The organism is Streptomyces sp. NPDC002754, from assembly GCF_053592315.1.
On record NZ_JBSFVM010000003.1, the window covers coordinates 230,687 to 345,770 of the forward strand.

General features: G+C 70.5%; 102 protein-coding genes and 1 pseudogene (2 of these 103 cut by a window edge). 48 read left to right on the forward strand and 55 right to left on the reverse strand.

From position 1 onward, the window contains the following. From ACWD2L_RS10815 to ssuE, 8 genes are all read left to right on the forward strand, one after another. Positions 1–787, forward strand: partial view of an ABC transporter substrate-binding protein gene (locus tag ACWD2L_RS10815; RefSeq protein ID WP_451188725.1) — the 3' portion only. The gene continues 749 nt to the left of window position 1, outside the view; 787 of the gene's 1,536 nt are visible here — the last part of the coding sequence; its start codon lies off the left edge, out of view; the stop codon is at positions 785–787. Positions 788–792: 5 nt separating this feature from the next. Further along, positions 793–1,800: an ABC transporter permease gene (locus ACWD2L_RS10820; RefSeq protein WP_451188728.1), complete on the forward strand. Its 1,008-nt coding sequence runs from the start codon at positions 793–795 to the stop codon at positions 1,798–1,800. 6 nt (positions 1,801–1,806) lie between these two features. Then, positions 1,807–2,679 (forward strand): ABC transporter permease, encoded by an 873-nt coding sequence (locus ACWD2L_RS10825; protein WP_451188731.1) that lies wholly within the window; start codon positions 1,807–1,809, stop codon positions 2,677–2,679. Next, positions 2,676–3,560, forward strand: a complete 885-nt coding sequence (locus ACWD2L_RS10830; protein ID WP_451188734.1) for an ABC transporter ATP-binding protein — start codon at positions 2,676–2,678, stop codon at positions 3,558–3,560. Before ACWD2L_RS10825 ends, ACWD2L_RS10830 begins: the two co-directional genes overlap by 4 nt. Next, a complete protein-coding gene (locus ACWD2L_RS10835) occupies positions 3,557–4,393 on the forward strand; it encodes an ABC transporter ATP-binding protein (protein ID WP_451188737.1) in 837 nt (278 codons plus the stop codon). Before ACWD2L_RS10830 ends, ACWD2L_RS10835 begins: the two co-directional genes overlap by 4 nt. 44 nt (positions 4,394–4,437) lie before the next feature. After that, complete coding sequence (locus tag ACWD2L_RS10840; protein WP_451188740.1) at positions 4,438–5,787, forward strand: LLM class flavin-dependent oxidoreductase; 1,350 nt, start codon at positions 4,438–4,440, stop codon at positions 5,785–5,787. After that, a complete protein-coding gene (locus tag ACWD2L_RS10845) occupies positions 5,784–6,560 on the forward strand; it encodes an alpha/beta hydrolase (protein WP_451188743.1) in 777 nt (258 codons plus the stop codon). The genes ACWD2L_RS10840 and ACWD2L_RS10845 overlap by 4 nt, the downstream gene beginning before the upstream one ends. 69 nt (positions 6,561–6,629) lie before the next feature. Then, entirely contained in the window at positions 6,630–7,187 is a 558-nt protein-coding gene (gene ssuE / locus ACWD2L_RS10850) for an NADPH-dependent FMN reductase (protein WP_451188745.1), read from the forward strand. A gap of 56 nt (positions 7,188–7,243) precedes the next feature. Here ssuE and ACWD2L_RS10855 read toward each other — a convergent pair whose 3' ends face one another. From ACWD2L_RS10855 to ACWD2L_RS10920, 14 genes are all read right to left on the reverse strand, one after another. Continuing rightward, positions 7,244–8,083, reverse strand: coding sequence for an ABC transporter permease (locus ACWD2L_RS10855; RefSeq protein ID WP_451188747.1), 840 nt, complete (start codon positions 8,081–8,083; stop codon positions 7,244–7,246). Positions 8,084–8,094: 11 nt separating this feature from the next. Then, entirely contained in the window at positions 8,095–9,030 is a 936-nt protein-coding gene (locus tag ACWD2L_RS10860) for an ABC transporter ATP-binding protein (RefSeq protein ID WP_451188750.1), read from the reverse strand. Then, positions 9,027–9,356 (reverse strand): transcriptional regulator, encoded by a 330-nt coding sequence (locus ACWD2L_RS10865; protein WP_451188753.1) that lies wholly within the window; start codon positions 9,354–9,356, stop codon positions 9,027–9,029. The genes ACWD2L_RS10860 and ACWD2L_RS10865 overlap by 4 nt, the downstream gene beginning before the upstream one ends. Continuing rightward, entirely contained in the window at positions 9,353–9,865 is a 513-nt protein-coding gene (locus ACWD2L_RS10870) for a hypothetical protein (RefSeq protein ID WP_451188756.1), read from the reverse strand. Before ACWD2L_RS10870 ends, ACWD2L_RS10865 begins: the two co-directional genes overlap by 4 nt. Positions 9,866–9,953: 88 nt before the next feature. After that, complete coding sequence (locus ACWD2L_RS10875; protein WP_451188759.1) at positions 9,954–10,640, reverse strand: SRPBCC family protein; 687 nt, start codon at positions 10,638–10,640, stop codon at positions 9,954–9,956. Next, complete coding sequence (locus ACWD2L_RS10880) at positions 10,631–11,170, reverse strand: (2Fe-2S)-binding protein (protein WP_451188762.1); 540 nt, start codon at positions 11,168–11,170, stop codon at positions 10,631–10,633. The genes ACWD2L_RS10875 and ACWD2L_RS10880 overlap by 10 nt, the downstream gene beginning before the upstream one ends. Further along, positions 11,167–13,545 carry a xanthine dehydrogenase family protein molybdopterin-binding subunit gene (locus ACWD2L_RS10885; protein WP_451188765.1) on the reverse strand — a complete coding sequence of 793 codons (2,379 nt, stop codon included), beginning with the start codon at positions 13,543–13,545 and terminating at the stop codon, positions 11,167–11,169. The genes ACWD2L_RS10880 and ACWD2L_RS10885 overlap by 4 nt, the downstream gene beginning before the upstream one ends. A gap of 17 nt (positions 13,546–13,562) precedes the next feature. After that, positions 13,563–14,411: an FAD binding domain-containing protein gene (locus ACWD2L_RS10890; RefSeq protein ID WP_451188768.1), complete on the reverse strand. Its 849-nt coding sequence runs from the start codon at positions 14,409–14,411 to the stop codon at positions 13,563–13,565. Beyond that, complete coding sequence (locus ACWD2L_RS10895; RefSeq protein ID WP_451188771.1) at positions 14,374–15,813, reverse strand: MFS transporter; 1,440 nt, start codon at positions 15,811–15,813, stop codon at positions 14,374–14,376. Before ACWD2L_RS10895 ends, ACWD2L_RS10890 begins: the two co-directional genes overlap by 38 nt. 151 nt (positions 15,814–15,964) lie before the next feature. Continuing rightward, positions 15,965–16,723: a maleate cis-trans isomerase family protein gene (locus ACWD2L_RS10900; protein WP_451188774.1), complete on the reverse strand. Its 759-nt coding sequence runs from the start codon at positions 16,721–16,723 to the stop codon at positions 15,965–15,967. Positions 16,724–16,792: 69 nt separating this feature from the next. Beyond that, on the reverse strand, positions 16,793–18,169 hold the full coding sequence (locus ACWD2L_RS10905) for an alpha/beta fold hydrolase (protein ID WP_451188777.1): 1,377 nt from the start codon (positions 18,167–18,169) through the stop codon (positions 16,793–16,795). A 4-nt stretch (positions 18,170–18,173) separates the two neighbouring features. Continuing rightward, positions 18,174–18,824, reverse strand: coding sequence for an isochorismatase family protein (locus tag ACWD2L_RS10910; protein WP_451188780.1), 651 nt, complete (start codon positions 18,822–18,824; stop codon positions 18,174–18,176). A 22-nt stretch (positions 18,825–18,846) separates the two neighbouring features. Continuing rightward, entirely contained in the window at positions 18,847–20,118 is a 1,272-nt protein-coding gene (locus tag ACWD2L_RS10915; RefSeq protein WP_451188783.1) for an FAD-dependent monooxygenase, read from the reverse strand. A 45-nt stretch (positions 20,119–20,163) separates the two neighbouring features. Continuing rightward, on the reverse strand, positions 20,164–21,195 hold the full coding sequence (locus ACWD2L_RS10920) for a hypothetical protein (RefSeq protein WP_451188785.1): 1,032 nt from the start codon (positions 21,193–21,195) through the stop codon (positions 20,164–20,166). A 358-nt stretch (positions 21,196–21,553) separates the two neighbouring features. Between ACWD2L_RS10920 and ACWD2L_RS10925 the strand changes: the two genes are divergently transcribed. Further along, a complete protein-coding gene (locus tag ACWD2L_RS10925; protein ID WP_451188787.1) occupies positions 21,554–22,768 on the forward strand; it encodes a beta-ketoacyl-[acyl-carrier-protein] synthase family protein in 1,215 nt (404 codons plus the stop codon). Here ACWD2L_RS10925 and ACWD2L_RS10930 read toward each other — a convergent pair. The 4 genes from ACWD2L_RS10930 to ACWD2L_RS10945 all read right to left on the reverse strand — a co-directional run bounded on the left by ACWD2L_RS10930 (position 22,691) and on the right by ACWD2L_RS10945 (position 27,362). Next, positions 22,691–23,572, reverse strand: a complete 882-nt coding sequence (locus ACWD2L_RS10930) for a class I SAM-dependent methyltransferase (protein ID WP_451188790.1) — start codon at positions 23,570–23,572, stop codon at positions 22,691–22,693. The genes ACWD2L_RS10925 and ACWD2L_RS10930 overlap by 78 nt on opposite strands. 61 nt (positions 23,573–23,633) lie before the next feature. Further along, a complete protein-coding gene (locus tag ACWD2L_RS10935; RefSeq protein ID WP_451188792.1) occupies positions 23,634–25,010 on the reverse strand; it encodes a phosphatase PAP2 family protein in 1,377 nt (458 codons plus the stop codon). 115 nt (positions 25,011–25,125) lie between these two features. Continuing rightward, positions 25,126–25,764 carry a GntR family transcriptional regulator gene (locus ACWD2L_RS10940; protein WP_451189390.1) on the reverse strand — a complete coding sequence of 213 codons (639 nt, stop codon included), beginning with the start codon at positions 25,762–25,764 and terminating at the stop codon, positions 25,126–25,128. An 83-nt stretch (positions 25,765–25,847) separates the two neighbouring features. Then, positions 25,848–27,362 carry a chlorohydrolase family protein gene (locus tag ACWD2L_RS10945; protein WP_451188795.1) on the reverse strand — a complete coding sequence of 505 codons (1,515 nt, stop codon included), beginning with the start codon at positions 27,360–27,362 and terminating at the stop codon, positions 25,848–25,850. A 264-nt stretch (positions 27,363–27,626) separates the two neighbouring features. On the opposite strand from ACWD2L_RS10945, the gene ACWD2L_RS10950 reads away from it, so the two are divergent. The 6 genes from ACWD2L_RS10950 (at position 27,627) to ACWD2L_RS10975 (ending at position 34,840) form a co-directional block, all read left to right on the forward strand. Beyond that, complete coding sequence (locus tag ACWD2L_RS10950) at positions 27,627–28,664, forward strand: ABC transporter permease (RefSeq protein ID WP_451189393.1); 1,038 nt, start codon at positions 27,627–27,629, stop codon at positions 28,662–28,664. A gap of 46 nt (positions 28,665–28,710) precedes the next feature. Then, a complete protein-coding gene (locus ACWD2L_RS10955; protein ID WP_451188798.1) occupies positions 28,711–30,456 on the forward strand; it encodes an ABC transporter substrate-binding protein in 1,746 nt (581 codons plus the stop codon). A 6-nt stretch (positions 30,457–30,462) separates the two neighbouring features. Then, positions 30,463–31,464, forward strand: coding sequence for an ABC transporter permease (locus ACWD2L_RS10960; protein WP_451188801.1), 1,002 nt, complete (start codon positions 30,463–30,465; stop codon positions 31,462–31,464). Next, positions 31,464–32,510 (forward strand): ABC transporter ATP-binding protein, encoded by a 1,047-nt coding sequence (locus ACWD2L_RS10965; protein WP_451188804.1) that lies wholly within the window; start codon positions 31,464–31,466, stop codon positions 32,508–32,510. Before ACWD2L_RS10960 ends, ACWD2L_RS10965 begins: the two co-directional genes overlap by 1 nt. Further along, positions 32,507–33,553, forward strand: a complete 1,047-nt coding sequence (locus ACWD2L_RS10970) for an ABC transporter ATP-binding protein (RefSeq protein WP_451188806.1) — start codon at positions 32,507–32,509, stop codon at positions 33,551–33,553. The genes ACWD2L_RS10965 and ACWD2L_RS10970 overlap by 4 nt, the downstream gene beginning before the upstream one ends. A gap of 72 nt (positions 33,554–33,625) precedes the next feature. Continuing rightward, positions 33,626–34,840 (forward strand): amidohydrolase, encoded by a 1,215-nt coding sequence (locus ACWD2L_RS10975; protein WP_451188810.1) that lies wholly within the window; start codon positions 33,626–33,628, stop codon positions 34,838–34,840. A gap of 108 nt (positions 34,841–34,948) precedes the next feature. Here the strand turns inward: ACWD2L_RS10975 and ACWD2L_RS10980 are convergent, their stop codons facing one another. Next, positions 34,949–35,431, reverse strand: a complete 483-nt coding sequence (locus ACWD2L_RS10980) for a nuclear transport factor 2 family protein (RefSeq protein WP_451188813.1) — start codon at positions 35,429–35,431, stop codon at positions 34,949–34,951. A 275-nt stretch (positions 35,432–35,706) separates the two neighbouring features. Here ACWD2L_RS10980 and ACWD2L_RS10985 point away from each other — a divergent pair, with 275 nt between their 5' ends. Next, complete coding sequence (locus ACWD2L_RS10985; protein WP_451188815.1) at positions 35,707–35,883, forward strand: hypothetical protein; 177 nt, start codon at positions 35,707–35,709, stop codon at positions 35,881–35,883. Positions 35,884–35,899: 16 nt separating this feature from the next. On the opposite strand, the gene ACWD2L_RS10990 is transcribed toward ACWD2L_RS10985, so the two are convergent. Both ACWD2L_RS10990 and ACWD2L_RS10995 read right to left on the reverse strand, forming a co-directional pair. After that, positions 35,900–36,220 carry a DUF6191 domain-containing protein gene (locus ACWD2L_RS10990; RefSeq protein WP_451188818.1) on the reverse strand — a complete coding sequence of 107 codons (321 nt, stop codon included), beginning with the start codon at positions 36,218–36,220 and terminating at the stop codon, positions 35,900–35,902. Positions 36,221–36,244: 24 nt separating this feature from the next. After that, the gene (locus ACWD2L_RS10995) at positions 36,245–37,042 is read right to left on the reverse strand and encodes a thioesterase family protein (protein WP_451188821.1); all 798 of its coding nucleotides are present in this window, start codon (positions 37,040–37,042) and stop codon (positions 36,245–36,247) included. A gap of 219 nt (positions 37,043–37,261) precedes the next feature. Here ACWD2L_RS10995 and ACWD2L_RS11000 point away from each other — a divergent pair, with 219 nt between their 5' ends. The 4 genes from ACWD2L_RS11000 to ACWD2L_RS11015 all read left to right on the forward strand — a co-directional run bounded on the left by ACWD2L_RS11000 (position 37,262) and on the right by ACWD2L_RS11015 (position 40,401). Further along, a complete protein-coding gene (locus tag ACWD2L_RS11000; RefSeq protein WP_451188824.1) occupies positions 37,262–38,092 on the forward strand; it encodes an ArsR/SmtB family transcription factor in 831 nt (276 codons plus the stop codon). Between the two features lie 117 nt (positions 38,093–38,209). Then, positions 38,210–38,575: a hypothetical protein gene (locus tag ACWD2L_RS11005; protein WP_451188827.1), complete on the forward strand. Its 366-nt coding sequence runs from the start codon at positions 38,210–38,212 to the stop codon at positions 38,573–38,575. Between the two features lie 105 nt (positions 38,576–38,680). Further along, positions 38,681–39,988 (forward strand): MalY/PatB family protein, encoded by a 1,308-nt coding sequence (locus ACWD2L_RS11010; protein ID WP_451188830.1) that lies wholly within the window; start codon positions 38,681–38,683, stop codon positions 39,986–39,988. Positions 39,989–40,104: 116 nt separating this feature from the next. After that, positions 40,105–40,401, forward strand: coding sequence for a WhiB family transcriptional regulator (locus ACWD2L_RS11015; RefSeq protein WP_451189395.1), 297 nt, complete (start codon positions 40,105–40,107; stop codon positions 40,399–40,401). Between the two features lie 22 nt (positions 40,402–40,423). Here the strand turns inward: ACWD2L_RS11015 and ACWD2L_RS11020 are convergent, their stop codons facing one another. The 3 genes from ACWD2L_RS11020 to ACWD2L_RS11030 form a co-directional block, all read right to left on the reverse strand. Further along, positions 40,424–40,864 (reverse strand): VOC family protein, encoded by a 441-nt coding sequence (locus ACWD2L_RS11020; protein ID WP_451188833.1) that lies wholly within the window; start codon positions 40,862–40,864, stop codon positions 40,424–40,426. Between the two features lie 69 nt (positions 40,865–40,933). Then, positions 40,934–41,356: a helix-turn-helix domain-containing protein gene (locus ACWD2L_RS11025; protein WP_451188836.1), complete on the reverse strand. Its 423-nt coding sequence runs from the start codon at positions 41,354–41,356 to the stop codon at positions 40,934–40,936. 84 nt (positions 41,357–41,440) lie between these two features. Further along, positions 41,441–43,507, reverse strand: a complete 2,067-nt coding sequence (locus tag ACWD2L_RS11030) for a TerD family protein (protein ID WP_451188838.1) — start codon at positions 43,505–43,507, stop codon at positions 41,441–41,443. 329 nt (positions 43,508–43,836) lie between these two features. Between ACWD2L_RS11030 and ACWD2L_RS11035 the strand changes: the two genes are divergently transcribed. From ACWD2L_RS11035 to ACWD2L_RS11045, 3 genes are all read left to right on the forward strand, one after another. After that, positions 43,837–45,141: an MFS transporter gene (locus tag ACWD2L_RS11035; RefSeq protein WP_451188840.1), complete on the forward strand. Its 1,305-nt coding sequence runs from the start codon at positions 43,837–43,839 to the stop codon at positions 45,139–45,141. 230 nt (positions 45,142–45,371) lie between these two features. Continuing rightward, the gene (locus ACWD2L_RS11040) at positions 45,372–49,235 is read left to right on the forward strand and encodes a glycoside hydrolase family 2 TIM barrel-domain containing protein (protein ID WP_451188842.1); all 3,864 of its coding nucleotides are present in this window, start codon (positions 45,372–45,374) and stop codon (positions 49,233–49,235) included. A 114-nt stretch (positions 49,236–49,349) separates the two neighbouring features. Continuing rightward, complete coding sequence (locus ACWD2L_RS11045; protein WP_451188844.1) at positions 49,350–51,680, forward strand: FdhF/YdeP family oxidoreductase; 2,331 nt, start codon at positions 49,350–49,352, stop codon at positions 51,678–51,680. 46 nt (positions 51,681–51,726) lie between these two features. On the opposite strand, the gene ACWD2L_RS11050 is transcribed toward ACWD2L_RS11045, so the two are convergent. The 4 genes and pseudogenes from ACWD2L_RS11050 to ACWD2L_RS11065 form a co-directional block, all read right to left on the reverse strand. Next, complete coding sequence (locus ACWD2L_RS11050) at positions 51,727–52,350, reverse strand: sarcosine oxidase subunit gamma (protein ID WP_451188846.1); 624 nt, start codon at positions 52,348–52,350, stop codon at positions 51,727–51,729. Beyond that, positions 52,340–55,506: pseudogene (locus tag ACWD2L_RS11055) on the reverse strand (sarcosine oxidase subunit delta family protein). Before ACWD2L_RS11055 ends, ACWD2L_RS11050 begins: the two are co-directional and overlap by 11 nt. 21 nt (positions 55,507–55,527) lie before the next feature. After that, on the reverse strand, positions 55,528–56,754 hold the full coding sequence (locus tag ACWD2L_RS11060) for a sarcosine oxidase subunit beta family protein (protein ID WP_451188849.1): 1,227 nt from the start codon (positions 56,752–56,754) through the stop codon (positions 55,528–55,530). 154 nt (positions 56,755–56,908) lie between these two features. Then, a complete protein-coding gene (locus ACWD2L_RS11065) occupies positions 56,909–57,814 on the reverse strand; it encodes a LysR family transcriptional regulator (RefSeq protein ID WP_451188852.1) in 906 nt (301 codons plus the stop codon). A 167-nt stretch (positions 57,815–57,981) separates the two neighbouring features. Here ACWD2L_RS11065 and ACWD2L_RS11070 point away from each other — a divergent pair, with 167 nt between their 5' ends. Then, positions 57,982–60,288, forward strand: coding sequence for an FdhF/YdeP family oxidoreductase (locus ACWD2L_RS11070; protein ID WP_451188854.1), 2,307 nt, complete (start codon positions 57,982–57,984; stop codon positions 60,286–60,288). Here ACWD2L_RS11070 and ACWD2L_RS11075 read toward each other — a convergent pair. Continuing rightward, on the reverse strand, positions 60,276–61,073 hold the full coding sequence (locus ACWD2L_RS11075; protein WP_451188857.1) for an IclR family transcriptional regulator: 798 nt from the start codon (positions 61,071–61,073) through the stop codon (positions 60,276–60,278). The two genes, ACWD2L_RS11070 and ACWD2L_RS11075, sit on opposite strands and share 13 nt — an antisense overlap. A gap of 385 nt (positions 61,074–61,458) precedes the next feature. On the opposite strand from ACWD2L_RS11075, the gene ACWD2L_RS11080 reads away from it, so the two are divergent. The 8 genes from ACWD2L_RS11080 to ACWD2L_RS11115 all read left to right on the forward strand — a co-directional run bounded on the left by ACWD2L_RS11080 (position 61,459) and on the right by ACWD2L_RS11115 (position 70,274). Further along, the gene (locus ACWD2L_RS11080) at positions 61,459–62,544 is read left to right on the forward strand and encodes an S-(hydroxymethyl)mycothiol dehydrogenase (RefSeq protein WP_451188860.1); all 1,086 of its coding nucleotides are present in this window, start codon (positions 61,459–61,461) and stop codon (positions 62,542–62,544) included. A 107-nt stretch (positions 62,545–62,651) separates the two neighbouring features. Next, complete coding sequence (locus ACWD2L_RS11085; RefSeq protein ID WP_451188863.1) at positions 62,652–63,785, forward strand: aromatic ring-hydroxylating oxygenase subunit alpha; 1,134 nt, start codon at positions 62,652–62,654, stop codon at positions 63,783–63,785. 27 nt (positions 63,786–63,812) lie between these two features. Further along, positions 63,813–64,133 carry a bifunctional 3-phenylpropionate/cinnamic acid dioxygenase ferredoxin subunit gene (locus ACWD2L_RS11090; RefSeq protein ID WP_451188866.1) on the forward strand — a complete coding sequence of 107 codons (321 nt, stop codon included), beginning with the start codon at positions 63,813–63,815 and terminating at the stop codon, positions 64,131–64,133. Beyond that, positions 64,130–65,323, forward strand: a complete 1,194-nt coding sequence (locus ACWD2L_RS11095; RefSeq protein WP_451188869.1) for an NAD(P)/FAD-dependent oxidoreductase — start codon at positions 64,130–64,132, stop codon at positions 65,321–65,323. The genes ACWD2L_RS11090 and ACWD2L_RS11095 overlap by 4 nt, the downstream gene beginning before the upstream one ends. A gap of 111 nt (positions 65,324–65,434) precedes the next feature. Beyond that, a complete protein-coding gene (locus ACWD2L_RS11100; RefSeq protein WP_451188871.1) occupies positions 65,435–66,109 on the forward strand; it encodes a GntR family transcriptional regulator in 675 nt (224 codons plus the stop codon). A gap of 226 nt (positions 66,110–66,335) precedes the next feature. Further along, entirely contained in the window at positions 66,336–68,795 is a 2,460-nt protein-coding gene (locus ACWD2L_RS11105; RefSeq protein WP_451188874.1) for a GcvT family protein, read from the forward strand. Positions 68,796–68,937: 142 nt separating this feature from the next. Further along, positions 68,938–69,522, forward strand: coding sequence for a sigma-70 family RNA polymerase sigma factor (locus tag ACWD2L_RS11110; RefSeq protein ID WP_451188876.1), 585 nt, complete (start codon positions 68,938–68,940; stop codon positions 69,520–69,522). Next, the gene (locus ACWD2L_RS11115) at positions 69,519–70,274 is read left to right on the forward strand and encodes an anti-sigma factor (RefSeq protein ID WP_451188879.1); all 756 of its coding nucleotides are present in this window, start codon (positions 69,519–69,521) and stop codon (positions 70,272–70,274) included. Before ACWD2L_RS11110 ends, ACWD2L_RS11115 begins: the two co-directional genes overlap by 4 nt. A gap of 29 nt (positions 70,275–70,303) precedes the next feature. Here ACWD2L_RS11115 and ACWD2L_RS11120 read toward each other — a convergent pair whose 3' ends face one another. The 6 genes from ACWD2L_RS11120 to ACWD2L_RS11145 all read right to left on the reverse strand — a co-directional run bounded on the left by ACWD2L_RS11120 (position 70,304) and on the right by ACWD2L_RS11145 (position 76,457). Next, a complete protein-coding gene (locus ACWD2L_RS11120; protein ID WP_451188882.1) occupies positions 70,304–71,104 on the reverse strand; it encodes a DUF1295 domain-containing protein in 801 nt (266 codons plus the stop codon). Next, a complete protein-coding gene (locus tag ACWD2L_RS11125) occupies positions 71,101–72,390 on the reverse strand; it encodes a class I SAM-dependent methyltransferase (RefSeq protein ID WP_451188885.1) in 1,290 nt (429 codons plus the stop codon). Before ACWD2L_RS11125 ends, ACWD2L_RS11120 begins: the two co-directional genes overlap by 4 nt. After that, positions 72,387–73,670: a class I SAM-dependent methyltransferase gene (locus ACWD2L_RS11130; protein WP_451188887.1), complete on the reverse strand. Its 1,284-nt coding sequence runs from the start codon at positions 73,668–73,670 to the stop codon at positions 72,387–72,389. The genes ACWD2L_RS11125 and ACWD2L_RS11130 overlap by 4 nt, the downstream gene beginning before the upstream one ends. Further along, positions 73,667–74,413, reverse strand: coding sequence for a DUF1365 domain-containing protein (locus ACWD2L_RS11135; RefSeq protein ID WP_451188890.1), 747 nt, complete (start codon positions 74,411–74,413; stop codon positions 73,667–73,669). Before ACWD2L_RS11135 ends, ACWD2L_RS11130 begins: the two co-directional genes overlap by 4 nt. Beyond that, entirely contained in the window at positions 74,407–75,702 is a 1,296-nt protein-coding gene (locus ACWD2L_RS11140) for an NAD(P)/FAD-dependent oxidoreductase (RefSeq protein ID WP_451188892.1), read from the reverse strand. The genes ACWD2L_RS11135 and ACWD2L_RS11140 overlap by 7 nt, the downstream gene beginning before the upstream one ends. 104 nt (positions 75,703–75,806) lie before the next feature. After that, the gene (locus ACWD2L_RS11145; RefSeq protein ID WP_451188894.1) at positions 75,807–76,457 is read right to left on the reverse strand and encodes a fasciclin domain-containing protein; all 651 of its coding nucleotides are present in this window, start codon (positions 76,455–76,457) and stop codon (positions 75,807–75,809) included. 165 nt (positions 76,458–76,622) lie between these two features. On the opposite strand from ACWD2L_RS11145, the gene ACWD2L_RS11150 reads away from it, so the two are divergent. Beyond that, positions 76,623–78,221, forward strand: coding sequence for a sulfite oxidase (locus ACWD2L_RS11150; protein WP_451188896.1), 1,599 nt, complete (start codon positions 76,623–76,625; stop codon positions 78,219–78,221). 146 nt (positions 78,222–78,367) lie between these two features. Next, the gene (locus ACWD2L_RS11155) at positions 78,368–79,099 is read left to right on the forward strand and encodes a hypothetical protein (protein ID WP_451188899.1); all 732 of its coding nucleotides are present in this window, start codon (positions 78,368–78,370) and stop codon (positions 79,097–79,099) included. A 12-nt stretch (positions 79,100–79,111) separates the two neighbouring features. Here the strand turns inward: ACWD2L_RS11155 and ACWD2L_RS11160 are convergent, their stop codons facing one another. Further along, the gene (locus ACWD2L_RS11160; RefSeq protein ID WP_451188902.1) at positions 79,112–80,050 is read right to left on the reverse strand and encodes a hypothetical protein; all 939 of its coding nucleotides are present in this window, start codon (positions 80,048–80,050) and stop codon (positions 79,112–79,114) included. A 97-nt stretch (positions 80,051–80,147) separates the two neighbouring features. After that, positions 80,148–81,116, reverse strand: coding sequence for an ArsR/SmtB family transcription factor (locus ACWD2L_RS11165; protein ID WP_451189398.1), 969 nt, complete (start codon positions 81,114–81,116; stop codon positions 80,148–80,150). A 214-nt stretch (positions 81,117–81,330) separates the two neighbouring features. Between ACWD2L_RS11165 and ACWD2L_RS11170 the strand changes: the two genes are divergently transcribed. The 3 genes from ACWD2L_RS11170 (at position 81,331) to ACWD2L_RS11180 (ending at position 84,149) form a co-directional block, all read left to right on the forward strand. Further along, a complete protein-coding gene (locus tag ACWD2L_RS11170) occupies positions 81,331–81,891 on the forward strand; it encodes a TetR/AcrR family transcriptional regulator (protein WP_451188904.1) in 561 nt (186 codons plus the stop codon). 287 nt (positions 81,892–82,178) lie between these two features. Beyond that, complete coding sequence (locus tag ACWD2L_RS11175) at positions 82,179–83,435, forward strand: MFS transporter (RefSeq protein WP_451188907.1); 1,257 nt, start codon at positions 82,179–82,181, stop codon at positions 83,433–83,435. An 81-nt stretch (positions 83,436–83,516) separates the two neighbouring features. Then, positions 83,517–84,149 carry a class I SAM-dependent methyltransferase gene (locus ACWD2L_RS11180; RefSeq protein ID WP_451188910.1) on the forward strand — a complete coding sequence of 211 codons (633 nt, stop codon included), beginning with the start codon at positions 83,517–83,519 and terminating at the stop codon, positions 84,147–84,149. On the opposite strand, the gene ACWD2L_RS11185 is transcribed toward ACWD2L_RS11180, so the two are convergent. Next, complete coding sequence (locus tag ACWD2L_RS11185) at positions 84,130–84,867, reverse strand: MerR family transcriptional regulator (protein WP_451188912.1); 738 nt, start codon at positions 84,865–84,867, stop codon at positions 84,130–84,132. The two genes, ACWD2L_RS11180 and ACWD2L_RS11185, sit on opposite strands and share 20 nt — an antisense overlap. Before the next feature lie 86 nt (positions 84,868–84,953). Here ACWD2L_RS11185 and ACWD2L_RS11190 point away from each other — a divergent pair, with 86 nt between their 5' ends. Continuing rightward, entirely contained in the window at positions 84,954–85,394 is a 441-nt protein-coding gene (locus ACWD2L_RS11190) for a DUF6194 family protein (RefSeq protein WP_451189400.1), read from the forward strand. Positions 85,395–85,415: 21 nt separating this feature from the next. On the opposite strand, the gene ACWD2L_RS11195 is transcribed toward ACWD2L_RS11190, so the two are convergent. The 5 genes from ACWD2L_RS11195 to ACWD2L_RS11215 all read right to left on the reverse strand — a co-directional run bounded on the left by ACWD2L_RS11195 (position 85,416) and on the right by ACWD2L_RS11215 (position 90,578). Continuing rightward, positions 85,416–86,021 carry a dihydrofolate reductase family protein gene (locus ACWD2L_RS11195; RefSeq protein WP_451188915.1) on the reverse strand — a complete coding sequence of 202 codons (606 nt, stop codon included), beginning with the start codon at positions 86,019–86,021 and terminating at the stop codon, positions 85,416–85,418. Between the two features lie 95 nt (positions 86,022–86,116). Beyond that, a complete protein-coding gene (locus ACWD2L_RS11200) occupies positions 86,117–87,259 on the reverse strand; it encodes an acyl-CoA dehydrogenase family protein (RefSeq protein ID WP_451188918.1) in 1,143 nt (380 codons plus the stop codon). Between the two features lie 58 nt (positions 87,260–87,317). Further along, the gene (locus tag ACWD2L_RS11205) at positions 87,318–87,944 is read right to left on the reverse strand and encodes a TetR/AcrR family transcriptional regulator (RefSeq protein WP_451188921.1); all 627 of its coding nucleotides are present in this window, start codon (positions 87,942–87,944) and stop codon (positions 87,318–87,320) included. Positions 87,945–87,950: 6 nt separating this feature from the next. After that, positions 87,951–89,753, reverse strand: a complete 1,803-nt coding sequence (locus ACWD2L_RS11210) for an AMP-dependent synthetase/ligase (RefSeq protein WP_451188924.1) — start codon at positions 89,751–89,753, stop codon at positions 87,951–87,953. A 180-nt stretch (positions 89,754–89,933) separates the two neighbouring features. Beyond that, positions 89,934–90,578: a TetR/AcrR family transcriptional regulator gene (locus ACWD2L_RS11215; protein ID WP_451188926.1), complete on the reverse strand. Its 645-nt coding sequence runs from the start codon at positions 90,576–90,578 to the stop codon at positions 89,934–89,936. A gap of 174 nt (positions 90,579–90,752) precedes the next feature. Here ACWD2L_RS11215 and ACWD2L_RS11220 point away from each other — a divergent pair, with 174 nt between their 5' ends. From ACWD2L_RS11220 to ACWD2L_RS11235, 4 genes are read left to right on the forward strand one after another with little or no spacing between them, the layout of a single operon-like run. Then, positions 90,753–91,988 (forward strand): oxygenase MpaB family protein, encoded by a 1,236-nt coding sequence (locus ACWD2L_RS11220; RefSeq protein ID WP_451188928.1) that lies wholly within the window; start codon positions 90,753–90,755, stop codon positions 91,986–91,988. A gap of 13 nt (positions 91,989–92,001) precedes the next feature. Continuing rightward, on the forward strand, positions 92,002–93,246 hold the full coding sequence (locus tag ACWD2L_RS11225) for an oxygenase MpaB family protein (protein WP_451188931.1): 1,245 nt from the start codon (positions 92,002–92,004) through the stop codon (positions 93,244–93,246). A 22-nt stretch (positions 93,247–93,268) separates the two neighbouring features. Next, positions 93,269–95,542, forward strand: a complete 2,274-nt coding sequence (locus tag ACWD2L_RS11230) for a molybdopterin cofactor-binding domain-containing protein (protein ID WP_451188933.1) — start codon at positions 93,269–93,271, stop codon at positions 95,540–95,542. A 31-nt stretch (positions 95,543–95,573) separates the two neighbouring features. Continuing rightward, positions 95,574–96,050, forward strand: coding sequence for a (2Fe-2S)-binding protein (locus tag ACWD2L_RS11235; RefSeq protein ID WP_451188936.1), 477 nt, complete (start codon positions 95,574–95,576; stop codon positions 96,048–96,050). A 47-nt stretch (positions 96,051–96,097) separates the two neighbouring features. Here the strand turns inward: ACWD2L_RS11235 and ACWD2L_RS11240 are convergent, their stop codons facing one another. The 4 genes from ACWD2L_RS11240 to ACWD2L_RS11255 are packed head-to-tail and all read right to left on the reverse strand — an operon-like array spanning position 96,098 to position 101,025. Then, entirely contained in the window at positions 96,098–97,867 is a 1,770-nt protein-coding gene (locus ACWD2L_RS11240; protein ID WP_451188938.1) for a glycoside hydrolase family 13 protein, read from the reverse strand. Positions 97,868–97,907: 40 nt separating this feature from the next. Then, positions 97,908–98,759: a carbohydrate ABC transporter permease gene (locus ACWD2L_RS11245; RefSeq protein ID WP_451188939.1), complete on the reverse strand. Its 852-nt coding sequence runs from the start codon at positions 98,757–98,759 to the stop codon at positions 97,908–97,910. Further along, complete coding sequence (locus ACWD2L_RS11250) at positions 98,756–99,724, reverse strand: carbohydrate ABC transporter permease (RefSeq protein WP_451188941.1); 969 nt, start codon at positions 99,722–99,724, stop codon at positions 98,756–98,758. Before ACWD2L_RS11250 ends, ACWD2L_RS11245 begins: the two co-directional genes overlap by 4 nt. After that, a complete protein-coding gene (locus ACWD2L_RS11255) occupies positions 99,721–101,025 on the reverse strand; it encodes an extracellular solute-binding protein (RefSeq protein WP_451188944.1) in 1,305 nt (434 codons plus the stop codon). Before ACWD2L_RS11255 ends, ACWD2L_RS11250 begins: the two co-directional genes overlap by 4 nt. Positions 101,026–101,231: 206 nt before the next feature. On the opposite strand from ACWD2L_RS11255, the gene ACWD2L_RS11260 reads away from it, so the two are divergent. Continuing rightward, entirely contained in the window at positions 101,232–102,251 is a 1,020-nt protein-coding gene (locus tag ACWD2L_RS11260) for a LacI family DNA-binding transcriptional regulator (protein ID WP_451188946.1), read from the forward strand. 63 nt (positions 102,252–102,314) lie between these two features. Here the strand turns inward: ACWD2L_RS11260 and ACWD2L_RS11265 are convergent, their stop codons facing one another. Further along, a complete protein-coding gene (locus tag ACWD2L_RS11265; protein ID WP_451188949.1) occupies positions 102,315–103,775 on the reverse strand; it encodes an alpha/beta hydrolase in 1,461 nt (486 codons plus the stop codon). A 190-nt stretch (positions 103,776–103,965) separates the two neighbouring features. Here ACWD2L_RS11265 and ACWD2L_RS11270 point away from each other — a divergent pair, with 190 nt between their 5' ends. Further along, positions 103,966–105,156 (forward strand): sensor histidine kinase, encoded by a 1,191-nt coding sequence (locus ACWD2L_RS11270; protein ID WP_451188952.1) that lies wholly within the window; start codon positions 103,966–103,968, stop codon positions 105,154–105,156. Further along, positions 105,153–105,830, forward strand: a complete 678-nt coding sequence (locus tag ACWD2L_RS11275) for a response regulator (protein WP_451188954.1) — start codon at positions 105,153–105,155, stop codon at positions 105,828–105,830. The genes ACWD2L_RS11270 and ACWD2L_RS11275 overlap by 4 nt, the downstream gene beginning before the upstream one ends. A gap of 10 nt (positions 105,831–105,840) precedes the next feature. Here the strand turns inward: ACWD2L_RS11275 and ACWD2L_RS11280 are convergent, their stop codons facing one another. The 7 genes from ACWD2L_RS11280 to ACWD2L_RS11310 form a co-directional block, all read right to left on the reverse strand. Further along, positions 105,841–106,860, reverse strand: coding sequence for an ABC transporter substrate-binding protein (locus ACWD2L_RS11280; RefSeq protein ID WP_451188957.1), 1,020 nt, complete (start codon positions 106,858–106,860; stop codon positions 105,841–105,843). Positions 106,861–106,872: 12 nt separating this feature from the next. Further along, positions 106,873–107,658, reverse strand: coding sequence for an ABC transporter ATP-binding protein (locus tag ACWD2L_RS11285; protein WP_451188959.1), 786 nt, complete (start codon positions 107,656–107,658; stop codon positions 106,873–106,875). Position 107,659: 1 nt separating this feature from the next. Further along, positions 107,660–108,802: a FecCD family ABC transporter permease gene (locus ACWD2L_RS11290; protein ID WP_451188962.1), complete on the reverse strand. Its 1,143-nt coding sequence runs from the start codon at positions 108,800–108,802 to the stop codon at positions 107,660–107,662. 60 nt (positions 108,803–108,862) lie between these two features. Continuing rightward, positions 108,863–109,876, reverse strand: a complete 1,014-nt coding sequence (locus tag ACWD2L_RS11295; protein ID WP_451188965.1) for a pyridoxal-phosphate dependent enzyme — start codon at positions 109,874–109,876, stop codon at positions 108,863–108,865. Beyond that, positions 109,797–110,681, reverse strand: coding sequence for a GHMP family kinase ATP-binding protein (locus ACWD2L_RS11300; RefSeq protein WP_451188968.1), 885 nt, complete (start codon positions 110,679–110,681; stop codon positions 109,797–109,799). The genes ACWD2L_RS11295 and ACWD2L_RS11300 overlap by 80 nt, the downstream gene beginning before the upstream one ends. Positions 110,682–110,818: 137 nt before the next feature. Beyond that, positions 110,819–111,628, reverse strand: coding sequence for a Rossmann-like domain-containing protein (locus ACWD2L_RS11305; protein ID WP_451188970.1), 810 nt, complete (start codon positions 111,626–111,628; stop codon positions 110,819–110,821). Next, positions 111,625–112,401: a methyltransferase gene (locus tag ACWD2L_RS11310; RefSeq protein ID WP_451188973.1), complete on the reverse strand. Its 777-nt coding sequence runs from the start codon at positions 112,399–112,401 to the stop codon at positions 111,625–111,627. The genes ACWD2L_RS11305 and ACWD2L_RS11310 overlap by 4 nt, the downstream gene beginning before the upstream one ends. Before the next feature lie 252 nt (positions 112,402–112,653). Between ACWD2L_RS11310 and ACWD2L_RS11315 the strand changes: the two genes are divergently transcribed. The 3 genes from ACWD2L_RS11315 to ACWD2L_RS11325 all read left to right on the forward strand — a co-directional run. Next, a complete protein-coding gene (locus ACWD2L_RS11315) occupies positions 112,654–113,937 on the forward strand; it encodes an MFS transporter (protein WP_451188976.1) in 1,284 nt (427 codons plus the stop codon). Positions 113,938–114,050: 113 nt separating this feature from the next. Further along, positions 114,051–114,878, forward strand: a complete 828-nt coding sequence (locus tag ACWD2L_RS11320; RefSeq protein WP_451188980.1) for an ABC transporter ATP-binding protein — start codon at positions 114,051–114,053, stop codon at positions 114,876–114,878. Positions 114,879–114,882: 4 nt separating this feature from the next. Next, a protein-coding gene (locus ACWD2L_RS11325) for an FtsX-like permease family protein (protein WP_451188983.1) crosses the window boundary here: on the forward strand, positions 114,883–115,084 show its 5' end (the start). It continues 1,136 nt past the right edge of the window; 202 of the gene's 1,338 nt are visible here — the first part of the coding sequence; the start codon lies at positions 114,883–114,885; its stop codon lies off the right edge, out of view.

The window sequence follows — 115,084 nt, forward strand, 5'->3', positions numbered from 1 at the left end:
CGCCGACATCGCACCCAGCCAGGCCGACGCCGCCAAGAAGGCCGGACTCGACGTCTTCGTACAGCCCGGCTTCAACGCCTCCAACATCAGCCTGAACGTCAACAAGAAGCCGTTCGACAACGACAAGGTCGTCGACGCGGTCCGCCATGCGATCAACCGTCAAGAGTTCGTGGACAAGCTGACGTTCGGCTACGGGGAAGAGACCGACCAGCCGTTCCCCAAGGGATACACGGCCTACGATCCCAAGTCGGCGAACGCCTACCGGTACGACCCGGCGAAGTCGAAGAAGCTGCTCGCCCAGGCCGGACACAAGGCGGGTGACATCAAGCTCGACCTCGTCATCCCGGAGGAGCAGCCCGAGGCCGAGATCGTCCAGTCGCAGCTCGCCAAGGTCGGCATCAAGGTCAACATCAAGATCGACAAGAACTGGGCGACACCGTTCTTCGCCAAGGACCTGACGTTCTCCCTGTACTCGACGACCGGACGCGACTCCGCCGCGCAGACCCTCACCGCGCACTTCGGTCCCGACGGGCCGCTCAACCTCAGCACCCCGTACGAGCCGAAGGGCTTCGAGGACGCCATCGCGAAGGTCCGCGAGACCCGCATCGACGACCCCGACTACCCGAAGGTCCTCCAGGCCGCGACCCGGGCGGGACTGCACAGCAGGGCCCTGGTCTTCACGTACTCCCAGCCGAACCTCATCGCCAAGAGCAAGACGGTCTCCGGCCTCCCGAAGAACCCGGCCCACATCGACTGGACCGGCGTCACCATCAAGCCCGGGACGTGAGCGGCATGCCCGACACACGCAAACGAACCCACACGCGCAAGAGAGCCGCGCACATCCTGGGCCGCGTCCTGGCCACCGCCGGGCGCTCCGTGGGCATCTTCATCCCGGTCTTCGTGGTGGCGACGTTCGTGACGTTCGCGCTGCGATCGATGAGCGGACTCAGCCCGGCCCGCATGCAGTTGGGGGAGACGGCGACCCCGGAGGCCATCGCCCGCGTCGAGGCCCAGTGGGGACTCGACCGGCCCTTCCTCGCCCAGTACGGCGACTGGTTCAACGGCATCCTGCACGCCCGGCTGGGCACCAGTTGGAGCAACGGCTCCGACATCTCCACCCTCATCGGGACCGGCCTCGGCGTGAGTCTGTCCGTGGCGGGCGCCGCGCTCGTCATCGGCGTGGTCCTGGGCTTCGCCCTCGGCACCGTGGCCGCGCTGCGCCGGACCACCTGGATCGACCGGGCGGTCACCGGCTTCGTCACCGTGATCTCGGTGATGCCGGCGTTCGTCGTCGGCATCGTCCTGGTCACCGTGTTCGCCGTCGGACTCGACTGGTTCCCGTCCGCCGGATACGTGCCGCTCGCCCAGGGCTTCGGGCCGTGGTCGCTGCACATCCTGCTGCCCGCTCTCGCGCTCAGCTGCGACGTCGTCGCCGATGTCGCCCGCCAACTGCGTACGAGTCTCATCGCCGCCTCCACCGAGAACTACGTGACCGGGGCCGTGGTCCGCGGACTCAGCCCCCGGCGGATCTTCCTCGGACACGTCCTGCGCAACGCCCTCGGCCCGACGCTCGCCACCCTCGGCCTGAAGTTCCCGGCGCTCGTGGGCGCCTCCGTCGTCACCGAATGGATCTTCGGCCTGCAGGGCTTCGGCCGGTTCGCCAACGACGCCGCGCAGACCGGCGACGTACCCGCCGTCCAGGGAGTGCTCGTGGTGTCGATCGTCCTCGTCGTCGGCTTCAACCTGATCGTCAACCTGGTCCTGGCGCGCGTGACGCCGGCCGCTCAGCGGGGGGTGTGAGCCACGATGATTCGCCGCGTACTCGCCCTCACCACGGGCCGCATCGCCGTCGTCATCCTCACCGTCGTCGCCCTGCTCGCGCTCCTCGGCCCGCTGCTCGCCCCGCAGGGCCCCCTCGCGACGAGCGGAGACACCCTCGCCGCCGCCTCGTGGGAGCACTGGCTGGGCACCGACTACCTCGGCCGCGATGTGCTCAGCCGGCTCCTCGACGGATCCCGCGTCAGTGTCCTCGGCTCGCTCGAAGTCGCCCTGACCGCACTGGTCGTGGGGTCGATCCCGGGAATTCTGTCGGTGTACCTGGGCCGCGTCTTCGAGTGGCTGACACTGCGGCTCGCCGACACCCTCGTCGCGCTGCCGTTCCTGCTGTTCGCGGTCGCGGTGATCGCGCTCCTCGGCAACGGCATCACCCAGGCGATGCTCGTGACCGGCGCCCTGGTGTCCCCGCTGTTCTACCGGGTGTCCCGCGCCGCCACGCTGGCCGTGGCCCGATCTCCGTACGTGGAGGCCGCGTTGATATCCGGGGCCTCGATCGGCTGGATCGTCCGGCGCCATGTCTGGGCAAAGGTCCTGCCGCCGCTCGCGGTCGCCCTCGCGCAGACCATCGGCACCGGCTTCGTGATCGTGTCGAGCCTGACGTTCCTCGGCATCGGCGTCCAGCCGCCCGAACCCACCTGGGGCGGGCTGCTCGCCTCCGACCTCGGCTACCTCGGCCAACAGCCCTGGGCCCCGCTCCCGCCCGCCCTCCTGATCATGGCGACGGTGTGGGCCGCGAACCTGCTCGCCGACGCCATCCGCGACGTATCGGGCACGGCCACGAGCACCCGTACCGCCGCCGGCGCCGGCAGGAACCAGACCGCCACCGCCGGAGGTACGACATGACCACAGCGCCCACCGACCTCGCCCGCGAGCAGGACCACGAGGACGACACCCGGGCCGCCCCCGTGCTCTCCCTGCATGACGTACGCATCGCAGACACGGCCACCGACCGGGAGATCGTGCACGGCGTCCGCCTCGACCTCAGGCCCGGCACGACGATCGGCATCGTCGGCGAGTCCGGCAGCGGGAAGACCCTCACCTGCCGGGCGGCGCTCGGCATCCTGCCACCGCACTTCGAGATCACCGGCGGCCACGTCGAACTCGACGGCACCGACACCGCCACCCTGACCCCGAAGCAGTGGACCCGGCTGCGCGGCACCGCCATCGCCGCCGTCTTCCAGGACCCGGCCTCCTACCTCAACCCCTCGATCCGCGTCGGCGCACAGCTCGCCGAGGTGCTCCGCGTGAAGAAGGGCCTCAAAAGGCGCGAGGCGCGGGAACGGGCCATCGAACTGCTCCGCACCGTGCACCTGCACGACCCGGAACTCAGCTACGACCAGTACACCCACGAACTCTCCGGCGGCATGCTCCAACGCGTCCTGATCGCCACCGCGATCGCAGCCGAGCCCCGCATCCTCATCGCCGACGAGGCCACGACGGCACTCGACGTCACGGTCCAGGCCGAGATCCTCGACCTCCTGGCGGACCTGCGCGACCGCGCGGGGCTCGCCCTCGTAGTCGTCTCCCACGACCTCGCCGTGGTGGCCCAACTGTGCGACGAGGTGCTGGTCATGAAGGAGGGCACCGTCGTCGAACAGGGCCCCACGAGCGAGGTGCTGCACGCCCCGCGGCACGAGTACACCCGGCTGCTCATCGCCGAACACGAGCTGTACGGCCTCGAAAGGTTCCGCACGACGGCCGCTTCTTTGAAGGGGGACTCATGAGTGACACCACCCCGCGTTCCGTACTCGACATCACGTCGCTCGACGTCCACTACGGCCCCCGACGGCGCCGCCGCCAGGCCCTGCGCGAGGTCTCGCTCAGCGTCGCGCCAGGCGAGACGCTCGGGCTCATCGGCGAGACCGGATCCGGCAAGTCCACCCTTGCGCGCGCCGTCCTCGGCCTCGTCCCCGCCACATCCGGCACCATCACCGTCGGGGGAGTGGACGTGACCGCCCACAGCCGCCGCCAATGGCGCGGCCTGCGCCGCCGAGGCGTGATCCAGTACGTCTTCCAGGACCCGCTGCGCAGCCTCGACCCGGACCTGACCATCGAGGAGTCCCTGAGCGAGCCGCTGCGCGTCGGCGGCGTGCCGCGCGCCGAGACGGCAGAGCGGATCCGTGAGTACCTCGAACGGGTGCGCCTGAGCGTGGAGTTGCTGAGTCGCCTGCCCGGTGAACTCTCCGGTGGGCAGCGTCAACGCGTCGCCGTGGCACGGGCGTTGGTGACACGGCCCCGCCTCGTCATCCTCGACGAACCCGTCAGCGCCCTCGACTCCGCCAACCGCGTCCAGATCCTGGAGATCCTCAAGGAGCTGCGCGCGGACGGCACCGCGCTGGTGTTCATCTCCCACGACCTCGGCTCCGTCGCCGGAGTCGCCGACCGCGTAGCCGTCCTGTACCGCGGCGAACTCGTCGAGACAGGTGCGACGGACACCGTCGTCAACGAGCCGCGACACCCCTACACGCGCCTCCTGCTCGGCTCCGCACCCACCCTGCACGGCGCCCCGGCCGACCGGGCCGAACGCGCGGCGCTGCGCGCCCTGCTCCCCGCCTGAGCCACCAGCCGCCCGTCGCCCGCACCCATAGAGAGGCACACCCCATGCCCCGCAAGAAGATCCACCTCGCACTGCACCCCTACGGCGTCGGCGGCCCCGGCCAGCACGGCCTGTGGAAGGACCCGCGCGTCGCCAACGACGCCAGCATCGACATCAACTACTACATACGGCAGGCGCAGGCCGCCGAACACGCCCTGTTCGACGCCCTGTTCGTCGTCGACAGCCAGTTCATCAACGCCACCTACCCCTCCCACTACCTCAACCGGCTCGAACCCCTCACCCTGCTGTCCGCCGTGGCCACGCACACCCGGCACGTCGGCCTCGTCGGCACGGCCAGCTCGACGTACAACTCGCCGTTCAACCTGGCCCGCCGCTTCGCCTCCCTCGACCACATCAGCGGCGGCCGGGCCGGCTGGAACGTCGTCACCAGCTTCGACACCGGTACCTCGCGCAACTACGGCTTCGAGGAACACCTCGACTACGCCACCCGCTACGGCAGGGCCCTGGAGTTCGTCGAGGTCGCCCGCGGACTGTGGGACTCGTACGAGGACGACGCGTTCCCCGCCGACGTCGAACGCAACGTGTTCCTCGACCCGGCCAAGCTGCACGAACTCAACCACGTGGGCGAGCACTTCAGGGTCGCAGGCCCGCTCAACCTGTCGCGCTCTCCGCAGGGCCATCCGGTCATCTTCCAGGCCGGTGTCTCGGAGGAGGGTCGTGACCTCGCCGCCCGTGTCGCCGAAGGCATCTACGCGCCCGGCGGATCCCTCCAGCAGGCCCAGGAGTACTACACCGACATCAAGCGCCGCACCGCCGCCCACGGCCGCGACCCCGAACACATCAAGATCTTCATCCACGGCGGCCCGGTCGTCGCCGCCACCGACGAGGCCGCCCGCCGTCGCGAGCGCGAGATCTTCGAGGAGGACAACGACTTCGACCGCCATCTCGCCCTGCTCGGCCGCTCCTTCGGCGCGTACGACTTCAGCGTCCACGACCTCGACGCGCCGTTCCCCGACGTCGGGCATCTCGCCGAGAAGGGCGGCAGGACGGGTGCCACGAAGATCATCGAACGGGCGCGGACCGAGAACCTCACCCTGCGCCAAGTCGCCCAGTCCGTGGCCGAGTTCCGCCGTTCCCCGTTCGTCGGGGCGCCGGAGACGGTCGCCGACCGGATCGAGGAGTGGTTCGACGCCGGCGCCTTCGACGGCATCAACCTCGCCTTCCGTACCGAGGACGAACTCGACCTCTTCGTCGACGGCGTCGTACCGATCCTCCAGAAGCGTGACCTGTTCCGTACCGCGTACGAGGCCGACACCCTGCGCGGCCACCTCGGCCTGCCGATCCCGGCCAACCGCCACACCACCGAATCCGCGCCCCTGGGAGCCCTGCGATGACCCGCCAGTTCACCGACCACCTCGCCCCCGAGGGGCTGCTCACCCGCGGCACCGTACTCGTGGTGCCCGGACGCGGCGAGACACGCGCCGTGTACGAGCGGTTCGGCAAGCGGCTCGCCGCGGACGCTTACCGCGTACGGGTCGTGGACACCCCGGACCTGAGCGGTGACGACCTCGACGCCACCCTCGACACCCTCGTCGAGCAGCTCGCCGAGGCCGCCGACGGCACGGCGTCCGAAACCGGCGGAACCGCGGCCGCCCCGCTGGTCCTGGTGGGCTCCGACAGCGGCGCCGCGGCGGTCGCGGCGCTCGTCGCGGATCCGGGCCGTGCGCACCGGCTGCGGGCCGACGCCGTGGTCCTGGCGGGACTGCCCGGCAGGACGGCCGCCGGCGCCGAGGCGTGGGACGAGGAACTCGACGTCCGCACCTCCTGCCCCACACACCGTGGCGTGCTCACGGACGACACCTGCGTACGCCGCGGAGAGCTGAACACCCCTGTACAGGAACGGGTGTTGGAGCTGGCGAACGACAGTGCGGCCGACCTCCCGCACCTGCTCCTGGTCGGCGACGCCGACCCGCTGGCGGACCGCGACGCCCTCGCGCTCACGGCGCAGAAGCTGACCCGGGCCCGCTTGGCCGTCGTCCACGGCGCCCACCACGACGTGCTCAACGACAAGCAGCACCGCTCGGTGGCCGCGGAGGTCGTGACGTTCCTCGAAGCCCTGCGCGAGGACCTGAAACCCGTCGTGACGGTCGCGTCGAGCGCATGGTGAACGGCGCCACCCGGAGGTGGTGTCCACAGCCTCCCGCCCCCACCCTCACCTCTCACGAAAGGCCCCACCATGGCCACCATCCTTTCCGTGTCGGGCAGCCCCTCCGCGACGTCCCGCACCGCGCGACTCCTGGAACACCTCGACGAACGGCTGCGCGACCAAGGTCATGAGGTGACCTCCTTGCAGGTGCGCACCCTGCCGGCCGACGCGCTGCTGGGCGCGGAGTTCGGGCACCCGGCCATCGTCGAGGCCGTCGCCCGGTTCGAGCGCGCGGACGGCATCGTCATCGGCACACCCGTCTACAAGGCCGCCTACTCGGGCCTGTTGAAGTCGCTCCTCGACCTGCTCCCGCAGTACGCCCTGGCCGGAAAGACCGTACTGCCCCTCGCGACGGGCGGCACCACGGCCCACGTCCTGGCCCTCGACTACGCGCTGCGCCCGGTCCTGAACTCGATGGGCCCGCACCACATCCTCCCCGGCTGGTTCACCCTCGACCGTGACGTCACGGTCGGCGAAGACGGGGAACTGGTCGTCGCCAAGCCGTCCGCCGAGGCGCTCGCCGAGGTCACGGACCGGTTCTCCGCGGCGCTCGGCGGACGGGTGGTGGCACTGGCGAAGGCGGGGTGACCGCCAGCCCGCGGTGAGGGTGCTTCGCATCAAGTGGGCGGCGCGCGACCGCCGCTTCAGCTCTGGAGCGCCGCCTTACGGTGCCGCTCCGTCAGGCGCGAGCCGGATTCGCGGCGGGCGGCGCGGCGCAGCAGGGGGATCGCGAGCAGGAAGCCGAGGACGGACCAGACGGTCAACACCAGGGCCACCATGGGTAGTTCCCAGGAACCGACCGGCTCGGCAGCCCGTGCCGCATCCGGCAACGGCGCCGAACGCAGGCCCTGCGCCATCCACTTGAGCGGGAAGACCGATGCCACCTGCTGCAACGGAACGGGCAGCACGGTGAGCGGGAACACCGCCCCTGAGGTGACCAGCAGCCCCATCACCGGCAGCATGATCAGGGCCAATGCCTCACGGGGGTTGGGCAGCACCGCGCCGATGGCGGCGCCGAGCGGCACGACGGCCAGCAGCCCGAGCGTCGTGACCCACGCCAGCGTCAGCCAGCCGCCCGGCCCCTGCGGCACGGGACCGTCGGCCACCAGCGCCGCGGCCGCCAGGAGCAGAGCCAGGGTCGCGACCGAAACGACCACGATCAGCAGGCACTTGGCGACCAGGTACGCCGGAATCCCGCCGGGCGTGGCACGCAGCCGCAGCAGGGCGCCCTCCTCCCGCTCTGTCACAAGGATCTGCGGGAGCGTGACGAGTCCGATCTGGAAGAGGAGATACGCGGCGAAGCCCGCTACAACCAAGTGCGCCATCGGCGTTTGGGTGCCCGGCACGTCGCTGCTCATGTACGCGGCGATGACCAGCGCCACGACCACATTCGTCAAGTGGCCGGACATCTCCTTGCCGTTGCGCACGAGATGCCGCAGCTCGATGCCGCCGCGCTGGACCCCGGCGCGCCAACTGTTCGTCATGGACGGATTCCTCATGCGGCCCGCGACTCCTCGTCCTCGCTCTTGCCCTCGTCCGACTCCGGACCCATGTCCGTGCCGTCGGCCGCCAGGTTCACCATGTGCAGATACGTGTCCTCGAGCGTCGGCCGCCGGACCTCCAGGCCGGCGATCGGGCCGGACGCGTGCCGGTGCAGATCCCAGACGAGCTGCGAGGGGTCCACGGTGCGTTCGCGGCGAGGTGTGCCATCCTCGGCCGTCCAGCGGACCTCGGCCCGGGCGGCGGCCCGCCGGGCCAGCTCGGCGGGTGTGCCGCAGGCCCGGATCCGGCCGCCGACCAGCATGGCGATCCGGTCGGCGAGCCGCTCGGCCTCCACCAGGTCATGGGTCGTGAGCAGGATGGTGACACACTCGTCCCGGGCCAGACGCTCGACCAGGGCATGGAACTCGTACCGCGCCTCCGGGTCGAAACCGGTGGTCGGCTCGTCCAGGAAGAGGAGTTGGGGGCGGCCGACGATGCCGAGGGCCACGTCGAGGCGCCGACGCTGTCCGCCGGAGAGCCGGGCCACCTGCCGGTCGGCATGGTCGTTGAGACCGACGAGAGCGAGCAGTTCGGCCGGGTCGCGCGGCTCGGGGTAGTACGTGGCGAAGTGCCTCAGCAACTCGCCGACCCGCCAGCGGCCGTGATCGCGCCACGACTGGAGAACGAGCCCGATGCGCGCCCGCCACGCGTCGTCGCCCCGCTCCGGATCCGTACCGAGCACGCTCACTTCTCCCGCGGAACGGCGCCGGAAGCCCTCCAGGATCTCGACTGTGGTCGTCTTCCCCGCCCCATTGGGACCGAGCAGCGCGAAGACCTCGCCGCGGTGGATGTCCAGGTCCACGCCGTGCAGGACGTCGATGTCGCCGTACGTCATCGTGATGTCGCGGGCGTGCACGACGGGCCGTTCGGATGTGTGCTCCGCCGTCATCGTCCCGCCCACGAGGTGGTGGGGACCGCCGAGCCCGTGCCCTGGACGATCGCCCGGAGCGCCGCGATGTGGCCCTCGAAGGCGGTGCGCCCACGGTCCGTCAGCCGCACCCTGGTGCGCCGGTTACGACCACCGCCCTCTTTACGGAGCTCCAGATACTCCGCTTCCTCAAGGGTGTGCAGCTGCTTGGAGAGCGCGGAGTCGCTGAGTGAGAGGCTGTCACGGACGAAGGAGAACTCCGCCCACTCCGTGGCGGCGAGCAGCGAGACCACCGACAGCCGGGTGGCGGGGTGGATCAACTCGTCGAAGCCCGCGGGAACACTCATCGGCCTGCCTCCGCGGCAGTGACGGGCGTACGAACCTCGTGGCTCCGCGCCGACCTGGCCGCCCAGCGGCTCGTAGGCCCCACGAACAGTACGAACACCGCCGCCGAGACCGTGGCCTGGATCAGACTGCCGGTCATCGGCTCCAGCGAATCGACCAGGTGTCCGGAGAGCAGCACCGTCCCGCCGGTCACCACCGCTCCCGCCACGAAGGTGGCGAACATGCGGGGTGTGCACCGGGTGTGGTGCAGGAGCACCCGGCTGCGTCGCTGATGGCGCACGGCAAGGCCGCTCAGCAGCGCGACGTACGCGGCCATGACCAGGCCCACGCCCCACCCGGGCAGCTCCAGGCCCAGGCCTGCCAGGAACAGCCACATGATCGCGGCCGTGGCCCAGGGGCTGCCCGAGCCGGCCGCCGCCGACCGCTCCACCTCGTCGTACACCCGCTCCTGCGGCACACGAATGCGCTGCAGATCCCTCCATGCCTGCTCGGCATCGACCGGCGTGCTCACGCGTCTCGCCCTCCCGTGACCGCTCTACTTTCCCAGAAGGAAAGTTACGCTCGACTTTCCGTGCGGGCAAGTAGAAACGGTTGCCGAGTCACCTCTGCCGGCGCAGGTCCTTCAACTGGGCCGACTGGGCCCGCAGCTTGCCGAGCATCCAGCCCTGGAACAGCCCGACGGCGAGGCCCGCGGCGACCGGGCCGTACTTGGCGAGGAGAGGCCCCGCGACGAGCGAGAGACCGTCGAGTTCGGCGGGCGCGGGCGCGGGTGTGCGCGCGGTGGCGGGCGCGGGCGACGTGGCAGCCGTCGAGGCGTTGGGATGCGCCGCCGCGCCGGTCCCCTGATCGAGCAGCAGGTTCCCGAGGTTCTGCGCGAACTGTTGCAGGATCCGGTCCGAGACCGTCGCGATCGCGCCCTTCCCGAACTGGGCCAGCTTGCCGCGTATCAGCAGATCCGTGCTGAGTTCGAGGCGCGCGCCCTCGGGGGCCTCGCCGATGTCGAGGATCACCTCCGCCTCGGCGTCACCGTTGCCGTGCGTGTCTGCGCCGCTGGCGTGGACGCGCAGGCGGCGCTTCTCCGCGTCGACCTCGAGGAAGCGCACCGTCCCCGCGTACGCCGCGCTGATCGGGCCCACCTTGACCTTGACGGCGCCCCGCCAGGCATCACCGTCCCGGCCCTCGAGCGCCGCGCCCGGCATGCAGGACGCCACCTTTTCCACGTCGCTGACGAGCGCGAACACCGCGTCCGGGGCGGCGTTGACGACGACGGTGTTGGTCAGCTGCATGCTGTCTCCTCGATGGTGGTGCAGGTCCTGGCGCAGCCGGCGCGGCGGGCGCTGGCGCAGGAGTCGATCGCCTCGACGATGGTCTGGTAGCCGGTGCACCGGCACAGGTTGGCGGCCACGACCTCGCGGATCTCGTCCTTGGTCGCCTCCGGGCGCTCCGCGAGGAAGCCGTCCGCGAGCATCAGGAATCCGGGTGTGCAGAAGCCGCACTGCAGGCCGTGGTGCTCGGTGAACGACCGCTGCAGATCGCCGAGTTCACCGGTCGCCGGGTCCGCGAGGGATTCCACCGTACGGATCCGGGCGCCCTCCGCCTGCGCGGCGAACATCAGGCAGGCCCGCGCGGGCCGCTCGTCGACCAGGACCGTGCAGGCCCCGCAGATGCCGTGCTCGCAGCCGACATGTGTGCCGGTCAGGCGCAGGTCGTGGCGGAGCACGTCGACGAGGGTGCGGCGCGGCTCGGTGATCACCTCGTGCTCCTCGCCGTTGACGTTCAAGGTGAGCAGGAGCAGGTTGTCCGGGGTGGTGGTCATGAGGTGGGCTCCAGGCTTGAGGAATCCAGGTTCAGGGCGCGGTGCACCGTCTCCGGGGTGATCGGCGTGTGGTCGAGTTCCGTGCCGGTGGGGCGCAGCGCGTCGTTGACGGCGTTGAGGACCGCGGCGGGCGCGCCGATGGTGCCGCCCTCGCCGGTGCCCTTGGCGCCGGTCTCGTTGAACAGGCACGGTGTCTCGAGGTGGTGGATGAGCACGTCGGGTATCTCGTGGGCGGTCGGCACCTTGTAGTCCATGAAACTGGTCGCCGAGGGCTCGCCCTGCGCGTCGTACGTCACCTGCTCGAAGAGCGCGCCCGCGATGCCCTGGGCGATGCCACCACGGCACTGGCCCTCGACGACCTGCGGGTTGATGGCGACTCCGCAGTCCTCGACGCACACGTACCGCAGGATCTCCACCTGCCCGGTGCCCTGGTGGAGTTCGACGACGGTCGCGTGCGTGGCATTGGAGAAAGTGCCGTCGTTGAACACGTCGAAGGTGGCGGTGGCGCTCAGTCCCGGCTCGATGTCACGGGGCAGCAGATGGGCGCGCAGATACGCGACATCGGCCAGTTCCTCGTGCGTGAGGACACTGCCATCCGCGCGCCGCACACCGCCGTGCGTCAGCTCGACCTCGCTCGGGTCGCACTCCCAGAGCGCCGCCGCGATCCGGCACAGCTTCGCGCCGAGCTTGGCCGCGGCGAGCCGGACCGCGCTGCCGCCGATGGTGACGGAGCGGCTGGCGAAGGTGCCGTAGCCGTACGTGATCCGGTCGGTGTCGCCTTGATGCAGCTTCACCTTCCGCAGGTCCAGGCCGAGTTCGTCCGCCGCGATCTGCGCGAGCGTCGTCTCGTGGCTCTGTCCGTGGCTCATCGTGCCGCTGGTGACGGTGAGCGCTCCGCTGGTGTCCATCCGCACCTCGGAGACGTCGAAGCCGGGGACGACCTGCATCTTGCGCTGGGCGAAGGCCGTGGACCCGTACCCGGTGCGCTCGCTGAAGCAGGAGTAGCCGATGCCGAGGTATCGGCCCTCGGCCGCGGCGGCCGCCTGCTTCTCGTACCAGCCCTCGTCCTTGACGAGCCGCTCGCACAGGTCGAGCGACTCCAGGTAGGAGCCCGGGTCGTACGTGATGTTGTTGACGCCCGTGTAGGGGAACTCGGTGATGACGTTGCGGCGGCGGATCTCGACCGCGTCGAGGACCAACTCCCGAGCGGCGCGCTCGAAGAGACGCTCCATCACCATCACGTACTGCGGCCGGCTCACCCCGCGGTACGGGGCGGTGGGCGCCTTGTTGGTGGTGACCGCCCGGCCGCGCACCCGGTAGGCGGGCACCTTGTAGACGCCGGGCATCTCCGCCGAGGCCATCAGCGGCTCGATGCCGGCGGTGAACGGGTAGCAGGAGTACGCGCCCATGTCGCACACCACGTCCGCGTCGAGCCCCAGGATGTGTCCGTCCGCGTCGAAGGCGGCCCGGACGTCGTAGTGCTGCTCGCGGGCGAGGAACGAGGCGGACAGCGCGTCCTTGCGGTCCTCGATCCACTTCACGGGCCGGCGCAGGCGCAGCGCGGCGGCGGCCGCCGCGATCTCCTCGCGGCCCACGACGCACTTCTGGCCGAAGCCGCCGCCCATGTCGGGCACGACGACCCGCACTGCCCGCTCGTCGAGGTGCAGGCAGCGCGAGGCCACCGTCCTGACCTGGTGCGGGACTTGAGTGCAGGTGTTGAGGACGAGCTGTTCCTCGCGGTCGTCCCAGTGCGCGACGGCCCCGCGTGTCTCCAGCGGGAGGGCGTTCTGCCGGCCGGTCCGCGACTCGACGTGCACGACACACTCGGCCGAGGAGAAGACCTCGTCGATGCCTTCCGTGGCGAACAGGGAGACATCCACCAGGGTGTTGCGCGCGGCCTCCTCGTGCACGAGCGTGGCGCCGGGCGCGAGTGCCTCGGCCTCGCAGGTGACCGGGGGCAGCGTCGTGTAGCGGACCTTGGCGGCTTCCAGTCCGTCCTCGGCGGCGTACGGGTCCCGGGCGACCACGATCGCTACAGGCTCGCCGACGTAGCGCACCCGGTCACGGGCGAGCACCGGCATGGCTGTGGGCACGAACTCCGAGCGGGGGCGGCCGAGTTCGGCGGTGATGTCCGTCAGGTCCAGGTCCTCGGCGGTGAAGGCCGCGACCACGCCCGGCACCTCGCGTACCGCCGTCAGATCGACGGAGGCGAGCTCGCCGTGCGCGACCGTGCTGCGGACGAACTGGGCGTGCAGCATGCCGGGCAGCGCGATGTCGTCGACGAACCGGCCGCGCCCGGACAGCAGCCGCGGGTCCTCGCGGCGCGCCACCGACTGCCCGGTCAACCGCCCGTTGGTGTCTACCGAGTGTGTCATCGGCTGATCCGGGTGTGTCATCGGCTCATCGCCTCCTCACAGGCACGCAGGACCAGCGTGCGGACAAGCTGCTTGCGGTAGTGGGCGCTGCCAGAGCCGTCCGACGGGGGCTCGACGCCCTCGGCCGCCGCCTCCGCGCAGTCGACGAAGGTGCCGCCGTCCGCGAGCACCGCCTCCGCCTGCGGCACCCGGACCACCATGGCCGCGACCCCGCCGAGCGCCACCCGGCCGCCGCGTACGGAACCGTCCGTCACGTCGAGGTCAACGGCGGCGGACACCAGCGCGAAGTCGCCCTGGCGCTCGGCGAATTCGGTGAGCGCGGCATGCGGCGCCGGGTGCGGGAAGACGACCTCGACCAACAGCTCGTCGGGGTCGAGCACGCTGGAGTAGTAGCCGAGGAAGAAGTCCCCGGCCGCGATGTGGCGCTCACCGCGCGGCCCGCGGGCGACGAACTCCGCCCGGAGCGCGAGCGCGAGCAGACACCACTCGGCGGTGGCATCCGCGTGCGCGATGCTGCCGCCGATCGTGCCCCGCGTACGGATGGGCAGGTGCCCGATCCACCGCATGGCCTCGCGCAGTACCGCGAACTCACGGCCCAGCACACCTTCCGGGTCGCTCTCCACCGTGTGATGGGTGGTGAGCGCCCCGATGCGCAGGGCGCCCGCCGCGTCCCGGCGCATCCCGTCGAGTTCGCGCAGTCCCGCGATGTCGACCAGGTGACCGGGGCGTGCGAGCCGGAAGTTCATCATGGCGACCAGGCTCTGGCCGCCGGCGATGACCTTCGCGTCATCGCCGAGTTCGGCCAGCAGCCGGGTGGCGCCGTCGACGTCACGAGCCCTGTGGTAGCCGAAGGGGGCTGGTTTCATGGTTCTCCTGGCCTTCCTGGTTTTCCTGTCGCGGGGACGGCCGACCGTCGGCGTCGTGATCCGTGTCGTCCAGCTCCCGTCCCTTCGTCTCCGGCGCCGCAACGGCCATCCACACCACGGCGACGAGCACGGTCGCGCCGAGCACCGCGAATGTCAGTGGCAGGCCAAGCAGCGGCCACAGCACCGACCCGAAGAACAGCGGGGCGAAACCGGTGAGCGCCCGGCTGACCGAGGACGCCCAGCCGAAGCCGCTGGCCCGCAGTTCGGTCGGGTACAGCTCGGATACGTACGCGTACAGGGCGGGGATGGCGAGTTGGGCGAGGAAGCCGAACACGCCGATGGTGATGACCGAGCCCGTCGGCATGTCCCGCACGATCGCGAAGATCACGAGGGCGAGCGAGGCGACCGGGGCCGAGACACCGATCAGCCACTTGCGGCCGACCAGATCGACCAGGGCCGTCGAGACGAGCACACCGACGATGCCCACACCGCTCATCAGCGTCGTGCTCATGAACGCGGCCGTGTCACCCTGCCCCTCCTCCTTGAGGATGGAGGGCATCCAGCTCAGCGCCGCGTAGTACACGAGCATGATGGTGGCGAACAGCAGCCAGGCCACCGAGGTGATGCGCGGGCTGAACTTCCAGATGTTGCGCAGCTGTTGAGCGGCAGCCGCCACCCCGCGCGGGCCCTCGTCCGGCACCGGCTCGGGGATGACGTACGGCTCGACCGGCGCGCCCGTGCGGGCCACCAGGTCGTCGATGACGACACGTGCCTCGGCCTCGCGGCCCTTCTTCGTCAGATAGATGGGTGACTCGGGGATGCCGCGGCGCGCCCAGAAAAGCAGCAGCGCGGGCAGCACCATGGTCGCGAGCATCCAACGCCAGTTGCCGTCGAGGGACAGCATGCCCGTGGACACGAGCCCGCACAGGGTCACCCCTACCGGCCACCAGGCGTCGAGCGCGGTGAGCACCCGGCCCCGGTACTTGCGCGGCGAGAACTCGCCCACCAGCGCGTAGTCCACCGGAATGCAACCGCCGAGACCGACTCCCGCGAGGAAGCGCAGCAGCAGGAAAACCTCGTACGTGGGGGAGAGCGCGCCCAGGACCGAGAAGATGGCGAAGATCAGCAGGGTGACACTGAACGCCTTCTTGCGGCCGATCCGGTCGGCGACCGCGCCCCAGGCGATGGCACCGACGGCCATGCCCACCAGGTTGGCGGTGGCGACGAGCCCTCGTGCGCCGAGGGAGAGGTCGAAGTGCTGGCCCAGGAGCGGCATGAGGAAGCCGTTCAGGGCGATGTCGTATGCGTCGAAGAGGTAGCCGAGACCTCCGATGATGAAGATCTTTCCCTGGACGTTCCATCTCCAGGGGAGATCCTGAACGATCTGATCGCCTGTTCTCATGTGCGCTCCACAGGGTCGTGTCGGGGGACGAACTGCGACGGGAGGTGCCTGAGTTACTGATGAGGCGGGGGAGCAGTGGGGGAATGAAGGTAATCCGAGCACGTACGATTGCCTTTGGCAAGGGGTCGCGCGGGGAGTTAACCAGGTCGTTTCACGGTGCGGTCGGGCCGGCCAGCAGGCTGCCCGCGTTCGGCGCCAGCGGCGGCAGGCCCAGTTCGGAGAGGATCCGGAACGCCGTCGCGGTCGCCGCGGAGAGGACCGGCAGTCCCAGCTCGTCCTCGACCGGCTGGATCGCCGGAAGGGACGGCATCTGCACGCACGCGGACAGCACCAGCGCCTCCGCGTCGCCGAGCTTCAGGCGCTTGTAGTGCTCCCGCAGGTCCTGCGGGTCGAGCCGGGCGACGGCCAGGTTGTCCGGCACCTCCAGGCTCAGCGCGTCCACCACCTCGACGCCCGCGTCCTCGATGTAGTCGGCGACCTTCTGGGTCAGCGGCTTCATGTACGGCGTGACAATGGCGACCTTCTTCGCACCGAGCGCGGCGATCCCGTCGAGCAGCGCCCCGGCACTGGAGACCACGGGCACCAGCGCCTCCTGGGCACGCAGCACGTCCTTGATCTCGTCCTCTGCCGTGCAGTGGTGGCCGGGGCCCTGCGCCATGATGGCGACGAGGCAGGCCGTCGCCACGACGTCGGGCCGGGCGTCGGCCAGCTCCAGGACTGCGCGCTCCGTCTGCGCGTTCATCGCCCGCAGCTCCTCGGGCGTGACGTGCTTCATGCGCATCCGGCTGCTGTGGAAGACGAAGCGGTCCTCGGGGGAGACGGCCTCGCGCGCCCGCATCAGGCGGGGGAGTTCGGTCTCCATGGTGAGGTTCGAGCTGGGGACGATCATCCCTATGTGGTGGTCCGGCATGGTTCGCTCCAAGTTTTGAGGCATGCCTGATGAGGGCGAGTGCCCGGGTGTCATTTATGGAGGGGGCGGTCAGTGCTCCTGGCTGAGCCGCTCCCAGTGATCGGCGAGGACCGCCAGGCTCCGCAGGACGTCGGCGCGCTCCTCCGCCGGGATCGGCCGCAGCAGTTCCTCGTCCAGCTTGCGGGCCCGCAGGTTCGCGTCGTGCACGGTGGCGCGGCCCTCGTCGGTGAGGTTGAGGAGCTTGCGCCGCGCATCGGAGGGCGAGGGGGTGCGGGACAGCAGTCCCCGGTTCTCCAGGCGGCGGGCGACGTCGGCCATCGTCGAGGTGTCGAGCGCGACCAGGTCGGCGATCGAGCGCTGGTCGCAGCCCGGGTTCTCGCCGGTGATTTGCAGGACGGCGAACTGCGGTCCGGTCAGCGTCGCGTCGACGTCGTGCAGCCAGGCGGCCAGGTAGGCCTGGTACATCCGGCGGGCCAGGAAGCCCGGGGCATGGCTGAGTTCGTCGGGTGTGGCGACGTCGTCGGACCGGTCGGGGGTGTTGGGCGAGGTCATGGCACCGCTGTCGTGTGGAGGGCTCGTGGGGGCGTCCGGCTCCGGTGCGAGGGTCTGCCGCAGCGCGGTGCGCAGCAGGTCCAGGGCCGGTGCCGGGTTGTCCCAGAAGACCATATGTCCCGCGTCCGGGATGCGGACCATGCGCGCCGCGGTGTTCGCGGCGGCGGCCTCGGCCGCGCCCTCGGCGGTGACGACGGGGCTGTTCGCCCCGTAAAGCAGCGTCGTGGGGCCCGGCACCTTCGGCCACCAGGCGAAGAAGTCCTCGCTCTCGAAGCCCTGGTGGGCGCGCTCGATCGCCTCCAGGCCGCAGCTCGCGAGCCAGCGGGCCCGCAGCTCCAGCTCCCGGCGCGGCCAGGTCGGCCAGAAGCCGGCCACCTCGTCGGCGTCCGTGCCGCGCCGCGCCTGCGACAGCTGGCGCGTGAAGGCGGCGAGTGTGGTCGGGTACGGCCCCCGTCCCGGACCGCTCATCGGCGGGTCCACCAACAGCGTTCCGCCGAGCGGGACTTGGCACCGTACCGCCGCGGCGGCGGCGATCCGGGCACCCATGGAGTGGCCGAACAGCACGGGGTCCGCGAGGTTCAGCTGCTGGATGACGGCCTCGGCGTCGGCGGCGAGGGCGTCGAGCGAGTGGTCCTCGGCGTCGTCGCTGAGGCCGCGCCCGCGGATGTCGAGGACCAACGGGCGTACGAGGTCCCGCAGTTCACGGGCGACGAAGTCCATGGTGATCGCGGGGCTGGTGATGCCGGGCAGGATCAGCAGCGGGACGCCGTCGCCGCCGTAGTCCAGGACGTGCAGCCGCACGTCGCCGCTGCGGGCCCAGCGGCTGGTGGCCGGGATGTCGGCGAGATCCGCCAGGCCGGGCTGTGTCACGAAACGCCCAGGAGACGCGTCCATGATCTCAAGCTCCCTTCGTCGTCAGGTACTTCACCATGTCCTCGTGGCCCACGACATCCCCGTACTTGGCCTGGATGTCGAAGAGCGCCGCCTCGTGCGGCCCCGCGGCCCGGTCGCCGCAGGCCTCGGGGGGCACGAGCACCGGCCAGCCGTACTGCACCGCGTCCACCGCGGTGGCCCGCACACACCCGCTCGTCGTGGCGCCGCAGACGACCGCCGTGTCACGGCCGAGGCCGGTGAGCAGCGAGGCCAGCGCGGTGCCGAAGAACGCCGACGCGCCCTTCTTCACGATGAACTGGTCCCCCTCCTCGTACGGCAGCCGGGGGTCGAGGGCGACGGCGTCGCCGCCCTCGCGCAGGGCGCGCATGCCGGGCGCCTTGGCGAGCCAGGTGACCGAGTCGCCCTCGGCCTCCGCGGCCGTGTAGGCGATGACCGTCCACACCACGGGTACGCCGCCGGCGCGGGCCGCGCGGACCAGCTCCGCCGTGGCCTCGACGGGGGCGGTCAGATCGCTCCCGGTCGCGAAGCCCGGCTCGGTGAAGCCGCGCGTCAGGTCGACCACGATCAGCGCGGGACGGTTCCCGCGGGCGACGGCGGCGCCGAATCCGGCGCGCTCGTAGACGCGGTCGGTGGCGGGATCGTACGGGGTGGGCACGGGACCTCCGAAGGTGGTCGGCTCAGTGGTGGTGGCGGTAGGCGAAGGACTCGTCGTCGGCTGTGTCCAGCGGGGTGCCGCGCCACAGCCAGTCGTAGGAGACGTCGGACTCGCCGTCGTAGCGCTCGCCGAGCTGGGCGTCGCGGGCCTGTTGGTCGGGGCCGTCGGGGAAGCGGTAGAAGACCTGGTTGCGCAGCGAGGCCTGCTGCACCATCCCGGCGTGCCGGGCGCGGCGGTTGACGTAGCGCTGGAGCGCCCCGGCGATCCCCTCGCGGGTCACCGCGCCCAGCTCCTCGGCGAGTACGGCCCCGTCCTCCATGGCCTGCGAGGCGCCCTGCGCCTGGTAGGGCAGCATCGCGTGGCAGGCGTCGCCGAGGAGTGCCACCCGGCCGTCGATCCAGTTCGGGTCGCGGTGGCGGTGGTAGAGCGGGAAGCACGTGATGTCGCCCTTGGCCTTGGCGAGCATGGCCGGGGCGCGGTCGTCCCACTCGGCGTAGGCGTCGACGAGCATCTCGGTGGTGCCGGAGAAGGTCGTCTTCTCGCCGTACTCGTCCTTCCACGGGACGCAGCCGACGATGTTGAGCCACTCGCCGCCGCGGATCAGGTAGTGGACGAGGTGGCGCCCGGGGCCGTACCAGATGGTGCTCTGGTAGCGGTCGAAGAGGAAGCGGGTGGCCGGGTCGGCGTGCAGCAGCTCGCCGGGGATCAGGGTGCGGAAGGCCATGTCGCCGGAGAAGACCAGGGTGTCATCGGCGCCGATGAGGTCCCGGACGCGGGAGTGGATGCCGTCGGCGCCGACCAGGACGTCGGCCTCGTGCCGGGTCCCGTCGTCGGTGACCGCGACGGGACGGTCCGGGGACGTACGGTCGAGTTCCACGACGCGCGCCCCGGTGACGATCTCGACGGCGGGGCCCGGGCCCCGCGGGTCGGTGCAGGCGTCGAGGATGGTGCGGTGCAGATCGGCGCGGTGGTAGTGCCAGTAGGGGGCGTTGAACTCCTCCTGGACCCGGCGGCCCAGCGGGGTGAGCCCGATGATGCTGCCGTCCTGCCAGCGGCGGCGGACCTGGTCCTGCGGCTCGGTGCGGATGGCCTCCAGCTGCTTGCGCAGGCCGAGCCGCATCAGGACCCGGCTGGCGTTCGGCGCGGTCTGGATGCCGGCGCCCACCTCGCCGAGCTCGGCGGCCTGTTCGAGGACGGTGACGCGCAGTCCCTTGTGGCGCAGGGCCAGGGCGGCGGTGAGGCCGCCGAGACCGCCGCCGACGACGGTGACTTCGTAGGACTGGCTGAGAGGCAAGACTCCTCCAGGGGAACGGCGTTGGGGTGAAGGGGGACCGGAGGTTCAGCCTTCGACGAGGTGGCCGCCGGTGACGACGTCGGTGCCGTCCAGGCTGACCGTGCAGCCGCGCATCGCGATGTCGAGGTGGGCGTAGGAGTCGCGCTGGAGGTGCGGGTGCGGGCCCGTGGACCACAGGAAGTTGCCGGCGAAGGCGCGGGCGTCCATGCCCATCAACTCGTCCTTGCCGTACATCGCGGTGGCGAACCAGTCGGCGGACTTCATCAGGCCCCAGCCCATGTGGGAGAGGCTGCGGGCCCATTTGTCGTGCGAGTCGTCGAAGAAGGTGTTCAGCAGCTTCGCCTCGGCGCCGCCGGTGACCTCCTGGATGTGGCCGCCCGAGACATGGAGCGTGACGGGGCGCTGCACGTACTCCTTGAACGGCAGCAGGATGTCACCTTCGGCGAGCACGATCTGCCCGTCGGAGATCTCCGGCCAGCACAGCACCATCGTGCTCGGCCAGTGGTCCCAGCGGCCCGGGTCGTCGGCGAAACCGGTCTGGAACTCCGGGTGGCTGTTGGCCAGTTGGACGGTCAGATCCGTGCCGGCCTCGGAGGTCACGCGCATGACGGAGGAGGTGCGCACGCGGTCCACGCCCTCCTGGACGCGCACCTTGTCCTGCTCGGTCGGCAGGTTGCGGACGAGGACGTCTGGTGCGTCGCAGACGAAGATGATGCGGGTGCCGGTCTTGAGGATGTCCTGTTGCAGCGGGGCGTGGATGAAGCCCTCGCGGGTGAGGTCCACGACGAGGTCGGCCGCCTTCAACAGCTCTTGCGCGGCGGTGTCGTTGAGGACGGACACGAGGCCGGGGCCCGCCCCGGTGTGGGTGCTGGGCAGCGGGGCCGGGCTGCCGCCGGGCACCGTGGCGGACACGACGTGGGCGCCGAGGCTCTTGGCGGCGCCGAACGCGGCGGCGACGTAGTCACCACGGCTGCCGGGTTCGGAGAGCACGACGACGTGCTCTCCCTCGCGGACCTTGCACAGCTGCAGTTCACGGGTGAAGGCGTCGAGGACGTCGACGGACGAGAAGTCGAACATCGGGTGTTCCTCCGGGAGACGAGCGCGGACGTACTGGGCACGTGCGGGTGGTGCGGAGGGTGCGAAGGCATACGGGATCACTGCGGCGGACGCCGTACGAGGGCGCTGCCGGGGGTTCTCGTGAACCCGCCTGCCGAGATCATCCGAGCACGTACGATCTGGGAAATCAAGGGGTCGGGTGACAGGGGTGGGTGCGGGGGAGGGTGTGGGGGCGCATGGAGGTGCTTGTCAAAACCCGACAATGTCCCGCGGAGGAATCGGTCGACTCCTTGCCTGATAGCAGCCCTGATCATTGGCATCATCGGCGGAAGGCCAGGGCGACAGCTATGTAGTACCTGAACAATGCGAGGAGGCCAAGGTGACTGGGAACGGTCATGTGAAGGTGACGGGCGTCGGCGCGATGACGCCGCTGGGAGCCGATGCGCCGACGTCGTGGGCGGCGCTGCTGGACGGTACATCGGGGGTGCGGCGCCTTCATGAGGAGTGGGCCGCGGAGCTGCCCGTGCACGTCGCGGCCGGGCTCACGGTGGACCCGGCCTCGCTCTTGCCGCGCCCCGAGGCGAGGAAGCTGGACCGCGGTGAGCAGATGGCCCTACTCGGCGCGCGCGAGGCATGGCAGGACGCCGGCGCGCCGCAGGTCGAGCCGGAGCGGCTCGCCGTCGTCATCGGCACCGGGACCGGTGGTGTGCTCACCACGCTGGGGCAGGACGACGTCTTCGAGGCCTCCGGGGTCCGCCGACTGTCACCCTTCACCGTCCCCATGCTGATGCCGAACGGTCCCGCGGCCTGGGTGAGCATGGACCTGGGCGCGAAGGGCGGCGCGAGGACTCCGGTGAGCGCGTGCGCGTCGGGGGCGGAGGCCCTCGCCCTGGGGCAGGACCTGATCCGGGCCGGGCGGGCGGACGTGGTGGTCGCCGGTGGTGTGGAGGCCTGTCTGCACCCGTTCACGCTCGCGGCGTTCGCCCAGATGAAGGCGCTGTCCACGCGGTCCGAGGACCCGGAGGCGGTGTCCCGCCCCTTCGACGTCGAGCGGTCCGGGTTCGTCATGGGCGAGGGCGCGGGGATGATGGTGCTCGAACGCCCCGAGTTCGCGCGGGCCCGTGGCGCACGCGTCCACGGCACGCTGGCGGGCAGCGCCGTGAGTTCCAGCGCGGACCACATCACGGCGTCCGACGCGGACGGCCAGTCCTTCGCCATGGAACTGGCGCTGCGGGACGCCGAGTTGGCGCCGGCGGACATCGGGGTCGTGCACGCCCATGCCACCTCCACGGAGTCCGGCGACGTGGCGGAGGCCGAGGCGATCGGCCGCGTCATCGGCAGGCACGCCGCGGTCACGGCGACCAAGTCGATGACCGGTCACATGCTGGGCGCCTCCGGGACGGTGGGCGCCATGGCCGCGCTCTTCGCGCTCAGGGACGGCGCGTTGCCGCCCACACGCAACCTCGACACGCTCGACCCGCGCGTGGACCTGGACGTGGTCCGTGGCGAGCGGCGCTCAGGGCCGTGGTCGGCGGCGCTGGCCAACTCGTTCGGGTTCGGCGGGCACAACGTCAGCCTGGTCTTCACCGGCTGAGCGGCCCTGCGCGGCGCCTGCGCGGGCGACGAACAGCGGCTGGAAGAAGCCGGATTCCTGCGGATCCCGCCACGCGCCGTCGACGAACCCGGCTTCCGCCGCGAGAGTGGCCAGCCGCTCCTGACCGAGGGCCCAGTAGGTGGCCAGGCGCACCCGGACGCGCCAGCCGTCCCCTGCGTCCGGGAGTCCCGCGTCCGGGAGTCCCGCGTCCGGGAGCAGTTGGAAGTGTTCGAGGTCGTAGCGCTCGCCGTCGTCGTGCCAGTGCCAGAGCTGAAAGGTGACCGTCCGCCCCTCCTCGGACCAGTGGACCTGCGGAGGCATCGACGTGGGGTGCTCGCGCAGCAGATCCTCGTACGGGCGCGTACTGACCAGCAGCAGCCCGTCGGGGCGCAGCACGCGGCGCATCTCGGTCAGGGCGGTGCGTACGTCCTGGGCGGTGAGCAGGTGCGGCAGCGAATTGTCCGCGCACACGACCACGTCGAACCGGCTGTCGGCGAAGGGGAGTTGCCGCATGTCGGCGGCGGCCGTGGGCAGCGGCAGCCCCCGGCTCGCGGCCTCCCGGGCGGCGCGGGCCGCGGCGCGGGGGCTGAGGTCGGTCCCGGTGACGCGATGCCCGTGCAACGCCAGACCGATGGCCTGCGTGCCGATGCCGCACGAACAGTCGAGCACCTCGGCGCCGTCCCGGCCGATCACGGCGTCGAGGGCCGCGCCCTGCCGCCGGAGGCTCGCGTCCCAGTCCGGGTAGATCAGGTGGTAGTCGTCGGCCAGTTCGTCGTAGAAGCGTGCCACGGTGGTCTCGGACATGGCCCGAGACTACCGACGTGCCGCCCCCGCCCCCGCCCCCGCCCCCGCCGCCGAACAGCGGCTACGCCAGCTCCGGTTGCGGATCCGCCGAGCCCGCCTGCGACGGGCGCGGGGGCGGAGGCGTGGCCCGCGGGTCCCACTTCCTGACAGTCCGTACGTAGAGGAGAACCACGGAACCCGCCAGCAGCAGGAGCAGCGGGCCGAACGCCCAGGGGTGTGCGGCCATGTGCGTCGGAAGGTAGCGGTAGGACACCAGCAGCATGGTGAGAACGGCCGCACCACAGCTCACCATCAGCGTCGCGTGGCGGTCCCAGCCGCGGGCGAACGCGCGCATCGAGGCCTCGATGGACAGCGCGAAGACCGTGCCGGCGAGCAGGTCCACGCCGTAGTGGTAGCCGAAGCCAAGGGTCGCGGTGAGGGTGCCGATCAGCCAGAAGGTGCCCGCCCAGCGCATCGCGCGGGTGCCCTCGCGGGTGTGGATGAAGAGCGAGATGGCCCACGCGGTGTGCAGGCTCGGCATGCAGTTGCGCGGCGTGATCTCGTCGAAGGGGACGGGGTGCGGGACGCCGATCGCCGGGAAGGTGTCCGGCCAGATGTTCGCCACCGCCCAGTGACCGCCGTCGGCGCCGAAGGCGTAGAGCGGGCCGACGACCGGGAAGATCATGTAGATGGCCGGACCGAGGAGGCCGATGGCCAGGAAGGTGCGCACCAAGTGGTGGGCGGGGAAGCGGCGTTCCTTCGCCACGTGGCGCAGTTGGTACAGGCCGACGAGGGCGGCGGCCATGGGCAGTTGACCGTAGACGACGGTGAGGAGGCCGCTGCTGATCGGCGAGGTCATCTCGACGAGTTGGCCGACCAGCCACGACGGGTTGGCGAGGGCGTGATCGGCGGCCGCCACGTACTGGTCGAGGACCATCGGGCGGGTCTCGGAGGTGATGAGGAGCCAGGTGTCGCCCGTCTTGTGGCCGAAGACCAGAAGCAGGCCGAGCCCCGAGCCCTTGAGGAGGACCGATCTCTCCCGGCCCGTGTGGCGTACGAGGGCGAGGACCGCGACGCCCAGGATCACCCACAGCGCGCCGTTGCCGAAGTTCATGTCGGCGCCGACGATCAGCCGCACGAGCCAGAACACGATGTCGATGCCGACCGCCGCGCATGCCGCGATCGCCCGCTGCCGCCACGTCAGCACCACCATCGTGAGCGCCAGGCCGCCGTACAGCAGCGGGCCCGAGTGCGGCGCGAAGATCAGCTCTTGGGCCTCTACGGTGATCGGCCCCGGCTGCCCGTAGTGGCGCGCCACGAACTCCAGGACGATGTGGAAGCCGAGCGTCGCCAGGCCGGCCGCGATCCACAGGAGGGTGCGCGGCTGTCGCCAGGCGGGCGGCCGGGGCTCGGCGCCGCGCTGGCGCGGCAGGGGTACGGGAGGTGGTGTGGTCTTCAATTGTCCGACTTGGTGGCTTGGTTCCGGCAGCGGGCAACTGCGACGATCTGGATGATCGTCGCAGTTCGAACATGCTAACGGGGGGTGGGCCCGCTAGGTAGAGGCACGTCCGGGCCTACTCCGCGGGCAGCACCTTCGCCAACGCCCGGAGCACCGGGTCCCGTCGGATGTCGATGTGCGCGTACGTGAGCGCCTCGGCGAGACGGGGGCGGCCGTCGCCGATCGCCCGGCAGATCCGGTCGTGCTCGGTGCGGTGCCGATCGGCGCCGTGCTCGGTGGCCGTGAGCCGGAACAGCCAGTGCATCAGACCGAGCGAGCGCTGGAACGAGGACTGGAGCAGCCGGTTGCCCGTCATCGTGATCAGCTCGGCGTGGAAGGCCGTGTTCGCGGCGGCGATACCGGCCTGGTCCGCGCTCCGGGTCGCCGCGTCGGCCTCCGCCATCACGGTCCGCAGACCCTCGTGGCCGCCCCCGTCCGCGACGAGCTCCGCCGCCCGGCGCGCCGCGAACACCTCCAGGCTCAGGCGCAGGTCGAAGAGTTCCGCCACGTCCCGGAGAGTCAGCCGGCGCACGCGGGCGCCGCGGCGCGGTTCCAGTTCGACGAGGCCCTCGGCCGCGAGCCGCATCAGCGCCTCGCGGACCGGGACCCGCGAGACACCGAGCGCCTCCGCCAGTTCGCGCTCCCGCAGCCGCGAGTCGGGCGGGTGCGCGCCGGAGTGGATGCCGGCCCGGATCAGCTCCTCGGCGCGCTCCACCTGCGAGGCGGCGCCCGGTCCGACGCCCGGTCCGCTGCCGGTTGCGGCTGCTGCTCCGCCACCGGCGCGTTCTGCCGTGAGTGTCACGCGGGCGACCCGCTCTCGGGCGCGGCGGAGCCGGGCGCACGGAACGCGGGGAACGTCGGCGGGAAGAGCGTGCCGGTGGCACGGCGCTCGGTGTCGCGTTCGCTGTAGGCCGCGCGCATCTTCTCGAACAACGCCTGGGCGCTGCGCGCCAGTCGCGGGAGGTCCGTGCCGGGCAGCGCGCCGTCGACCAGGACCGGGTTGCCCGCGACGACCGAGTTCGTGGCCTGCCGCGCCGTGCCGTTGAGCAGGAACGTACGGACCGGGTCGTCCATGACCCCGTCGCGGATGTCGTCCAGGGAGAAGGCGACCAGGTCCGCCTGGGCGCCGACGGCGATCCGGCCCAGGTCCTCGCGGCCGAGGGCGCGGGCCCCGCCCAGCGTGGCCGCCTCCACGTAGTGCTCGGCGGGCGCCGCGTCCGAACGCCCCTCGGCGATCTTCGCGAGGTGGACACCGACGTCCATGCCGCGGATCAGGTCCGGTGGGAAGGAGTCGGTGCCCAGGCACAGGTTGACGCCGGCCTCGCGGTAGGCGCGGAACGAGTGCAGCATCTCGCTGTAGCGCAGGGACGTCTGCGGGCAGTGGATCACCGAGACGCCACTGGCGGCGAGCAGTGCCAGGTCGCCGCGGTCCTCGCCGTGGACGGCCGGATGCCGGTCGAGCAGCACCGTGTGCGGGATGAGCAGGTTCGGGGCCAACAGGCCGTGTTTGTCGAGCAGTTCGAGCGGCGTCAGGCCGTCGTGCCGACGCTGGATGATCTCGCGCTCGGCCAGTCCCTGGAGCGCATGCAGCCGGATCAGGGTTCCGCGTTCGCGCGCGATCCGGGCCGTCTCCCCGAGCAACTCCTCGGTGAGTGTCTCGATGCGGCAGGGGAGCAGGACACCGGTGAGCAGCGGGTCGTTCAGCTCGGCGAGGTGGTCCAGGAAGCGGACGGCGTCACGCAGTCCCGCGCGGCCCTCCTCCTCGTCGAAGGCGACGTCGCGGGTGCCGTCCGGCAGGACGACGTTGACCCCGGAGCGGTAGGCCGGGCCGAGGTAGCCGCGCAGGCCGATGCGGCGTGCGGTGCCCGCCATGTCGACCAGTTCCTCGAAGGGCTCCGCCCAGCGGCTGTGCACCTCGGAGGCGATCGGCATGAAGGTGGTGATGCCGTGCAGGGCGAGCTGGGCGAGCGCGTACTCGCGGATGGTGGCCCGCTCCTGCGGGGTGAACACGTCGTGGCGGCGGTGGGTGAAGTAGTCCAGGGACCACTGGAGTCCCTTGCCCCGCTCGGGCCCGGCCCAGGAGTCGAGGACGAGGTGGTCCACGTCGGTGAGCGCGTCGAGGTCGATGAGGCCCGGCATCACCAGGGACTCGCCCAGGTCGCGCTCCTCGTCGACCTCGCCGTCGAAGCCCCCGTCACGCGGTCCGACGTAGATCACGGTGTCGTCCTGCCACACCACCTCGCCGTCCCGCAGTAGCGCGTGGCCGCCGCCCTGGTGGGCGAGGACGTGGCGGGCGCGCCAACGGGTGCGCATAAGTGCCTCCTGGGGTGGGGGTGTTGCGGACGTGGCTGATCGTACGAGTTGGTATACCGATAGGGGAAGGTGGTGTCCACGGAGTGGCGGTCGGACATCGGAGAGGCGTGAGATCTCAGTGGAATGTCCGGTGGTGAGGCTTACCTCTGACAGCCGGTATACCAAATGGCGATTACCTCTATCGCTTCCCGGCGGAGTTGGTATACCGTCCCGCCAACCTTCCCCCTTGCGCCGAATGGATCACGCGACGTGACGGATTCCCCAGTGCTGCCCGCTCGGCCACCCTCCGACGCCGACGGCGATGCCGTGCCCAACTCGCCTTCGATGGCGCCGACTTCGGGCCCACCCGTGGTCGCAGCCCGCTCCCTCCTCGGCACCGCCTGGCTGCGCGTCCGCCGCAGCCGGGTCGCCCTCGCCGCGCTCGCCGTGGTGGTGCTCATGATCCTTTTCGCGGTGCTCGCCCCCGTACTCACCGCGATCGAGGGCCAGGACGCGTACACCACGAGCACCAGCCCCGACGTCCTGGACGACTACGGCACGCCGGGCCTGCCACTGCCCTACTACCGCTACCCCTCCGGCGACCACTGGCTCGGGCTCGAACCGGGCCTGGGCCGCGACATCTTCGCGCGCATGGCGCACGGCGCCCAGGTCTCGCTGGTCATCGCGCTGCTCGCGACCGTCGTCTCCGTCGTCCTCGGCACCGTGCTCGGCGCCGCCGCCGGATACTTCGGCGGCAAGGTCGACATGGTGATCAGCCGGGTCATGGACCTGTTCCTGGCCTTCCCGCACCTGCTGCTCGTGCTCTCACTGACGCCGATCCTGCAGTCCCGGCTCGGTGACACGGCGCTGGGGGACGGGAGCCTGCTGCCGATCGCCTCGCTCGTGATCATCCTCGGCTTCTTCGGCTGGGCCTATCTCGCCCGCGTCGTACGCGGACAGGTGCTGTCCATCAGGGAGCAGGAGTTCGTCGAGGCCGCCCGCGCCTACGGCGCCTCGCACCGCTCGATCATCCTCAAGCAGATCGTGCCCAACGTGATGGGTGTCGTACTCGTCTACGCCACGATGATGATCCCCACCAACATCACGGCCGAGGCCGCGCTGTCGTTCCTCGGCGTCGGCGTCAAGGACCCCACCCCGTCCTGGGGACAGATGCTCAACGCCGCCCAGCAGGGCAACTGGTATCTCACCGACCCCTGGTTCCTCGCCGTACCGGCCGGTGCCCTGGTCATCACGGTGCTCGCCTTCAACCTGCTCGGCGACGCCGTCCGCGACGCCCTCGACCCCAAGTCCTCCCGTGGCTGACCCCGTACGGACTCGTACCCGTCGGCCAGGAACAACAGGAGCAGCAGTGAATCGACGCACCGTGGCGGCGCTCGCCCTGACGGTGACCGCCGGGATGGCCCTCACCGCCTGCGGCGGAGCCAAACCCGCGCCGGGCTCGGGCTCCCGCGCCCCCGCCGACGCCTTCGACCCGGTCAAGGTCGGTGACGGAGACACCACCAAGGGCGGCAACGTCAACGTCCTGATGTCCACCGACTTCCAGACCCTCGACCCCGGCAACAGCAACTACGTCCAGACCGCCAACGTGGGCCAGCTCTACTACCGCACGCTCACCATGGCGAAGGAGGAGGCCGGCAAGCCGCCGAAGATCGTCCCCGATCTCGCCACCGACCTCGGAAAGGTCTCCAAGGACGGTCTCACCTGGACCTACACCCTCAAGAAGGGGCTGAAGTTCGAGGACGGAAACCCCGTCACGGCCAAGGACGTGAAGTACGGCGTCGAGCGCACCTACGCCCGCGACGTCTACACCCAGGCACCGCAGGAACTGAATGCCGCACTGTCCGACGACGACTACAAGGGCCCTTACTCGAATGGTGACTTCAAGGGCATCGAGACACCCGACGAGCGCACCATCGTCTTCAAACTGAAGCAGCCGTTCGCCGAGTTCCCCGCCCTGGTCTCCCGCTCCAACACCGCGCCCGTGCCGCGCGCCAAGGACACCAAGCTCGACTACACGAACCACCCGGTGTCCACGGGCCCGTACAAGATCGAGTCGTACCAGCGTGGGCGCGCCATGAAGCTCGTCCGCAACAAGCACTGGGAGCGGGCAACCGACCCGAACCGCAGCGCCCTTCCGGACACGTTCACCTTCAGCCTCTCCACCGCGCAGTCCACCATCAGCCAGCAGCTCCTCGCCGACTCCGACCCCACGGCCCTCACCCTCGACAGCGCGGGCGGGCTCCAGGCATCGGACGCGGCCGAGCTCGACGAGCCGAGCATCGCCCGGCGCACCGCCTCCGGGATCATCGGCTGCACCGACGTCCTCGACTTCAACACCGAGACCATCAAGGACCCGATCGTCCGCAAGGCGCTCGCGCTCGCCATCGACCGTAAGGCCATCCAACTCCAGTACGGTGGAGCCCGCTTCGGCAAGCTCACCCAGTCGTACATCAACCCCCAGCAACGCGGTTACGTGGAGCAGCACACCGACCTCGACCCGACGGGCCAGCCCAAGCTGGACGAGGCGAAGAAGCTGCTCAAGGGGCGTTCGTACCCGAAGAAGCTCGTCTACGGCTACGCGGACGCCACGCCCCGCTACAAGAACATGGGCACCTCGCTCCAGGAGAACCTCCGGCAGCTCGGCATCGACCTCGAACTGCGCCCCATCCCCGCGGCGAACTACTTCACCACTCTCGCGGGCAAGGCGATGCCGGACCTCGCCCGCAGCGGCTGGTGCGGCGGCGCCGACAGCGGCTCGGTACGCACCACCATCGACCCGAACCTGGGCCCGAGCGTCGACGGCAAGACCTTCGGCTTCTCCAACATCCCCCGCTACCACGACCCGGAGACCTCCAAGGCCATGTACGCGCTGCGCGGTGAGAACGGCACGAGTGAGGAGCTGGGCCGAAAGTGGTCGAAGCTCTTCGACCGCGCCATGCAGGACTACCCGCTCGTCCCGCTGATCAGGAACGTGACGCGCAGCGTCGTCGGCTCCGACATCAGGGGCGCGCAGGTCGGCTACTTCTTCGGAGGCATCGACCTGTCGACGGTCTCCGTCGCGGCCGGCTCCGGTTCAGCAGCAGGGAAGGGGTGACCTGACATGATCGCCTTTCTGGCGCGTCGTCTGGGCGCCACCGTCGCCCTGCTGATCGTCATCAGCTTCGTCACCTTCACCCTCTTCCAGTTCGGGCCCGCCGACCCGGCGGCCGCCGCTTGCGGCCAGGAGTGCACCCCCGAACGCGTCGCCGAGGCGCGGGTCGCCCTCGGCATGGACAAGCCGTTCCTCACTCAGTACGTGAACTACATGTCGGGCCTGTTCCACGGCCGGATGATCGGCGCGCCCGGCGCCGAGTCGCTGTGCCAGTGGCCATGCCTCGGCAAGTCCTTCCAGACGAACGAGGACGTCGCCGCCGTCCTGGAGCGCGCACTGCCGTACACGGTGTCGGTCGCCGTCGGTGCCATCGTGCTGTGGACCGTCGCCGGAGTCACCCTCGGCACGCTCGCCGCGCTGCGCAAGAACAAGCTGACCGACAAGCTGATCGTCGGCGCCGCGTCCATCGGTGTCTCGCTGCCGATCCCGGTCACGGGACTGCTCCTGCTGCTGGTCTTCGTCTCGACCTTCGACGTGCTGCCGTTCACGACGAACGCCATCACATCCCCGTTCGGGCCCGCCGGGTTCGACGGCTGGTTCCTCAACTACCTGCTGCCGTGGGTCGCGTTGGCGGTGCTGTTCAGCGCCCAGTACATCCGCGTCACCCGGAGCTCCATGCTGGAGACCTTCGGCGAGGACTTCATGCGCACCGCCCGCTCCAAGGGCCTGTCGAAGCCGGCCATGGTCGTCCGGCACGGCGCCCGCGCCGGACTCACCCCCGTCGTCACCATGCTGGGCCTCGACATCGGGCTGCTGCTCGGCGGCGCCGTGCTCACCGAGCAGATCTTCTCCGTGCCCGGCATCGGCTTCACCGCCGTCCGCGCCGCCCAGTCCGGCGATCTGCCCGTGACCATGGCGATTACGCTGCTCGCCGCCTTCTTCATCATCATCGCCAATGTCGTCGTCGACGCCGTCTACGCCGTCATCGACCCGCGAGTGAGGGCCGCCTGATGACCACCACTACCTCCGGCTCTTCCTCCACCTCTTCTTCCGGTGAGCCCCTGCTGCATATCAGGGATCTGCACGTCGCCTTCCCCACCGACGACGGCCTCGTGCACGCCGTCAACGGCATGGACCTCAGCCTCGCCAAGGGCGAGACCGTCGGCCTCGTCGGCGAGTCCGGATCCGGCAAGACGGTCACCAGCCAGGCCCTCATGGGTCTGCTCAAGGAGACCCGCGCCCAGGTCACCGGCGAGATCCTCCTCGACGGCACCGACCTCAACGCCCTCACCGAGGACCGGATGCGGGCCTGGCGCGGCAAGAAGATCGCCATGATCTTCCAGGACCCCCTCTCCGCGATGCACCCCTTCCACGCGGTCGGCGACCAGATCGCCGAGGCCTACCGGGTGCACAACAAGGTGTCAAAGCGGGCCGCACTGGCCGTCGCCGTCGACATGCTGGGCCGCGTCGGCATCCCCGATCCGAAGCGGCGGGCCCGCGCGTACCCGCACGAGTTCTCCGGCGGCATGCGCCAGCGCGCGATGATCGCCATGGCCCTCGTCTGCGAACCCGAACTCCTCATCGCCGACGAGCCGACCACCGCCCTCGACGTCACCGTCCAGGCGCAGATCCTCGACCTCCTCGGCGAACTCCAGCAGGAGACCGGCACCGCCATTGTCATGGTCACCCACGACCTCGGTGTCGTCGCCGAGGTCTGCCACCATGTCGCCGTGATGTACGGCGGGCAGTGCGTGGAACGGGGGAGCGTGCGCGAACTGTTCCACGACCCGCGCCACCCGTACACGCAAGGCCTGCTCGCCTCCATGCCGACACTCGGCGACGACGACGGCGGGCGGCTGCGCCCCATCCCCGGGTTCCCGCCCTCGCTCACCGCGCTGCCCGCCGGATGCCTGTTCGCGGACCGCTGCCCGCAGACCCACCTCGTACCGGACGGCCTGTGCCACGCCGAGCGTCCCCTCTTTGTGACGAACGAGGCCGGTCACCCCTCCCGGTGCCACCAGGAGAACCTCGCCACCGCCGAGGAGGCCGCGCGATGACATCGACCACCCCGCTACTTGAAGCACAAGGGCTGACCAAGCACTTCCCGGGACGCGGCGGACTGCTCGGCCGGGGCGGCGCTCCGGTCAAGGCCGTCGACGGCGTGAGCTTTTCCGTCGGAGCCGGGCAGACGCTCGGCCTGGTCGGCGAGTCGGGCTGCGGAAAGTCCACCACCGGGCGGCTGTTGATGCGCCTGATCGACCCCACGGCCGGGACCGTCCGCCTGGACGGCCAGGACCTCGGCTCCATGAACCGGGCAGAGGCGCAGGAGTACCGGCGGCAGGTCCAGATGGTGTTCCAGAACCCGTCCTCCTCCCTGAACCCCCGCCAGTCCGTCGGCAGCGCCATCGCCGCTCCGCTGCACGCCCAGGGCATCAACCCGCCCGGCGGCGTCAAAGCACGGGTACGCGAGCTGATGGACCGCGTAGGCCTACGGCCCGACCACTACAACCGGTTCCCGCACGAGTTCTCCGGAGGCCAGAAGCAGCGCGTGGGCATCGCCCGGGCCCTCGCCCTCGAACCCCGCCTCATCATCTGCGACGAACCGGTCTCCGCCCTCGACGTGTCGGTACAGGCGCAGGTGGTGAACCTCCTCCAGGACATCCAGGCCGACACCGGTGTGTCGTACGTCTTCATCGCCCACGACCTGTCCGTCGTACGGCACTTCGCGGAGCGGGTCGCCGTGATGTACTTGGGCCGGATCATGGAGAGCGGGCCGACGCGGGAGGTCTTCGACGACCCGCGCCACCCCTACACCCGTGCCCTGCTCTCCGCCGTCCCGCAACCGGACCCGGACGCCGACCGGAGCCGCAGAATCCGGCTCAGCGGCGACCTGTTCACGCCCGCGAACCCTTCCCCACGCTCTCGGCTGCGCTCGAGCGGGGGAGACCCCGTTCCGGGGTGCGTGTTCCGCACGCGGTGCCCGCTGCGGCCGACCCTCGACGAGGCCGAACAGGCGCGTTGCGCAGGCGAGTTGCCACCGTTGGCGGGCGGGGGTCCCGCATGTCACTTCCCTGACAGATCCCTCGTCGCGACCCGCTGACCGAGCCACCGCACACCAACCACCTCGTTGCACCACCTCGTTGCATCACCGAACAGAAGGAAGTCGCACCACATGCTCATCCGTGACGTACGCCCCTGGGGCGGCGAGCGCAGTGACGTACAGCTCGACGGCGCCCGCATCGCCGCGATCCGCCCGCACGACCCGCAGGCCGACCACATCGGGGACGTCGTCGAGGGGCGCGGCCGGCTCCTGTTCCCCTCCTTCAGCGATGTGCACGTCCACCTGGACTCCACGCGCATCGGCCTGCCGTTCCGCCCGCACACCGGAGGACCCGGCGTGTGGACGATGACGATGAACGACCGCGAGAACTGGCGCGACGCCGAGGTCCCGCTGAACGAGCGGGTGGCCGGCACCCTGGAGCGCATGATCGCGCGCGGTACGACCCGCGTACGTACGTACGCGCAGGTCGACGTGGACTGCAAGCTGGAGAAGTTCGAGGCCGTGGTCGCGGCCAAGGAGAAGCACGGGCACCTCGCCGACGTGCAGATCATGACGTTCCCGCAGGCCGGGATCCTGCGCGAGCCGGGGACCGAGCAGTACCTGGAGGCGTCGCTCAAGGCGGGCGCGGACGTCATGGGCGGCATCGACCCGTGCACCCTGGACCGCGACCCCAAGGGCCACCTCGACGTCGTCTTCGGACTCGCCGAGAAGTACCAGGTCGAGGTGGACATCCACCTGCACGAGCCGGGCGAGCTCGGCGTCTTCTCCACGGACCTGATCCTGGAGCGGGTCCGCGCCCTCGGCATGCAGGGCAAGGTGACGATGTCGCACGCCTACGAGCTCGGCTCCGTGAACGAGTCCACCAGCCGGCGCCTCATCGAGGAGTTCGCGGAACTGGACATCGCCATGGCGACGGTCGCCCCCGCCGCGCGCAACCAGCTCTCGCTCGTCGAACTCACCGAGGCGGGCGTCCGCGTCGGCCTCGGTGAGGACGGCCAGCGCGACTACTGGAGCCCGTACGGCAACTGCGATCTCCTGGACCGCACCTGGCAGTTGGCCTTCACCAACAACTTCCGCCGCGACGACCACATCGAGATGTCCCTGGCCGTGGCGACCATGGGCGGCGCCTCCATCATGAGCCACGACGTGCCGCGCCTCACCGGCGTCACCGACCGCCCGGGCCTCGCGGTGGGCGACCGCGCGGACCTCGTACTCGTCGACGGCGAGACCCCGTCCAGCGCGGTCATGGACCGCGGCACGGACCGCACGGTGCTGCACGACGGCCGGGTCGTGGCGGAGGCGCTCGAGCTGGTCACCGGGGTGTGACGGGGCGCGCGGGGGCCGGTTGGTGTGTGCGGCCGGCCTCCGCGGCTCTCGTGGGTCGTACGTGCCCGAACTACCACCGCGGCGGCGTCGAGTGTGGCCCGGGCAGGATCAGGGCCGCGACGTCTCCGTCCGACCGGCTTCCAGGCCGGCGACCAGGGCCGGCAGCCGGCCCAAGGTGTGGGCGATGCGGAGGCCGTCCATGTAGTCCCGGACATGCACGATCAGGCCGCTCCGGACCCGGAGCACCAGGAGTCCGGGGAAGCTGAACGTCCGGCCGGTCGTGCTCGCTGTGCCGACGACCACATGCTCGACAGTGATCAATTCCGGGTCGGCGCTCTCGTGGACCCGGACGTCGTCGATCCTCTGCGGCTGCGCCGGGCTCGCGCCCCAAGCAGCTCGATAGCCCGCACGGACCTCTTCCCGTCCCTGGTAGCGCTCGGGCATGCCGGGGAACCCGAGAAACGGGAACTCGTGCACGGCGTCGGCCGCGTACAGATCAGCCAGATCGTCCGCGGACTTGTCGAGCATCGCGCGGTGGAAGCGGGCCAGGACATCTCGGGGACCGGGATCGGCCGAGGCGGTGTCTGACATGACGGTGGGACTCCGTTCCGTCAACGTGTGGGCGGACTCGATGTGAGCAATGGGCGGACATCGGATGCTTCGGAGCGACACGAGGGCGCAAGTGCCGGTCGTGGGGACCGACTTGGACGTCGGGGTCTGCGCACTCTACGTGAAGGCGGGCGACGGGCCGATCGCCCAATCATGGTGGCGACGGGGCCCGTCGGAGTGGTGAGTGTGTGGCACGGCACGTCCGGTCGGGTGGAATTCGTGTGTCCGATGTCAGTGGCGCCCACTATTCTCTTCACATGGTCCCCACACCCGAGCATGCTGCTGCGCGGTCCGCCGATGAACTCAACGAGCGGATCCGCGACCTGATGCTGCGCTCCGGTGGGCGGTTGAGTGCCGAGCAGCGCCGTGAGTACGAAGGGCTGGTCGCGCAGTGGGCGGCAGCCGAGCGTGGCGGGATTGTGAAGGCGGCGTAGGGCGCCCCGGGGCCGGTCAGGCGGGGGAGCGGGGGAGGCGGACGACCGCCGTGCCGTCGTCCAGGTTCACCGTCGTCCTGTTCGGCGGCGCCCCGTCGTCCTCGTTGTCCGGCATGACCAGGGCCGACTGGCGTTCCTTGAGCTCGTGCTGCTTGCCGGGTGACAACGCGCCGTGCAGCTGCTCGAACCCGGTCGCCGACACCTGGCCGTGCCGGGTGCCGGGGCGCCACGGCAGCACACCGGCCCGGCCCGCGCGCAACAGCAACTGGTCCACGAAGGCCAGCAGCGTCAGCACGATGACAAGACCCGGCAGTGTCATGAAGAAGACGAACTCCATGACACCCCAACTGGCGCCGAGTGCTCAGAGTTCCCGGGCGGCTTGGCGGCGGACGGTGAGTATCTGCTGTGCGTGCCCCACGGGACCGGTGGTGTCGTGGAGGACCGTCGTGGTGACTCCCTGGCCGGTCGGCCCGAAGGCGACGGTGGTGTCGAGGCCCGTCCAGCCGCCTTCGGGGAGGCGGTGGAGGTGGATGGTCAGGTCGACGTTGGGGAACATCCAGTCGGCGGGCGATTCGCGTACGGCGATCCCGTTGGCGGTGTCGACCAGCGCGACGTACGAGGCGAGCGGGCCCGCCTCCTCACCGGCGACCAGGTCGAGGCCGGTCGAGATCCACGCGGTCGTCCGGCCCGGCTGCGGGGGCGAGACCGGCCGGACGTCGATCGAGTCGATATAGCCGCCCGGCCATACGGACGACAGTGGCCATGAGGCGAGTCCCTCGGGCACCGGGAGCGGGTCGCCCGCGCCGCCGGCGACGGCCTCGGTGTCGGTGGCGGCGAGCAGCCAGGCCCGGGCCCGTACGACGGTCCGGCCGGAGATGAGCGCGACGGCTTCGAGCAGCTCGATGGTGCGGCCGGGCCGGATGGTCTCGACGCGGATCTCGCACTCGTCGAGGGCGAGGCGGCCGAGGATGTCGAAGCTGATCCTGGACACCGCGAGGCCACGGTCCGGGCGGTCGACGAGATGGCGGTCGAGCGCGTGCACGATCAGGCCCGCGAGGGGGCTGAAGTGCATCTCGTCGGGGTCCCACGCCCCGCTCGCGTGGACGGTGGGCTTGTAGTGGTGCTCGTCGATGCGTTCGAAGTAGCCGGCCGTGCTCAACGGGTGCGTTCCTTCCAGGGGTGTGTGGGAGGGGAGGCAGAGGGGTGGGTCGGGCGCTGAACACGGTACGGGTCGGGAGGGTCGGCCCGGGGCGGGTCCGCTCCGATTGACATGCAGCCAGGAGGCTGCCTATCTTCGAGTAGGCAATTACGCAGCCAATCGGCTGCATGTCGACTGCATGTCGAGTCGACCGAGAGACCGAAAGAGGGCACGAGCCCCGTGGACGCGATATTCAAGGCGCTCGCCGATCCCGGCCGCCGACGGCTGCTCGACAGTCTCAACGAGCGGGGCGGTCAAACGCTGAGCGAACTGTGCGGGGAGCTGGACATGGCCCGGCAGTCGGTCAGCAAGCACCTCGCGGTCCTGGAGGCCGCGGGCCTGGTCACGGCCGTGCGCCGAGGTCGCGAGAAGTTGCACTACCTCGACGCCGCACCCCTCAACGCGGTCGCCGACCGCTGGCTCTGCCGCTACGACCGGCATCGCGCCACCGCCCTCGACGACCTCCGTACCGCACTGGAAGGGGACCCCCCCATGAGCAACGCCACCGCAGGCGGCCCCACCGCCACAGACCCCTTCGTTCACACCAGTTACATCCGCACCACCCCCGAGCGGCTCTGGGAGGCGCTCACCTCGCCGGCCTTCACCCGCCGCTACTGGGGCGTGGCCTTCGAGACCGACTGGAAGCCCGGCTCACCCATGGTGTGGCTGGAGGGGGACGGCCGCATCGAGGACCCCGAGCAGGTCGTCCTGGAGGCCGACCCGCCGCGCCGCCTCGCCTACACCTGGCACACGTTCACGCCCGCGTGGGCGCAATCCGTGGGTGTCGACGAGGAGTTGCGGCAGCGCATCGCCCGCGAGGGCCGCTCGAAGGTGTCCTTCGATCTGGAGGCGATGGGGGAGACCGTGAAGCTGACGGTGGTCCACGACGGGTTCGACGCCGACAGTACGGTCCGCACGATGATCGGCGACGGTTGGCCGGCGCTGCTGTCCAGCCTGAAGACCCTGCTGGAGACCGGGGAGCCGCTGCCGGAGCCTTCGGCGCAGAGCTGAGGTCGCGCCGGGCGCGTCCGGTCGGGGTGGCGCGGGTGCGCCGGGAGGGCGCGTAGCCGCGGCGCGGCGCCTATCCTGTAGGTCACCGCGCGGTCATCCGGGGGGAAGGGGCGGTAGATGAGCTGGATTTGGGCGATCCTCATCTTGTTCTGGACGGGGGCGTTCGCCTGGGCGGCGGACACCGCACGCGGCGCGCTGCGCCACCGCCACGAGCGGAAGCTGGAGCGGCTGGAGGCCGCCAAGGAGGCGCGCCTCGCGGTGGAGGCGGCCAACAAGCCGCCGGAGCCGGTCTGCGGCTGCGCCCACCACCTCGCCAAGCACGACAAGACGGGCCGCTGCCACGAACGCGTCGAGGTCCCCACGGCCTGGGACGAGAACAAGAAACCGCTCCGCTACGAGGCGGATCAGTGCAACTGCCAGCAGTATGTGGGCCCCCAGCCGCTGTCCCAGGTGTACGCGGAGGAACTGACAGACCGGATATAGCGCGTGGGCCTGGCGGGTGGACCGGATCCAGCGCATCGGTCCGGCGGGCGGACGGACGGATCCAGCGCATAGGTCTGGCTGGTGCGCCGGATCTAGCATCCACACATGGAATCTGAGACGACATCGGACCCGGCAACCGACACCGCTCCGCTCCTCGGCATCACCTCGCTCCTCGATACCGACTCGCTCTTCGACACCGCCGTCGATCGCACGCGCTCGAACTCCATGAAGTGGACCTTCGCCGATTCCCTCCTGGCCCCTGACGAGGCCGCGGCGGAGCCCCTGCCGATGTGGGTCGCCGACACCGACTTCAAGGCCCCGCAGGCGGTACGCGACGCGCTGCACGACGCCGTCGACCACGGCGTGTTCGGGTATCCCGGCGGCGCGACGACCGGCTACCTCGACGCCGTGACCGGCTGGCAGGCCAAGCGGTTCGGCTGGGACATATCGCGTGACTGGGTGGTGCCGACCGCGGGCGTCATCACCTCCCTCAAGACCGCCGTCCAGGCCTTCTCCGCGCCCGGCGACTCCGTCCTGATCCAGCCGCCCGTCTACGTGCACTTCCACGAGGACGTACGTCTCAACGGCCGCCACCTCGCGTACGCGCCGCTGGAACGTACCGAGAACGGCTACCGGTTCAACGCCCGCACCTTCGAAGCCGCCATCCGCCCCGACACCAAGCTGTTCATTCTCAGCCACCCCCATAACCCCACGGGTAACGTCTGGAGCGAGGACGAGCTGCGCACCATGGGCGAGATCTGTGCCCGGCACGGCGTCCTGGTCGTGTCGGACGAGATCCACCAGGACCTGGTCTTCAATCCGGCCAGGACCCACGTCCCGTTCGCCTCGCTCGGCCCGGAGTTCGCCCGCAACAGCATCACGTGTACGGCGCCGAGCAAGACGTTCAACCTCCCCGGGCTGCAGTGCGCGAACATCCTGATCCCGGACCGCCGGCTCCGCGAGGACTTCGCCGACCAGTACGAGCGCAATGTGTTCCCGCTGGTCAACGTATTGGGCATGGTGGCTGCCGAGGCGGCGTACACGCACGGCGAGCCCTGGCTCGAGGAACTGCTCGGCTACCTGCGCGGCAACCACGAGCACTTCGCGAAGGCGGTCCACGGCGCCACCTCGAAGCTGCGCGTGCTGCCCACGGACGCGCTCTACCTGGCGTGGATGGACTGCCGGGGGCTCGGAATGGACGCCGAGTCCCTCGACAAGTTCATGCTCACAAGGGCGCGCCTGTGGCTCGACAAGGGCCAGAAGTTCGGGGCCGAGGGGCACGGTTACATGAGAGTGAATCTGGGCTGTCCGCGCTCCACGGTGGACGAGGCGATCCGCAGGCTCGGCGACGCGGTGGCCGGGCTCGGCCGACGGCCGCCGGCGGAGCCTCCGGCGGCCCGAAACCGCCGGTAACTCACCGTTCAACTCCTGGTCATGGGCTGCCTGTTGAGGATCTATGGCGTACGGTCGCCAATCGCACCTGAGACAGACCGAATTTGCCAGGAGCAAGGAGCAGGAGAGTGGCGGACATCTTCAACTCGTGGTGGGACAAGGCGGCGTGCAGGGCCACGGACCCGGAGGACCTGTTCGTGGAGGGCGCGGCGCAGTCCCACGCCAAGCGGTTCTGCGACACGTGCGTGGTCAGGACCGAGTGCCTGGCGCACGCCCTGGACGAGCGCATCGAGTACGGCGTCTGGGGCGGCGCCACGGAACGGGAACGGCGGGCCCTGCTGCGCAGGCGCCCCACCGTCACGTCCTGGCGCAACCTCCTGGAGGCGGCCCGCGCGGAGCACGCGCAGGACGGCCGCCACGTCAGAGCCTCGTGAGGGCGGGGGCGCCGCGCGCGGGTCAGCTCCGCCCGGGATCGAACTCGAGCATCTGCGTGAGCCGGATGTTGTTGCCCGAGGGATCCCGGAACGAGGTGTCGATGCCGTACGGCTGCGAGGTCGGCGGGTCGTTGAACGTGACGCCCCGCGCGGACAGCTCGTCGTAGGAGGCCTTGCAGTCGTCGGTCTCCAGGAACAGCGTTCCGCCGGCTCCCTTGGCCACCAGCTCCGACAGTTGGGCGCTGTCCGCCTCGTCGAGCATCGGCGCCCGGGGCACCGGCATCAGCACGAGCGCGGGCCCCTCGCCGCCGGGCGGCCCGACACACAGCCACCGGAAGGCCCAGGCCTCCATCGTCACGTCGGCCCGGACCTCCCAGCCCAGCTTCGTGGTGTAGAAATCGAGCGCCTCGTCCTGGTCGTGTACCCAGAACTGCGCATTCGCGATCTTGATCGTGGTCGACATGTCGATCCTCACGCCTCCGTCGTCCGCTGCGGGCCACGGCCGGCCCCGACACCGACGCTAGGCACCCGGTCAGGTGTTGTCTTCTCGAAACGTGCGGTTCCGCGGCCGCCCGTACGCCATCGCGACGCACCGGGGGATGCGCACATGCCGCGCGGCCGGATGATGCGCCTTCCGGTACGCCTGCGGCGTCACCCCGTACATGCGCCGAAAACTCGTCGTGAACGACCCGATGCCGCTCAGCCCCACCGCGACCCCGACATCGGCCACAGTCCAGTCAGTGACAAGCAGCAGCTCGGCGGCCCGCTCCAGCCGCCGGGTCAACAGGTACTGATGCGGCGACTCCCCGAACGCGGCCTTGAACCTCCGACTGAAATGCGCGGGCGACAGCCCGGCAGCCGCGGCCAGATCCCCCACCGTCAGCGCCTCGGCATACCGCGCATCCGCGAGATCACGGGCACGAAGCAGCTGACGGGAGTTCGGGACGGGCGGCACGGGTCCATTGTGCGGGGTTCGGGTGGCCGAGGGCCCGGTGGAGCGGAACCACCGGGCAGGGGTGTGGAGCGCCTTGGGTCCGCTCTACTCGTCGTCGACGGCCGACTTCGGCGTCGCACGCCTGCTGCTCTGCAGGCGGTCGAGGTGGGTCACCACCGACGTGTGGAACTTGTTGACCGCTTCGTCGACGCTCCGGATGAATCCGGATTCCGTGTTTCCCCGCTGAGTTCCCATGCCCTTGAACAATGAGAGCCGGAACCCGGTGATCTGCACCCCGCCTCCCGGCAGCAGGTCGCCCGGCTCGGGCCGCAGGCGTTCCAGAGTCCCCCGCGGCCCTCCGCCGTCCCCCTCGACCAGAGTCTCGATATGCAAGTCCGCCGGTGCTTCGGAGAGCTCCCGGACGATCCGCTTGGCCCAGGAGAGCGGGTAGCCGTGTGCGGGCGGAGCGATGTCGATCGAGGTGCGGATCTTGTACATGCGCAGGTCGGCGGCGACGGCGAGCACTCCGGGGGTCTGGTCGATACGCAATTCGGCACGGAGTCTGCCGTCCCGGCACAGCTCGTCGGCCATGCGGGTGCGTCGGGCCACCGCGTCGGTGCCCCGCCTCGCCCGCTGCACCGGAAGGACCTTCCGTCCCAGCTCGCCGCCCAGGCCCAACGACACCTGACGTACCAGCCGCTCCCAGCTCTCGACGGCCTCAAGGGCCCGTGGGTCGCCCTGGCACAGCGTCTCGTCCTGGATCCCGTTTCGGACCGGTACCCAGGCAGGGCCCATGTTGTGGAAGCCGTGACAGCCGGAGTTCTGGTGGCGCAGGTATTGCAGGAACTCCTCCAGGAGCCAGGCGTGCGCGGGATTGCCCAGCCCCTCGTGCCGGAGCAGCATCTGGGCCTGATGGGCGACTTCGGCCCACGACAGATGCCACAGGCCCACCTTGTTCTTCCGCCGCCGGTCGATCTTCACCTCGACCAGCGGGCTGCCTTCCAGGGCCACGTCGTTGGAGAGGGTGATGACGGCCTCGTAGCCCCTGCGAGCTGCGATGTCGGCGTACGCCTGTACTTGCTCGGCCTTGAGGGGGTTGCCGTTGGTCTTGGTCTCGACGAGAGCGGTCCAGAGCCTGCCCGCCCGCTCCACCCGGATGACACCGTCGGGCCGACGGGGCGAATCGCCGTGGGGGAGTACCACCTCGGTGAAGGTCTCCATGCGTCCGGCGTGGGCGCCGAAACCGGCGGTCAACCGACGTCCGAATTCCGGCACCTGGGCCATCACAGCCAACAGCACCGAAGTGGCACGCGTCTCCCGGTCCCTGTCGCTCTTCAACGCCGACACGGGGAAGAGGCGCGCCCCCGCCCAGGACTCGTTCTCCGCGAGGGACTTCTTGGGCGCCCTGGGGAGCGTGACCTTCTTCTTCGAGGTGCGGGGACGCGTCGCTCTCTTGACGGGGGCCGGTGGGGCGGCGTCCGCGGTCGGCAGGGCGATGCCCGCGGCGGCGGTGGTTGGTGGATCCGGTTCGGAATCCTGCCGGGGATGCTCGCCGGCCGGGGGCTGGAGCGGATCCACCGCCTCTTCCTGAGCGATAGGTTCGGATTCCACCGTCTCGCCGGCGTCGTCATCGATGTCCACACCGTGATCCGAGGCAAGGGCCGCGAACCCCGCTTCGTACCCTTGGCCCACGGCACGGAACTTCCATTCACCTGCGCGCCGGTACAGCTCCCCGAAAATCAGCGCGCTCACGGCGCCCGCTTCGTCGATCGCGAACCGTAGGAGAGGTTCCCCGGCTCCGTCGCTCAACGTCAGCTGCAATGCGCCGAGTTCGTCGAACCGGGCGGACTCGTACCGGCTCGCCGTGATGAGGATTGTGGCGACATCGCTGGGAACGGCACTCAGATCGAAACTGATCCGATCCTCGCTGCCTTCGCCGGTCGGCGTCTTGCCGAGCAACTGCACGCTCCCGTCCGGCGCGCAGGAGTTGTTGTAGAAGTAGAAGTCCGCGTCGCTGCGGACCTTGCCGTCGTCGTCCAGAAGCAGCACGGAGACGTCGGCGTCCCCCTCGCCGGTCGGGCTGACCCAGCCCAGGCCGACGATCACCGACTCGACCTCCCCGTCGACCAGGCCGCCAAGCCCCACGTTCGCGCCCTTGACCATCTCGTACATCCGGCCTCCCCACCGATCGCCCAGGTACGAGGCCCCCCTCGTCAGCCGTCGACACATGTGGGTAAACGGTGAACCTGGAGTGGAGATAGTGGCCTTAATTGGGCGTCAGGGGCAAGTCGCGTGGGCGAGGAGCGGCAGGAGGCCGACGGCCAGTAGGAGTGTCGGCGGGGCTCGCGCGCGCACCATGACGGCGCAGGCCATCAACGGCGGGCAGGACCGATGGTTGAACACCGCGCGGTTCCTTGACATGAACGCGACCGGAGAGCACTCTCGCGGAGGTTTCGTTCCCGTGCGCCGTGGCTCGACCGATGGCAGGGCAAGGAGTCGTCGTGGACACGAAAATCTCAGGGTCGCGGGCGGGGCGGTCCACCGCGCGAAGTCACCGCAACCGCGCGGTCGTCGCCAGTACGGTCGGTACCGCCATCGAGTGGTACGACTTCTTCCTCTACGGGACGGCCGCCGCGCTCGTCTTCCCGCACCTGTTCTTTCCCGGTCAGTCCGAGTACACGGGCGTGCTCGCCTCCTTCGCCACGCAGTTCGTCGGGTTCGCCGCCCGGCCGCTCGGTGCCGCGGTCTTCGGGCACTTCGGCGACCGGGTCGGCCGTAAGTCGACGCTCGTTGTCACCCTGCTGCTGATGGGGGTGAGTACCGTCCTGATCGGGTGTCTGCCCACCTACTCGTCGATCGGGCTCGCCGCGCCGATCCTCCTCGTGGTGCTCCGCGTCTTCCAGGGCATCGGTGTGGGCGGCGAGTGGGGCGGATCCGTGCTGCTGTCCATGGAGTGGGGGTCGAAGAAGCGCCGCGGGCTGATGGCCAGTTGGCCGCAGATGGGCGTGCCGATCGGGCTGCTCATCTCCACCGGCATGGTCAAGTGGCTCAGCTCCGCCTCCGGCGACGGCTTCGAGAGCTGGGGCTGGCGGGTCCCGTTCCTCGCGAGCGCCGTACTCGTCGCCGTAGGCCTCTACGTCCGCCTCAAGGTCATGGAGAGCCCGGACTTCACCGCCGTGAAGCGCGAGGAGGCCGTCGTCCGCATGCCGCTGTGGGACGTGCTGCGGCACCAGTGGCGCGAGGTGCTCGCCGCCGCGTTCGTCCGGCTCTCGGAGCAGGCGCCCTTCTATCTCTTCATCACCTTCGTGCTGACGTACGGGACCTCGCACCTCGGTCTCGCGCGCGGCGACCTGCTTGATTACACGCTCGTCGCCGCCGCCATCGGGCTGGTCACCATCCCCGTCTTCGGACACCTTTCCGACCGCTACGGGCGCCGCCTGGTGTACGGCGTCGGCATCGTGTGCGTGGGCGCGTTCGCGTTTCCGTACTTCGCTCTGCTCGATACGAAGACACCGGGGCTCGTGCTGCTCGCCATCGTGCTGTCCCTGGTCTTCCACGACATGCAGTACGGGCCCCAGGCCGCTCTCATCGCCGAAGGCTTCGGCGCCAACGTCCGCTACAGCGGCGCGGGCCTCGGCTACCAGCTTGCCTCGGTCATCGCCGGCGGCCCCGCCCCGCTGATCGCCGCCGCCATCCTCGAGGACACCGGGTCCAGCACCGGCATCAGCCTCTACATCGTGGGCTGTTGCGTGTTGTCCATGGGGGCGTTGTTCCTCATCCCGCGCCGCGCCGCACCGGGTGACTGAATCACGCCATTTGGCGTCAACAGGGAGGGGTCGCACCGCGCTATCGGCGGTGCGGCCCCTCCCGTTCTGCTCAGGAATCAACAAAGTCCTAGGGCGTCATTGTGTCGGTTGTGTTGTCTTCTTAGGGTGGTGCCGGCTCAACAGGCGTCCCGCACCACACCAGTTGCACGTGTCCACACCCGCAGAAGGGCACAGCCATGCCGCAACCGAATCACCCCCACCCCGCCCCCATGCCGCTCAGTCGTCGCCGTCTGCTCCAGGCCGGCGCGGTCGTCGCCGGCGCGCTCGCCCTGCCCCTGGGCCTCCCCGCCGCGCAGGCCGGGGCGGCCTCGGCCGACGGAGACGAGTGGAACGGTCGTATCGACCAGTTCCGGCTCGGCACCGAGCCCCCGCACACCACCCTGATGCCGTACGAGGACGTGGCGCAGGCCCTCGACGCCGACCGCACCCGCTCCCCGTACCGCCAAAGCCTCGACGGGGACTGGAAGTTCGCCTACGTCGACCGCCCCTCGGAGCGCGACGAGGACTTCCACCGAACCGACCTCGACGACAGCGGCTGGGGCACCATCCCCGTGCCCGCGGTCTGGCAGCTGCACGGGCACGACTTCCCGATCTACACCAACATCACGTACCCGTGGTGGGGTGCCAACGGTCTCGGCGAGGAGGCCCGGCCGCCCGCGTCGCCGACCCGCTACAACCCCGTCGGCCAGTACCGGCGGACCTTCACCGTGCCGAAGGGGTGGAAGGGCAGACGGGTCTTCCTGCACTTCGAGGGCGTCAAGTCGGCCCACTACGTGTGGGTGAACGGCAAGCTCGTCGGCTACCACGAGGATTCCTTCACCCCGGCCGAGTACGACATCACCCCGCACCTCACCGAAGGCACCAACCAGCTCGCCGTGGAGGTCTATCGCTTCTCCGACGGTGACTGGATGGAGGATCAGGACATGATCCGGCTGAGCGGCATCTTCCGCTCGGTCTACCTGTACTCGACGCCCGCCGTGCACCTGCGCGACTTCAAGCTCGACACACCGCTCGGCGACGGACACACCACCGCCGAGCTCGCGGTCACCGCCACCGTGCACGACTACGGCGGTGGCTCGGGCGCGTACAGCGTCGAGACGCAGCTCTACGATGCCGCAGGGCATCCCGCCTGGTCCCGTCCGCTCAGTCAGAAGGCCGAACTCGCGGACGCCGAGGTGACGGTGCGGGCCGCCAAGTCCGTTCCCTCGCCGCGTCTTTGGTCCGCCGAGAGCCCCTACCTCTACACCGCCGTGCTCCGCCTGCGCGACCCGGCGGGCAAGGTGGTCGAGACGCTCTCGCACCGCGTCGGCCTGCGCGAGTTCGCGCTCAAGGACGGACTGATGCGGATCAACGGCAAACCCGTGTCGTTCCGAGGCGCCAACCGCCACGAGATGCATCCCGAGCGCGGCACCGCGCTCACCCGCGCCGACCTGGTCAAGGACATCGAGATCGTCAAGCGGATGAACATCAACACCATCCGCACCTCGCACTACCCCAACAACCCGATCTGGTACGAACTCGCCGACGAATACGGCCTGTACCTCGTCGACGAGACCAACCTCGAGACACACGGCGTCCGCGACGACTACCCCGCGAGCCACCCCGACTGGACGAAGGCATGTGTCGCCCGCGCCCAGAACATGGTCCACCGCGACAAGAACCACGCCTCCGTCGTCATCTGGTCGCTCGGCAACGAGGCGGGCGCCGGCTCCACCTTCACCGCGATGCACGACTGGATCCGCTCCTACGACACCACCCGCGTCATCCAGTACGAGGGCGACGACAACCCCGGCGTGAGCGACATCCGCTCCGAGATGTACCCGTCGACGAGCCACGTCGAGTCGAAGGCCAAGGACACCGCCGACACCCGCCCGTACGTGATGATCGAGTACTGCCACGCGATGGGGAACTCGAACGGCAACTTCAAGGAGTACTGGGACCTCGTCCGCCGCTACGACGTACTGCAGGGCGGCTGGATCTGGGACTTCGTGGACCAGTCACTGAGCTGGCCGACACCGCCGCGGACGCTCCTGACCGAGACCGGGCCCGTCGGCCTCAAGGGCGAACTTCTCAACCCAGCAGGCGAGTTCAGCCGGGACAAGGGGCTGAGCGGCGCCACCGTCTTCGCGCGCGACGACCGCCTCGACCTGACAGGATCGCTCACCCTCGAAGCCTGGGTCACCCCGCATGTCACCGGCTACCACCAGCCGATCGTGGCCAAGGGCGACACCCAGTACGCCCTCAAGCACAACGACAAGAATCTGGAGTTCTTCATCCACTCCGGCGGCCAGTGGATCACCGCGACCTGGGCCACCCCCGCCGACGGCTGGACGGGCCGCGAGCACCACATCGCCGGTGTCTTCGACGCGAGCGCCGGCACCCTCACGCTGTACGTCGACGGCTCGGCGAAGGCCACGAAGAACACCACCGGCAAGCCCACCAGCAACACCGCGCCGCTCTCCCTCGGCGTGGACGTCGACAACATGATCCGCGAGTTCAGCGGCACCATCCGCCGCGCCCGCGTGTACGCCCGCGCCCTGAGCGCCACCGAACTCGCCGACGACGGACGCGGCCCGAACGGCGACGGCGTGCGCTTCTGGTTCGACGCCAAGACGGTCGGCGTCACGGAGAAGAAGCCCCGCGACAAGACCTTCTTCGCGTACGGCGGCGACTGGGGCGACAACCCCAACGACGGCAACTTCGTCGCCGACGGAATCATCACCGCGGACCGCGGCCACACCGGCAAGGCCGCCGAGGTCAAGCGCGTCTACCAGGCGATCCAGGTGTCACCGAAGGAGGGCGGAGGAGAAGCGGGGGACATCACCCTCACCAACGAGTTTCTCTTCACCAACCTCCGTGAATACGCCGGGCGTTGGGAACTGGCCCGCGACGGCGAGGTGATCCAGCGCGGCAGCCTGAGCCGCAGCCAGCTCGACGTCGCACCGCTGGCCCGCAAGAACATCACCGTCCCGCTGAAGCTGCCCAGTACCCCCGCACCCGGCGCCGAGTTCTTCCTGCACCTGTCCTTCCGGCTGAAGAACGACGCTCCCTGGGCCGACGCCGGCTTCGAGGTGGCACGGGCGCAACTCCTACTCGACGCGGGCAGCCCGAAGGTGACACCCGTACCGCTGAAGAACGTACCGGCACTGCGTCACGAGGACGGCGGCAAGGCCGTCTCCGTGACCGGCGACGGCTTCACCCTCACCCTCGACAAGGCGACCGGCGTCATCACCTCCTACGAAGCCGGCGGCGTCCGGCTCGTCGACTCCGGCCCCGTCCCGAACTTCTGGCGTGCCCCGACCGATAACGACCACGGCAACGGCCAGCACACCCGCAACCAGACCTGGCGGGACGCGGGCGCCCGCCGCAAGGTGACCGGGGTGAGTGTCCGCGGCCTCGACGGCCGGGCCGTACGCATCGAGGTCAAGGGCACCCTGCCGACCACCACCGAGTCCACCTACGCCACCACGTACACGGTCTTCGGCGACGGTTCCGTCAAGGTCGACAACACCCTGCACCCCGGCGCCGCCACCCTCCCGTACCTCCCCGAGGTCGGCACGATCCTGCGGCTGCCCGCGGCCCTCGAGCGGCTGCACTACTACGGACGCGGCCCCGAGGAGAACCACTGGGACCGCAACAACGGTACTGACGTGGGCCGTTGGGACTCGACCGTGACCGAGCAGTGGACCTCGTACATCCGCCCCCAGGAGAACGGCAACAAGACGGACGTGCGCTGGGCGGCGCTCACCGACCGGCGGGGCCGCGGCCTGCTCGTCGCCGGGGACCCGGGCACGGACCACCCGCTGCTGGAACTCAGCGCCTCGCACCTCACCCCGGAGGACCTGTCCGTCGGCGCGCGCCACGACTACCAGCTCGACCCGCGCGACGAGGTCGTCCTGCGGGTCAACCACCGCCAAATGGGTGTCGGCGGCGACGACAGCTGGGGCGCCCAGCCCCACGCCCCGTACAAACTGCTCGCCGACCGGGACTACGCGTACACGTACTGGCTGCGGCCCCTCACCGACGTGGGGGAGGCGACGAAGCTGGCGCGGAGGACGGTGACGGTGGACTGACGCGGGAGGGACCCTTCGAGTCCTTTGCGCGGTCCGCCGAGCGGGCCGTGGGGGAGCGGCGTAGCTTCGGAACCCAGCCATGTCGAAGGCGCAGAGCGAAGGGTCCCCACCACGATGAGCTCCGAAGCGGACACGGACGGCACCACTCCCGCGGGTGGCTACGGGCCCACCCGCGGCGAGCCCGGGCGCAGCCCCTACCACCACCCCACGGCGGGCTGGGGCGCCGCCAAATCCGTCGGCAAAGTGCTGGCGAAGGCCAAGGAGCCGGTCAACAGCATGCGCCTGATGACCGTCATGAACCACGAGGACGGCGGCTACGACTGTCCGGGATGCGCCTGGCCCGACGATCTGCACGGCCTCACGCTCGACCTGTGCGAGAACGGCATCAAGCACGCCACCTGGGAGATGACACCCAAACGTGCGGGCAAGGAGTTCTTCGCCGCGCACACGGTCACCGAACTGCTGACGTGGCCCGATTACGACCTGGAGGATCAGGGCCGGCTCGTCGGACCGCTCTCGTACGACCCGGAGAGCGACCGCTACGTGCCCGTGTCCTGGGCCGAGGCCTTCACGCTCATCGGTGACACGCTGCGTGGGCTCGACTCCCCGGACCGGGCGCTCTTCTACACCTCTGGCCGGCTCAGTAATGAGGCGACCTTCCTGTACCAGCTCTTCGCCCGCGAGTACGGCACGAACAACCTGCCCGACTGCTCCAACATGTGCCACGAGGCCAGCGGCCGCGCCCTGACCGCCGCGATCGGCACCGGCAAGGGCACCGTCGACCTCAACGACATCGACCAGGCCGACGCCCTCTTCGTGATGGGTGTGAACGCCGCGTCCAACGCGCCCCGCATGATCACCGCGCTCGCCGATGCCTACCGCCGCGACGCGCAGATCGTGCACGTCAACCCGATGGTGGAGGCGGCGGCGGGGCGCACCATCGTGCCGCACGAATTCGCTGCGATGGCAACGTTCAGGTCCACCCCCACCGGAACCATGAACCTCCAGCCGCGCATCGGCGGCGACCTCGCCCTGCTGCGCGGCATCGCCAAGCACGTCCTGGAAGTCGCCGAGAAGGACCCGAAGGCGATCGACGAGGAGTTCCTCTCCCGGTACACCGAGGGCTTCGAGGCCTACCGCGACCTGTGCGCCGCGACACCCTGGGAGGACCTCACCGCGGCGAGCGGCCTGACGCGCGGGGAGATCCGCGCGGCCGGCGACGTCTACCTCAACTCCTTCCGTACGGTGATCAGTTGGTGCCTCGGCATCACTCAGCAGGAGCACGGCGTCGACACGGTCCGCGAGATCGTCAACGTCCTCCTGCTGCGCGGCAACATCGGCCGCGAGGGCGCGGGCCCCTGCCCCATCCGCGGCCACAGCAACGTCCAGGGCAATCGCACCTGCGGCATCGACCACCAGCCCAAGGCCGCCTTCCTCGACCGGCTCGCGGCGGCGTGCGGCATCGACCCGCCGCGCGAGCCCGGCCTCGACACGGTGCGCGGACTCGCGGCGATGGAACGCGGCGAGGCCACGGTATTCGTCGGGATGGGCGGAAACTTCGTGCGGGCCGTACCCGACACCGAGTTCAGCGAACGGGCCCTCCGCAAGTGCGAGTTGACGGTCCAGGTGTCGACGAAGCTGAACCGCTCGCACCTCGTCCACGGCCGCCGGGCCCTCATCCTCCCCTGCCTCGGCCGCACCGAGAAGGACGCGCAGAAGGGCGGCCTCCAGTCGGTGTCCGTCGAGGACTCGATGAGCATGGTGCACCTGTCGCGCGGCATGAAACGCCCCGCGTCGAGGCACCTGCTCTCCGAGCCCGCCATCATCGCCGGGATGGCGCGGGCCACACTCCCCGGCTCGGCCACACCCTGGGAGTCGTACGTCGAGGACTACGACCGCATCCGCGACACGATGGAGCGCGCCCTGGAGGGCTTCGACGCCTTCAACCGCCGGGTCCGCGGCCCGAACGGCTTCCGGCTGCGCCAGCCGGCCCGCGAGCGCATCTTCCGGACCCCTTCGGAGCGCGCCGAGTTCAGCTTCGCCGCGCTGCCCGACCCGAACCCGGGCGCCGGAATGCTCACCCTCGCCACGGTCCGCTCCCACGACCAGTGGAACACCACGATCTACTCGTCCGACGACCGCTACCGGGGCGTAAGCAATCTGCGCACCCTCGTCTTCCTCAACGCCGGAGACATGCGCGAGCGCGGTCTGTCCGACATGGACCACGTGGACATCACGAGCATCGCCAAGGACGGCACACGCCGCTCGGTGCGCGGCTACCGCGCCCTCGCGTACGACGTGCCGCCCGGCTGCGCCGTCGGGTACATGCCCGAACTCAACTCCCTTTGCGCCCTCGGCGACTTCAGCCCGCAGAGTGATCAGCCGCTGATGAAGCACCTGACGGTGGAGATCGTGCCCTCCGCCTCCGCGTCCGCGCCTGTGTGACGTCCGGTCGCGGATGGCCGTGCGGGCGAGACCTCCGCGTGGCTCATCAAGTGGCCCCGGTGTACTCGGTGCAGGCGTCGACCAGCCACGCCGCGAGGTACCCGGCGAAGGATGACCGGACGAGCAGCCAGACGGCCCGAGGCCCCGCCTCGTGCACTACGAGCGTGACACCGGCCTGCGCGAGCAGCGTGGTGTGACAGGTGCCGGCGTCGGCCTTGCCCGGTGCGAGATCCAGGGCACAGCCCTGCGACAGGACCTCCGGCAGCAAGGGGCCCGAAAGGGCGAGGACGGTGCGCTGTGCGGAGGTGTCGGTGACGGTGGCGAACCCGTCGCCGATCGCCTCCCCGATCTCCTCGCCGGTCGCCTCACCGATCGCCGAGCGCAGCCCGGCCGTCAGGTCCGCGGCGCTCCCGGCGGGCGCGATCAGGAGCCATTCGTCGGGGCCGAGACAGAGCGCCTTGACCTCCGTGTCCAGCTGGGCGCGGCAGGCGCCGGGCAGGGCGTACCCGAGGTATCCCTCGATGGTGCTGGCCGCCGCGCTGCCCGGTGTCACCCGGAGGGTGAGCTGGGTGAGGAAGGGGAGTTCGCGGGCGGTCAGGCCGTCCGGGAGTCGCGGATCCCAGTCGGTGAGCGGGCTGATCTGTACGGGGGTGTGGGTGTCAGCCGTCACGGCGGGCTCCCTCCTTGTCGAAGAGGACGGGTTCGGCGACGGTCACCGGCACGGTGGCGCCGTCGAGCGGGACGTAGAGGGTCTCGCCGACGCGGGCCGCGCCGGAGCGCACGAGAGCCAGGGCGAAGGTGCGCTGCAGGGCGTCGCTGCGATAGCTGGAGGTGACATGGCCGAGCATCGGGACCGGGGGTGCGGGCACCGCCTCGGTGGCGATGATCTGCGCGCCCTCCGGGAGCAGCGTGCGCTCGTCGGTGGGCAGCAGCGCGACGAGCTGTTTGCGGTCGGGGCGCCGGTTCTCGGGCCGGGCGAAGGAGCGCTTGCCGACGAAGTCCGGCTTCTTCTTGGAGATCACCCAGTTCATGCCGAGGTCGTGCGGGGTCACCGTGCCGTCGGTGTCCTGCCCGATGATCGGGTACGCCTTCTCGGCGCGCAGCACGTGCATGGTCTCGGTGCCGTACGGGGTGAGGCCGAGCGGTTGCCCGGCGTCGTACAGCGCCTGCCAGACCGTGGTGGCGTACCAGGCCGGCACGTTGACCTCGTAGGCGAGTTCGCCGGAGAAGCTGATCCGGCACAGCCGGGCGTCGACGCCTGCGATCACCGTGTCGCGCCAACTCATGAACGGGAAAGCATCGTTGGAGAGGTCGAGCTCGTCGCCGACGACCGCGGCGAGCACCTCGCGCGAGCGCGGGCCCACGAGCGGGATCGTCGCCCAGTGCTCGGTCACGGAGGTGAGGTGCACGCGCAGCTCGGGCCACTCCGTCTGGAGCCACTCCTCCATCCACTCAAGGACCTTGGCGGCGTTGCCCGTTGTGGTCGTGACGAGAAACTCGGTGTCCGAGACGCGGATGACCGTGCCGTCGTCGATGGCCATTCCGTCGATGCCGCACATGACGCCGTAGCGGATCCGGCCGGGCTTCAGTGTGGCCATCATGTTCGTGTAGAGCCGGTTGAGCAGCTCGCCCGCGTCCGGGCCCTGCACGCTGATCTTGCCGAGCGTCGAACCGTCCATCATGGCCACGTCGTTGCGTGCGGCGCGGCACTCGCGCTGCACCGCGTCGTCCATCGTCTCGCCGGGCAGCGGGTAGTACCAGGGTCGCTTCCACTGGCCGACGTCCTCGAACAGTGCGCCGTGCCGCTCGTGCCAGGTGTGCAGCGCGGTGACCCGCACCGGGTCGAACAGCTCGCCCCGGTTGCGGCCCGCGAACGCCGCGAACGCGACGGGTTGCACGGGCGGCCGGAAGCTGGTGGTGCCGAGGTCCGCCACCTCCTCGCCGAGCGCCTCCGCGACGATCCCCGAGGTGAGGATCCCGGACGTACGCCCCTGGTCGTGGGCGGTGCCGATGGTGGTGTAGCGCTTCACGTGCTCGACGGAGCGGAGCCCGGCGCGGGTCGCCCGGAACACGTCACTGGCGAGCGCGTCGCGCTGCAGGTCGACGAACTGTGCCGCACCGTCCACGCCGTCCCGCGGGCTGGGCACGCGCCACAACACCGCGACGGGGGAGGGGAGTTCGGAGGCGGCTGCCGGAACGCCGACCGGCGCGACCGGAACGCCGAGCGCCTCAAGGGCCGTGGCCGTCGCGGCGACGCCGCTGCCCAGGCACTCCCCGAGCGTCCGCAGACCGTCCGCGGCGCCCGACGTCCGTACGCTCGGCAGTGCCTCGGTAGGTACGAACGTGGCGAGGTCCGCGTCGTAGCGCAGCTTGCCGCGGGCCTGGCTGAACAGGGCCACGGCCGGGTTCCAGCTCCCGGAGACGAGCAGCACGTCGCAGTCGACGCCGTGCCGCCGGGCGTCGTCCGCCGAACGCCGGGCGATGTGCACGCGGGAGATGCGCTCGACTCCGCTGGTCCCGGTGACGACATGGCCGCGGTGCAGCGGGATGCCGCGCTCGGCCAGCGCCCCCGCGAGCCGCTCGGGGACAGTTGGCCGGGCGTCGACCACGGCGGTGAACTCCACGCCCGCGTCGGCTAGTTCGAGCACCGCGTCGTACGCGGAGTCGTTCGTCGTGAAGACGGCGGCTCGGCGGCCGGCGAGGACGCCGTACCGGTTGAGGTACGTACGGGCCGCGGAGGCGAGCATGATGCCCGGACGGTCGTTGTCGTCGAAGACGACCGGCCGCTCGGTGGCGCCGGTCGCGTGCACGACCTGCGCGGCCCTGATGCGCCACACCCGCTGGCGGGACACATGGCTCGGGGCCGCGGCGCCGAGGTGGTCGGTGCGCTTCTCCAGGGCGAGGACGAGGTTGTCGTCGTAGTGGCCGAACGCGGTGGTGCGGGTCAGGACGGTCACGTTCCCGGACGCCGCGAGCCGGCTCGTCGCGGAGTCGACCCACTCCTGCGCCGGGCGGCCGTCGATGGCCTCCTGGGTGCCGAGCAGGCTGCCACCCAACTCCGGTGCGCTGTCGACGAGCACGACCCGGATGCCCGCGTCGGCAGCGGCGAGCGCGGCGGCGAGTCCGGCCGGGCCCGCGCCGACGATCAGCAGCTCGGCATGCAGATGCATCGCGTCGTAGCGGGCGGGATCGGACTCGGCGGCGAGTCGTCCCTGGCCGCCCAACCCGCGTGCCACCAGGCCGTCGTACAACTCGACCGTGGTGGCGGTGAGCATCGGCTCGGGGAACGGCGCCTCGATCTGCACGAGGGCGTTCGGCTCCTCGACCCCGGCGCCGAGGATGCCGCGCGGGCGCCCGTACTTGATGCTCGTCGCCACCCGGTGGACGCCGTTCGCGAGCAGGGCGGAGGCGAGGGTGTCCCCGGGATGACCGGTGTAGGGCGCGCCGTCGAAGACGAAGTCCAGCGTCGTGGACCGGTCGATGCGCCCGTACGCGTCGGCGGCGCGGAAGTCGGAAGTCATGCGGTCGCCTCCTGGCGCTCTCGCGGGCCGGTGCCGAGCGGGTTCGGTGAACCCACGCGGTACACGGTCAGGAACTCGTAACTCACGGTGTCCCGAACGGCGTTGAACCAGCGGCGGCAGCCCGCTGTGTGCGCCCACCGCTCGGCGAAGGGGCCCTTGGGGTTGTCGCGGAAGAAGACGTACTGGGCCCACTGCTCGTCGTCCAGCGCGTGCGGGTCGGCGGGGTGCTCGACGTGTGCCTGGCCCCCGTAGTGGAACTCGGCCTCTTCGCGCGGCCCGCACCAGGGGCAAGGGATGAGCTGCATGGATCTCTCCTAGGACGTGGCTCAGTGCGCGACGGCAGCGGCGCCGTGCTCGTCGACGAGGGCGCCGGTCGTGAACCGGTCGAGGGTGAACGGCGCGTTGGTGTCATGGGGTGCACCGGTCGCGATGGTGTGCGCGTACGCCAAGCCGACACCCGTCGTCGCCTTGAAACCGCCCGTGCCCCAGCCGCAGTTGAGGTACAGGTCCTCGACGGGGGTGAGCCCGACGATGGGGGAGGCGTCCGGGGTGGTGTCGACGATGCCGGCCCAGGTGCGCAGCATGTGGGCGCGGGCGAACACCGGGAAGAGCTCCAGGGCTGCCGCCATCTGCCGCTCGATGATGTGGAAGGCGCCGCGCTGCCCGTACCCGTTGTAGCTGTCGATGCCCGCGCCCATGACGAGTTCGCCCTTGTGCGCCTGGGACACGTACACGTGCACCGCGTTGGACATGACGACGGTCGGGTGCACGGGTTCGAGGAGTTCTGAGACGAGTGCCTGGAGGGGGTGGCTCTGCAACGGCAACCGCAGGCCCACCATCTGGGCGAGCACCGAGGTGTGTCCGGCCGCCGCGAGCGCGACCTTCCCGGCGGCGATCCGGCCGCGGGTGGTCTGCACCCCGGTGACCCGGTCACCGCTCACGTCGATGCCGGTGACCTCGCAGTTCTGGATGAGGTCGATGCCGTACGCGTCGCAACGGCGGGCGAAGCCCCACGCCACGTAGTCGTGCTTGGCGATGCCCGCGCGGGGCTGGTACGTGGCGCCGTGCACCGGATAACGCACGTCCGGGCTGGTGTTGACGATCGGACACACCTTGGAGACCTCGTCCGGCTCCAGCCACTCTGCGTCGATGCCGTTGAGCTGGTTCGCGTACACGCGGCGCTTGCTGTCGCGGACGTCCTGGAGGTTGTGCGCGAGGTTGAGGACACCGCGCTGGCTGAACAGGATCGGGTAGTCGAGGTCCTGCTCCAGCGTCTCCCACAGCTTGAGCGAGCTCTCGTAGATACCGGAGCTCTCGTCCAGAAGGTAGTTGGAGCGGATGATGGTGGTGTTGCGGGCCATGTTCCCGCCCGCCAGCCACCCCTTCTCCAGGACGGCGATGTTCGTGATGCCGTGGTTCTTGGCGAGGTAGTACGCGGTCGCCAGGCCGTGTCCGCCGCCGCCCACGATCACGACGTCGTAGGAATTCCTCGGGTCGGCATTGCGCCACAGGAAGTCGGGGTGGTCGGGCAGGCCGTGTGCGTCGGGGGTCATGAGGACTCCTTGAAAACCGACTGGTGACACTCTGATATATCAGCGGCGGTCGTCGTCACCGTAGCCAGCGCCTCAGGGGTGCGTCAATGGTGTCCGGACGAGGAAAACAAGCCGCTGCCCCCGCCTGGAAGCGGCCAGTTGTGGCGGCGGGTTCTCAGTCCGGCAGCACGTCCAGGACCGTGTGCATCCGCGAGGCGCGGGCCAGGTCCGCCAGGGCCTGCTCCATCACCGACAGCGGATCGCGCGGCGGCAGCAGCAGACCGATCCGTGCGCTGCGCCGCGGACCGTGCAGCGGCACGGCCTCCATCCCGGCGGGGATCCCGAAGACGTGCAGCCACGTGTGCGGGATGATGCTCGACCACTGGCCGGTGCGTACGTGCGCGATCAGCGAGGCGATGGAGTCCGTCTCCACGCGCGGCGCCACCGACAGGGACAGCTCCGCGAACACGTCGTCCAGGACCCGGCGGCCCAACATCCGCGGATGCAGCAGACACAGCGGCAGCGCCGCCGCCTCGGTCCAGCTGATCTCCTGCGCCGACCGGTCCGGGTCCTCCTGGGTGAGCACGACATAGCGCTCCCGGTACAGCGGCACGAACGGCAGATCCAGGTTCCTGCTGTGGTACGAGACCGCCCCGTGCAGCTCGAAGGCGCGCAGCCGGCGCACGATGTCGTCACCCTGGAGGTCGGCCTGGACGTTCACCGTGGTGTGCGGGTTCGCCGCGCAGAACGGCTGCGTGAGCAGGGCGACCGCCCCGACCGCCGTGGGCACGGCGCCCAGACGCAGCTCACCGCTCAGACCTTCGCGCAGCGCCGCGAGCCCCGACCGCATGGCATCCCGGTCGGCGAGCATCCGGCGCGCCCACAGGACGACCTGCTCGCCCTCCGCCGTCAGCCCCTCGAAGCGCCGGCCGCGCCGCACCAGCGGCACGTCGAGTTCGGTCTCCAGCTTGCGGATGCCCTCGGACAGTGTCGGCTGCGACACGAAGCACTGCTCGGCGGCCTTCGCGAAGTGGCCGGTGCCGGTCAGCGCGACGAGGTATTCGAGCTGGCGCAGGAGCACGGTCCGACCCCCTTCCCGGCCGACTTCGACGGACAACGCCCACCCGTGATCGTAGCTGCCTATCAACGATCGGATTTTCCGCTTTGACCGTGGGCCGGGCCCGGACGAATGCTGGGCCGCGGGGGCGTGTCGGCTCCCGTGGAGTCGGAAACGTAGAGGTGATGGGCGTGCGCGCGATCGAGGAGCCCGAAGAGGATCTTTCCCTGAGCAAGCCCAAGACCTGGGCCACCGGGGCGCCCGCCGTGGCCCACGCCATGCAGTACGCCCTGAGCCAGACCTCGCCCAAGCGCACCGCCCTGACCCTGCTGAATCTCAACCAGGCCGGCGGCATCGACTGTCCGGGCTGCGCCTGGCCCGAGGAGGCGCCCGGCAAGCGGAGCCGCAACGAGTACTGCGAGAACGGCGCCAAGCACATCGCCGACGAGGCCACCACGCGCCGCGTCACCCGCGAGTTCTTCGCTGAGCACCCGGTCAGCGAGCTGGCGGAGGCCTCCGACTACTGGCTCAACCAGCAGGGCCGGCTGACCGAGCCCATGGTCAAGTACCCGGACAGCGACCACTACGAGCCGATCGGCTGGGACGGCGCGCTCGACCTGCTCGCCGACGAGCTGAACGGACTGGACACCCCCGACGAAGCGCTTTTCTACACCTCGGGCCGGCTCGCCAACGAGCCCGCGTTCCTGCTCCAGCTCTTCGCGCGGGCCTACGGCACCAACAACCTGCCCGACTGCTCCAACCTGTGCCACGAGTCCAGCGGCTCCGCCCTGAACGAGACGCTGGGCATCGGCAAGGGCAGCGTCAGCCTCGACGACCTGCACAACAGTGACCTGGTGTTCGTCGTCGGCCAGAACCCCGGCACCAACCACCCCCGGATGCTCACGGCCCTGGAGGAGACCAAGCGGCGCGGCGGAAAGATCGTCGCGGTCAACCCGCTGCCTGAGGCGGGGCTGCTGCGCTTCAAGCACCCGCAGAAGGCACGCGGTGTCATCGGCCGCGGCACCGAGATCGCCGACCAGTTCCTGCAGATCCGGCCCGGCGGCGACCTCGCCCTCTTCCAGGCCCTGAACCTGCTGCTCCTGGAGGCCGAGGACAAGGCGCCCGGCACGGTCCTCGACCGCGAGTTCATCGACGCCCACACCTCGGGCTACGAGGTCTTCACCGACAACATCCGCGGGCTCGACTGGGCGGAGGCCCTCAAGGCCACGGGACTCACTCGCGAGGAGATCGAGGAGGTCCACCAGCGGGTGCTCGGCGCCAAGAACGTCATCGTGTGCTGGGCCATGGGCCTGACCCAGCACAAGCACGGCGTCCCCACCATCCGCGAAGTCGTCAATTTCCTTCTGCTGCGCGGAAACATCGGCAGGCCCGGCGCCGGTGTCTGCCCGGTGCGCGGCCACAGCAATGTGCAGGGCGACCGCACCATGGGCGTGTGGGAGCGCATGCCGCAGTCGTTCCTCGACGCCCTGGAGAAGGAATTCGGCTTCGCCCCGCCCACCCGGCACGGGGCCGACGCGGTCGACGCGATCCGGGCCATGCGTGACGGCCGGGCCCAGGTGTTCGTGGGCGTCGCGGGCAATTTCGTCCGCGCCACTCCCGACAGCGATGTGACCGAACGCGCCTTGCGCAATTGCCGGTTGACGGCCCACATCTCGACCAAACTGAATCGCTCGCACGCCGTGTGCGGCCGCACCGCGCTGATTCTCCCCACGCTGGGGCGCAGCGACCGCGACATCCAGTCGGGCGGTGAGCAGTTCATGACGGTTGAGGACTCGATGAGCGATGTGCACGCCACCCGCGGCCGGCTCGCGCCCGCCTCACCAGCGCTGCTCAGCGAGGTGTCCATCATCAGCCGGCTCGCCCACAGGACCATCGGCGAGCGGCACGGGATCGCCTGGCAGGCGTTCGAGAACGACTACGACACCGTGCGCGAGCACATCGCGAACGTGGTTCCGGGATTCGACGACTTCAACCGGCGCGTCCGGGAGCCGGGCGGCTTCAACCTGCCCAACCCCGTCAACAAGCGCGTCTTCCAGACGGCGAGCGGCACCGCCGTCTTCACCGCGAACACCTTCACCGGGCTCACCGCGCCGCCCGGCCACCTGATCCTGCAGACACTGCGCTCGCACGACCAGTGGAACACCATTCCGTACGCGATGGACGACCGGTACCGCGGCGTCAAGGGCGCGCGGCGCGTCGTCCTGGCGAACGCGGAGGACCTCGCCGAACTCGGTATCGAGGACGGGGGCCTGGTCGACCTGATCAGTGTGTGGACCGACGGCAGCGAGCGCAGGGCGCCCGCGTTCCGCGTCGTCGGCTATCCGACGCCCCGGGGCTCAGCGGCCGCCTATTACCCGGAGACCAACGTCCTCGTGCCGCTGGACAGCGTCGCCGAGAACAGCAACACCCCCACGTCCAAGGCCGTGATCATCCGGATGGAACCGGTCGAGGGGGAGGCCCCCGGTCAGTCCAGGTAGCCCATCTTGCGGCTGACGTCCTGCGCGCTCCGCAGCAGCGTGGGGGAGAGCTCGTGCATCCGCTCCTCGGTGAACCGATAGGCGGGACCCGAGGCGCTGATCGCGGCGATGACCTCACCCTGGGCGTTTCTGATGGGCGCGGCCATTCCGTGCAGCCCGAGCTCCAATTCCTCCAGTGTCACCGCATATCCGCGCTCAAGGGACTGCGCGAGATCCTTCTCGAGCTTTCCCTTGGCGGTCAGGGTGTGCGGCGTCATCTTTTTCATGTGGGAGGCCGCGAGCATTTCCGCGCGCTCCTGCTCCGGCACATGAGCGAGCAATATCTTCCCACTGGATGTGGCATGCATCGGGGTGAGCTGGCCGACCCAATTGTGCGTGCTGACCGCCATCGGCCCGCGCACCTGGAGGACATTCACCGCGTAGTACTCCTGCAGGATCGCGATGTTGACGGCCTCGCCGAATTCCTCCGCGAGCTGCTCGCAGAACGGGCGGGCCTGCTGCGTCACATCGAAATTGTCGGTGACCGAGCTGGCCAGGCGCACGATGCCGAAACCGATCCGGTACTTTCCCCGATCGGCCGACTGCTCGACCAAGTCGCGCGCTTCCAGCGCGCCCAGCAGACGGAAGGCCGTCGACTTGTGCACGTCGATTTCCGCGGCGATCTCACTGACTCCGGCTTCTCCGCGCCGGGCGAGAATCTCCAGAACACTCACGGCGCGGTCGACGGACTGCACTCCGGAGCTCGACGAGCCCGTTGTCTCGCTGTCTGCGTCATGCTTTCTCATGGCGCGACTATAGGCGCTGTCCGCGGACGGGCGGCAGGGCGATGCGGAAGCGGATCTTCGACTTCATCCGCGCGCTCGTCCCGGTCGAACCGGGGGTCTCAACGCCTGTGCGCTGCAACGTAGTTGACGGTGCGGTCGTGGCGTCGGGCGGTGGTGCGCGAGGCGCGGTTCTGTGTGGCGTGACAGATCTCAGATCCCTCTTGACACGCGCCGTCGGCGGAGACGACAGTTTGGGCGTTGCGTAGAACGCGTCAAGGTTCTTCATACGCAACAGAGTTCGGTGCTTCAACAGGTCTTCAACAGCTCCCTCACGGCTCTTCTGCCTCCCTCAACAGACTCCGTCGGGCCCCGGTGTCCGGCCGCCTCCGCAGCAAGGAGCTCAACCGTGACTCACGAGGTACGTGCAGTGGTCGCCCGCAAGCAGGGCGCCCCCGTCTCCGTGGAGACGATCCTGGTCCCGGAGCCCGGACCGGGGGAGGCGCTGGTGCGGGTGCGGGCCTGCGGCGTCTGCCACACCGATCTGCACTACCGGGAGGGCGGGATCAACGACGCGTTCCCGTTCCTGCTCGGCCACGAGGCCGCCGGTGTCGTCGAGTCCGTCGGCGACGGGGTCACCGACGTGGTGCCCGGCGACTTCGTCATCCTCAACTGGCGTGCCGTGTGCGGGAGTTGCCGGGCCTGTCGGCGTGGCCGGCCCTGGTACTGCTTCGACACGCGCAACGCCACGCAGTCCATGACCCTCCTCGACGGCACGACGCTCTCGCCGGCGCTCGGCATCGGCGCCTTCGCCGAGAAGACCCTCGTCGCCGCCGGGCAGTGCACCAAGGTCGACCGGACCGCACCGGCCGCCGCGGCGGGCCTCCTCGGCTGCGGCGTCATGGCGGGCTTCGGCGCGGCGGTCAATACCGGAGGCGTCGGCCGGGGCGACTCGGTGGCCGTCATCGGCTGCGGCGGCGTGGGCATCGCGGCGATCGCCGGGGCGAAGGTGGCCGGCGCCGCGCGCATCATCGCGGTGGACGTCGACGAGCGGAAGCTGGCGAAGGCCGAGCGGTTCGGCGCCACCGACACCGTCGACTCCTCCAGGACCGACCCCGTCGAGGCGATCCGCTCCCTTACCGGCGGCTTCGGCGCGGATGCCGTGGTGGAGGCGGTGGGTCGCCCCGAAACCTACCAACAGGCTTTCTACGCGCGCGACTTGGCGGGAACCGTCGTCCTCGTGGGCGTCCCCACACCCGAGATGAAACTGGAACTCCCGCTCGCCGACATCTTCGGCCGCGGCGGCGCACTCAAGTCCTCCTGGTACGGCGACTGCCTGCCATCCCGCGACTTCCCCGCCCTCATCGACCTCTACCTCCAGGGCCGCTTCGACCTCGGCGCGTTCGTCAGCGAGGAGATCGGCCTCGATGAGGTGGAGTCCGCGTTCGACGCCATGCGCCGCGGAGACGTACTGCGCTCAGTGGTGACTCTGTGAGCGCGCGGGCCGTCTGAGCCGCCACACCACGCCACCCCACACCACACAACTCGCTTCGCTTCGGCACCTGCCGCATGTCCGTACGACATCTACCGAGGTGGCACCTGATGAGCATCACGAGCCTGCCCCCGAGCCTCATCTCCACTCTCCCTGGCGACTACTACACCGACCCGCGGATCTTCGCGCGGGAGCAGGAGTACATCTTCGAGTCCATGTGGTTCTGCGTGAGCCGGGCGGCGGACCTCACCAAACCGGGCAGCTTCCGCACCTACCAGGTGGGCCGCGAGAGCGTCCTCGTCTCACGCTCCCGCGACGGCTCCGTCCGCGCGTTCCTCAACGTCTGCCGGCACCGCGGCGCCCGGCTGTGCACCCAGGAGTCCGGCGAGGTCAAGCGCGCCTTCCAGTGCCCGTACCACGCCTGGACCTACGGACTGGACGGCAAGCTCGTCGCCGCGCCCAACCTGACGTCCATGCCGGACATCGACCGCGCCGAATACGGCCTGGTCACCGTGCACGTGCGGGAGTGGCTCGGATACGTGTGGGTGTGCCTGGCCGAACAGCCGCCCTCCTTCGAGGATGAGGTGATCGGTGCGGTCAGCGAGCGCCTCGGCGGCGCCGAAGCCATCGAGAACTACACGATCGAGGGCCTCGACCTCGGCCGGCGCATCACGTACGACGTGCGGGCCAACTGGAAGCTCGTCATCGAGAACTTCATGGAGTGCTATCACTGCGCCACCATCCACCCCGAACTCACTGACGTTCTACCGGAGTTCGCGAACGGACTGGCCGCCCAGTACTTCGTCGGCCACGGCGCCGAGTTCGCCGACGAGGCCAGGGGCTTCACCGTCGACGGATCCGAGGGCCTCGACCGGATCCCCTCGGTCGCCGACGAACAGGACCGGCGCTACTACGCCATCACCGTGCGGCCACAGGTCTTCATCAACCTGGTCCCGGACCACGTGATCATCCACCGGATGTACCCGATCGCGCACGACCGCACGACCGTCGAATGCGACTGGCTGTACCTGCCGCACGTCGTGGACAGCGGAAGCGACGTCGCGCGGTCCGTCGAACTGTTCCACCGCGTCAACCAGCAGGACTTCGACGCCTGCGAGCGCACCCAGCCCGCGATGAGCTCGCGCGCCTACGCCAACGGCGGCGTCCTCGTCCCCAGCGAACACCACATCGGAGAGTTCCACGCCTGGCTCCAGGCCAGGCTCGGCACGCAGCGCGCCAACTGACCGTCCATTTGTTTCCTGGAGGTTCCCATGATCCCGGTGTGCCGCATCGAAGATCTGCCACCTGGTGAGTCCGTCCGCATGACCGAGGGCGTGCCGGCCCCCGTCGCCGTCTTCAACGCGGACGGCACGGTGTACGCCATCGACGACACCTGCACCCACCAGGATGCCTCGCTCGCCGACGGCTTCCTGGAGGGCTGCTTCGTCGAATGCCCCCTGCACGAGGCGTCGTTCGACCTGCGCGACGGCCGCCCGACCTGCCCACCCGCGAAGACACCCGTCCGCACCCACCGCATCACCGTCGAGGACGGTCAGGTCCAGCTTCACGTCACCGTTGGGGAGCCCGCATGAAGCACATCACTGTCGTCGGAGCCTCGCTCGCCGGCCTCGGCGCCGTCCGTTCGCTGCGCGCCGAAGGGTACGACGGAGGGGTCACCGTCGTAGGAGAGGAACTGCACCGGCCCTACGACCGCCCGCCCCTGTCCAAGGCCTACCTCAAGGGTGACGTCACGGCCGAGGCCCTCGAGCTCGGGGACGCCGAGGAGTACGAACAACTCGGCATCCAATGGGAGTTGGGCGAACGCGCCGTCCACCTGGACTGCTCCACCACCTCGGTCATCCTCGCCAACGGGCGCAGGATCGACACCGACGGCGTCGTGGTCGCCACCGGCTCGACCGCCCGCCGCCTCCCCGGCACGGACGGCCTCGCCGGTGTGCACACCCTGCGCACCCTGGACGACGCCCGGAGCCTGCGCGCCGAGCTGGTGAGCGGGGCGCCCCGGATGGTCGTCATCGGGGCCGGGTTCATCGGCGCCGAAGTCGCCGCCACCGCCCACCACTTGGGCCTCGACGTCACCGTGGTCGAGGCGCTCGACGTCCCACTGGAACGCCAACTGGGCACCGAGATGGGCCGCCTCTGCGCCTCCCTCCACACCGACCACGGCGTACGCCTGCTGTGCGGCACCGGAGTGGCGGAACTGGAGAGCGGCGGCGGCCGGGTCACCGGTGTGCGGCTCACGGACGGGCGGCTGCTGCCCGCGGACATCGTGCTCGTCGGAGTGGGGGCACGGCCGGTCGACGACTGGCTCGCCGACTCCGGTGTGTGGGTGGACAACGGCGTGGTGTGCGACGCGGGCGGCGCCGCCAGCGTCCCCCACGTCGTCGCCGTCGGCGACGTGGCCCGCCGTCCGCACCCCTTCACCGGCAGGCACGCCCGCATCGAGCACTGGTCGAACGCCGCGGAGTCGGCCGCCACCGCCGCCCGCACCCTGCTCACCGGCCACTCCGCGACCCCGCGGGCCGCCCCGCCGTCCTTCTGGTCCGACCAGTACGAGGTCCGCATCCAGCTCGCGGGCTGCGTGAGCCCCGGCGCCGGGCTCGAACTCGTCGAGGGCTCCTACGAGAGCCGGTCCTTCGCGGCCCTCTACAAGGAGGACGGGGCACCCACCGCCGTCCTCGCCATGAACCGGTCCAAGATCTTCAACCGGCTCCGCCGCACCCTGATCCCCGCCGCGGAAAGGATCGCGCCCGCCGTCGTCTGACGGGCCCACGACCATGCCCACGCCTCTGACGTCGCAGCGCACCCCTGATATATCAATGCAGGGATGCGATACGGTGAGGTCCCATCGGGGACACGTCACGGGAGGGGCGAGATGGCATCTGTGCCTGCCGCCGGGGGCCGGTCGGACGGTGCGACTCTGGCCGACCAGGCGTACCAGGAGATCACGGACCGCCTCGTCACCCTGCAGATCCGCCCCGGCGAACCCGTCCACGACGGACGTCTCGCCGCCGACCTCGGCCTCGGCCGCACGCCGGTCCGCGAGGCACTCAAGCGCCTGGAGACCGAGCGGCTCGTCGTCGCCTTCCCCCGGCGCGGCACCTTCGCCACCGAAGTACAGATCGCCGACCTCGGCCACATCTCCGAAGTGCGCCAGGAACTCGAACCCCTCGCCGCCGCGCGCGCCAGCAACCGGGCCACCGCGGCGGACCGCGACCGGCTGCGCGGGCTGCTCACCCGCGTGGAAGAGGAGTCGCAGGGTTCCCCTGAGCACGGCGAGATCGGCCTGCTCCGCCTCGACATGGCGGTGCACCGCGCCGTCTACGCGGTCACGTACAACCCGTACCTCGAAGCCACGCTGGTCAATTACGACAACCTCGCCACGCGGATCTGGTGCCTGTTCATCGACCGCCTGGCCGGACTCGAGCAACACGTCCACGAACACGGGCAGTTGCTGCGGGCCGTCATCGACGGCGACGCGGCCAAGGCCTCGACCGTGGCCGCCGAGCACGTGGAGAACTTCGAGCGCGCGATCCGCTCGATCATCTGAGGCTGCCGAGCGCCCCTCAAGTACGGGGAACGCGGGGCCCATTGATGTCCGCGTGCCCCGTCCCCGACCGCGTACCGGCCGCCGACCGTACCGTACGACCGCCCCTCCCCGACGTCTTCGGGCGCGGCGGAGCACTGAAGCCGGCCCCAGGGCCTGTCGTTCGGGTCAGGCCCTCACCCCCTCCCACGTCACCCTCGTGCGCTCTTGAACTCCCGGAGGACCCACCATGACCTCGCAGTCTTCGCAGCCCAAGGTGGTCATCATCGGAGCCGGCATCGTCGGCTGCTCCCTCAGTGACGAAGTCACCGCACTCGGCTGGACGGACGTCACCGTCCTCGAACAAGGCCCCCTCTTCACGACCGGCGGATCCAGCTCGCACGCCCCCGGCCTCGTCTTCCAGACCAGCCCCTCCAAGACCATGACCGAGTTCGCGCGCTACACCGTCGAGAAGACGAGCGCCCTCGACCTGGACGGTCACTGGTGCTACCGGCAGGTCGGCGGCCTGGAGATCGCCACCACTCCCGAACGCCTCGCGGAACTCGAACGCCGGCACGGCTGGCTCACCTCCTGGGGCGTCGAGAGCCACCTCCTCGACCCCGAGGAATCCGCCAAGCTGCACCCGCTGCTCGACCCCGACGCCATCCTCGGCGGCTACCACATCCCCAGCGACGGCCTCGCCAAGGCGCTCCGCATCGGTGAGGCACAGGCCCGCCGCGCCCTCGCCCGCGGCGCCACCTTCCTCGGCCACCACACCGTCACCGACATCGAGACATCCGGCGGAGCCGTCAGCGCCGTCGTCACCGACCGCGGCACCTTCCCCGCGGACATCGTCGTGTCCTGCGCGGGCTTCTGGGGCCCGCGCATCGGCCGCATGGTCGGCCAGGACGTACCGCTCGTCCCCATGGGCCACCAGTACGCCACCACCACTGCGCTCACCGAACTCAAGGGCCGCAACAGCCAGCTGGACGAGGCGAACCTGCCGATCCTGCGCAACCAGGACGCCGGCCTGTACTACCGCGAACTCGTCGACCGCATCGGCATCGGCTCCTACGCACACCGCCCCATGCCGATGTCCGCCGACGATGTCGTCCACCCCGCCGACAGCCCCGACCAGCCCTCGAAACTGGACTTCACGAAGGCCGACTTCGAGGGCGCCTGGGCCGACACCCGCAGGCTGCTGCCCGCGCTGAACGACGCGGAGATCGCCGACGGCTTCAACGGCCTGTTCTCCTTCACCGTCGACGGCATGCCCCTGATCGGCGAATCCCCGACGGTGTCCGGCTTCTGGCTGGCCGAAGCGGTGTGGGTGACCCACTCGGCGGGCGTCGCGAGGGCCGTCGCGAAGTGGATGGTCGAGGGCCGGCCCGGCATCGACGTCCACGGCTGCGACATCAACCGCTTCGAGGACGTGCAGCTCGCCCCCGAGTACGTACACGAGCGCAGCTGCCAGAGCTTCTCCGAGGTCTACGACATCATCCACCCGCTCCAGCCCCCGAACCGCCCACGCCCGCTGCGCGTGAGCCCCTTCCACACACGCCAGCAGGCACTCGGAGCCGTGTTCCTGGAGGGCGGCGGCTGGGAGCGCCCGCACTGGTACGAGGCCAATGCCGACCTGCCCGAGGTGTCCCGCATCGGCGAGCGGAACGAGTGGGCCTCCCGCTTCTGGTCACCCATCGCGGGCGCTGAGGCACTGGTCACCCGCGAGCGGGTGGCGATGTACGACATGACCCCGCTCAAGCGCCTGGAGGTCACGGGCCCGCGCGCCCTGACGTTCCTTCAGGGCCTCTCGACGAACCAGCTGGACAAGGCAGTCGGCGCGGTGACCTACACGCTCATGCTCGACGAGGCGGGCGGTGTACTCAGCGACCTCACCGTCGCCCGGCTCGCCGACGACCACTTCCAGGTCGGCGCCAACAGCAACCTCGACCTCGCCCGACTGCGCGGCCACCTGCCCGCCGACGGCACCGTACAGGTCCGCGACATCACCGCCGGCACCTGTTGCATCGGCGTGTGGGGCCCGCGCGCCCGCGACCTCGTGCAACCCCTCACCGACGCCGACTTCTCGCACGAGGACTTCGGCTACTTCAAAGCCAAGCAGGCCTTCATCGGCGACGTCCCGGTGACCGCGATGCGCCTGTCCTACGTCGGCGAACTGGGCTGGGAGCTGTACACCACCGCCGACCTGGGCCCGCGCCTGTGGGACACACTCTGGCGGGCCGGACGGGACCACGGCGTGATCGCGGCGGGCCGCAGCGCCTTCAACTCCCTGCGCCTGGAGAAGGGTTACCGCGCCTGGGGCCACGACATGACCAGCGAGCACAACCCGTACGAGGCCGGAGTCGGCTTCGCCGTCCGCAAGAAGAAGGGTGACTACCTGGGCCTCGACGCGATCCGCGACGTCACCAAGGACACGGTGACCCGCCGCCTCACGGCCCTCCTCATCGACGACGACCGCTGGGTCGTCATGGGCCACGAGCCGGTCTACGTCAACGGGGCCCCCTGCGGCTACGTCACCAGCGCCGCCTACGGCTACACCCTCGGCCGCCCGATCGCCTACGCGTGGCTCCCGGCCGAACACGCGGATCCCGGCACCCGCGTCGAGATCGGCTATTTTGGCACCCGGGTGGCGGCGACGACGGCGGCCGAGCCGCTGTTCGACCCGGAGATGACGCGGATCAGGCGGTGACACGCGGGCGATACGCGGGTCACACGGACGGTGACATCCGCACGACAGGGTCTGGACGACTGGAACAATCGTCGGTCGGACCAATCCACGGCCGCACCGGGTCCGGATTACGTCTGGACGATTCCCGACCACGGAGGGCCCCGTGAAAGAAGCCGTACACATCGGCAGAAACCCAGCCGCCGAACCGGATCTGCAGGAGCTGGTGGGGCGTGTGGCACTCGGCGACGAGGACGCGTTCGCCTCGGTGTACGACATGGTGATGGGCCCTGTCCTCGGCACCGTGCGCGCTGTGCTGCGGGACCTGGCACAGTCCGAGGAGGTCGCGCAGGAGATCATGGTGGAGGTCTGGCGCACCGCTCCCCGCTACCGCACCGACCGCGGCACGGCGATCAACTGGATCCTCACCCTGGCACACCGGCGCGCCATCGACCGGGTCCGCTCCGTGGAGGCCGCCGCGGCGCGTGACCAGAAGGCCGCGTTCCTCGACCACATGCCCGAATTCGACCAGGTCACCGAGCAGGTCGAGGCACGCCTCGAGCGCGAGCAGGTGCGCCGCTGCCTGCGCACCCTGACCGAGATCCAGCGCCAGGCCGTCACCCTCGCCTACTACCGCGGCCTCACCTACCGCCAGGTCGCCGAGTCCCTGACGCTGCCCCTGGGCACGGTCAAGACCCGGCTGCGTGACGGTCTCATCCGGCTCCGCGACTGCCTGGGGGTGACCGCATGACCACCGCCGACCTGCACACACTGACCGGCGCCTACGCGCTGCACGCGCTCTCCGACGACGAGCGGGCCGACTTCGAGCAGCACCTCGCGCACTGCGAGGCCTGCGCCCAGGAGAGCGCCGAACTCGCCGCGACGGCCGCCCGTCTCGGCCTCGCCACCACCGTCACACCTCGCCCGGACCTGCGCGGCAAGGTGCTGCGCCGGATCACCACGGTCCGCCAGGAGTCGCCCCGCGAACCGGCCCTGTCCCGGGCCGGACGCACGGCGGGCACCAAGGGGCGGCTGCTGTCGAGGTGGGCGCTCGCCGCCTGCTTCGCGGCCGCCGCGGCGCTCGGCGGCACCGCCGTGTGGCAGCACCAGCGCGCCGAGGACGCCCAGGAACAGGCCCGGCAGGCGGAAGCGGGCAACGATCAGATCGCCGCCGTACTCGCGGCGCCGGACGCCAAGACCGGCTCAGCGAAACTGGGCGACGGCGCCGACGGCACCGTCGTCGTCTCCAAGAGCCGGGACCGGGCGGTGTTCATCGCCTCGGGGATGGCGCGCCCGCCGCAGGGCAAGGTCTACCAACTCTGGTACGACGACGGGGGAACCATGCGCTCGGCAGGGCTCATGGACACCAACCGCCGTGACCAGGCCGTGCTGCTGAGCGGCGCCGTCGACGAGGCGTCGGGCATGGGCATCACCGTCGAGCCGGCCGGCGGCTCCAAGCAGCCGACCACGGACCCGGTGGCGCTGATGCCGCTGCCCGCCTGAGCGGTCGACCCGCTGCCGCCCCGCCCGCTTCAGCGGCGGGGCGGCAGCGGGAAGAAGCCGCTGGTGCGGGCCGCGTACTCGGCATAGCCCGGACGCTCGGCCATGTGCCGCTCCAGCAGCCGCTTTCCACTGCCCTTGGTCAGCAACAGGCTCATCACCAGCGGGGACACCACGCAGACGGCCGCCGCGCCGAACGAGTCGCACACGATCAGGAACAGGCCCCACCAGACGCAGAAGTCCCCGAAATAGTTCGGGTGACGGGTGAAGCGCCACAGCCCCCGGTCCATGATCCGGCCCTTGCTCGCGGGATCCGCCTTGAACCGGGCCAGCTGTGCGTCCCCCACCGCCTCGAAGAACATGCCCACCACCCACAGCAGCGTCCCGGCCCATGCGAAGCCGGACGTCGGCCCCGTCACGTACTGCGCGGCCTGCACGGGCAGCGACACGAGCCAGACGAGCGCGCCCTGGAGGAGGTAGACCATGCGAAAGGCGTACAGGTTCCGGTTTCCGGGGGCCTTGGACAGCATCCGCTCGTAGCGGGGGTCCTCCCCGTGCCCGCGTCCACGCCGGGCGATGTGCACGGCGAGTCGCAGACCCCACACCGCCGTCAGTACGGTCACCAACACCCGCCGGCCCGGATCACCGACACCCGCCGACGCCAGGAAACCCACCACGGCGACCGCGGCGAACCCAACACCCCACGCCGCGTCGACGACCCGGTGCACGCCCTTGCGCACGGCCACGGCGAAGGTGACCAGCATGACGCCGAGCGCCGCCACGGCCGCCCATCCGAGACCCGCCCCGAACGCACCCCACGCGAAGCCGTTCACGGCCGGTCCAGACCGAGGTACCAGTCCCGCGGCGTCGCCGGCGCACCACTGTGCCCCGCGGCCGTCGGGCGGACCGAGAGGATCTGGTCGACGCCCATGCGCCGCTGCTCGAAGGCGAGGGCGCCGCCCACCAGGTACAGGCGCCACACGCGGGCCGTCTCCGTACCGACGAGCGCCACGAACTCGGACCAGCGTTCCTCCAGCGTGCGATGCCACGCGTCGACCGTGCGCACATAGTGCTCGCGCAGCGACTCCACCGACCGCACCTCCAGACCGGCCGTCTCCAGCAGGCCGACCGTCTCGCCCGGCGGACGCATGTGCATGTCGGGCGCGATGTACCCCTCGATGAACGCGCCGCCGCCCGGAGCCGTCGCCCCGCGCGACATCTGCTGGACCAGTACCCGGCCCGCGGGCCGCACCAGACGGTGCAGCGCGGACGCGAACGCCGGGTACTCGGCGTCCCCGACGTGCTCGCCCATCTCGACCGTGGCCACCGCGTCGTAGTCGCCGCCGGTGATGTCCCGGTAGTCCTGGCACACCACGTGCACGCGGTCCGTGAGACCCCGCTCGCGCACCTGCTCATCCACGTACGCCGCCTGCTCGCGCGCCAGTGTCACCGCGGTGACCTGTACCTGGTACCGCTCGGCCGCGTACAGCGTCAGGGAACCCCAGCCGCAGCCGATGTCGAGGAGCCGGGCCCCGGGTGCCAGGCCGAGCTTGCGGCAGATCAGCTCCAGCTTCGCCCGCTGTGCGTCGGCCGCGGTGAACTCGGGTCCTTCGCCCGCCCAGTAGCCGCACGAGTACGCCATCGTCTCGTCGAGGAGCAGCCGGTAGAAGGCGTTCGACAGGTCGTAGTGGTGGCTGATCGCGGCCCGGTCGCGGGACTTGGTGTGCAGGGCGCCGCGCAGCCGTGCCTGCGACGCGGGCGGCGCCGGGGGAGGGCCCACCGCTCCGAGCCGGGCGGCCGCGCCCGCCGCGCGGGCGCGGCCGGTGAGGGAGAGCCGGGGCGCGTGCAGGCTCCGTTCGCGGGCCGCGGACCACATGGCGCGCAGCCCGGCCGCCAGATCGCCTTCCACGTCGATCTCGCCGGTCACATACGCCTGCGCGAGCCCCAACTCGCCGGGCTGCCACAGCAGTCGGCGCAGGGCGCGGCGCGAGCGCACGACGACCACGGGGCCGTCGGCCGGGCCCGCCTCGGCGCCGTCCCAGGTGCGCAGGCGGACGGGCAGCGGCCCGCCGAGCGCGGTCTCGGCGAGTGCGGCGAGGCGGTGGGCGGCACCGGTCATCGGGTGATCTCCTCCTTGGTGAGCAGGTACTGCTGTACGTCGAGGTACCCGGAGCGGAACCCGGCCTCGGAGTAGGCGAGATAGAACGTCCACATGCGGCGGAACGTCTCGTCGAAGCCGAGGGCGTCGACGTCGTCGGCGCGCGCGGTGAAGCGCTCGCGCCACAGGCGCAGCGTCTCGGCGTAGTGGGCGCCGTAGCCGTCGCGGCGGGCCACCGCGAGGTCGGTGTGCTCGCGCATCGTCTCGTCGACCGCTTCGACGGACGGCAGCAGGCCGCCCGGGAAGATGTACTTCTGGACCCAGGTGTACGTGGACCGGCTGGCCAGCATCCGGTCGTGCGGCATGGTGATGGCCTGCAGCGCGGCCCGGCCGCCCGGCGCGAGGCGTGCGTCGAGGGTGCGGAAGTAGACGGGCCAGAACTCGGCGCCGACGGCCTCGATCATCTCGACGCTGACGACGGCGTCGTACGTCCCGCGTGCTTCGCGGTAGTCGCACAGTTCGACGGAGACACGCTCCGAGAGCCCGGCCGCCGCGACGCGTTCGCGGGCGAGGTCTCGCTGCTCACGCGAGAGCGTCACCGAGGTGACATGCGCCCCGCGGGCGGCGGCGCGCAGGGCGAGCTCGCCCCACCCGGTGCCGATCTCCAACACCCGGCTGCCCGCGCCGACTTCGGCGAGATCCAGGAGCCGGTCGATCTTGCGACGCTGTGCGTCCGCGAGCAGCCCCCAGGTGGCGGGGAGGCCACGGAAGACGGCCGAGGAGTAGCTGAGTGTCTCGTCGAGGAAGAGCGCGAACAGGTCGTTGGACAGGTCGTAGTGATGGCTGATGTTCGCGCGGGAGCCACCCGGGGTGTTGCGCCGGGCGGACGGCTGCCGGGGCGCCCACAGGCCGCGCAGCCGTTGAAGCGGTGCGGGCACCAGGTCGGAGGCGTGCGCGGCGAGGACGGTGAGGGCGGCCACCAGGTCGGGGGCGTCCCACTCGCCGGCCATGTACGACTCACCGAAACCGATGAGGCCGTGCTTGCCGATGCGGCCGTGGAACGCGTCGGGCCGGTGGATGTGCACGACAGGGCCGCCCTTGCCGAGCTCGGTGCCGTCCGCGAACCGCACGCGCAGCGGGAGTTCACGCAGGGCGCGGCGGACGACGGCCGCGGCGACGGCGGTCCGGGGCGGCGAGGTGGCGGGCGGCGCGGCCACGTCGGGCCAGCGGGCCGGATCCACGGGGGTGTGCGTCGTCGCGGCCGGGGTGGCCGTGGCGGGGTGGGCGTCGCCGGTTCTCATGGGGTGTTCTCCGGGGTCGGGTGCTCGGGTCGGTCGGGGCGGGGCTGGACGGGCAGCCCGCGCAGGTAGAGACGGATGCCGTGCAGGCGGATGGCTACGGACACGGCGAGCGTGGACCACGGCCTGCGCAGCGTGAGGCCCAGCAGCGTCCGCGTACGTACTTCTCGCCGGGACCCGCGCACGGTTGCGGTGAAGGGCCTGCCGCCGTCGCGCTCCAGGTGCACGGTGAGGTCGACCCGCTCCCCGGGAGCCGGCAGCCGCATGCGGTAGCGGCCGTCGACCGGGAAGAACGGCGAGACGTAGAACTCCTTGTCGGTCACTGCACGCCCCGAGGCGTCGGGTCGCAGCAGATAGCTGTGGCGTCCGCCGTAGGTGTTGTGGACCTCGGCGACGACACAGCGCAGGGCGCCGTCCGGGCCGTGGCACCAGTAGAGGGTCAGCGGGTTGAACACATACCCGAAGACGCGCGCGTGGGTCAGCATCGCGACCGGGCCGCCGTCGAGGTCAACGCCCTGCTCGGCGAGGAAGGCGTCGAGCCCGGAGCGCAGGGACGGCTGCAGGCCGCCGCTGAAGTGGTCACGGGCATCGAAGCGCGCCAACGGCCGTAGCGGAAGAGGCAGTTCCGGCGGGTGGTCGGGGTCGATGAGCCACATGTACGTGCGGTGGCGCAGCGCGTAGCGTCGCGGCGCCGTGCGCACGTGGGCGATCGCGACGTCGTACAGGGCCGGGACGCCGCTCACCATGACACCCCCAGGGCCGCGGCGGCCGCGACACCGGAGGCGCAGCCGTCCTCGTGGAATCCCCAGCCGTGGTAGGCCCCGGCGAACGCGGTGACGGGGGTGCTCAGTTCGGGCAGCCGTCGTTGCGCGGCCACCGACTCCGGTGTGTAGACCGGGTGTTCGTAGACCATGCGGGCCCGGACCAGTGCCGGGTCGACGCGGTCCTCGCCGCCGAGTGTGACCACGTACGTCTCGGGTGCGTCCAGGCGCTGGAGCCGGTTCATGTCGTAGCTGACCCGGACCCGGTCGGCGCCCGCAGCGCAGGACGGCATCAGATAGTTCCAGGAGGCCCGGGCACGCCGGGCGCGCGGCAGCAGGCCGGTGTCGGTGTGCAGGAGCGTGGTGTTCCGGGAGTACCGGAACGCGCCCAGTGTCTCCTTCTCCAGAGGGGTGGCGTCGACCAGCAGGTTCAGGGCCTGCTCCGGGTGGGTGGCGACGACCACCGCGTCGTACGCCTGGGTGGCGCCGTCGGCGGTGGTGAGGCCGACACCGTCCGGATGCCGCCGCACGGCACGGACCGGAGACGCGAGACGCACCGTGTCGATGCCGCGGGCCACCCGGTCCACGTAGCTTCGGGAGCCGCCGGTCACGGTGCGCCAGGTCGGCGAACCGCTCACCGACAGCATCCCGTGGTGTTTCAGGAACCGGAACAGGTACACGGCAGGGTAGCGCTGCGCCGTCGCGGCGTCGCAGGACCACACGGCCGACACCAGCGGTGTCACGAAGTGTGTACGGAAGTAGCCGGAGAAACCCTCGCGGTCCAGGAACTCACCGAGGGTGAGGACCTGGTCGGGCCCCTGTTCCAGCAGGCGCCGCGCGGCCCGGTAGAACGCGGGCACCTGCGCCAGCAGGCGCAGATAGTCCGCGCGCAGCGCGTTGCGGGGCCGCGCGAACAGCCCGCCGGGTCCGCGTGCACCGGCGTACTCCAGGCCGCATCCCTCGCACCGCACCGACATGCTCATCTCCGACTCCTGCGTGGCGACGCCGAGTTCGGAGAACAGCCGCAGGAGGTTCGGATAGGTGTGCCGGTTGTGCACGATGAAACCGGAGTCGACGCGGTGCCCAGACCCGTCGGGCGCGGTCAGGTCGTGGGTGTGGGCGTGTCCGCCGAGCCGGTCATCGGCCTCGTACAGCGTGACGTGGTGTGCGCGGGCGAGTACATGCGCGGCGGTGAGCCCGGCGACGCCACTGCCGATCACGGCAGTGCGCCGCCGCTCCACCACCCCTGAGCCGCCCCCTGGCGCCGTTGACATCGCCTCTCCTCTCACCCGCGTGCGAACGCTCTCTCACGGGTAATCCGGAGCCGATCACTCAGCGGATTGGGGGAGGGGTGAAGTCAGGGCGGGGCGGCCCCGGGTCAGCTCTTGGGCATCAGGACGTTGTCGATGATGTACACGTTGGCATTGGCCGTCTTGACGTTGCCGCAGACCACGTTCGCAGCGTCGTTGACCTTGTACTTCTCGCCCGAGCCCGAGGTCATCAGCTTCGACTTCTCCAGCGTCTCGAAGGAGCCCTTCTCCAGGTCCTTCGGCGCGAGCTTCTGGCCCACCACGTGGTAGGTGAGGATCTTGGTGAGCTGCTCCTTGTCGGCCAGGACCTTGTTCAGGTCGGCCTTCGGGATCTTGGCGAAGGCGTCGTTGGTGGGCGCGAAGACGGTGATGTTCTTGGCGTTGTTGAGGGTGTCGACCAGGCCGGCCTTCTTCACGGCGGTCACCAGGGTCGACAGGGCGGGGTTGTTCGACGCGGCGGTGGCGACCGGGTCCTTCGCCATGCCGTTGAAGGAACCCGCGCCGTTCTTGGGCACCGAAGAACAGCCGGCACCGAACGGCTCGCTCATCGTCCCGGTGTCGTCGGAGGGGCTGGCCTTCTCGCTGCCCTTCGACGCGGCGGCGGAGGAACTGTCGGACGCCTTGTCCTTGGAGTCGCTGTCGGAGCAGGCGGTCAGGGCCAACGGGAGCATGGCGGCAGCGGCGACAGTGACGGCGATACGACGGACTGGAGTGCGCATGGAATATCCCTCAATGGTCGGATCCGCGAGGGCTCTCTGCCCTCGTGACCGGTAATCCGTGGCGGGATCGCGGGCGGATTGGTGGATTCCTCGAAAGAGTGAAAGATCGTAGGCCGATGGCACCCATGACCAATCCGCGCCAGGAACGGGGACGGATTCCTGGACATGGACGACGACATGACACGGCAACGGCCCCGCGGCATCACGCGGCTGTCCCTCGGCGCGCTGAGCGGTCTGCTCGCCGGCTTCGCGGCCATCGCGATCGCGGAGCTGGTCTCCGCCGCGGTCCGGCCGGAGTCGGGCCCGGTGATCGCGGTCGGCGGGGCGGCCGTCGACCGCACTCCGCCGGCCGTGAAGGACTGGGCGATCCGGCAGTTCGGCACGAACGACAAGCTGGTGCTGCAGCTCGGGATCCTCGCCGTGCTGACCGTCCTCTCGCTGGTGCTCGGCATGGTGGCCACCCGGTGGCGCCTGGTCGGTTCGCTCGGGGTGTTGGCCTTCGGCGTCGTCGGCGCGCTGGCCGCCACCAGTCGGCCCGACTCGACGAGCATGAGCGACGCGCTGCCCTCACTGGCCGGCGTGCTCGCCGGCGGCGTCCTGCTGTACTGGCTGATCGGACGCCTCGGCGAACCCACCGCGGCCCCCGCCGGGTCCGGCGGCGAGGAGGAATCCGGCTGGGACCGGCGCGGGTTCATCATCGCCGCCACGGCGGCAGCGGCCGCCTCGACCGGCGCCGGCATTTTGGGCCGGACACTGAACGGCTCGCAGGGGCAGAACGCCGTCGCCTCACGCAACGAGGTGCTGCTGCCCGCACCCTCGTCGAAGGCCGCGCCCACCCCGCGCGGCGCCGCACTGCGCATCGGCGGCATCAGCCCGTACGTGACACCGAACGCGGACTTCTACCGCGTCGACACCGCCCTGGTCGTCCCCAAGGTCGACGCCACCACCTGGAAGCTCCGCATCCACGGCAAGGGCGTCGACCGCGAACTGACCCTCTCCTACTCGGACTTGCTGAAGATGCCGCTCATCGAGCGCACCATCACCATGACCTGTGTCTCCAACGAAGTCGGCGGCCCCTACGTCGGGAACGCCCGCTGGATCGGTGTCCGCCTCGCCGACCTGCTGAAGCGGTGCGGGGTCGAGCCTCCGTCGAAGGGCGGCCCGGCCGACCAGTTGGTGGCGCGCTCCGTGGACGGCATGACCATCGGCAGCCCGGTCGAGGACGTGATGGACGGACGGGACGCGATGCTCGCCGTCGGCATGAACGGCGAACCGCTGCCCTTCGAGCACGGCTTCCCCGTCCGCATGCTCGTCCCCGGCCTGTACGGCTACGTGTCCGCCTGCAAATGGATCCAGGACATCGAACTGACCACGTTCGACGCCTACGACCCGTACTGGGTCAAGCGGAAGTGGGCCCGGCGCGCCCCCATCAAGACCCAGTCCCGCATCGACACACCCAAGCCCTTCGCCCGCCCCAAGGCCGGCACCGTCATGGTCGCCGGCGTCGCCTGGGCGCAGCACCGCGGCATCGACAAGGTCGAGGTCCGCGTCGACGACGGCCCCTGGCAGGAGGCCCGCCTCGCCGCCGAGGACACCCGCGACACCTGGCGGCAGTGGTCCCACGAATGGGATGCCACCAAGGGCGGCCACACCCTCACGGTCCGGGCCACCGACCGCACCGGCGAGACGCAGACGGTGAAGCGCACCCCGACCGTCCCCGACGGGGCGTCCGGATGGCACTCCGTGGTCGTCACGGTCGGCTGACCGACAGCCGCACCCTGGTCGACGCGGCCCACCTGAACCCGGCGAGGCCCGCCCGAATCGCCATGTGTTCACATATCCGCGCCGAGGGAGTGGGATGTCGCGCGGATCGCCGTGCGGGTCGGCGTGGCGAAAGGGTGGGTGGCGGGATGGCAGGCACGGAGGACAGAGGCGCGCGGACGCTCATGTGGTTGCTGGTCGCGGTGCTGATGCTCGCCATCGGGGCGGCGATGATCCCCGAGTTCCGTGCGGCGCAGCAACGGGAGCGGGAGTTCCGGGCGGCGCCGGTGTGCGCCTCGCCCCCGGTCGAGGTCTCCAACTGTCGGTGGAAGCAGAAGTTCACCGTGCGCGACGTGGATCTGAACCGCGGTTCGAGGCACAAGCCGCCGGAGACCACCCTGCTGTTGCCCTCCGGCAAGACGTGGCATGTGACCTTCCGGAACGCCAACCCGGTGGTGTCGGGCCTCGAAGAACACGACAAGGTGGTCGGGCTGATCTGGCGCGGCGACGTCGTCGACCTGCGCGATGCGGAGGGCGAGCGCCAGGCGACATCCGACGACCCACTGGACCGGCCCACGGACCGCCTCGCCGGAGCGCTCGCATGCCTCTCGTTCGGTGCGGCGGCCCTGGTCGGCTCCCTGTGGTCCGCGTTCGCCCGCGGCAACCGGCGCCACGACGCGGCGGGGAGGATGGTGCGCGTGCACGGCATCCCACTCGGTGTCACCGCCATCCTGACGCTGTGGCTGCAATCGGCCAACGACTGGCCCGCACGGTCGCTTCCGATCATCTGGGGCATCGCCGCGGCGCTGATCCTCGCCAACATGGCGGGGTTCGTGGTGGCGGCGCTGCGCGGGCAGATCGGGCCCCCCGACGGGGCGTGACCGCGGGCAGGGTCAGGTGGCTGCGCCGGCGAGCACGCGCTCGGCCTTCGCCAGCGCTTTGTGTCGCAGCCGCACACGTGTCTCGAACGGCTCGCGGTAGCGGCCCGCCGCGTACTCGGCGCGGTACGTGCGCTCAAGGGCCCGCGCGATGGGCCCGAGACGGCTGCTGCGCGCGCACGCCGCCTCGGCGGTGGCGAGCCGGACCTCGACCGCCTGTGCCCGGCGGTCGCTCTTCCCGTGGGTCAGCGTGGGGATGCGTTCGTGCAGCGAGGTGGGGTTCGCGTAGCGGTGCCCCTTGCGCTCCATGCACGTGGACCAGGAGTCGACGGCGGCCGCGAAGCTCTTGTTCCGCTTGATCCGGGGTTCGTACAGGGCGCCGAGTCCGGACACCGTCTTGTCCGCCGTGAACCAGGTCTTCAGGTCCCCGTACAGTGCGCGCAGCGCCTCGGCACGGCAACCGCCGGTGGCCATGCTCACGGTGCCGCCGCCGGGCGTGCGGGCCTCGACCGTCCCGGACTCCGGGCCGCCGAACAGCGCGTTGTTCCGACGGAGTTGACCGTCCCGCGAGAGCGTCCGGTAGTGCGCGACGTCGGGGTCGGCCTTGCGTGCTCGCTCCTGCTCGCGCTCGAGCTGCCCGCCGTATCCGTACTCGCGTGCCCAGCGCGGATCGTCGAGTACGTAGCCGGGGGAGCGGAGTTCGTCGCCGCTCGGCGGCTCGGCCACTCCGTACCCGAAGCCCCGGCCCGCCATGCAGCGCTTGGTGAGCAGTTCCTGGGCGTACGTGACCTCGGCCTGCTGCGCGTCGCTGAGCTCGGTGACCTTGCCCGGCCTGTCGATTTCGGTGCGCTCCGGCCGGCCGTCGTCGCCGCCCGATCCGCAACCCGTGACGGCCACGGCGAGCGCCGCGCACATCGCCACCAGCGAACCCCCGGCCCTTCGCCCTCCGCGCATCTCCAACCTCCCGTTGCCCTGTGGACCTCAGGGTGTACGGAGGAGGTGGGCGGGCGCGCCCTGATTCGGCCGTGCCCGAAAGAGCCCGCTCGCGGGCTCAGCCGGCCAGGGCCCCGCTGAGCAGATGGCTGCCGAGCTGGGTCAGGCTGTGATGCATCCGGTGGCGCTCCCGGGTGCTCGCGATGAGTCCGGCGCGCCGGAGCACCGCCGCGTGCTCGCTCGCGGACGACAGCGACACCCCGGCCAGGCGCGCCAACTCCGTTGTCGTACAAGGCTCTTGGAGGGCCTGTAGCACCGCCGCGCGCGTGTGCCCGAGCAGCGGGGCGAGCCTCGGGCCCGGCCCGTCGGCCACCACCGGGCTCAGCGGCCGGGCCGGGTACACCAGGACCGGCCACAGCGCCTCGTCCAGCAGCGCGACCGGCGTGCGGCGGCAGAAGTACGAGGGCACGAGGAGCAGCCCGCGCCCCTCGAGGTACATGTCCCGCTCGACGGGATAGTCGGCGACCAGTACGGGTGACTGCCAGCGCAGTACGGGCGCGAAGGTGCGCAGCATCCCCTCGGTGCCGAGCCGACCCTGCGCCCCGGTCCGGTGCCGCCGGTCGCCCTCGACCCGGGCCGCGATCTGCTGCCAGGCCGGGGCGAGCACGGAGGCGTGGTAGGTGCGCAGGGCCCGGCCGAGCCGGTGCACCGAGTCCAGGTCGCCCGAGGCCAGCGGCCGGGTCCACGCGGGCAGCGTGCTGTTCTGGGCCGCCAGCAGTGTCATCTCCGCGCGTAGCCGATGGCGGGGAGTGGCCAGGACCGCGTCGATTCCGCACTCGAGTCCGGCGAGGCCCGCGGCGGGCGTGAGGAAGTCCGGGAAGTAGCCGCGGGGCGGCATCAGCGGCGACAGCATCCGCAACGCGCTCATGTCACGCGGGCACTGCCGCCTCCGCCACGCGTTGAGCACCGACTCCCGCCGCATCTCCCGGAGTTGATGCAGGCTCAGCACGATCTCCCAGAGCGGGTCCGGTTCCTCGGCGATCCTGGTGCGGGCCAGATCCCCGGCGCTGAAGTGGATACGCAGCACGGCTTCCCCCGAATCCGCCACGGCGTTGGGTGGTGCGGACACCGGCCCCGGGGTGGTCGGTCGAACCGGAACCTGCGCCGTCCTGATGTGTTCTATGCTGGGACCATAGTGGCGAGAACGACGGTTCTCAAGGCGGCGCGCGAGGCGCGTCGGGCGCTCAAGGGGCGCGCGGGGATCGTGAGTTGGAAGCGAGTCGTTTGGAGGAGGCGTCCCGTTGATACCGGACGACCTACGGGTTCGCGTGGTCGAGGTGGCGGACGAGCTGTTCTACACCCACGGTGTGCACACGGTGACGATGCACCGGATCCGCGACGAGGCGGGGGTGCCGCTGAAGCGGCTCTACCGGATGTTCCCGTCCAAGGACCTGCTCCTCGCGGCCTGCCTCGACCGGCGTGACCAGGTGGCGCGCTCGGAGATCGGGCAGCGCGTCGGCTCGATCGAGGATCCCGTCGCGAAGATACTCGGCCCCTTCGACTTCCTGCACGACTGGTTCCACCAGCCGGGGTTCCACGGCTGCGTGTTCGCGGGCGCGTTCGGGGAGGTCGGGGCCGCCGCGCCGATCGTCGTCACCGCCGTGCAGACCCACAAGCTCGCCCTGCGTACGCTCCTGACCGAACTGGCGGAGGGTGCGGGCGTGCCCAACTCGACCGCGGTGGGAGCCCAGTTGGCCGTCCTGTTCGACGGTGCGATGGCCCTCGCGACGTTCTCCGGAGACACGGACGCCGCGTTGTACGCGCGCAAGGCGGCACAGGCGGTGCTCGCCGCGGAACTGTGAGTGACCCGTGCCCCGACCCGCGACCCGCGACCGGTGGGCGGGGTTCGCGGGAGGCCGCGTCGAGGGCACAGGTCCGCGTGTGAAAGACTTTCATCCTGCCGGTGCGTGCACGGTTCCGAGGCTTCGGCCGAGACCGTTGCCGTCACCACTCCTCTTCCGTTCTCCGGATGCCGCGCCCGTTTCCCCCGGTCGCGCCGTGTCCGGACGTACGCATGAGCAGGTGGGGCAGGACGCCCGCGTCGGCGCCCCTGACCCCACGTGCGACGGAAACGACGGAACCAAGCCTGATGACACAAGTGGATGCGCCGGCAGCGGCCGCAGGACCGGCGGACAGCGACGGCGACAAGCCCAGCCGCTACGCGAAGAAGGCGGTGTTCGCCTCCTCCCTCGGCTACGCGATGGACGGCTTCGACCTGCTGATCCTGAGCTTCGCCCTCTCCGCCATCTCCGCCGACCTGGGCCTCGACAAGGCGCAGGGCGGCTCGCTCGCGACCATCACGCTCATCGGCGCCGTCGTCGGCGGGCTCGGGTTCGGGGTGCTCGCCGACCGGATCGGGCGGGTGAAGGTCCTCACCTACTCGGTGATCTTCTTCGCCGTCTTCACCGGCCTCTCGGCGCTGGCGACCTCGTACGGGGAGCTGTCCGCGTTCCGGTTCCTGGCCGGCGTCGGCATCGGTGGCGAGTTCGGCATCGGCATGACACTCGCCGCCGAGGCGTGGCCGAGCAAGAATCGGGCGCGCGCCACGTCGCTGGTCGCGCTCGGTTTCCAGGCGGGTGTGCTGGCCGCCGCGCTCGTCTCGGCGCCCGTGCTCGCCGCCTGGGGCTGGCAGGGGCTCTTCGTGATCGGCGCGGTGCCCGCGGTGGTCGCCATCGCGCTCCGCTCCCGGCTGCACGAGCCCGAGCACTTCACGCGCACCCGCGACGAGGGGCCCCGGCTGTCGGCGCTCGCCTCACTGAAGCTGCTGGTGAAGGACGGCCCCACGGCCCGCGCCAGCTGCGGCGTCCTGGTCCTGACCTCGGTCCAGAACTTCGGCTACTACGGCATCATGACGTGGCTGCCGACGTACCTGAGCGAGCGGTTCGGCTACAGCCTCACCAAGTCCTCCGGCTGGACCGCCGTCACCGTCGTCGGCATGGCGCTCGGCATCCTCCTCTTCGGCGAACTCGCCGACCGCCTCGGCCGCCGCAGGACGTTCTGGCTCTTCCAGGTCGGCGCGGCCGTCTCCGTCCTCGCGTACAGCCAGCTCGTCTCGCCCTGGGCGCTGCTCGTCGGCGGCGCCGTGATGGGCCTCTTCGCCAACGGCATGACCGGTGGCTACGGCGCGCTGATGGCCGAGTTGTACCCGACGCAGGTGCGGGCCACCGCGCAGAACACCCTGTTCAACATCGGCCGCGCGGTGGGCGGCTTCGCGCCCGTCGTCGTGGCGCTGTGCGCGGACCGGTGGGGCTTCGCCGTCGCCATCGGCCTGCTGTCCGCGATCTACGTCGCCGACATCCTCGCCATGTTCGTCATCCCGGAGCGCAAGGGCGCGCGGCTCGCGTAAGCCCCCGTGCGGGGGTGCTCGCCTTCGGTGCGGACGGGTCGCATGCTGGGACCGGATGCCCGCGCCGAAGGGGAGGCCGCCGTGACCGCTCACGATCAGGACCTGCGTACCCGGAAGATCTGGGCCCGCGACGCGCCCCACTACGACGGCTGGATGCGCCGCTTCGACCGCCACATGCTCCGCGGTGGCCGCGCCCGGCTGTGCGCGGGAGCCCGCGGCCGGGTCCTCGAGGTCGCCGTCGGCACCGGCCTGAACCTGCCGCACTACCCCAAGGGCACCGACCTGACCGGGGTCGACCTCTCCCCGGACATGCTGGCCCGCGCCCGGGTACGGGCCGCCGACCTCGGCGTCGACGCCACACTCGGCGAGGCGTCCGCGACACGGCTCCCCTTCCCCGACGGCTCGTTCGACACGGTCGTCTGCGCGCTGGCCCTGTGCTGCATCCCCGACGACCGCGCGGCCGTCGCCGAGATGCGCCGCGTCCTCGCACCGGGCGGCACGCTCCTCCTGATCGACCACGTCATCAGCCACCGGTTCGCCGTCCGCACGCTCCAGCGCGCCATCGAACCCCTGATGCTGAAACTCGCCGACGACCATCAACTGCGCCGCCCGCTGCACCTCGTACGGGAGGCGGGATTCGGCGTCGTCGAGCGCGAGCGCTACAGCTTCGGCGTGATCGAACGGCTCGTCGCGGTCAAGCCCGAGCGGGAGTGAGGGAGTCCAGGACCGCGGCGAGGTCCCCGCCCACGCGCAGGAGTTCCACGGAACGCGCGGCGATCCGGTCGAGGCGCTCCACGAGGATCCGCCGGACCCGCTCAGGACCGCCGCCCACCTCCAGTGAGTGCAGCGAGTCGACGATGTCCCGGACCGCCGGGATGCCGTATCCGCTGCCGCGCAGCGCCGCGACGATCCTGGCCGCGCCGATCGCCGAGGCGTCGTAGCGGCGCGCCCGCAGTGACGTCACACGCTCGGGCGATACGAGGCCCTCTCGCTCCCAGAAGCGCAGCGTCGAGGTGCGGACGCCGAGCGCCGCGGCGAGTTCGGTGATGGTCATGGTGTCATCGCCCCCGGCCGCGCCGTGGTGTGCGGACTCGTCCTCGATGGCCCACAACGCCTGCTGGGCGCGCAGCACTTCATCGCGTTCGCGCGCGAGGCCGACGTGTACGTCGTTGATCGCGGCGGCCGCCTCCGTGACCGTCCGCGCCCACAGCCCCGCCATCAGCTGCCGGGCGGCGACGGGCCCGATGGCTCCGGCGAGCCCCCGGTAGGCGCGCAGCGCCCGCACATGAACGGCTGCGTAGGCCCGGTAGCCATTGCCCGCCCGCACGGCAGCCGGGACGACCCCGAGCCGCTCCAGGTCGCGGACCTGTTGCACGGAGTACCCCGACTCCCTGGCGACATCGACGGTCCTCAGCACGTCCCCATCGGCCATCGATCCCTTCTCAACCCCTCTCAACGCCTCTGAACCCCACATAAGCACTTCAAGCCCATGCTTGAACCATGAGCAGCAACCCGAGTATGGAACAGATCATCACGACCGTGCGCGGCTTCGAGGGCGCGCTGGTCCTCGCTCCGGAGCCCGGCGGTGCTTTCCCCGAGATCGCGTGGGGCGACGCGTTCTTCTACTACGCGCCGGACGGCGAGGTCCCGCAGGCCGTGCAGCCGTACGGGACGATCGTCACCAAGAACTATCCGGGCGACGTGCTGTCGGACCTCGACGCGCCCGGCCGCCTGCGGGTGAACATTCAGCTCGACCGGGCCACGTTCCAACAGCTCACCGGAGAGCCCCCGGTGGACCACGCGGCCGTCGACACCGTGCTGCCGCATCCCGTGTACGGCGCCCAGGGCTGGATCTGCGTCGTCAATCCGGCCGAGCGGACGTACGACACGGTCCTGCGCCTGCTGCGCACCGCGCACGACGCGGCGCGCGCCCGCGTGGAGCGCCGTCGTCGGGCCTGAGCCCGGACCGCGTCGGACCGCTCAGTAGCTGTCGTAGGTGGGCTCACCGTTCGGCCGGTAGACGCCGACGACGGTGCCGCCCTTCGTCGCCGTGACACTGACCGGCTCGAGCGCAGTGGGGATCGCCCCGCCGGCGAACAGCCGCTTGCCGGTGCCGATGATCACCGGGTGGATGGTCAGCCGGAATTCGTCGACGAGGCTGTTGAGCATCAAGGTCTGGGCGAGGTCTCCGCTGCCGACGACGTTGATGTCACCGCCGCCGGACGACTGCAGCTTGCGCACCGCGTCGACGACGTCACCCTCCAGGAGCGTGGAGTTCTGCCACTCGACGGACTTCAGGGTCCGCGACGCCACGTACTTGCGCATGCTGTTCATCTTGGCGGTGAACGGGTTGCCGGGATCGGCGGACGGCCAGTACGAAGCGAAGAGCTCGTACGTCTTACGGCCCAGCAGCATCCCCTCGGAGCGCTCGTACCAGCCGGCGATGGCCGCGCCGACCTCCTCGTCGTCCGTCGGCTTCTGCCAGCCGCCGTGCTCGAACCCGTCCTCGATGTCCTCGTCCGACCCGCCCGGCGCCTGCATCACGCCGTCGAGCGTCAGGAACGTACAGACAATGATCCTGCTCATGGTGTGCTCCCTTCGTCGACGGGTAGACCGGACAGCCGCCGGAAACTCATCGACGGCCCCGCCGGAGGCACACCGCACGGACCCGCCCGAGAGTCCTACAGCCCGTATGTCTTGCCGATGATGTCCCGCTGGATCTCGCTCGTCCCGCCGTACACCGTCGACACGACCGTCGCGCGCAGCAGGGCCTCCATGCCGTATTCGGTGGCATAGCCGTAGCCACCCATCATCTGCATGCCCTCCAGGGTGATGTGCTTCGCCAGTTCCGTGCACTTGAGCTTCGCCATCGAGGCCTCGCGGGCGAACACCTTGCCCGGTTCCGCGTCGATCGTCGCGGCGACGTCGTCCAGGAGGAGCTGCGCGCACTCCAACTCCGTGGCCATGTCCGCGATGCGGTGCTTGAGCGCCTGGAAGGAGCCGATGGGCCGGCCGAACTGCTCGCGCTGCCGGACGTACGCCAGGGTGTCGTCGAAGGCCCGGCGCGCCACGCCCTGCATCATCGCGGCGAGGATCATCCGCTCCAGGTTCAGGCCCGCCATCAACTGCGTCCAGGCCTTCCCGGGTGTGCCGACCACCGCCGAGTCCGGGACGAAACAGTCCGTGAAGTAGAGGTCGTTGACCTCCTTGCCGCCCATCGTGTCGATGCCGCGGATGGTCAGGCCCTCGGCATCCGTCGGCACCATGAACTGGGTCAGGCCCTCGTGCTTCGCCGAGCCCGGTTCCGTACGGGCGATGAGGAGGATGTGGTCGGCGAAGTGGGCGTTGGAGCACCACGTCTTCTGGCCGTTGACCAGATAGCCGCCCGCGGTGCGTTCCGCGCGGCAGGTCAGCGCGCCCACGTCGGAACCGGCCCCCGGCTCTGACATCGAGACGGACTCGACCCGGCCGTTCACCACGCCTTCGAGGATGGTCCGCTTCTGCTCCTCGGTGCCGAACTTCTCGTACGCGGCCGCGGTGATGATCGTCGTGCCGAAACCGCTGATGGGGGCGCGGCCGTAGGACGTCTCCTGGAGGAAGAGGGAGAGGTCGACCATGCCGCGGCCCGCGCCGCCGTACTCCTCGGGGACGGCGATGCCGAGCCAGCCGAGCTTCGCCATCTTCTCGTAGAGCCGCTGGTTGTGGTGTTCCGCGCCGTTGGACGTCAGCGTGTCGCGCTGTTCCTTCGTGCCGCACTCGCGGGCGCAGAAGTCCGCGATGGCCTTGACCAGGTCGCCGCGCTCGTCGGACAGGACTCGGGGCATGGGGTGTCTCCTAAGTCGTCTCATGAATGAGAAAGGTGTGTACGTACGTGGCGCGTGGTCAGCCGTTGCGTACCGCGGGGAAGACCGTGTGCAGCAGGTGGACAACCGAGCGGGTGAGCATCACGTGCAGGTCGTCGCGGGTGAGCGTGCCGCGCTCCAGCCACTCGTGGGACGCCGACTTGAGCATGGCACTGTGGGCGCGGATCATCGCCCGGAGCTTCTCCCGGCCCGCGTCCTCGGTGACGTCCGTCATCATGGCGGCTTCGAGGATCCGGTCGGTGGCGATCTCGTCGGCCTCCAGCATGATCCGGTCGACCTCCGGGTCGCCGAGGGACTCCATGCCGATGGCCGCGAGCCACATCTCCCGGTTCCGCTCGACGACTTCGAGCCAGCGGTCGACGCAGACGGCCAGGCGCTCATCGGCCGTGGTCCGCGGCAACCGCTGTGACACGGAGGCCGGGATGACCATCATCTGCCGCACCACCTCCAGGTACAGCTGCCGCTTGTCACCGAAGTAGTGGTTGACGAGGGCCCGGGCCACGCCGGCCTCGGCCGCGATGTCCGAGATCGACACCGAGGCGTAGCCGGCGGACCCGAACCGGCGGCGGGCGACCGCGAGGATCTCGGCGCGGCGCGCGTCGGGTTCCATCCGGCGCCGCCGGGTGGTCTGGGTCTTGCCTCCCATGGGCGGCTAGGCCCTTTCCGCTGGTTCGTCCGACTCGTACATTGACTCGATCGTCGCCGCGTGCAGGTCGTCGACGGCCCGGCGGCGCAGGCTCAGTTTGGGTGTCAGCTCGCCGGTCTCGGTCGTCCACGGCCCGGCGACGACCCGGTACCGCTTGACCTGTTCCACCCGCGAGAGCACCGCGTTGGCCTCGTCGACCGCGAGGTCGAGCGCCGCCAACACCTGCGCGTGCACGGCGAGTTCATCGAGCCCGGTCGTGGTGAGGCCGTTAGCGCGGGCCCACTGAGGGGCCGCCTCCTCGTCGAGGACGAGCAGTGCCGTGATGTAGCGACGCCGGTCGCCGATCGCGACGGCCTGGCCGATCAACGGGTGGGCGCGCAGCAGCGATTCGATCCTCGTCGGGGCGATGTTCTTGCCGCCGGCGGTGATGATGAGTTCCTTCTTGCGGTCCGTGACGGTGACGATGCCCCGGGAGTCCACGGTGCCGACGTCGCCGGTCGGCAGCCAGCCTTCGGCGTCCGTGCCGGAGGCGATGCCGCCGTCCGACTGGAGATACCCGGAGAAGACGACCGGACCGCGGACGAACAACTCGCCGTCCTTGGCCTCCCTGACCTCGATGCCGGGTCCCGGGCGGCCCACCGAGCCGAGGGCGAACACGTCGGGTGTGCTGACCGTGGCCGCGCCCGTCGTCTCGCTCAGGCCCCACACCTCGTACACCGGCAGGCCCACGCTGGCCAGGAACTCGAGGACGGCCGTGGGGATCGGCGCGGCGCCGCTGAACGCGCGCAGGCAGTCCTCGAAGCCGATCGCGGCACGCAGGGGCCGTAGTGCGATCTCGTCCAACTTCTGTAGCTGCTCGGCCAGTTCGGGCGGCACATCCTCGCCGCCGGAGCGCAGCCGGAAGACTTCGAGTGCCGTCCTCTGGGCCTGCGCCAGGGCCGTCGCCTGCTGCTCGGGGAGCGCCGCGAGCTGTGCGCGCAGGCCCGTGGTGAGCTTCTCCCACACCCGCGGCACACCGAAGAACCCGTGCGGGCGCACCTTCTGCAGCGCGGGCAGCAACTGGTCGGGGGAGGGGCAGATGGTGACATGTCCTGCGCTGCAGATCGGCATGTAGATCCCGAGGACCCGCTCCGCGATGTGCGCCAGCGGCAGATACGCGACCGAGCGGGGATGTGGCGGCAGTGGCACCAACTGCTCCTGCATCACGGACTCGTGGATCACATTGCGGTGCGAGAGCACCACGCCCTTGGGGTCGCCCGTGGTGCCCGACGTGTAGACGAGGGCCAGCGGCTGGTCCGTGGTCACGGCGTCGGTGAGTGACTCGAAGGCCGCGTCGTCGGGCGGCAGGGCGTTGCGGACGGCCGCGTAGCTGACGAACCGCGGGTCGTCGGCGGGCGCGGCCGACCAGTCGAGGACGACGACGGCACGCAGTCCGGGCAGGTCGTCGAGGACGGGCGCCCAGCGCCGCACCTGCTCCTCGCCCTCCAGGACCAGCACGGTGGCAGCGCTGTGCCGGGCGATGACACCGATCTGCTCGGTACTCAGGGTGTCGTACGTACTGCAGGGCAGCGCGCCGATGTGCGCGGCGGCCAGATCGGTGACCCAGTGCTCCGCCCGCTTCGACATGGTGATGAGCAGCCGATCGCCGCGGCCCAGGCCGAGTTGGCCGAGGCCACGGGTGAGTGCGGCGGTCTCCGCGCGCAGTTGGCTCCAGGTCAGGGTGCCCGCGTCCGGCCCGATGCCGGTGGTCAGCGCGGGCAGGTCCCCGAACTCCTGGGCGTTGCGGCGCAATAGCTTGGTGATCGTCAACCCGTCAACGGACTGACGTAGTGGCTCTGTTGGCGTCACGGCGACTCCCGGAAACGTACGACGTGGAACGTGCGGGGTGGGGCGGATTGTGCGTGAGCGGTGCCCACCGTGGACCGTTATTGGCGCTATGTCAATAAGTCGCGTCGTCGTATCCGGGAACGAGGTTCCGAAGGCAAGGCCCTACGCCGGCGGCCCCAGCATCGGCACCAGGAACTGCCGGGCCACCTCCCGCATCCGCTCGTCGTCGTCCAGGTCGATGACATGGCTCGGCACGACCAGGAACGACGTGCAGATCCGCACCATCATTTCGGCCACCACATCCACGTCCACCCCGGCGGCCACCTGCCCAGCCCGCTGCTCCGCGCGCAGCCGCCCGGCGACGAACTGCTGCACCACGTACTGCGTGCGGCCCCCGTCGATGGTCATCGACGGCACCACGGAGTCCGGCTCGACCGCCATCAGGCCGCCGATGAGCCGGTTGTGGCGGATGGCGCGCAGCGAACTCACGAAGCCCAGGACGACCCGGTCGGCGACCGTGTCCGCGCCCTGGATCTCGCTCGCGAACTGCTCGAAGTAGCGCCGGAACTCACGCCGTACGACGTGCTCGACCAGCGCCTCCTTCGTGTCGAACCGGCGGTAGACGGTGATCCGGGAGACGCCCGCGAGCCGCGCCACGTCGGCCATCGTGGAGCGCTTGATGCCCATGCGGCAGAACTGCTCGTAGGCGGCGTCGAGCAGCCGAACGGTCACCTCGTCCGTGTCGTCGGCGGTGTCGGCCTCGGCGGCGGATTCGCTGAAGGCCAGCTCGAGCACGTTCGGTTCCACAGGTGCCTCCCTGATTGTGTGCGGCCTCTGGTGTTCATGCCGCGTCTGTGCTCCCCTGTCCTGCAGCTGATACAGAGATGCTCGACGTGTTTCATCGTACCAAAGCAACTGCCGTACGAGCAGGGCTTGTTGATGTACGAGCGCGTGCCGGAACTCAAGGAGGAGTTCGGAGCAATGGATGGCTTGAGCAGGCGGAACGTACTGTTTGCGGGCGGCGCACTCGGCGCCCTGGGAGTGCTGGGCGCGGCCTCGCCGGCCAGCGCCCGATCCCTGTGGACGTGGTCGCCGGGTGACTCACTCGCGGGTACGGGCGCGGGTGTCGACCCCGGGTGGGTCTGGGACGACGAGGTGGACCGGCTCATCGCCTCGGTCATCGACCGCGGCGACGTACCGAAGGTGAACGAACAGCTGCGCACCTGGACCCGCAACGACCAGGCGCCGCCGTCCGGACTGCCGGGAGACGTACGGGAGTTCATGGACAAGGCGCGGCAACTGCCCTCGTGGGCGGACCGGGACAAGCTGGAGACGGCGGCGGAGTTCAACAAGAGGCGGGGCCTCTACCTCAATCTGCTCAACGGGGTCGGTGGCGGGATGCTCAGCACCGCCATCCCGCGCGAGGCGCGCGCCGTCTACTACTCCAAGGGCGGCGCCGACATGGAGGACCGCGTCGCCAAGACGAGCATGCTGGGCTTCGCCATCGGTGACCTGAACGCATACCGCGCGGACGGCGACTGCATCGTGCAGGCCGTCAAGACCCGCATGGTGCACGCGGCGGTGCGGCATCTGCTCCCGAAGTCGCCCGGCTGGGCGCAGGTCAGCGGCGGGCAGAAGATTCCGATCAGTCAGGCCGACATCCTCGTCACCTGGCACAGCCTCGCCACCTACACCATGCAGAAGCTGCTCGAGTGGAAGGTGCCGGTGAGCGCCGCCGACTCCGAGGCGTATCTGCACCTGTGGCAGCTCAGTGTGCACATGCTGGGCGTGCGCGAGGAGTACATCCCGAAGACGTGGGACGCCGCGAACGCCCAGTCGAAGCAGGTCCTCGACCCCATCCTCACCTCCACGAAGGAAGGCGTCGAGCTCACCGACATCCTGCTCGGGCAGCTCGCGGAGCAGACCAGCCCCGGCGGGATCGACCGGCCGCTGTGCAACGCGCTGGCCCGCTACCTCGTCGGTGACCGCGTCGCCGACATGGACCGGATCCCCGAGGAGCCGTTCTGGGAGAAGACGATCGCGACGGTCTGGCCGAAGCTGGTCGCCTTCCGCGAAGGGCTCATCCCGCTGCCGATGGTGCCACCCCTGGCCTGGACGGTCGACGAGGCGATCCGCCAGTACGTCCTCCTGTTCCTCACCAAGGGCAAGGGCACAGCGATCGAGATCCCCGACACCAACCGGCCGAGCGCCAGTTGAGGAGACGAGCACCATGGTGAACGGAAACGACGGTACGGGCGGGCTCAGCAGGCGGAACATGCTGCTCGGCGGCGGATCCTTAGGCGCCTTCGGTGCCATCGGCCTCGCGTCGCCGGCGAGCGCCCGGTCCCTGTGGACCTGGTCACCGAAGGCCTCCGTCGCCGGCTCCGGCGCGGGTGTCGACCCCGAGTGGCTGTGGGACAAGCAGGCCGACCCGGTGATCGCCGAAGTCATGAAGCGTGGTGAGGTGGCCAAGGTCAATGGCCTTCTCGCCCAGTGGAAGCGCAACGACCAGCCGCTGCCCGACGGACTCCCTGCGGACCTGCGGGCGTTCATGGAGGACGCCCGCAAGCTGCCCTCCTGGGCCGACCGGACCAAGCTCAACCGCGGCTCCAAGTTCAGCAAGACCAAGGGTATTTACGTGGGCGCCCTGTACGGCCTCGGCAGCGGCCTCATGAGCACCGCCATTCCCCGCGAATCGCGCGCCGTGTACTACTCCAAGGGCGGCGCGGACATGAAGGACCGCATCGCCAAGACCGCCCGGCTCGGCTACGACATCGGGGACCTGGACGCCTACAAGCCCGAGGGGTCGATGGTCGTGACCGCGGTCAAGACCCGGATGGTGCACGCGGCGGTACGGCACCTCCTGCCCCAGTCCCCGGCATGGACGCAGGTCAGCGGCGGGCAGAAGATTCCGATCAGTCAGGCCGACATCCTCGTCACCTGGCACAGCCTCGCCACCTTCGTGATGCGCAAGCTGAAGGACTGGGGTGTGCGGATCGATGCCGCCGACGCGGACGCGTATCTGCATGTGTGGCAGGTGAGTGCCGCCATGCTCGGCGTCCAGGACGAGTACATCCCGAAGACGTGGGAAGCCGCCGAGGCCCAGTCGAAGCAGGTGCTCGACCCGATTCTCGCGCACACCAAGGAGGGCGAGGAGCTGACCGATGTCCTCCTCGGCATCGTGGCCGAACTGGACTTGGGGCTGACCCGGCCCCTGATCAGCGCGTTCTCCCGGTACACGCTGGGCGACCGGGTCGGAGACATGATCGGCCTGTCGAAGGAGCCGATCCTGAAACCGCTCATCGCGGGCGCCTGGCCATTGCTTGTTGCCTTCCGTGAAGGGATCATTCCGATCCCCGGCGTGCCGGCGGTGATGTGGACGCTGGAGGAGGCGATCCGCCGGTTCGTGCTCCTGTTCCTGGCGGAGGGGCAGCCGATCGCCATCAACCTTCCGGACATGAACCGGCCGGAGTGACCCGGCCGAAGTGAGAGGGAGTATGCGCAGACGACAGTTCCTCGGCTACGTACTGGCGGCACCCACGCTGGTCGCCGCGGCCGAACTCGTACCCGCGAAGGAAGCGGCGGCGGCCGAAGGGGCCGCCGGCGTACCGTCGTTGGACATCACCGAGGTCGTCGACCTCAATGATGCCCTGACCCTGGCGGCGGCGCCGACGTCCGCGCTGATCACGGTCCAGGTGAACAAGGACGGCACGGTGTCCTTCGCGCTGCCCCGCGCCGAGGTGGGGCAGGGCATCACCACCTCGACGGCGATGCTGATCGCGGAGGAGATGGACGTCCCCCTCGACCAGGTGCACGTCACGCTGGCGGACGCCCGCCCCGAGCTCCTCTTCAACCAGCTCACCGGCGGCTCCAACACGACGATCGCCACCTACACCCCGGTGCGGGTGGCGGCCGCCATCGCGCGCGGCCGGCTGCTCGAAGCGGCCGCGATCGAACTGGGCACCGTGGTCACCGAGTTGACGCTCAAGGCCGGTGTCGTCCTCGACCGGGCGGGCAAGGCCATCGGTATCGGGGACCTCGCGGAGAAGGCCGCGGCCCTCAGGACGGAACGGGCCAAGACGGAGCTCAAGTCCGCCGATCGGTTCACCGTCATCGGCACGGAGCAGAACCGCGTCGACGCCCGCGCGGCGGTCACCGGCCGCAAGAAGTTCGCCATGGACCTCGAGGTGCCGGACGCACTGCCCACGATGGTGTGCCGCCCGCCCACCATCAACGGCAAGGTCGGCTCGGTGGCCAACCTGGACACGGTGCGCGCCATGCCCGGCGTCACCGATGTCGCGGTCGTCGCCACCGGGGTCGCCGTGCGCGCACGCACCTTCGGCCAGTGCATCGACGCCGTACGCGCCCTGGAGGTGACGTGGAAGGGCGGCACGGCCGAGGGCAAGTCCGACGACACCGTCCTCGCCGAACTGAAGCGGGCCGAACTGCCCATGGGGCTCCCGCCGTTGAGCCGGTCCGTGGAGGCGAACTTCACCTTCCACTTCCGGGGCAACAGTGCGCTGGAACCCAACTGCGCCATCGCCGACGTCCGTCCGGGCAAGGCGGAGATCTGGGGCGGCCTCAAGTCGCCGATCGTCGCCAAGCAGACCATCGCGGCCCGCCTCGGCCTTCCGGTCGGCGCCGTCACCGTCCACGTCACCGAGAGCGGCGGCTCCTTCGGCCGCAAGCTGTTCTTCGACGCGGCCCTCGAAGCCGCCGAGATCTCCCAGAAGATGGGCAAGCCCGTCCGGCTCATGTGGCACCGCGCCGACGACGCGCGCCAGGGCCGCGCCCACCCGATGACGACGTCCCGCGTACGGGTCGCCTACGCGGGCGACAAGGTGCTCAGCTACAAGCAGCGGCACACCGGCGTCGCCACGGACCTCAGCATGGGCTTCGGTGAGGCCCTCACCTCCGTGGCCGCGAAGCTGCCGGTCGCCGACCTGGCCTTCTCCGAGACCTTCTTCCAGCTGACGCAGTCGATGCCGTACGAGTTCGGGGTCTACAGCCGGCTCCTCAACGAGACGGACAAGGGCTTCAACACCGGCAGCATGCGCAATGTGTACTCGCCCGATGTCACCTGCGCCCGTGAGCTGATCATCGACAGCCTCGCCGCGAAGATGGGCAAGGACCCGCTGGAGTTCCGCCGCGACTTCCTGCACGACGACCGGGCCCGCGCGGTCCTGGACAAGGTCGCCGAGGTCGGCAAGTGGGGCCGTGACCTGCCCGACGGCGTGGCGCAGGGGATCGCCCTGCACACCGAGTACCACGCGGCCAACGCCGTCCTCGTCGAGATCGACTGCCGCCCCGAAACGGTCGACAGAAAGATCCGGGACGGTGTGACGGGCCCCAGGGTCACCAAGGCGGTGTGCGCGGTCGACGTGGGCCTCGCGGTCAACCCGCGCGGTCTGGAGGCCCAGATGATGGGCTGCCTCATGGACGGCATCGCGCAGACCCTGACATCGAGCCTGCACCTGCGCGACGGCAGCTTCCTGGAAGCGAGCTGGGACAACTACTTCTACACGCGCCAGTGGAACACCCCGCCCGAACTCGACATCATCGTCATGCCGAATACGAGCGAAAAGCCGGGCGGGGCAGGGGAGTTGGGCGTCGCGGCCTCCATGGCGGCGGTGGCGTGCGCGTACGCGCGGGCGACCGGCACGATGCCCACGACGTTCCCCATCAACCACGACACCCTCTCCTTCACCCCCAAGCCGACCGTCCCGCCGGTCCCGCAGTCGCCGACCGACGGCCTCGACCACGCCATCTGACCCACCGCCGAACCAGAAGGAAGAGAACCACGTGCCCAAGCACACTTTTCGCGTCAACGGCGAGCAGGTGACGGTCGATGTGGAGGACGACGTACGCCTGCTGTGGGTGCTGCGCGACATCCTGGGCGTGACCGGGCCGAAGTGCGGCTGCGGCATCAATGTCTGCAAGGCCTGCACCAGCCACCTCAACGGCAAGGCCGTCAACCCCTGCTCGATCCCCGTCAAGGAGCTGGCCTCCGACGATGAGGTGACCACCATCGAGGGCCTCGCGGACACGGTGGACGCCGACCTGCACCCGATGCAACAGGCCTGGCTCGACCAGGACGTCGCCCAGTGCGGCTACTGCCAGCCCGGCCAGATCATGGCGGCGGTGGCGGTGGTCCGCCGGGCGAAGGAAGAGGGCCGCGCGATCACCGACGCCGACCTGGACGGCATCCGGAACGTGTGCCGGTGCGGCACGTACTTCCGGATCCGGGAGGCGATCCGGGAGGGCGCGAAGGGGATGTGAGGGAGCCGGTGGGCGGCCGCCGGTGCGAGCGGCCGCCCACCGAACCGTCAGCCCCCGACCTCGGCCCCGCCGGCGTCACCGCTACCCGTGCGCAGCCACACCGCCGTGTCCGCGGGCAGCAACCCGTCCTCCGTCAGGGGCCCGCTCGCCAACAAGACGTCACCGGGCGGAAGTTGAGCGGGCGGTCCGTCGACGTTCACCACGCACTCCCAGCCGTCGGGGCGGGTGAAGTGCAGCAGCTGCTCCGCCTCTCCCATGCCCGCCTCGCCGGTGTCCGCGACGCCGTCGGCCTCGTGCGCGGAGGGGAGCCCCCACTTGCGACGGGGCTCGCCCAGTACCTCGCTTCCGGGAGCCCCCGGGCGCAGCAACTCGCGGCGCAGGCGCAGTGCCGAGCGGTAGAAGGCGAGGTGCGAGTCCGGTTCCCGTTCCTGGGCCGCCACCGACAGGGCCCCGAAGCCCTCCGGCTGCGGCAGCCAGCCCGCCGCCGACCCGAACCCGTACGACGGACCATCGGTCTCCCACGGCAGCGGCACCCGGCAGCCGTCCCTGCCCTTGCGGCGGCCTCCGGACTGCCCGTACACCGGGTCCTGGAGGTCCTCCACGCGCAGATCGGCCACCTCGGGCAGGCCCAGCTCCTCGCCCTGGTAGATGTAGGCGGAGCCGGGCAGGGCGAGCATCAGCAGCGTGGCGGCGCGGGCGCGGCGCAGGCCGAGTTCGCGGTCGGGTTCGGGGAGGTGCCCGTCGGCGCGCAGCCAGGCGTCCAGGTCGGTGCCGGGCGGCAGGCCGAGCCGTGAGGCGTGCCGGACCACGTCGTGGTTGGACAGCACCCAGGTCGCCGTCGCGCCCACCGAGCCGGCCGCCTGGAGCGATTCCTCGATCACCTTGGCGAGATCGGGGGTGCGCCAAGGGGCCTGTAGGAACTCGAAGTTGAAGGCCTGGTGGAGTTCGTCGGGGCGGGTGTAGAGCACCCTGCGGGAGTTGGTGACCCAGGCCTCGGCCACGGCGACGCGTGGCGGGGTGTAGGAGTCGAGGACCGTGCGCCAGTCGCGGTAGATGTCATGAACCTCGTCGCGGTCCCAGTACGGGTGGGTGCCCGGCGGCATGTCGTCGTGGACGCCCTTGTACTGGGGGCGGCCGATGTCGGCCAGGGGCCCGGCCAGATCCTTGGCGCAGCCGTGGGCCACGTCGATACGGAAGCCGTCGACCCCGCGGTCCGACCAGAACCGCAGGGTCGCCCGGAAGTCGGCGCGGACCTCCTCGTGCTCCCAGTTCAGATCAGGCTGTTCGGGGGCGAACAGGTGCAGGTACCACTGCCCGTCGGGCACCTGCTTCCAGGCGTTGCCCGAGAAGCTGGCCTCCCAGTCGGTGGGCGGGAGCGAGCCGTCGGGCCCCGACCCGTCGCGGAAGACGTAGCGCTCGCGGGCCGCCGAACCCGGCGCGGACGCGAGCGCCTCCTGGAACCAGATGTGCTGGTCGGAGGTGTGGTTGGGGACGATGTCGACGAACACCTTCAGCCCGAGGTGATGGGCCTTGGCAACCATGGTGTCGAAGTCGTCGAGCGTGCCGAGCCGCGGGTCGACGTCCCGGTAGTCGGCGACGTCGTAGCCGCCGTCCTTCAGCTCAGAGGGATAGAAGGGGCTCAGCCAGATCGCGTCCACGCCGAGATCGGCGAGGTGGCCGAGGCGCCCGGTGATACCGACGAGGTCGCCGATGCCGTCACCGTTGGCGTCGGCGAAGCTGCGCGGATAGATCTGGTAGATGACGGCCTGACGCCACCAGTCGGCGTTCTGCGGGGAGTTGTCGGTGTGCTCGGTCATGCGGACTCCGTACGTAGTCGAGTGACGGGGGATCAGGCGGTCATCCCTTGACCGCGCCGTCGGTCAGACCGGACAGCACGCTGCGGCGGAAGACCAGCACCAGCAGCACGATGGGAACCGTCGCGGCCATGGCACCGGCGAAGATGGTGCCGAAGGGGATCTCGTAGACACCGGAGAAGAGGGCGATGCCCACCGGCACGGTGCGGAAGTCGTCGGCGGAGTTGAAGGTCAGGGCCATGAGGAACTCGGTCCAGGTGGCGGTGAACGTGAACACCCCAGCCGTGAACAGGGCGGGTCTGGCCTGCGGGAGGATCACCGACAGGAGGGTGCGGACCGGGGACGCGCCGTCGACCGTCGCCGACTCCTCCAGCTCGTGGGGGATGTCGAGCAGCGAGTTGCGCAGGATCCACACCGCGAAGGGCAGGTGGAAGGCGACGTACGGGATGATCAGTCCCCAGTAGCTGTTGAGCAGATCGAGCCGCCGTTCGACCAGGTAGAGCGGGGTGACCACGGCGATGGTCGGGAACACCGAGATCATCAGCAGGGCCACCATGATGGGACCGCGCCCGCGCAGTGGCAGCCGGCCCAGGGCGTAGCCGGAGAAGAGGCCGAGGCCGAGGACGATGGCGGTGGCACTGAGGCAGACCACCGCGCTGTTGAGGAGATAGCGGTCGAAGCCCGCCGAGGTCAGCGCCCGCGCGTAATGCGCCCACGTGGGGTCCTTGGGGAGCACGGTGGGCGGCGAAGCACCCAGCTCGTCCTCTGACTTGAAGGACGTCACCGCCATCCACAGCAGCGGCAGGGAGACCGCGAGGACGAGGGCGAAGGCCCCGATGTTCACGACGTTCAGCCAGCGGCGCACGCCCGTGGCCTGTCGTCTGCTGCGGCTCATCGGCCCACCCCTCCCTCGTCCACCTGCATCTTGAAGGCCCGCAGGAAGAGCAGACAGCCGATGGCGACCAGCGCTCCAGTCGCTGTGGCGATCGCCGCGCCCAGCCCGACGTTGAGGTCCTGGAACAGCGCCTTGTAGCCGAGGATCGCCAGCGACTGGGTGGCCGTGCCAGGGCCGCCCTGGGTGAGGACGAAGGGAAGGTCGAAGATGCCGAAGGCCTGGAGGACGCGGAAGAGGACCGCCACCGCGATCACCGGCCGCAGCGCGGGCAGCACCACCAGGCGGAACGTCGTCCAGGCACTGGCGCCGTCCATCTCGGCCGCCTCGTAACGTTCCTGAGGGATCTTCACCAGGCCGGCCAGGATGATCACGGCGACGAAGGGGGTCGTCTTCCAGATGTCCGCCACCGCGAGCCCCGCGATGGCCGGCACGGGCTTGCCGAGGATCACCGGCGGTGCGTCCATGACGAGACAGAACAGCCAGGTCACCGCCCCGTACCCGGCGTCGTACAGATACGCCCACAACTGCGCGGAGACGACGGTGATGAGCGACCAGGGGATGAGCAGCAGCGCCAGGATCCAGCCGCGCCCCGCCTCCAGACGTTCGAGAAGCACCGCCACCGCGATACCGAGCACGATCTCCACCGCGACCGTGCCCAGCGTGTAGCCCACGGTGAACACCAGCGCGTCCAGCCAGGCCGAACTGGATAACATCGTCGCGTAGTTGGCGACCGTCCACTCGTCGACCTCCATGCCGCCGAAGGTGAAGCGGATCTTGGCGAAGCTGGTCACGACGGAGTACAGCACCGGGAAGAGTGTCACCAGACCCACCACGACCAGCGTGGGCGCGGTGAACAGCCATCCGGTACGTGCCTTGCGGCGCCGCAGCCCGCCTTCCCTGACCTCGGTCCCGGAACTCCGCACCGTCGGTGTCGTGTCCGGCCGGGTACGCACCGGGGCCGTCACAGCGACTCCCCGGCGAGCGCGGCGGTCAGCTGGTCCTGCGCGTCGGCGACCGCACGGGCCACCGGCACACCGGTGAGCACCCGGTTCGCGTGCGTGTAGATCGCCTTGCTCACCTGCGGGTACGACGGGTTGCGGGTCGGGCGCGCGACGAGTGTCATCTCCGGCGCCAGGGCGTAGACGGGGTTCTTCGAGCCGCGGATCCAGCGGCTGTTGAGGGCCTCGCGGGTCGTGGGCAGTTGCGCGCCGTGCTCGGCCAGGACCATCTGACCCTCCTGGGCGATGAACTTGGCGAAGGCCGCGGCCGCGCCCAGCTTGCGGGAGTGCGGGTTGAGGTAGTTGCACCAGCCGCCCAGGCAGCCGAGGCCGCCCTCGCGCCCCTCGAAGCCGGGACGCAGCGCGGCACCGACCTTCCCGGCGACGGAGGAGGAGTCCGGGTTGGCGACCACGCCCCACGCGTACGGCCAGTTCCGCAGGAACAGGGAGCGGCCCGCGGAGAAGTCGTCGATCGTGTTCTGCTCGATGAACGTGGCCACGGCGGACGGCGAGACACGGCTGGTCACCAGGTCCCGCATCAGCCCCAGGGCCCGCTCGGCGGCCGGCCCCGCGAAGGTGGCACGGCTGCCGTCGGCGGAGAGCGCCTGGCCTCCGGCGTCCGCGAGGATCTCGGTGACGTTGCAGGTCATCCCCTCGTACACATTGCCCTGCCAGACGAAGCCGTGCTTGATGTCTCCCGCACGCTGGACCTTCTGCGCGGTACGCATCAACTCCTCCCAGGTGCGCGGCACCCGCAGCCCGTGCTTGTGCAGCAGATCGCGCCGGTAGTAGAGGTACGGCTGGTCCTGGTACAGCGGGAAGGCGTACCGGTGTCCCTGGTAACCGAGCGAGGTGAGCAGGGCCTTCGGATAACGCTGCCACTCCTCCTCGTCCAGCAGCGACTCCACCGGCAGCGCGAAGGAGGCGGCACCGAACTGGGCGGCCCACGTGATGTCACCCTGATAGACGTCAGGGCTCGCGATGCCCGCGGCCAACTGCGTGGACAGCGCCGAGCGTTGGGTGTCGGTACTGGCCGGCGCCTTGATGATGTTCACCGAGATCTGCGGGTACCGCTCACGGAAAGCGCTGATCAGACGGGGTGCCAGATCACCGCCGTCCTTGGCGGCCACCGAGCTGTACCACCAGTCGATGGTCGTCTTCCGCCGTGGTACCTGCTGCGCCTCTGCCGGATCCGGGGGAGTGGCCGAGGCCCGGGAACAGGACGAGACGAGTGGGGCAGCGGCGGCGGTACCGGCAGCGATACCCAAGGAGGACAGGGTTCTTCTACGGCTCAATGTCATGGGGAGGTGCTCCTGCCGAAGGGGCGGCTGACCCATCGCTGACAACTTCCTGAGAACGCTTGCACGCTAGGCAGCGCCGTCCGGTGAGGTCAATGGGTCTGCACAGCATGGAGGTTGAGACAACGTTTTCACGCTCCTGTCGGTGCGCGTCAGGGTCGTGTTACGTTCCCGCCATGCCGATACCCGATCAGCGATACCCGACGATGGCCGATGTGGCCGAACGGGCCGGGGTGTCGGTCTCCACCGTCTCGCGCACCCTGCGCGGCATGGCGACCGTCTCGCCCGAGGCGCGCCGGCGCGTCGAACAGGCCGCCAGGGAGCTGGAGTTCGTCGTGTCCCGGCAGGCGTCCTCACTGGTCACGGGGCGCACGGGAAACGTCGCCGTGCTGGCGCCCACGCTCTCCTCCTGGTTCGTGGGGTGCGTGCTCCAGGGCCTGAGTACACAACTGAGCGGTGCAGGGCTCGACCTGCTGATCTATCCCGTCGCCGAACTGGCCGAGCGGCAGGCCTTCTTCGAGCGACTCCCGGCCCGGCGCAACGCCGACGCGCTGATGGTGCTCAGCTTCGACCTCACCGATGAGGAGACGGCACGCCTCGACGGCCTCGGCATGCCGGTCGTGTACGTCAGCCGCAAGGTCGAGGGCCGGCCGAGCGTGTACGTGGACGACGTCGCCGGCGGCAGCGCTGCCACACGACACCTGCTGAACCTCGGGCACCGCCGCATCGCCTACCTCTGCGGAAGCCGCAGCGCCGGCTTCACCTACAGCTCGCGGCAGCGCAGGACCGGCTGCCTCCAGGCCCTGGAAGCGGCCGGGACCGAACCCGCCCTCGTCCGCGAGGTGCCCCGCGGGCGGCGCGAGACACTACAGGCCATCGGCGACATGACGAGCCTGCCCGACCCGCCCACCGCGGTCTTCGCCGAGACCGACGAACTCGCGCTGGAACTCCTCACCGCCCTGCGCGAGGCCCGGATCGAGGTCCGCGAGCAACTCTCCGTGGTGGGCTTCGACGACCACCCGGTGGCGGAGTGGGCCCGCCTGACGACGGTCGCGCAGGACCCGGTGACCCTCGGCACGGTGGCCGGCGGCCTGGTCACGGACCTGATCGCGGACCCGGACGCCGACCCCGCTCCGCACCGGGAGCTGCCGCTGCGGCTGATCCCGAGGGCGTCGACGGTGCGACCCGGGGGCTGATGCCTCACCACGCGCCGCAGCGCCCGGCGCCGCTGCCATGCCCGGATCATGCGCGCGCGCCTGTCACTTGCCCGGGTCGGCGGCGCATGCGACGTCCCGGGACGGTCGCTGACCGGTCGTCAGGAATGTGGTCACGGTGTCGTTCGCGCACGTGTTGGGGCCGAACGGGTAGACGCCGTGGCCGCCCTGATCGGCCGTCACCATCGTGGCCCGCTTGCCGAGGGCCTGGCGCAGCTTCCTGGCCCCGGCCAGCGGCGTCCCGGGGTCCCGCTCGTTCTGCGCCATCAGGATGTTCGCGGGGCCCCGGTCGGTGATCTCCACCGGCGGCTCGGCGCGCTCCTGCGGCCAGAACGCGCACGGTCCGATGCTGCCCGTGGACCCGCCGACCATGGGGTACCTGAGCCGGTCGACCGCCGCGTCGCGCTGGTAGTCACGGACCTGCCTCGGCCACGGCGTGTCATTGCAGAGGACGTGGAGCCAGCCGGCCATGAGGTTCTCCGGCACCGAGGGGGTGGGCGGCAGCGGCTCGCCCTGGTCGAGCGTCTTCCACTCCTTGGCCAGCGTGGGCATGAGGGCGTCGCCGTAGAGGCGGTCGAAGGTCATCCCGCGAAACGCCGTCCCGTCGATGCCGCCCACCGGGTTCGCGTCCAGCCGCTTCGCGAGCCGGAAGAACGTGGCGGTCACCTGCCGCGGCGTGCGGCCGAGACCGTACGCGGGGTGCGCGGCGGCGAACGCGGCGAAGTCCGGGAACCGGTCCTGCATGCCACGCGCAAGCATCCGGAAGGCGGTGCGGTCGTAGCCGCCGGGACCCATGTTGCTGTCCAGCACGATCCGGTCGCCGCGCTCGGGGAACAGCGTCGTGTACACCGCGCCGAGGTGGGTGCCGTAGGAGTGACCGAGGTAGGACAGCTTCGGCGCGCCCAGCGCGGTGCGGACGCGGTCCATGTCGCGTGCCGTGTTCGCGGTGGTGATGTGCGGGAGCATCGACGACGTAGGTGAATCGGCGCACTGACGGGCGACCGTGCGTGCGTGCTTCGTCTCGCGGAGGACGTCGGCCGCGGTGTGCGCGTACTGCGGGAAGTTGCCACGCTGTCGCTGCTGTGGTGTCAGGTCGCAGGTCACCGGTGTGCTCCGGCCGACGCCGCGGGGGTCGAAGCCGATCACGTCGTAGGAGTCGAGCACCTCCTGCGGCAGCGAAGGCGCGAGCAGGGCCGGGTAGGTGAGTCCCTCGCCGCCGGGGCCGCCGGGGTTGAGGAACAGGACGCCGCGACGCTTGGAGGGCTTCTCGCTCGCCAGCCGGGAGATCGCGATCTCGATCTGCCGGCCCTCCGGTTTGCCGTAGTCGAGGGGGACTTGGAGGGTCGAGCACTCGAGGCGTGGTGACGAGTCCTGCTGCTGCGGGCAGGCGCCCCAGTGGACCGCTTTCGCTGGTGTGTCCGGTGTCGCCGCCGACGCTCCGGTCGTCGTCGCGGTCGCCGTGACCGCGAGGATGGCGAGGGCGAGGGACAGGGGCCTTCTGCGCATCTGTTTTCCTCCTGAGGGGTGGCATGGGAGCGCCCGGCGGTTCCGCGGCCGGCACGACGTGTGATCGACTCTGACCGCCCGGCGCGACCCGCACATCGACCCGGCGGCCCGGACCTTCTTCGACCTGGGTCATAGGCGCCCCCGCCTCAGGTCGGACGCACCGACCGGATTCCCTCGCGACAATTGCCGTATGAACACCGACATCGCGCCACGCCCCGGAGCGTGGCAGCAGACCTGGCGGCTGCTGGCGGCCGCGGCCGTGGGCGGTGTCGCCTGGCTCTACACCGGCGTGGCGGTGCACTGGCAGGGCGGCGGGACCGGAGCCTGGTTCCTGATCGGCGATCCGCTGGTGGCGCTCGGATGTCTGGCGGTGCTGCTGTGGCGCCGCCGCTTCCCGGTCGCCGTCGTGGGTACGGTCGTGGTCGCCGCGGCCGTGTCGGCGGCCGCCGCCGGAGCGGCGCTGTGGGCGCTGGGCTCGATCTCCACCCGCCGCCGCCCCGTGGAAATCGGGGCCGCCGTACTCGGCTACGTGACCGGGGCCCAGTTCGCCGGCCACGTCTACCCGATCCGGACGCCGGAAGATTCGTGGTGGCTCCAGATCGTGTTCCCGGCGCTGGCGGCGGGCATCGCGGTGGCCGTGGGCATGGCCATCGGCGCGCGGCGCGTCGAAGTACGCTCCCTCCAGGACCAGGCGTACAGCATGGAGCGCGAGCACGCCGCCCGCGTGGCGCAGGTGCGGGCGGTGGAGCGCAACCGGATCGCCCGCGAGATGCACGACGTCCTCGCACACCGGATCTCCCTGGTGGCCATGCAGGCCGGAGCCCTTGACCACCGCGGCGACCTGCCGGCGCAGGAGAACCGCACGCTGGTCCGCGGCATCGCCGACGGCTCCCGACAGGCACTCGAGGAGCTGCGTGATGTGCTCGGGGTACTTCGCGCCGACCCGGCGGGACCCGAGCCACCGCAGCCCTCCCTCGACCGGATCCCGGACCTCGTGGCCGAAGCCCGCTCCTCCGGAGTGGACGTCGACTGCACCGCCACCGTGGCGGGCGACGCGCCCGACGCCCTCGGGCGCACCTGCTACCGCTTCGTCCAGGAAGGACTCACCAACGCCGCGAAACACGCTCCGGGCGCCCGTGTGCACATCACGCTGGACGGAACCGCCGGCGACGCACTGCACGTCAGCGTCCGCAACTCCCGGGCCACCACGGCCACCGCACCACCACCGCGCTCGGGATACGGCCTGCTCGGGCTCGGCGAACGCATCGCCCTCGCCGGTGGCGAACTCGATCACCACCCCACGGCCGACCACGGCTACGTCCTCACCGCTCGCCTACCCTGGCCGAACACGAAGCACCACGACGAAAGAGGGCACGAGTGACCGGCCGGCAGGAGTCAGTGCGCGTCCTCATCGTCGACGACGAGGAACTCGTCCGGATGGCACTACGGCTCGTGATCGACGGCGAACCCGACCTGACCGTCGTGGCGGAGGCGGCCGACGGCGACAGCGCACTCACGACCGCCGAAGAGCTGCGGCCGGACGTCGTGCTGATGGACGTACGGATGCCGGGACGCGACGGCCTCAGCACGACCAGGGAACTGCTCGGCCGACCGACACCTCCGAAGGTGCTCATGCTGACCACCTTCGACTCCGACGAGCTGGTCCTTGGCGCGCTGCGCTCGGGAGCCCTCGGTTTCGTCCTCAAGGACACCAGGCCGGCGCAGCTCGTCGACGCGGTGCGCACCGTCGCGGACGGCCAACCCGTGCTGTCCCCCGCGGCCACTGCACGGGTCATCGCGGCGGCGACCGCACCGGACTCCGCGCACTCCCGCGACAGCTCACGCGCCGCGGCACGGGAACGGCTGTCGCTGCTGACCGCACGCGAACTCGACACCGCCAGAGCCATCGCGGACGGGCTCGGCAACCCCGAGATCGCCGAGCGGCTGCGCATCAGCGTCGGGACGGTCAAGGCGCACATCGGCGGCCTGTTCGCCAAGTTGGGCGTCGAGAACCGGGTGCAGATCGCCCTCCTGGTCCGCGACGCCGAGCATTGAGGAGCCGACGTCAGTCCTTCAGTTCACGCAGATACTTTCCGAACTTCTCCAGGCCGTCGATGTTGCGCGGTCCGCTGATGCCCTCGTTGTAGTCGAGGACGAAGAAGTTGTTCTTCTTGACCGCGGGCAGATCCCTCGTGTGCGGAGAGGTCTTCAGGAAGTCGATCTTCTTCTTGGCGGGCTGGTCGCCGTAGTCCAGGATGATGATGACCTCGGGTCGGCTGGTCGCGACGGCCTCCCAGTTGACCTGGGTCCAGCGCTGATCGACGTCGGCGAAGACATTGCGGCCGCCGGCGCTCTTGATGACGTCGGTGGGCGGTACCTGGCCGCCCGCCGTGAACGGCTGGTCCGTGCCCGAGTCGTAGAGGAAGACCGGTACCCGCTCGCCCTGGGGGGCCTTCGCCTCGACGGCCCGCACGCGCTGCTTGAGGTCACCGACGACGCCCTTCGCCCGCTCCTCCACCCCGAAGATCTTGCCGAGCCGGTCGAAGTCGGAGTAGAGGGACTCGAAGGGGGTCAACTTCTGCGGGTACTTGGGGTAGTTGAAGCAGCTCTCGGTGTGCATGAAGCTCTGCACGCCCAGCTTGTCGAGGATCGCGGGGGTGATGCCCCGCTGGTCGCTGAAGCCGGAGTTCCAGCCCGCGACCACGAAGTCCGCCTTGGCGTCGACCACGATCTCCTTGTTCAGGAGGTCGTCGCTGAGCTTCTTGACCTTGGCGTACTCCTTCGCCCAAGGGGACTCCTCCACGGGCGGGTTCGCGGGCGGCATGACGTAGCCGTGCACCCGGTCGGTCAGTCCCAGGCTGAACAGTTTGTCGGCGCTGCCACCCTCGTAGGCGACGACGCGCTTCGGCTTCGTGTACGTGACGTTCTCGCCGCACCGCTTCACGGTGGTCCTCTCGGCGGTGGCCGCCTTGGAGTCGGGCTCCACGGAGGCGCCGCAGGCGGTGGCCAGGAACGCGGTGGCCGCGACGGCGCTCAGTGCGGCTCGTCTGCGGAACGGGGCGCGGAGGGGCGGGAGTTGAGGCATGAGTGGCACCTTTCAGGAGGCCGGGTCGGCGGCGGGAGCGAGTGAGTAGAGGAGCTGTGGGTCGCCGGTCAGGGGGTGCGGGACGACGCTGGCCTCCACCCCGAACACGTCCTGGACGAGCTCCGGTGTGAGGACGTCCTTGGGTGTTCCGGCAGTCACCAGGCGTCCCTGCGAGAGCACACCGATCCGGTCGCAGGCGGCCGCGGCGAGATTCAGATCGTGCAGGACGATCAGAACGGTGAGCCCGGAGTCCCGTAGCAGGGCCAGGAGTTGGACCTGGTGGCGTACGTCGAGGTGGTTGGTCGGCTCGTCCAGGACCAGGATCTCGGGGTCCTGCACGAGGGCGCGGGCGACCAGGACGCGTTGGCGTTCGCCGCCGGACAGGGTCAGGACGCCGCGGTCGGCGAGGTGGCGGATGCCGAGGCGGTCCATGGTCGCGGCGCACACCTCGCGTTCCTGCCGGCTCAGGCGCTGGTTGCCGCGCAGGTGGGGCGCGCGGCCCAGGGCGACGGCCTCCTCGACGGTGAAGTCGAGGTCGACGGAGCCGTCCTGCGTCATGGCCGCGATCAACTGTGCGCTGCGCCGCAGCGGCAGGCGGGACAGGTCGTCGCCGGCCACCCGTACGGCCCCCGAGGTGGGGCACAGGGCCCGGTACACGCAGCGCAGCGCGGTGGACTTGCCGCTGCCGTTGGGGCCGACGAGACCCACGACGTCGCCCTCGGGCACGTGGAGGGACAGATCGCGAACCAGGCTCTTGCCGTCGGTGACGACCGAGAGGCCGTCCAGTCGCAGATCCATCTCAACGCCCCCCGAACACATAGCCGTTGCGGCGCATCAACGCGATGAAGACCGGCACGCCGACGAGCGCGGTGATGACACCGAGGGGCAGCTCGCGCGGGGCGGCCAGGGTGCGGGAGACCAGGTCGACCCAGACCATGAACACCGCTCCGGCGAGCGGCGCGACGGTCAGCACCCGGGCGTGCGTGGCGCCGACCACCATGCGCACCAGATGCGGCAGCACCAGGCCGACGAAGGCGATGGCGCCGCTGACCGACACCAGCACGCCGGTGACCAGCGAGACCAGGAGGAGCAGTGCCTTGCGGTGCCGGTCGGGATCGATGCCCAGGCTCGTGGCGGACTCGTCGCCGAGCGCGAGGAGGTCGAGGGCGCGGGCGTTCCGGTGCAGGGCGAACACACCGACCACCACCACGGCGGTCACGAGGGGCAGCACACCCCAGGTGGCGGCGCCGAAGCCGCCGAGTGTCCAGTGCAGGACGGTGCTGGTGGCCTCGCTGTCGGGGGCGAGGTAGACGATGACGCTCATCAGTGCCTGGAAGCCGAACGACAGGGCCACGCCGGTCAGTACGAGGCGCAACGGCGAGAGGGCGCCGCGGCGCGCGGACGCCACGTACACGAGGATGGACGCGGCCAGCGCGCCGAGGAACGCCCCCGCCGACACCGCGTAGATGCCGAGCGCGGCGAGCCCTCCGGTGACCGTGACGGTGACCGCTCCGACCGAGGCCCCGGACGAGACACCGAGGACGAACGGGTCGGCGAGCGCGTTGCGCACCATGGCCTGGACGGCCACTCCGATCGCGCTCAGCCCGGCGCCGACCAGCGCGGCGAGCAGGACGCGCGGCGTGCGGATCTGCCAGATGATCTGGTACGTGGTGACCTCGTCCGAACGGATCGTCCCGCCGGTCAGCGCGGCCCACAGGTAGTGGGCGGTCTCGCCCGGGGCCACCACGGCGGCTCCGAGGCCGATGGCGACGACGATGGAGACGACGAGTAGGACGCCGAAAACCGCGCAGGTCAGAAGCAGTCCGGGGGCGGTGGCAAGGAGCCTCTTATTACTGGGTGTCGGCTGTGTCGGGCCCGGGGCCGGGTCCGCCGGGGAGGTGTTGGCGCGCGTGATCGGCGCGGAGGTGAGGGGCGGGGGCATGCGGCCACCTATTCCATGGAGAGGCAACGGTCGTGGGACTCGTCGGGGGTCGGCGCTCGGCTACGTCACCGCGGCGGCCGGCGCGCCCGCCCCGTCCCAGTTCATCCGGCACCAGGGCAGGGCGAGTTCGTCGAGGGAGGTGACGGGGCGCGGCGCGAGATCATCCACGCGGGCGGCCTCGCCGTGGCGGGCGAAGACACTGTCCACGTAGCGGTGGCCGGTGTCGGCCGCGATGAACAGCACGGTGCGCCCCGGATCCTGGGCCCGTTCCCAGCCGGCCGTCAGGTGCCCGGCCCCCGTGGACAGGCCCGCGAACACCGCATGGCGGCGCAGCAGATCGACGCTGCCGGCGAGCGCCGCGTCGAACGAGACCCAGTGGACGATGTCGTACGAAGCGTGGCGGACATTGCCGAAGGGGATGGAGCTGCCGATCCCGGCGATGATGATGTCCGGGTCGGCGACGTGTTCGCTGCCGAAGGTGATGCTGCCGAAGGGCTGCACACCGACGAGGCGGACGTCGCCGCCCGACTCCTTCAGGTAGTGGGCGAGGGCCCCGGTCGAGACACCGGAGCCGACGCCGCCGACGACCGTCAGCGGCTCGCTCGCGCCGAGTTGCTCACGTACGTGGTCGGCGACCGCGCGGTAGCCGAGGTAGTGGATGTCGTCGTGGTACTGGCGCATCCAGTGGTAGTCGGGGTGCTCGGCGAGGATCTCCTGGATGCGCGCGACCCGCCGCTTCTGGTCCAGTTTGAGGTCGGCGCACGGCTCCATCTGTTCCAACGTCGCACCAAGCAGGGCCAGTTGGATACGCAAGGTGTGGTCGACGGTGGTGGAACCGACGATGTGACAGCGCATGCCGTGCCGGTGGCAGGCCAGTGCGAGCGCGTAGGCGTAGATGCCACTGGAGCTGTCGAGGAGGGTGTCGCCGCGGCGCACCGCACCGGTGGTGAGCAGATGCTCGACCGCCGTGAGGGCGGACACCACCTTCATGGTCTCAAAGCGCAGGCAGACGAGCCGGTCGTCGAGGCGTATCAGGTCCGGCCGGCCGATTGCCTCGGCTATGTGCTGCTCCATGGGCGAACTCCTCAGGGGTGGGGAAGGTCGTGAAGGTCCGGGTGTGGGGCAGACCCGCACGCTCCAGGTCCTGCGCGCAGCGCCGGACACGGCGCCGGGCGCCGGGGGCCGCCGGGTCGAAGAGGACTCCGGCGACGGAGCCGCTGTGCGCGATCTGTACGCCGACGGCGCCCGCACGGTCCGCGAGGGCGGTCAGCGTGTCGAACCCGGTGTGCCCGAGGCGCAGTTGGCCGCGACGGGCGCTGGCCGTGGCGACGCTTCCGAGCAGCGCGGGGTCCCGGTCGCGGATGGCGCGGCGCAGCCCGGCGCGCAGTGTCTCGTAGGCGTCGACGTCGCTGTCCGCGCAGGCGGGGGCGGGCAGGCCGAGGGTGTCCACCGGGACGCCGCCCGCCAGCGCGCAGCCCACGACGACCACCGGAGGCAGTGCCTCGCCGAGCACTTCGATGACCTGGCCGTGCCGCTGGGCGAACAGGCGGGGGCGGCCGTCGAGCATCAGCGGATCGCAGGCCAGCTCGGCGCTCAGGGCGATCCGGGTCACCACGGAAGGAGCGAGACACAGCCCGAAGGCATCGGCAACGGCCCGTACGGCGGCGAGCACGTCGCTGGTCGAACTGCCCATGCCGAGACCGACGGGAATGTCGCCGACCAACGTCAACACGCCACCGCACGGCTCCCGTTCACACTGCACGGCACACTCCTCGACGGTGAGGGCGGCGGCGCGCAGCGCCTTCGTGCGGTCGGCGGGGACGACCGTGAGCGGGCCCGGTCCGGGGGTGAACCGGGCGTGGGTGCCCGGCTCGCTCATCGGGAGCGTGACAAGGCCGGGGCGACATTGCCCGTGTCCGTCCCGGAAGACACCTTGCAGGATCTCGCCGTGATGACACGGCGCGTACCCGGTGCCGGTGCGGACGGTACCGGGGGCGGCCCGGCGGGTTCCAGCCGTCACGAGCCGCTCGCGGCACGGTAGCGGTACAGGATGCTCGGGTCGGCGCTGAACTGCGAGAACGGGAAGGGCTCCGCGGACAGCGCGGTCACCCCGTCGCCGAGGAAGGCGCGGGCCACCGCGCTGCCGGACTGCGCGTAGACGATCAGCGGGACGGCGCGAGCGCGGCAACGCTCCAGGATGGTGTCGAAGCTGCCGTTGCCGAGTGTCATGCCGGTGGCGACCACCGCGTCGGCGGTGTCGAGCACCTGGTGCATGTCGTCGGTGACCTCGTCGCCCCACTGGGTGGTGCGCAGGTTGAAATCGCAGGGCAGCGGTACGCCACCGCGCTCCCGGATCGCCGCGACCAGCGGGTTGACGACGCCGATGAGACCCACGCGGGCGCCCACCGGGAGGTCGAGGAGCCCGGCGATGGCGGTGTCCCGGGCGACGGCGCGCACCTCGGGCGGACCCGCGAGAAGTGTCACCGGCTCGGCGTCGTCCGCCTCGCGGTGCGGTCGCAGCTCGGCGAGATACGCGTCGAGCGCGGCGATCCGCAACGGGCGCGGCCCCTCCCGGAGCAGGGTGTCGAGGGGGTTACCGGTGACCTCCCGGCACAGCTCGGGTCCGATCTCACCCGCCTCGAAGGCGCAGCCGCCGAAGGAGCCGCGGAGCCGGACGAGAACGTACTGGTTGAGATACGTCACATCGCCGCCCGCGAGCCGGGTGCCGTGGTGGATCCAGAACACGCTGGTGGCCGTCAACGTCGAAGGATCGCGGCCGAGTTCGCCCCCGAGCGCCGCGGCGAACAGCTCGTCGGTGTGCTTCACGCGGAGGCCCCTTCGGTGGTGCGGGTCGGCTCGTTGGTGTGGGTCAGACGGAACAGGAAGGTGAGAACACCGTCCTGCCAGTCGTGCAGATGGGCGATCCCGGGCTCGAACCCGTGGTCCAGGGCGTGCCGCACGATGGTGCGCAGATCCGCGGTGTTGGAGGCGATGACGAACACCTCGCCACCAGGCGCGAGCAGGTCACGCCCGGCGAGCTGCGCGAAGAACCGCTCCAGCAGGGGAGCGCCGAGGCGCGTGTTCCGTACGACGTGGGGGTCCTCGCTCACGGTCTGGCTGACGGCGGGCGGATTGAACGTGACGACATCCAGCCGCACACCCGCGGGCAGTCCGTCGAAGAGGTCACCGACGACGGGTACGAACGTGCCGTCCGCGCTCCGTCCCACCAGCCGTTCGTAGTGCCGTGCGGCGGCGGCGACGCTCTCCTCGTGCACGTCGATGGCGTAGATCTCGTCGGCGCCGCGCACCCCGGCGGTGACGGCCTCGACGCCGAGTCCCGCGCCCATGGCGGCGTAGCGGCGGCCCTTGACCTCGATGCGGCCGTCGAGCAGCCACTCGTGGATCATGCGGCTCGTCCAGCCGGGCAGGAAGACACCCGGCGGCACATCGAAGGTCCAGCCGTTCCACTCGTACGTACGCGAGGTGTGCAGGTCCGCTTTGGGCTGGTTCAGCGCGACGATCTGCTCGGCGGGAAGCGGGGGTGGCAGCTGGTCGAGCAGTGCGGCTGCGGCTGCGGTGGTGGCGGTGGTGCGGTGCAAGGGGTTCGCTCCTCAGGGATGTTCGTGGTGGGCGGGCAGGGGGAGGCACGGGAGCCGACACCCCATTGCGGAGTAGCGGGACCCGAGGGGTACTGTAACGACAATCGTTTTCACTAAGCTAGTCCGTGTCCGACATCCGGTCCGGCGCCGGACCCGTGCGATACGGGTCAATGCCGCCTGCCCGCAAGCGTGTTGGGTGCATGAATCCACACATCCCAGACGCCATGTGCCGACCCGTAGGAGTCGCCAACCGTGACCATCTCGCCAGCCCAGGACCCCGCCACCACCGGGCCGCCGCGCCCGCGCCCCGTCCTGCTCGACCCCGCCTTCCTGCGCCTGTGGACCGGCACCACCGCATCCGGCCTCGCGACCTGGGCCCTGCCCTTCGTCCTCGGCCTCGCCGTACTCGAACGCGACCTCACCGCAGCGGGCCTGGGCCTTGCCCTGGCCGCCCGCACCGCCGGCTTCCTCGGCGCGGTCGCCATCGGCGGAGTCCTGGCCGACCGCCACTCGCGCCGCGCCGTGGTGCTGTGGTCCGCCCTGGCCGCGGCCGTGGCAGCGCCGCTGCTGGCTGCCGGTCTGGGGAGCTCGCTGCTCCTGATGTCCGGCGCCGCGCTGCTCGCGGGCGCCGGGCAGGGCGCCTGCCGCCCGGCCTTCCAGGCGCTCGCGGCGGAGGTAGTGGAGCCCGAACGGCGTCAACAGGCCAACGCCGCCATAACGTTGGCGGTCCGCGCGAGCACGTTGATGGGCCCGTCCCTCGCCGCGCTGCTCGCCGCCGTGCTCGACATCAAGGCCCTGCTGCTGGGAATCGGAGGGCTCTGGCTGGTGGCGGCGTTCGTCCCCGGCCGCGGCGCGAAGACACCCCTCACGGGTGTCGACACCGAGTCACCGGCACCCCAACGGGCTTCATTCCGCCGCGAGTTCCTGGAGGGCGTACAGGAGGCGCGCCGCCACCCGTGGTTCGTCGCGGGCCTCGGAGCCCTCACTGTGGTCATCGCCACCGGCTACTCCGCCACCGGGGTCGCCCTGCCGTTGATCAGCCGCGACCGCTACGACACCGAGGCGGTGCTCGCCGCGGCCACCACCGCGTACGCCCTCGGCGCGCTCGCGGGAGCCCTGGTCATCGCTCGTTGGCGGCCACGGTCCCAGGGCTGGTCGGCGCTCACGGGCCTGGCGGTCTACGGATTCGCACCGCTCAGCCTGACGCTGCCGGTACACCCCGCGGTGGTCGTCGCCGCCTACGCGGTGGCCGGAGTGGGCATCGAGCTGTTCAACGTGCCCTGGTTCACGGCCACCCAGCGCGAGATCGCCCCCGACAAACTCGCCCGCGTCTCGTCCCTCGACTTCCTGCTCTCCTATGGCCTGGCCCCGCTCGGCCTCGCCCTCATCGCCCCCGCCATCACCACGTTCGGCGCTCAACCGGTCCTGCTCACCTGCGCGTTGATCTGCTTCCTGGCCCCGGCGGCAGCCGCCCTCGCGCCCACTGCGCGACACTTCACGCGCGGCGCGCAGGGAAACCCCCGCCGCCCGGTGTAGGAAACTCCACCCCACCGACGGGCACTGCGCCCAATGTGCCCGCGCCCGTCGCTCCATAGCGTCGAAACCGGGGCACAAGCGGTGCCCCACGTGATGACGTGGAGGTGCCGACGATGTTCGGTCGTACGAGTCGTGCGCGCAGGAGAGCCCGGCCGGCACGCAGTCCGGAGGCACTCCGGCTCGACCGGGTGCGCAAGGTGTACGGGACGGACGAGGCCGCGGTCACCGCGCTGGACCAGGTGTCGCTGAGTCTGCCCGCCGGGAGCTTCACGGCGGTCATGGGTCCTTCCGGCTCCGGCAAGTCGACGTTGCTGCAGTGCGCGGCCGGGCTCGATCGGCCGGACGGCGGGACCATCACGGTCGACGGGGAAGAGCTGACCGGCGGCGGCGAAGCGGCGCTCACCAAGTTCCGGCGCACGCGGATCGGATTCGTGTTCCAGCAGTACAACCTCCTCGACACACTCACGGTGGAGCAGAACACCACCCTGCCGCTGCGACTCGCCGGGCGGCGAGTGGACCGCGCGCGGGTCAGGGAGATGTTGCGCCAGGTGGGGCTCGCGGATCGTCTCGGGCATCGTCCCGCCGAACTGTCCGGAGGGCAGCGCCAACGCGTCGCGATCGCCCGCGCGTTGGTCGCCGAACCGGCCGTCGTCTTCGCCGACGAGCCGACCGGCGCGCTCGACACCCGCAGCGCGCGGGAGGTCCTCACCCTGCTCCGGGAGGCGGTGCGGTTGCACGGGCGGACCGTCGTCATGGTCACGCACGACCCGGTGGCCGCCTCGTACGCCGACACGGTGTTGTTCCTCGCGGACGGCCGGCTCGTCGGGCGGCTCGACGCGCCGAGCGTGGACGCCGTCGCCGAACGGCTCGCGCACCTCGGGGACCGCCCGAGGGCGACCGCCCCGGCCAACGCCGCGCCGCACACCGCGATGGGAGTGTGAGCACATGTTCTCCCTGGCCCTGCGGTCCGTGCGACACCGCCCCGGACGGTTCGCCGCGACACTGTTGTCCGCGTTCCTCGGCGCGGTGATCGTCATGTCCTTCGACTCGCTGTACGACACCGCCGCCCAGGTCGGCGTCGACGACACCAGCGCCGAGACCCTGACCACGTCCGCGAGCGTCGTCGGCGGGTACGGCACGCTCCTGG

Bases quoted from the DNA above. Each gene is read 5' to 3' on its own strand.
- ACWD2L_RS11105 (WP_451188874.1), top strand. From the start codon at position 66,336: ATGACCTCGCAGTCTTCGCAGCCCAAGGTGGTCATCATCGGAGCCGGC.
- ACWD2L_RS10900 (WP_451188774.1), bottom strand. From the start codon at position 16,723: ATGCCGGACCACCACATAGGGATGATCGTCCCCAGCTCGAACCTCACC.
- ACWD2L_RS11185 (WP_451188912.1), bottom strand. From the start codon at position 84,867: ATGGCCGATGGGGACGTGCTGAGGACCGTCGATGTCGCCAGGGAGTCG.
- ACWD2L_RS10840 (WP_451188740.1), top strand. From the start codon at position 4,438: ATGCCCCGCAAGAAGATCCACCTCGCACTGCACCCCTACGGCGTCGGC.
- ACWD2L_RS10820 (WP_451188728.1), top strand. From the start codon at position 793: ATGCCCGACACACGCAAACGAACCCACACGCGCAAGAGAGCCGCGCAC.
- ACWD2L_RS10905 (WP_451188777.1), bottom strand. From the start codon at position 18,169: ATGGACGCGTCTCCTGGGCGTTTCGTGACACAGCCCGGCCTGGCGGAT.
- ACWD2L_RS11130 (WP_451188887.1), bottom strand. From the start codon at position 73,670: ATGAGAACCGGCGACGCCCACCCCGCCACGGCCACCCCGGCCGCGACG.
- ACWD2L_RS10885 (WP_451188765.1), bottom strand. From the start codon at position 13,545: ATGACACACTCGGTAGACACCAACGGGCGGTTGACCGGGCAGTCGGTG.
- ACWD2L_RS11010 (WP_451188830.1), top strand. From the start codon at position 38,681: ATGGAATCTGAGACGACATCGGACCCGGCAACCGACACCGCTCCGCTC.
- ACWD2L_RS11095 (WP_451188869.1), top strand. From the start codon at position 64,130: ATGAAGCACATCACTGTCGTCGGAGCCTCGCTCGCCGGCCTCGGCGCC.
- ACWD2L_RS11160 (WP_451188902.1), bottom strand. From the start codon at position 80,050: ATGCGCGGAGGGCGAAGGGCCGGGGGTTCGCTGGTGGCGATGTGCGCG.
- ACWD2L_RS11295 (WP_451188965.1), bottom strand. From the start codon at position 109,876: ATGGAGCAGCACATAGCCGAGGCAATCGGCCGGCCGGACCTGATACGC.
- ACWD2L_RS11075 (WP_451188857.1), bottom strand. From the start codon at position 61,073: ATGAGAAAGCATGACGCAGACAGCGAGACAACGGGCTCGTCGAGCTCC.
- ACWD2L_RS11155 (WP_451188899.1), top strand. From the start codon at position 78,368: ATGGCAGGCACGGAGGACAGAGGCGCGCGGACGCTCATGTGGTTGCTG.
- ACWD2L_RS11265 (WP_451188949.1), bottom strand. From the start codon at position 103,775: ATGCGCAGAAGGCCCCTGTCCCTCGCCCTCGCCATCCTCGCGGTCACG.
- ACWD2L_RS10830 (WP_451188734.1), top strand. From the start codon at position 2,676: ATGACCACAGCGCCCACCGACCTCGCCCGCGAGCAGGACCACGAGGAC.
- ACWD2L_RS11150 (WP_451188896.1), top strand. From the start codon at position 76,623: ATGGACGACGACATGACACGGCAACGGCCCCGCGGCATCACGCGGCTG.
- ACWD2L_RS11195 (WP_451188915.1), bottom strand. From the start codon at position 86,021: ATGAGCAGGATCATTGTCTGTACGTTCCTGACGCTCGACGGCGTGATG.
- ssuE (WP_451188745.1), top strand. From the start codon at position 6,630: ATGGCCACCATCCTTTCCGTGTCGGGCAGCCCCTCCGCGACGTCCCGC.
- ACWD2L_RS11175 (WP_451188907.1), top strand. From the start codon at position 82,179: ATGACACAAGTGGATGCGCCGGCAGCGGCCGCAGGACCGGCGGACAGC.
- ACWD2L_RS10945 (WP_451188795.1), bottom strand. From the start codon at position 27,362: ATGCGCACCCGTTGGCGCGCCCGCCACGTCCTCGCCCACCAGGGCGGC.
- ACWD2L_RS10825 (WP_451188731.1), top strand. From the start codon at position 1,807: ATGATTCGCCGCGTACTCGCCCTCACCACGGGCCGCATCGCCGTCGTC.
- ACWD2L_RS11230 (WP_451188933.1), top strand. From the start codon at position 93,269: ATGCGCAGACGACAGTTCCTCGGCTACGTACTGGCGGCACCCACGCTG.
- ACWD2L_RS11245 (WP_451188939.1), bottom strand. From the start codon at position 98,759: ATGAGCCGCAGCAGACGACAGGCCACGGGCGTGCGCCGCTGGCTGAAC.
- ACWD2L_RS11270 (WP_451188952.1), top strand. From the start codon at position 103,966: ATGAACACCGACATCGCGCCACGCCCCGGAGCGTGGCAGCAGACCTGG.
- ACWD2L_RS10880 (WP_451188762.1), bottom strand. From the start codon at position 11,170: ATGACCACCACCCCGGACAACCTGCTCCTGCTCACCTTGAACGTCAAC.
- ACWD2L_RS10920 (WP_451188785.1), bottom strand. From the start codon at position 21,195: ATGTTCGACTTCTCGTCCGTCGACGTCCTCGACGCCTTCACCCGTGAA.
- ACWD2L_RS10930 (WP_451188790.1), bottom strand. From the start codon at position 23,572: ATGTCCGAGACCACCGTGGCACGCTTCTACGACGAACTGGCCGACGAC.
- ACWD2L_RS10875 (WP_451188759.1), bottom strand. From the start codon at position 10,640: ATGCAGCTGACCAACACCGTCGTCGTCAACGCCGCCCCGGACGCGGTG.
- ACWD2L_RS10890 (WP_451188768.1), bottom strand. From the start codon at position 14,411: ATGAAACCAGCCCCCTTCGGCTACCACAGGGCTCGTGACGTCGACGGC.
- ACWD2L_RS11240 (WP_451188938.1), bottom strand. From the start codon at position 97,867: ATGACCGAGCACACCGACAACTCCCCGCAGAACGCCGACTGGTGGCGT.
- ACWD2L_RS11040 (WP_451188842.1), top strand. From the start codon at position 45,372: ATGCCGCTCAGTCGTCGCCGTCTGCTCCAGGCCGGCGCGGTCGTCGCC.
- ACWD2L_RS11320 (WP_451188980.1), top strand. From the start codon at position 114,051: ATGTTCGGTCGTACGAGTCGTGCGCGCAGGAGAGCCCGGCCGGCACGC.
- ACWD2L_RS11225 (WP_451188931.1), top strand. From the start codon at position 92,002: ATGGTGAACGGAAACGACGGTACGGGCGGGCTCAGCAGGCGGAACATG.
- ACWD2L_RS10895 (WP_451188771.1), bottom strand. From the start codon at position 15,813: ATGAGAACAGGCGATCAGATCGTTCAGGATCTCCCCTGGAGATGGAAC.
- ACWD2L_RS10965 (WP_451188804.1), top strand. From the start codon at position 31,464: ATGACCACCACTACCTCCGGCTCTTCCTCCACCTCTTCTTCCGGTGAG.
- ACWD2L_RS11045 (WP_451188844.1), top strand. From the start codon at position 49,350: ATGAGCTCCGAAGCGGACACGGACGGCACCACTCCCGCGGGTGGCTAC.
- ACWD2L_RS11190 (WP_451189400.1), top strand. From the start codon at position 84,954: ATGGAACAGATCATCACGACCGTGCGCGGCTTCGAGGGCGCGCTGGTC.
- ACWD2L_RS10975 (WP_451188810.1), top strand. From the start codon at position 33,626: ATGCTCATCCGTGACGTACGCCCCTGGGGCGGCGAGCGCAGTGACGTA.
- ACWD2L_RS11060 (WP_451188849.1), bottom strand. From the start codon at position 56,754: ATGACCCCCGACGCACACGGCCTGCCCGACCACCCCGACTTCCTGTGG.
- ACWD2L_RS11020 (WP_451188833.1), bottom strand. From the start codon at position 40,864: ATGTCGACCACGATCAAGATCGCGAATGCGCAGTTCTGGGTACACGAC.
- ACWD2L_RS11005 (WP_451188827.1), top strand. From the start codon at position 38,210: ATGAGCTGGATTTGGGCGATCCTCATCTTGTTCTGGACGGGGGCGTTC.
- ACWD2L_RS11260 (WP_451188946.1), top strand. From the start codon at position 101,232: ATGCCGATACCCGATCAGCGATACCCGACGATGGCCGATGTGGCCGAA.
- ACWD2L_RS11125 (WP_451188885.1), bottom strand. From the start codon at position 72,390: ATGACCGGTGCCGCCCACCGCCTCGCCGCACTCGCCGAGACCGCGCTC.
- ACWD2L_RS10985 (WP_451188815.1), top strand. From the start codon at position 35,707: ATGGTCCCCACACCCGAGCATGCTGCTGCGCGGTCCGCCGATGAACTC.
- ACWD2L_RS10980 (WP_451188813.1), bottom strand. From the start codon at position 35,431: ATGTCAGACACCGCCTCGGCCGATCCCGGTCCCCGAGATGTCCTGGCC.
- ACWD2L_RS11290 (WP_451188962.1), bottom strand. From the start codon at position 108,802: ATGCCCCCGCCCCTCACCTCCGCGCCGATCACGCGCGCCAACACCTCC.
- ACWD2L_RS11135 (WP_451188890.1), bottom strand. From the start codon at position 74,413: ATGGTGAGCGGCGTCCCGGCCCTGTACGACGTCGCGATCGCCCACGTG.
- ACWD2L_RS11145 (WP_451188894.1), bottom strand. From the start codon at position 76,457: ATGCGCACTCCAGTCCGTCGTATCGCCGTCACTGTCGCCGCTGCCGCC.
- ACWD2L_RS10970 (WP_451188806.1), top strand. From the start codon at position 32,507: ATGACATCGACCACCCCGCTACTTGAAGCACAAGGGCTGACCAAGCAC.
- ACWD2L_RS11100 (WP_451188871.1), top strand. From the start codon at position 65,435: ATGGCATCTGTGCCTGCCGCCGGGGGCCGGTCGGACGGTGCGACTCTG.
- ACWD2L_RS11285 (WP_451188959.1), bottom strand. From the start codon at position 107,658: ATGGATCTGCGACTGGACGGCCTCTCGGTCGTCACCGACGGCAAGAGC.
- ACWD2L_RS11200 (WP_451188918.1), bottom strand. From the start codon at position 87,259: ATGCCCCGAGTCCTGTCCGACGAGCGCGGCGACCTGGTCAAGGCCATC.
- ACWD2L_RS11090 (WP_451188866.1), top strand. From the start codon at position 63,813: ATGATCCCGGTGTGCCGCATCGAAGATCTGCCACCTGGTGAGTCCGTC.
- ACWD2L_RS11300 (WP_451188968.1), bottom strand. From the start codon at position 110,681: ATGAGCGAGCCGGGCACCCACGCCCGGTTCACCCCCGGACCGGGCCCG.
- ACWD2L_RS10865 (WP_451188753.1), bottom strand. From the start codon at position 9,356: ATGAGTGTTCCCGCGGGCTTCGACGAGTTGATCCACCCCGCCACCCGG.
- ACWD2L_RS10835 (WP_451188737.1), top strand. From the start codon at position 3,557: ATGAGTGACACCACCCCGCGTTCCGTACTCGACATCACGTCGCTCGAC.
- ACWD2L_RS11205 (WP_451188921.1), bottom strand. From the start codon at position 87,944: ATGGGAGGCAAGACCCAGACCACCCGGCGGCGCCGGATGGAACCCGAC.
- ACWD2L_RS10990 (WP_451188818.1), bottom strand. From the start codon at position 36,220: ATGGAGTTCGTCTTCTTCATGACACTGCCGGGTCTTGTCATCGTGCTG.
- ACWD2L_RS10845 (WP_451188743.1), top strand. From the start codon at position 5,784: ATGACCCGCCAGTTCACCGACCACCTCGCCCCCGAGGGGCTGCTCACC.
- ACWD2L_RS10855 (WP_451188747.1), bottom strand. From the start codon at position 8,083: ATGACGAACAGTTGGCGCGCCGGGGTCCAGCGCGGCGGCATCGAGCTG.
- ACWD2L_RS10960 (WP_451188801.1), top strand. From the start codon at position 30,463: ATGATCGCCTTTCTGGCGCGTCGTCTGGGCGCCACCGTCGCCCTGCTG.
- ACWD2L_RS11140 (WP_451188892.1), bottom strand. From the start codon at position 75,702: ATGTCAACGGCGCCAGGGGGCGGCTCAGGGGTGGTGGAGCGGCGGCGC.
- ACWD2L_RS11030 (WP_451188838.1), bottom strand. From the start codon at position 43,507: ATGTACGAGATGGTCAAGGGCGCGAACGTGGGGCTTGGCGGCCTGGTC.
- ACWD2L_RS11115 (WP_451188879.1), top strand. From the start codon at position 69,519: ATGACCACCGCCGACCTGCACACACTGACCGGCGCCTACGCGCTGCAC.
- ACWD2L_RS11280 (WP_451188957.1), bottom strand. From the start codon at position 106,860: ATGCCTCAACTCCCGCCCCTCCGCGCCCCGTTCCGCAGACGAGCCGCA.
- ACWD2L_RS11220 (WP_451188928.1), top strand. From the start codon at position 90,753: ATGGATGGCTTGAGCAGGCGGAACGTACTGTTTGCGGGCGGCGCACTC.
- ACWD2L_RS11085 (WP_451188863.1), top strand. From the start codon at position 62,652: ATGAGCATCACGAGCCTGCCCCCGAGCCTCATCTCCACTCTCCCTGGC.
- ACWD2L_RS10860 (WP_451188750.1), bottom strand. From the start codon at position 9,030: ATGACGGCGGAGCACACATCCGAACGGCCCGTCGTGCACGCCCGCGAC.